The sequence below is a fragment of the Paenibacillus sp. XP01 genome, from assembly GCF_057364885.1.
Genome location: NZ_CP139481.1, coordinates 4,254,156 through 4,369,498 on the forward strand (window position 1 = coordinate 4,254,156; position 115,343 = coordinate 4,369,498).

The 115,343-nt window shown below is 50.5% G+C and carries 95 protein-coding genes and 2 other annotated features (2 of these 97 cut by a window edge); of the genes, 16 read left to right on the forward strand and 79 right to left on the reverse strand.

The genetic code is table 11. The features are described 5' to 3' along the window. The 13 genes from SNR34_RS19130 to SNR34_RS19190 all read right to left on the reverse strand — a co-directional run. On the reverse strand, window positions 1-394 hold the start of the coding sequence (locus tag SNR34_RS19130) for a transglycosylase domain-containing protein (protein ID WP_486179951.1). It extends 2,300 nt beyond the left edge of the window; only the first 394 of its 2,694 coding nucleotides appear in the window; the start codon lies at window positions 392-394; the stop codon falls past the left edge of the window. Window positions 395-563: 169 nt separating this feature from the next. Beyond that, entirely contained in the window at window positions 564-806 is a 243-nt protein-coding gene (gene hfq, locus SNR34_RS19135; protein WP_056689929.1) for an RNA chaperone Hfq, read from the reverse strand. A gap of 345 nt (window positions 807-1,151) precedes the next feature. After that, window positions 1,152-2,102 carry a tRNA (adenosine(37)-N6)-dimethylallyltransferase MiaA gene (gene miaA, locus SNR34_RS19140; protein WP_236412149.1) on the reverse strand — a complete coding sequence of 317 codons (951 nt, stop codon included), beginning with the start codon at window positions 2,100-2,102 and terminating at the stop codon, window positions 1,152-1,154. Continuing rightward, window positions 2,083-2,868 carry a class I SAM-dependent methyltransferase gene (locus SNR34_RS19145; protein ID WP_486179952.1) on the reverse strand — a complete coding sequence of 262 codons (786 nt, stop codon included), beginning with the start codon at window positions 2,866-2,868 and terminating at the stop codon, window positions 2,083-2,085. The genes miaA and SNR34_RS19145 overlap by 20 nt, the downstream gene beginning before the upstream one ends. Before the next feature lie 17 nt (window positions 2,869-2,885). Then, a complete protein-coding gene (mutL, locus tag SNR34_RS19150; RefSeq protein WP_486179953.1) occupies window positions 2,886-5,039 on the reverse strand; it encodes a DNA mismatch repair endonuclease MutL in 2,154 nt (717 codons plus the stop codon). A gap of 23 nt (window positions 5,040-5,062) precedes the next feature. After that, the gene (mutS, locus tag SNR34_RS19155; protein ID WP_486179954.1) at window positions 5,063-7,858 is read right to left on the reverse strand and encodes a DNA mismatch repair protein MutS; all 2,796 of its coding nucleotides are present in this window, start codon (window positions 7,856-7,858) and stop codon (window positions 5,063-5,065) included. Window positions 7,859-8,062: 204 nt separating this feature from the next. Continuing rightward, a complete protein-coding gene (locus SNR34_RS19160; RefSeq protein ID WP_486179955.1) occupies window positions 8,063-9,313 on the reverse strand; it encodes a putative amidoligase domain-containing protein in 1,251 nt (416 codons plus the stop codon). Window positions 9,314-9,493: 180 nt separating this feature from the next. Continuing rightward, window positions 9,494-10,054, reverse strand: coding sequence for an outer spore coat protein CotE (locus tag SNR34_RS19165; protein WP_236412140.1), 561 nt, complete (start codon window positions 10,052-10,054; stop codon window positions 9,494-9,496). Window positions 10,055-10,129: 75 nt separating this feature from the next. Then, window positions 10,130-11,107 (reverse strand): aromatic acid exporter family protein, encoded by a 978-nt coding sequence (locus tag SNR34_RS19170; RefSeq protein ID WP_236412138.1) that lies wholly within the window; start codon window positions 11,105-11,107, stop codon window positions 10,130-10,132. Between the two features lie 312 nt (window positions 11,108-11,419). Continuing rightward, the gene (locus tag SNR34_RS19175) at window positions 11,420-12,211 is read right to left on the reverse strand and encodes an ABC transporter permease (RefSeq protein WP_445259804.1); all 792 of its coding nucleotides are present in this window, start codon (window positions 12,209-12,211) and stop codon (window positions 11,420-11,422) included. Between the two features lie 38 nt (window positions 12,212-12,249). Beyond that, the gene (locus SNR34_RS19180) at window positions 12,250-13,026 is read right to left on the reverse strand and encodes an ABC transporter ATP-binding protein (RefSeq protein WP_486179956.1); all 777 of its coding nucleotides are present in this window, start codon (window positions 13,024-13,026) and stop codon (window positions 12,250-12,252) included. 48 nt (window positions 13,027-13,074) lie between these two features. Continuing rightward, window positions 13,075-14,079 (reverse strand): ABC transporter substrate-binding protein, encoded by a 1,005-nt coding sequence (locus SNR34_RS19185; protein ID WP_236412133.1) that lies wholly within the window; start codon window positions 14,077-14,079, stop codon window positions 13,075-13,077. A 192-nt stretch (window positions 14,080-14,271) separates the two neighbouring features. Next, window positions 14,272-15,786, reverse strand: a complete 1,515-nt coding sequence (locus SNR34_RS19190) for a carboxypeptidase M32 (protein WP_486179957.1) — start codon at window positions 15,784-15,786, stop codon at window positions 14,272-14,274. Window positions 15,787-16,032: 246 nt separating this feature from the next. Between SNR34_RS19190 and SNR34_RS19195 the strand changes: the two genes are divergently transcribed. The 4 genes from SNR34_RS19195 (at window position 16,033) to SNR34_RS19210 (ending at window position 18,239) form a co-directional block, all read left to right on the forward strand. Continuing rightward, complete coding sequence (locus SNR34_RS19195; protein WP_486179958.1) at window positions 16,033-16,599, forward strand: beta-class carbonic anhydrase; 567 nt, start codon at window positions 16,033-16,035, stop codon at window positions 16,597-16,599. A gap of 189 nt (window positions 16,600-16,788) precedes the next feature. Beyond that, window positions 16,789-17,352, forward strand: a complete 564-nt coding sequence (locus SNR34_RS19200) for a PadR family transcriptional regulator (RefSeq protein ID WP_236412127.1) — start codon at window positions 16,789-16,791, stop codon at window positions 17,350-17,352. A gap of 105 nt (window positions 17,353-17,457) precedes the next feature. Continuing rightward, the gene (locus SNR34_RS19205) at window positions 17,458-17,952 is read left to right on the forward strand and encodes a hypothetical protein (protein ID WP_236412125.1); all 495 of its coding nucleotides are present in this window, start codon (window positions 17,458-17,460) and stop codon (window positions 17,950-17,952) included. 5 nt (window positions 17,953-17,957) lie between these two features. Beyond that, window positions 17,958-18,239, forward strand: coding sequence for a YxcD family protein (locus tag SNR34_RS19210; protein WP_236412123.1), 282 nt, complete (start codon window positions 17,958-17,960; stop codon window positions 18,237-18,239). 96 nt (window positions 18,240-18,335) lie between these two features. Here the strand turns inward: SNR34_RS19210 and SNR34_RS19215 are convergent, their stop codons facing one another. From SNR34_RS19215 to SNR34_RS19235, 5 genes are all read right to left on the reverse strand, one after another. Beyond that, window positions 18,336-19,952 carry a glutamine--tRNA ligase/YqeY domain fusion protein gene (locus SNR34_RS19215; RefSeq protein WP_486182489.1) on the reverse strand — a complete coding sequence of 539 codons (1,617 nt, stop codon included), beginning with the start codon at window positions 19,950-19,952 and terminating at the stop codon, window positions 18,336-18,338. Between the two features lie 240 nt (window positions 19,953-20,192). Beyond that, window positions 20,193-20,461, reverse strand: a binding site (T-box leader). Window positions 20,462-20,512: 51 nt separating this feature from the next. Further along, window positions 20,513-21,550: a glycoside hydrolase family 18 protein gene (locus SNR34_RS19220; protein ID WP_486179959.1), complete on the reverse strand. Its 1,038-nt coding sequence runs from the start codon at window positions 21,548-21,550 to the stop codon at window positions 20,513-20,515. A 28-nt stretch (window positions 21,551-21,578) separates the two neighbouring features. Further along, complete coding sequence (locus SNR34_RS19225) at window positions 21,579-24,194, reverse strand: transglutaminase-like domain-containing protein (protein ID WP_486179960.1); 2,616 nt, start codon at window positions 24,192-24,194, stop codon at window positions 21,579-21,581. After that, complete coding sequence (locus tag SNR34_RS19230; RefSeq protein ID WP_486179961.1) at window positions 24,191-25,231, reverse strand: carbohydrate-binding family 9-like protein; 1,041 nt, start codon at window positions 25,229-25,231, stop codon at window positions 24,191-24,193. Before SNR34_RS19230 ends, SNR34_RS19225 begins: the two co-directional genes overlap by 4 nt. A 14-nt stretch (window positions 25,232-25,245) precedes the next feature. Continuing rightward, window positions 25,246-26,532, reverse strand: coding sequence for an alpha-L-fucosidase (locus tag SNR34_RS19235; RefSeq protein ID WP_486179962.1), 1,287 nt, complete (start codon window positions 26,530-26,532; stop codon window positions 25,246-25,248). 210 nt (window positions 26,533-26,742) lie between these two features. Here SNR34_RS19235 and SNR34_RS19240 point away from each other — a divergent pair, with 210 nt between their 5' ends. After that, window positions 26,743-29,028, forward strand: coding sequence for a helix-turn-helix domain-containing protein (locus tag SNR34_RS19240; RefSeq protein WP_486179963.1), 2,286 nt, complete (start codon window positions 26,743-26,745; stop codon window positions 29,026-29,028). Between the two features lie 64 nt (window positions 29,029-29,092). Here SNR34_RS19240 and SNR34_RS19245 read toward each other — a convergent pair whose 3' ends face one another. From SNR34_RS19245 to SNR34_RS19285, 9 genes are all read right to left on the reverse strand, one after another. Next, entirely contained in the window at window positions 29,093-30,712 is a 1,620-nt protein-coding gene (locus SNR34_RS19245) for an extracellular solute-binding protein (RefSeq protein WP_486179964.1), read from the reverse strand. A gap of 39 nt (window positions 30,713-30,751) precedes the next feature. Next, a complete protein-coding gene (locus tag SNR34_RS19250; protein WP_236412104.1) occupies window positions 30,752-31,660 on the reverse strand; it encodes a carbohydrate ABC transporter permease in 909 nt (302 codons plus the stop codon). 13 nt (window positions 31,661-31,673) lie between these two features. Then, window positions 31,674-32,597, reverse strand: a complete 924-nt coding sequence (locus tag SNR34_RS19255; protein WP_486182490.1) for an ABC transporter permease — start codon at window positions 32,595-32,597, stop codon at window positions 31,674-31,676. A 426-nt stretch (window positions 32,598-33,023) separates the two neighbouring features. After that, window positions 33,024-34,286 (reverse strand): tyrosine--tRNA ligase, encoded by a 1,263-nt coding sequence (gene tyrS, locus SNR34_RS19260; RefSeq protein ID WP_236412103.1) that lies wholly within the window; start codon window positions 34,284-34,286, stop codon window positions 33,024-33,026. A gap of 136 nt (window positions 34,287-34,422) precedes the next feature. Further along, window positions 34,423-34,649, reverse strand: a binding site (T-box leader). Between the two features lie 82 nt (window positions 34,650-34,731). Then, window positions 34,732-35,295 carry a DMP19 family protein gene (locus tag SNR34_RS19265; RefSeq protein ID WP_236412102.1) on the reverse strand — a complete coding sequence of 188 codons (564 nt, stop codon included), beginning with the start codon at window positions 35,293-35,295 and terminating at the stop codon, window positions 34,732-34,734. Between the two features lie 174 nt (window positions 35,296-35,469). Continuing rightward, a complete protein-coding gene (locus SNR34_RS19270) occupies window positions 35,470-36,942 on the reverse strand; it encodes a protein adenylyltransferase SelO (protein WP_486179965.1) in 1,473 nt (490 codons plus the stop codon). 234 nt (window positions 36,943-37,176) lie between these two features. Beyond that, window positions 37,177-38,499, reverse strand: coding sequence for a nucleobase:cation symporter-2 family protein (locus tag SNR34_RS19275; RefSeq protein WP_486179966.1), 1,323 nt, complete (start codon window positions 38,497-38,499; stop codon window positions 37,177-37,179). Between the two features lie 222 nt (window positions 38,500-38,721). Then, window positions 38,722-39,165: a hypothetical protein gene (locus SNR34_RS19280; protein ID WP_486179967.1), complete on the reverse strand. Its 444-nt coding sequence runs from the start codon at window positions 39,163-39,165 to the stop codon at window positions 38,722-38,724. After that, window positions 39,065-39,388, reverse strand: a complete 324-nt coding sequence (locus SNR34_RS19285) for a Dabb family protein (RefSeq protein ID WP_486179968.1) — start codon at window positions 39,386-39,388, stop codon at window positions 39,065-39,067. Before SNR34_RS19285 ends, SNR34_RS19280 begins: the two co-directional genes overlap by 101 nt. A gap of 159 nt (window positions 39,389-39,547) precedes the next feature. On the opposite strand from SNR34_RS19285, the gene SNR34_RS19290 reads away from it, so the two are divergent. Further along, entirely contained in the window at window positions 39,548-40,408 is an 861-nt protein-coding gene (locus SNR34_RS19290) for an AraC family ligand binding domain-containing protein (protein WP_486179969.1), read from the forward strand. Further along, a complete protein-coding gene (locus tag SNR34_RS19295) occupies window positions 40,405-41,325 on the forward strand; it encodes a DMT family transporter (RefSeq protein WP_486179970.1) in 921 nt (306 codons plus the stop codon). The genes SNR34_RS19290 and SNR34_RS19295 overlap by 4 nt, the downstream gene beginning before the upstream one ends. A gap of 177 nt (window positions 41,326-41,502) precedes the next feature. On the opposite strand, the gene SNR34_RS19300 is transcribed toward SNR34_RS19295, so the two are convergent. The 10 genes from SNR34_RS19300 to SNR34_RS19345 all read right to left on the reverse strand — a co-directional run bounded on the left by SNR34_RS19300 (window position 41,503) and on the right by SNR34_RS19345 (window position 56,063). Further along, complete coding sequence (locus SNR34_RS19300; RefSeq protein WP_486179971.1) at window positions 41,503-43,167, reverse strand: glycoside hydrolase family 13 protein; 1,665 nt, start codon at window positions 43,165-43,167, stop codon at window positions 41,503-41,505. Between the two features lie 52 nt (window positions 43,168-43,219). Next, a complete protein-coding gene (locus SNR34_RS19305) occupies window positions 43,220-44,848 on the reverse strand; it encodes a glycoside hydrolase family 13 protein (RefSeq protein WP_486179972.1) in 1,629 nt (542 codons plus the stop codon). A 240-nt stretch (window positions 44,849-45,088) separates the two neighbouring features. Beyond that, the gene (locus SNR34_RS19310) at window positions 45,089-45,982 is read right to left on the reverse strand and encodes a carbohydrate ABC transporter permease (RefSeq protein WP_236412094.1); all 894 of its coding nucleotides are present in this window, start codon (window positions 45,980-45,982) and stop codon (window positions 45,089-45,091) included. 13 nt (window positions 45,983-45,995) lie between these two features. Then, entirely contained in the window at window positions 45,996-46,910 is a 915-nt protein-coding gene (locus SNR34_RS19315; RefSeq protein WP_236412092.1) for an ABC transporter permease, read from the reverse strand. Between the two features lie 60 nt (window positions 46,911-46,970). Further along, complete coding sequence (locus SNR34_RS19320) at window positions 46,971-48,707, reverse strand: type 2 periplasmic-binding domain-containing protein (RefSeq protein WP_486179973.1); 1,737 nt, start codon at window positions 48,705-48,707, stop codon at window positions 46,971-46,973. A gap of 558 nt (window positions 48,708-49,265) precedes the next feature. Continuing rightward, a complete protein-coding gene (locus SNR34_RS19325) occupies window positions 49,266-50,690 on the reverse strand; it encodes a response regulator (protein WP_486179974.1) in 1,425 nt (474 codons plus the stop codon). After that, window positions 50,687-52,399, reverse strand: coding sequence for a sensor histidine kinase (locus SNR34_RS19330; RefSeq protein ID WP_486179975.1), 1,713 nt, complete (start codon window positions 52,397-52,399; stop codon window positions 50,687-50,689). The genes SNR34_RS19325 and SNR34_RS19330 overlap by 4 nt, the downstream gene beginning before the upstream one ends. Window positions 52,400-52,804: 405 nt before the next feature. Next, window positions 52,805-53,437 (reverse strand): spore coat protein, encoded by a 633-nt coding sequence (locus tag SNR34_RS19335; protein WP_343260102.1) that lies wholly within the window; start codon window positions 53,435-53,437, stop codon window positions 52,805-52,807. A gap of 214 nt (window positions 53,438-53,651) precedes the next feature. Beyond that, window positions 53,652-55,601 carry an FUSC family protein gene (locus SNR34_RS19340; RefSeq protein WP_486179976.1) on the reverse strand — a complete coding sequence of 650 codons (1,950 nt, stop codon included), beginning with the start codon at window positions 55,599-55,601 and terminating at the stop codon, window positions 53,652-53,654. A gap of 21 nt (window positions 55,602-55,622) precedes the next feature. Next, window positions 55,623-56,063, reverse strand: coding sequence for a MarR family winged helix-turn-helix transcriptional regulator (locus SNR34_RS19345; RefSeq protein ID WP_486179977.1), 441 nt, complete (start codon window positions 56,061-56,063; stop codon window positions 55,623-55,625). 300 nt (window positions 56,064-56,363) lie between these two features. Between SNR34_RS19345 and SNR34_RS19350 the strand changes: the two genes are divergently transcribed. Beyond that, entirely contained in the window at window positions 56,364-57,191 is an 828-nt protein-coding gene (locus SNR34_RS19350; protein WP_236412070.1) for a sugar phosphate isomerase/epimerase family protein, read from the forward strand. Window positions 57,192-57,292: 101 nt separating this feature from the next. On the opposite strand, the gene SNR34_RS19355 is transcribed toward SNR34_RS19350, so the two are convergent. The 5 genes from SNR34_RS19355 to SNR34_RS19375 are packed head-to-tail and all read right to left on the reverse strand — an operon-like array spanning window position 57,293 to window position 63,568. Further along, entirely contained in the window at window positions 57,293-58,234 is a 942-nt protein-coding gene (locus SNR34_RS19355) for a family 43 glycosylhydrolase (protein WP_486179978.1), read from the reverse strand. Window positions 58,235-58,280: 46 nt separating this feature from the next. Continuing rightward, entirely contained in the window at window positions 58,281-59,993 is a 1,713-nt protein-coding gene (locus tag SNR34_RS19360) for a discoidin domain-containing protein (protein ID WP_486179979.1), read from the reverse strand. A gap of 27 nt (window positions 59,994-60,020) precedes the next feature. After that, window positions 60,021-61,706 carry a type 2 periplasmic-binding domain-containing protein gene (locus tag SNR34_RS19365; RefSeq protein ID WP_486179980.1) on the reverse strand — a complete coding sequence of 562 codons (1,686 nt, stop codon included), beginning with the start codon at window positions 61,704-61,706 and terminating at the stop codon, window positions 60,021-60,023. 20 nt (window positions 61,707-61,726) lie between these two features. After that, window positions 61,727-62,596 carry a carbohydrate ABC transporter permease gene (locus tag SNR34_RS19370; RefSeq protein ID WP_236412062.1) on the reverse strand — a complete coding sequence of 290 codons (870 nt, stop codon included), beginning with the start codon at window positions 62,594-62,596 and terminating at the stop codon, window positions 61,727-61,729. An 18-nt stretch (window positions 62,597-62,614) separates the two neighbouring features. Continuing rightward, window positions 62,615-63,568: an ABC transporter permease gene (locus SNR34_RS19375; RefSeq protein ID WP_438286786.1), complete on the reverse strand. Its 954-nt coding sequence runs from the start codon at window positions 63,566-63,568 to the stop codon at window positions 62,615-62,617. A 248-nt stretch (window positions 63,569-63,816) separates the two neighbouring features. Here SNR34_RS19375 and SNR34_RS19380 point away from each other — a divergent pair, with 248 nt between their 5' ends. Continuing rightward, on the forward strand, window positions 63,817-65,538 hold the full coding sequence (locus SNR34_RS19380) for a sensor histidine kinase (RefSeq protein ID WP_486179981.1): 1,722 nt from the start codon (window positions 63,817-63,819) through the stop codon (window positions 65,536-65,538). Then, window positions 65,526-66,875 carry a response regulator gene (locus SNR34_RS19385; protein WP_486179982.1) on the forward strand — a complete coding sequence of 450 codons (1,350 nt, stop codon included), beginning with the start codon at window positions 65,526-65,528 and terminating at the stop codon, window positions 66,873-66,875. The genes SNR34_RS19380 and SNR34_RS19385 overlap by 13 nt, the downstream gene beginning before the upstream one ends. Window positions 66,876-66,984: 109 nt before the next feature. Here SNR34_RS19385 and SNR34_RS19390 read toward each other — a convergent pair whose 3' ends face one another. From SNR34_RS19390 to SNR34_RS19405, 4 genes are all read right to left on the reverse strand, one after another. After that, window positions 66,985-67,167, reverse strand: a complete 183-nt coding sequence (locus tag SNR34_RS19390; protein ID WP_236412057.1) for a YjfB family protein — start codon at window positions 67,165-67,167, stop codon at window positions 66,985-66,987. A gap of 73 nt (window positions 67,168-67,240) precedes the next feature. Beyond that, window positions 67,241-67,501, reverse strand: a complete 261-nt coding sequence (locus tag SNR34_RS19395) for a hypothetical protein (protein WP_486179983.1) — start codon at window positions 67,499-67,501, stop codon at window positions 67,241-67,243. A 45-nt stretch (window positions 67,502-67,546) separates the two neighbouring features. Next, entirely contained in the window at window positions 67,547-68,617 is a 1,071-nt protein-coding gene (locus tag SNR34_RS19400) for a sensor histidine kinase (protein ID WP_486179984.1), read from the reverse strand. Continuing rightward, window positions 68,614-69,336, reverse strand: coding sequence for a response regulator transcription factor (locus SNR34_RS19405; RefSeq protein WP_236412050.1), 723 nt, complete (start codon window positions 69,334-69,336; stop codon window positions 68,614-68,616). Before SNR34_RS19405 ends, SNR34_RS19400 begins: the two co-directional genes overlap by 4 nt. Before the next feature lie 293 nt (window positions 69,337-69,629). Here SNR34_RS19405 and SNR34_RS19410 point away from each other — a divergent pair, with 293 nt between their 5' ends. After that, the gene (locus SNR34_RS19410; RefSeq protein WP_486179985.1) at window positions 69,630-71,537 is read left to right on the forward strand and encodes a serine hydrolase domain-containing protein; all 1,908 of its coding nucleotides are present in this window, start codon (window positions 69,630-69,632) and stop codon (window positions 71,535-71,537) included. A gap of 162 nt (window positions 71,538-71,699) precedes the next feature. Here SNR34_RS19410 and SNR34_RS19415 read toward each other — a convergent pair whose 3' ends face one another. The 7 genes from SNR34_RS19415 to SNR34_RS19445 all read right to left on the reverse strand — a co-directional run bounded on the left by SNR34_RS19415 (window position 71,700) and on the right by SNR34_RS19445 (window position 82,236). Beyond that, window positions 71,700-72,224, reverse strand: coding sequence for a GNAT family N-acetyltransferase (locus SNR34_RS19415; RefSeq protein WP_486179986.1), 525 nt, complete (start codon window positions 72,222-72,224; stop codon window positions 71,700-71,702). A gap of 191 nt (window positions 72,225-72,415) precedes the next feature. Beyond that, entirely contained in the window at window positions 72,416-73,861 is a 1,446-nt protein-coding gene (locus tag SNR34_RS19420) for a 6-phospho-beta-glucosidase (protein WP_486179987.1), read from the reverse strand. A 64-nt stretch (window positions 73,862-73,925) separates the two neighbouring features. Further along, window positions 73,926-75,848 (reverse strand): beta-glucoside-specific PTS transporter subunit IIABC, encoded by a 1,923-nt coding sequence (locus tag SNR34_RS19425; protein WP_486179988.1) that lies wholly within the window; start codon window positions 75,846-75,848, stop codon window positions 73,926-73,928. A gap of 356 nt (window positions 75,849-76,204) precedes the next feature. Beyond that, entirely contained in the window at window positions 76,205-77,044 is an 840-nt protein-coding gene (licT, locus tag SNR34_RS19430) for a BglG family transcription antiterminator LicT (protein WP_236412032.1), read from the reverse strand. 486 nt (window positions 77,045-77,530) lie between these two features. After that, window positions 77,531-78,091, reverse strand: coding sequence for an AAA family ATPase (locus SNR34_RS19435; RefSeq protein ID WP_486179989.1), 561 nt, complete (start codon window positions 78,089-78,091; stop codon window positions 77,531-77,533). Window positions 78,092-78,288: 197 nt separating this feature from the next. Beyond that, the gene (locus SNR34_RS19440; RefSeq protein ID WP_486179990.1) at window positions 78,289-79,377 is read right to left on the reverse strand and encodes an acyltransferase; all 1,089 of its coding nucleotides are present in this window, start codon (window positions 79,375-79,377) and stop codon (window positions 78,289-78,291) included. 153 nt (window positions 79,378-79,530) lie between these two features. Further along, the gene (locus tag SNR34_RS19445; protein ID WP_486179991.1) at window positions 79,531-82,236 is read right to left on the reverse strand and encodes a family 78 glycoside hydrolase catalytic domain; all 2,706 of its coding nucleotides are present in this window, start codon (window positions 82,234-82,236) and stop codon (window positions 79,531-79,533) included. 133 nt (window positions 82,237-82,369) lie between these two features. On the opposite strand from SNR34_RS19445, the gene SNR34_RS19450 reads away from it, so the two are divergent. Beyond that, window positions 82,370-83,257 carry a helix-turn-helix domain-containing protein gene (locus SNR34_RS19450; RefSeq protein ID WP_486179992.1) on the forward strand — a complete coding sequence of 296 codons (888 nt, stop codon included), beginning with the start codon at window positions 82,370-82,372 and terminating at the stop codon, window positions 83,255-83,257. Between the two features lie 8 nt (window positions 83,258-83,265). Here SNR34_RS19450 and SNR34_RS19455 read toward each other — a convergent pair whose 3' ends face one another. The 6 genes from SNR34_RS19455 to SNR34_RS19480 form a co-directional block, all read right to left on the reverse strand. Next, on the reverse strand, window positions 83,266-83,841 hold the full coding sequence (locus SNR34_RS19455) for a 5' nucleotidase, NT5C type (protein WP_236412025.1): 576 nt from the start codon (window positions 83,839-83,841) through the stop codon (window positions 83,266-83,268). Window positions 83,842-84,009: 168 nt separating this feature from the next. After that, window positions 84,010-85,473: a glycoside hydrolase family 1 protein gene (locus SNR34_RS19460; RefSeq protein WP_486179993.1), complete on the reverse strand. Its 1,464-nt coding sequence runs from the start codon at window positions 85,471-85,473 to the stop codon at window positions 84,010-84,012. 19 nt (window positions 85,474-85,492) lie between these two features. Then, window positions 85,493-87,400 (reverse strand): beta-glucoside-specific PTS transporter subunit IIABC, encoded by a 1,908-nt coding sequence (locus tag SNR34_RS19465; RefSeq protein ID WP_236412023.1) that lies wholly within the window; start codon window positions 87,398-87,400, stop codon window positions 85,493-85,495. 109 nt (window positions 87,401-87,509) lie between these two features. Next, complete coding sequence (gene licT / locus SNR34_RS19470) at window positions 87,510-88,367, reverse strand: BglG family transcription antiterminator LicT (RefSeq protein ID WP_486179994.1); 858 nt, start codon at window positions 88,365-88,367, stop codon at window positions 87,510-87,512. Window positions 88,368-88,672: 305 nt separating this feature from the next. Next, window positions 88,673-90,076, reverse strand: a complete 1,404-nt coding sequence (locus tag SNR34_RS19475) for an MFS transporter (RefSeq protein ID WP_343260083.1) — start codon at window positions 90,074-90,076, stop codon at window positions 88,673-88,675. A 26-nt stretch (window positions 90,077-90,102) separates the two neighbouring features. Continuing rightward, the gene (locus SNR34_RS19480) at window positions 90,103-91,392 is read right to left on the reverse strand and encodes a glycoside hydrolase family 1 protein (RefSeq protein ID WP_486179995.1); all 1,290 of its coding nucleotides are present in this window, start codon (window positions 91,390-91,392) and stop codon (window positions 90,103-90,105) included. A gap of 172 nt (window positions 91,393-91,564) precedes the next feature. Here SNR34_RS19480 and SNR34_RS19485 point away from each other — a divergent pair, with 172 nt between their 5' ends. Beyond that, entirely contained in the window at window positions 91,565-92,809 is a 1,245-nt protein-coding gene (locus SNR34_RS19485; RefSeq protein WP_486179996.1) for an AraC family transcriptional regulator, read from the forward strand. Window positions 92,810-92,864: 55 nt separating this feature from the next. On the opposite strand, the gene SNR34_RS19490 is transcribed toward SNR34_RS19485, so the two are convergent. The 5 genes from SNR34_RS19490 to zwf form a co-directional block, all read right to left on the reverse strand. Then, on the reverse strand, window positions 92,865-95,654 hold the full coding sequence (locus tag SNR34_RS19490) for a family 78 glycoside hydrolase catalytic domain (RefSeq protein WP_486179997.1): 2,790 nt from the start codon (window positions 95,652-95,654) through the stop codon (window positions 92,865-92,867). Window positions 95,655-95,865: 211 nt separating this feature from the next. After that, window positions 95,866-96,969 carry a metallophosphoesterase gene (locus tag SNR34_RS19495; protein WP_486179998.1) on the reverse strand — a complete coding sequence of 368 codons (1,104 nt, stop codon included), beginning with the start codon at window positions 96,967-96,969 and terminating at the stop codon, window positions 95,866-95,868. Between the two features lie 191 nt (window positions 96,970-97,160). Then, window positions 97,161-98,579: an NADP-dependent phosphogluconate dehydrogenase gene (gene gndA, locus SNR34_RS19500; RefSeq protein WP_236412007.1), complete on the reverse strand. Its 1,419-nt coding sequence runs from the start codon at window positions 98,577-98,579 to the stop codon at window positions 97,161-97,163. A 91-nt stretch (window positions 98,580-98,670) separates the two neighbouring features. Beyond that, on the reverse strand, window positions 98,671-99,336 hold the full coding sequence (gene fsa / locus SNR34_RS19505) for a fructose-6-phosphate aldolase (RefSeq protein ID WP_486179999.1): 666 nt from the start codon (window positions 99,334-99,336) through the stop codon (window positions 98,671-98,673). Window positions 99,337-99,398: 62 nt separating this feature from the next. Further along, window positions 99,399-100,925: a glucose-6-phosphate dehydrogenase gene (gene zwf, locus SNR34_RS19510; protein ID WP_236412005.1), complete on the reverse strand. Its 1,527-nt coding sequence runs from the start codon at window positions 100,923-100,925 to the stop codon at window positions 99,399-99,401. Window positions 100,926-101,037: 112 nt separating this feature from the next. On the opposite strand from zwf, the gene SNR34_RS19515 reads away from it, so the two are divergent. Further along, a complete protein-coding gene (locus SNR34_RS19515) occupies window positions 101,038-101,925 on the forward strand; it encodes a LysR family transcriptional regulator (protein WP_236412004.1) in 888 nt (295 codons plus the stop codon). A gap of 89 nt (window positions 101,926-102,014) precedes the next feature. Here SNR34_RS19515 and SNR34_RS19520 read toward each other — a convergent pair whose 3' ends face one another. Beyond that, the gene (locus SNR34_RS19520) at window positions 102,015-102,602 is read right to left on the reverse strand and encodes a cupin domain-containing protein (protein WP_486180000.1); all 588 of its coding nucleotides are present in this window, start codon (window positions 102,600-102,602) and stop codon (window positions 102,015-102,017) included. A 160-nt stretch (window positions 102,603-102,762) separates the two neighbouring features. Beyond that, entirely contained in the window at window positions 102,763-103,836 is a 1,074-nt protein-coding gene (locus SNR34_RS19525) for an ankyrin repeat domain-containing protein (protein ID WP_486180001.1), read from the reverse strand. Between the two features lie 346 nt (window positions 103,837-104,182). Between SNR34_RS19525 and SNR34_RS19530 the strand changes: the two genes are divergently transcribed. Next, entirely contained in the window at window positions 104,183-105,205 is a 1,023-nt protein-coding gene (locus tag SNR34_RS19530) for a serine hydrolase domain-containing protein (protein ID WP_486180002.1), read from the forward strand. A 92-nt stretch (window positions 105,206-105,297) separates the two neighbouring features. Here SNR34_RS19530 and SNR34_RS19535 read toward each other — a convergent pair whose 3' ends face one another. Together SNR34_RS19535 and SNR34_RS19540 are read right to left on the reverse strand one after the other, a co-directional pair. Further along, the gene (locus SNR34_RS19535) at window positions 105,298-106,326 is read right to left on the reverse strand and encodes a serine hydrolase domain-containing protein (protein ID WP_486180003.1); all 1,029 of its coding nucleotides are present in this window, start codon (window positions 106,324-106,326) and stop codon (window positions 105,298-105,300) included. A gap of 9 nt (window positions 106,327-106,335) precedes the next feature. Further along, a complete protein-coding gene (locus SNR34_RS19540) occupies window positions 106,336-107,034 on the reverse strand; it encodes a DUF1361 domain-containing protein (protein ID WP_486180004.1) in 699 nt (232 codons plus the stop codon). Between the two features lie 386 nt (window positions 107,035-107,420). Here SNR34_RS19540 and SNR34_RS19545 point away from each other — a divergent pair, with 386 nt between their 5' ends. Further along, window positions 107,421-107,594: a hypothetical protein gene (locus SNR34_RS19545; RefSeq protein WP_486180005.1), complete on the forward strand. Its 174-nt coding sequence runs from the start codon at window positions 107,421-107,423 to the stop codon at window positions 107,592-107,594. An 82-nt stretch (window positions 107,595-107,676) separates the two neighbouring features. Here SNR34_RS19545 and SNR34_RS19550 read toward each other — a convergent pair whose 3' ends face one another. From SNR34_RS19550 to SNR34_RS19600, 11 genes are all read right to left on the reverse strand, one after another. Further along, window positions 107,677-108,642: a sigma-70 family RNA polymerase sigma factor gene (locus SNR34_RS19550; protein WP_486180006.1), complete on the reverse strand. Its 966-nt coding sequence runs from the start codon at window positions 108,640-108,642 to the stop codon at window positions 107,677-107,679. Between the two features lie 42 nt (window positions 108,643-108,684). Next, window positions 108,685-109,131 carry a carboxymuconolactone decarboxylase family protein gene (locus SNR34_RS19555; protein WP_236411995.1) on the reverse strand — a complete coding sequence of 149 codons (447 nt, stop codon included), beginning with the start codon at window positions 109,129-109,131 and terminating at the stop codon, window positions 108,685-108,687. Between the two features lie 106 nt (window positions 109,132-109,237). Further along, the gene (locus SNR34_RS19560) at window positions 109,238-110,269 is read right to left on the reverse strand and encodes a leucine-rich repeat domain-containing protein (protein WP_486180007.1); all 1,032 of its coding nucleotides are present in this window, start codon (window positions 110,267-110,269) and stop codon (window positions 109,238-109,240) included. A gap of 57 nt (window positions 110,270-110,326) precedes the next feature. Further along, on the reverse strand, window positions 110,327-110,950 hold the full coding sequence (locus SNR34_RS19565; protein ID WP_339273075.1) for an SMI1/KNR4 family protein: 624 nt from the start codon (window positions 110,948-110,950) through the stop codon (window positions 110,327-110,329). Between the two features lie 28 nt (window positions 110,951-110,978). Continuing rightward, window positions 110,979-111,407, reverse strand: a complete 429-nt coding sequence (locus SNR34_RS19570; RefSeq protein WP_486180008.1) for a hypothetical protein — start codon at window positions 111,405-111,407, stop codon at window positions 110,979-110,981. A 48-nt stretch (window positions 111,408-111,455) separates the two neighbouring features. Then, complete coding sequence (locus SNR34_RS19575) at window positions 111,456-111,803, reverse strand: hypothetical protein (RefSeq protein ID WP_486180009.1); 348 nt, start codon at window positions 111,801-111,803, stop codon at window positions 111,456-111,458. Window positions 111,804-111,908: 105 nt separating this feature from the next. After that, window positions 111,909-112,757 (reverse strand): hypothetical protein, encoded by an 849-nt coding sequence (locus tag SNR34_RS19580; RefSeq protein WP_486180010.1) that lies wholly within the window; start codon window positions 112,755-112,757, stop codon window positions 111,909-111,911. Next, entirely contained in the window at window positions 112,754-113,515 is a 762-nt protein-coding gene (locus SNR34_RS19585; protein WP_486180011.1) for an SMI1/KNR4 family protein, read from the reverse strand. Before SNR34_RS19585 ends, SNR34_RS19580 begins: the two co-directional genes overlap by 4 nt. Window positions 113,516-113,613: 98 nt before the next feature. After that, a complete protein-coding gene (locus tag SNR34_RS19590; RefSeq protein WP_486180012.1) occupies window positions 113,614-114,171 on the reverse strand; it encodes a hypothetical protein in 558 nt (185 codons plus the stop codon). Beyond that, window positions 114,168-114,824 (reverse strand): hypothetical protein, encoded by a 657-nt coding sequence (locus SNR34_RS19595; protein WP_486180013.1) that lies wholly within the window; start codon window positions 114,822-114,824, stop codon window positions 114,168-114,170. Before SNR34_RS19595 ends, SNR34_RS19590 begins: the two co-directional genes overlap by 4 nt. A gap of 39 nt (window positions 114,825-114,863) precedes the next feature. Then, window positions 114,864-115,343, reverse strand: partial view of a hypothetical protein gene (locus SNR34_RS19600; protein WP_486180014.1) — the 3' portion only. The gene runs 129 nt beyond the window's last position; the window shows 480 of its 609 coding nt (coding positions 130-609); the start codon falls outside the window, past its right edge; the stop codon is at window positions 114,864-114,866.

Sequence of the window (115,343 nt, forward strand, 5' to 3'; positions counted from 1 at the left end):
CCCAGATGTCGACGCCCTGGTGCTCATAAAATCGTCTGTCTTCCGTAGCCACAAATGCCTCTTTCACAAGCTTCGGAATCTCGTCTCCATCGACCGGCTCCAGTTTTTTGATCGACAGCTCGCCCATCAATTCACCGTTACGGTCGTACACTTTCGACGTTTCGTTGATCGTCGTTTTGTCCATGTTGGCCGTAAGCAGGCGTTCCCCGCTGACCATAATAAATAGATATCCGCCCAGTGCACAGAAAATGGCGATTGCCATTGTAAAAAACAGCGTCCATCCAACACGTTTACCCGTAATTTTTTTCTTTTTAGAGGTCTTTGGTTTCGCTTTATTGGATGACTTGCCACTGTTGTTGTTGCGATTAGACCTCGACAACGGATCGTTTGGCATGTTTCCTCCTGACTCCCTTTCGGTTGCTTGATTTCTATTCGCCTATTGGGCAAGGGCTGACGGCAAGCCTTTTTTGCCCGGAATGAAAAGAACAACCCTTTATTCAGGTTGCTCCGCTTCAAATCCTATACATGTAGACGAAATGGCTGTGAAAAAGGTTTCGCAATTTTTAAGCTTCGCCGTTGTTATCCTGCTGCATCAACGATACGCTGCGTTGCGGCGTGAACGTGGAGATGGCGTGCTTATAGACCATTTGCTGGCGTCCGTCGCTATCGATCACGATTGTGAAATTGTCAAAAGCCTTGATCGTTCCGCGAATTTGGAACCCGTTCGTCAAATATACCGTTGCTGGAATATTTTCCTTCCGCAGTTGGTTTAAGAACGTATCTTGGATGTTGATGGACTTGTTCATTAGCCGTACCCCCATTGGTTCATTTGAATTCATGTTATGGTTCGTATTCAATATCGCTGAGTAGCTTTCGTGCTATTATATCATGAACAGTTTCATATAATCCACAAAAACCCCTTGTCTGTCAACTCGCCCCTCAGCATGAGGCTCATGACGATTAGAAGACTTATCCATTATACACCGCTTGTCACAATTGCAAAAGGGGGGCAAATTTTCAATCGTTCTTCCAGCGTTTCGATGGCCTCCACCGTCCAGAAACCGACGAAAAATGGTCCCCTGGTTCCTGTTTGCAAAAAGAACCCCCATCTTCTCGCCTGGAGAAGACAGAGGCCCAAAGTCCCGATGTTTTTAATAAAATTGTTGCTCGATCCGTGAACGAACCTTCCTGAAATTACCTTCGAAATCCTCGGTGTCCGTAACGTCCACCCACTCGATATCCTTCATGTGCCGGAACCAGGAGAGCTGGCGTTTGGCGAAACGGCGCGTATCCCTTTTCAGCCATTCCACCGCAGCCTCCAAGCTCACCTCGCCCTGCAGGTAAGCGACAATTTCCTTGTACCCCAATCCCTGCATGGAGATGTGTCCAGGACCTACGCCACGTTCCAGCAACGATTTCACCTCGTCAACCAATCCTTGTTCCATCATCAGATCGATCCGTTCTTCTACGCGCGCATACAGCTTTTGCCGATCCATCGTCAGGCCGACAATCAGGAGATCGTACGGGGATATTTTCTGCTGGGAAGCCAACTGCTCGGACCACTTTTGCCCGGTCAAATGAAAAATTTCAAGCGCGCGCACGATGCGGCGCTGGTCGTTCGGATGCAAACGGTCTGCGCTCGCGGGATCAACGGCCCTTAATCGGTCATGCAGCGCTTGAGCCCCATGCTGCTCCGCATAGCGGAATTGCTCATTCCGAAACGCTTCGTCCGATCCGCTGTCCGAAAATTGGAAGCCGTAACAAACCGACTCCACGTACAAGCCGGTGCCGCCCACGATAAACGGCAGCTTGCCGCGCCCATGGATTTCGCCGATCAGACGCGTGCAGCTCTCCTGGAACTCGGCCACGGAATAGGGATACTCGGGATCATGAATATCAATAAGATGGTGGGGAATGCCCTGCATTTCATCCCGGGTAATTTTGGCGGTTCCGATATCCATCTCCCGATAGACCTGCATCGAGTCGCCTGAAATAATTTCGCAATCGAAAGCCTTGGCCAGCTCGATGCTCATTTTGGTTTTTCCTACCGCCGTCGGCCCGACAAGCACAAGCAGCTTCGGTTTAACTTCCGCTTTCAACATGGATCACTCCGTACAGTGTTTTTGCATTGGCCCGATCTAGAACGTCGAAGCCAAGCCTCGTAAATTCGGCGCTGCCGCGCTTTTCCTTCATGACGATTCGCTTGCGGGCAACCCGCTTTGCCTCTTCGATGCTCTCGATGTCCAGCGCGCTCGGATTCGCGTAATCACGCAAAGGCTGGATGGCGCTCGAATCCATCATCGGTTCGCGAAACATCGGGTCAAAATAGACGGTGTCGCAGCTGTTATCCGGCAAGGAGCGCAGCAAATCCAGATGATGGGCATGATGCAGCTCGATCCGGCGGAACGCCTCGTCCACCTCGGGCAGTTTGCTTTCATAGTGGGACATGCCCTCGGCTAACAGCGCGTAGATCGGCAGCGAGCTCTCGCAAGCAATGGTCCTTCCCGTTGGGCCTGCCGCTACCGAAAATACGAGCGCATCCGTCCCGAGTCCGGCTGTGCAGTCGAGGATCGTATCCCCTTGGCGGACCGCTCCGGCATCCAACATCGGATCAGACTCTCCCGCAAGCACGCGCTTCGCCCGGATAAACCCCATGCTGGGATGAAACTCAAGCTGTTCCGCATGTTTGCGATATAGTCGTGCCCTTCCTTGCAGAACAACCAGAATTTCGTTTGCTTGGTATCGGTCGGCCATTTTGGACAGGGACATACTGCCGCGCGGCACATATGTTCCGCCTGTCAATTGCGCCAAGCGGCGAGCGCGTTCCACCAGGGAATCGGCTTGCGTGTCACCGGTTGTAATATACATAACTTCCTCCTAAACAGTCACATGACCCGTTTGAACAATTTTTCCAGATCATACGTTGAAAATGAAACGACGATGGGACGCCCGTGCGGACAAGTGTATGGCTGGCGGCAAGACGCAAGGCGCTGAATCAGCACCTCGGCCTCTTGCTCCGTCAGCTTTTGGTTCGCTTTGATGGATGCTTTGCAGGAGCACATGATGGATGCAGCCTCCCTTAGCTTGCCCACGTCGATGCTGCGTTCACTGAGCACCCATTCGCACATTTCTTCTATAATATCCTTCTCGTCTCCATGCGGGAACCAATATGGATGGGAGCGTACACGGAACGTCTGGCCGCCGAAATGCTCCAGATAAACGCCGGCTTGCTCGAACCAGGCCAACCTGGATTTGATTTTTTCGGTCTCGGAAGGCGTAAATTCCAGCGTGATCGGCAGCAACAGCTCCTGCGAAGCCTGCGCGGGATTACCGAATTTTTCGAAATAATATTCGTAATTCACCCGTTCATGCGCAGCATGTTGGTCGATCAGGTAGAGACCGTCATCGCTTTGCGCGATCAGATACGTGCCATGGTGCTGTCCGATCAGGCTGAGCTCCGGAAACGACGGCACGGCCGCATCGGATTTCAGCGCAGCAGCCAGTTTGTCGACATCCGGCAGCGGCTTGCCCGTTCCGGCATACTCCCGCTGCGCAGCTGGCGAAGGCGGCTGGTAAGCCGGACGGCTTTCTTTCACCGACACCGGCGAAGCCGAAGCTTTGGAACGATAGTCTGCACCTCGGCTATGCTCGGGAGGCTGTGAAGTCGACGGTTTTGCAGATGCAGGCACGATGACTTCGTCCGTCCCTGCCGAGCCGTAGACAGTGGTCTCTTCGGGAGGAACCTCGGGAAGAGGTGCCAACTGGGCCGAGAAATCCAAACGTTCCCCCTCATTCACTTCAGCAGGTGCCTCCAGGTCCATATCCGGATCGACTTCAATGTTCGCACTCTGTCCGGAAGGCTTCGAGGCAACCGCATCCTCGTTCAGGCGAGGCGCTTGAATCCGTTGATCGGGATGGGATTCCGGACGTCCCTCCCCCTCCGCGGGCAGCTCATCTTTGTACGGTGCCCTTGGAAATACAAACTGCTCCTGAATGATGGCCCGATCATCCCCGCGTCTGACCTGTTGTTTCGTGACTTGAGGAATCAGCACTTCTTTGCGCAGAATGCCGCGAAACGTCGTCTCCACGAACTCGTACAGTTCAGTCTCCTTGCTGAACCGCACTTCCAGCTTCGCAGGGTGAACGTTGACGTCCACAAGCGAAGGATGCATGTCCAGCTGTACGACGACGAGCGGGTAACGATTAATAGGCAGAAGGGTATGATATGCCTTGAGAATGGCCTGATTCAGCCCATAATTCCGAATATACCGTCCATTTACAATCGTCGACATGCCGCCCCGATTCGCTCTGGTCCATTCAGGCAGACTGATCAGACCTTTGACGCGGTAATCCAAATTTTCGCCTTCAATCGGCAGCATCGCTTTGGCCGCGCTCGTGCCATAAATGGCTGCCACCACCTGCAGCAGGTCTCCGTTCCCCAGCGTCTGGAGCAACGTGTTGGCATTATGCCGCAGCGTGAACGAAATGTCGGGATGGGACAATGCCATCCGGTACAGCACATCCGAGATGTGCCCCAGCTCGGTTTGAATGGTTTTCATGTATTTGAGCCTGGCCGGCGTGTTATAAAACAGCTCCTTCACCACAAATTCCGTCCCTTGCGGCGAAGCTGCATCCTCGTGCGAGCACAGCTTTCCGCCCTCGATGACAATTTTGCGGCCCCGGCCGTCATCCGCGCTGGCCGTCAGCACCTCGACCTTGGACACGGCCGCGATGCTGGGCAGCGCTTCTCCCCTGAAGCCCAGGCTCGTGATCTGAAACAGATCCCGCCCGTGCGCAATCTTACTCGTGGCATGGCGGTAGAAAGCCGTTTCGAGATCATCCGGCTCAATGCCGGATCCGTTGTCTTTGACCCGAATGCTGAGCAATCCGCCCTCTTCCACGCTCACTTCGATTTTGCTTGCCCCTGCGTCGATCGCATTTTCGAGCAGCTCCTTGACGACCGAGGCCGGGCGTTCAACGACTTCCCCGGCCGCAATCTGGTTGGCAATATGTTCATCCAGCACATGGATTTTCGCCATCGTTTATTCCCCTCCCGCTTGAATCAGGATAATTGCTGGGCTTTGACTTTAAGTTCGTTTAACAGCTGCATCGCCTGAAGCGGGGTCATGTTCATGACATCCACATCCTTCATCTGGCGGATAAGTTCCTGGGTACGCTCATCCGGCACGGAAGCAATCGGTTCAGGGGTGTGCAAAGGCTCCTCTTCATCAAAGATCGAGAGCTGAACCACTTCCTGCCGTCCTTTCCCCTGACGGTCCTTGCCTGTATTGTCCGAAGGTCGGTAGTCCTCCCGAATCACCGATCCGGTCGATCCATTCACTTGCTTCTCATCCCGAAGAATCGAGGATCCGTCGGATGCGGCCTGATCTGTTTCATAACTGGCAGACGGCACGCCACTTGAATTCTTTTCTTTCGCCGCAAGCTCGCTGCCCACCGCAACCTGTGCAGCCGCCTGTTCAAACCCGTGCAGCAGGCCGTTCGCCCTTTCAATGATCGTATCCGGCAATCCGGCGAGACGCGCGCAATAGATGCCGTAACTGCTGCTCGCGGCGCCGGCAATCAGTTTGCGCAGGAAATGAACTTTGTCTCCGCTCTCCTGCACGGCCATGGAGTAGTTGGCCAGCTTGTCCAAACTTTCCTCCAGATGCGCAAGCTCATGGAAATGCGTCGAAACCAGCGCTTTGCAGCCGATCACGTCATGCACGTATTCGATCACCGATTGCGCAATGGCCATGCCTTCGCTCGTGGATGTTCCCCGGCCCAATTCATCGATAATGATCAGACTGCGCGGCGTCGCCTTTTCGGTCATGACCTGAATGTCGGCCATTTCCACCATGAACGTGCTCTGGCCGCCAATCAGATCGTCCGCAGCGCCGATTCGTGTGAAAATGCGGTCCATGATCGGTACTTCCGCTTTGCCCGCAGGAACGAAACAGCCGATTTGAGCCATGATCGAAATCAGCGCCACCTGTCGCATGTACGTGCTCTTGCCGGCCATGTTCGGTCCGGTGATGAGCAGGATGCGCGCAGCGTCCTTCTGGATCGCCGTGCTGTTGGCAATGAACGCATCGGAATGCATCACCGCTTCCACAACCGGATGGCGGCCCTGCTCCACCACAAAATCATAACCGTCCGTCAGCACGGGACGAACGAAGTTGCGCTCTGCGCTGATCGCAGCAAAGGATTGGTACACGTCGATTTCCGCCACTTGCTCAGCCAGTTTCTGCAATCTGGCCACCTGCCGGTTCAACTGGTCACGCAGCTCCGTGAACAAGGCATATTCGATATCGACCATTTTGTCCTGTGCCTCAAGGATCAGCGTTTCTTTTTCCTTCAGCTCCGGCGTAATGAAACGCTCCGCATTGGCAAGCGTCTGCTTCCGTTCATAACGCCCTTCCGGCAGTGCCGACAGGTTCGATTTGGTCACTTCGATGTAATAGCCGAACACTTTGTTATAACCGATTTTCAGCGACCGGATGCCGGTTGCGTCGCGTTCCCTTGCTTCCAGCTCGGCAATCCACTGTTTACCGTTGACAGAGGCTTCGCGCAGCTCATCCAGCCGCTCATGATATCCTGGACGAATAATTCCGCCGTCACGCACGGAAACCGGAGGCTCGTCCACAATGGCGCTCGCGATCGCATCGCGCAGGTCGTTGCAATCGTCCATCACTTCCGCGATATGGCGAAGCGTGGCGGAAGACGAATCCGCACAAAGCCGGCGCAGTGCCGGAACCTTGTCCAACGACATTTTGAGCGCGTTCAGATCCCGTCCGTTCGCGTTGCCGAAGGCGATTCGTCCAACCAAGCGTTCCAAATCGTAAATATCCTTAAGTTCGGCCCGCAGATCCTCGCGCAAAATAAACTGGTTATACAGCGTGTCCACCGCTTCGAGCCGCTCGTTGATCTTCCCTTTTTGCAGCAAAGGTTTGTCGATCCAGCGGCGCAGCATGCGCGCTCCCATGGACGTTTCCGTGCGATCGAGCAACCACAGCAAGGAACCCTTTTTGGAGCGTTCGCGCACGGTTTCAACCAGCTCCAGATTGCGCCGTGTGAACGGGTCCAAAATCATGTAATGATCCGGCTCATAAGCGCTGACCTGCGTCAATTGTCCTAATGAACGTTTTTGCGTTTCATTCAAATAGGAGAACAGCCGCGCGATGCATGTCTGACGCTCAGGCTCGAGACGCGCCCAGACCGCTTCCCCGAACTGCTGGCGCACAAGCTCTTCTTTATTTTTCACCCATGGGGTGTATACGACAGGTCGCCCGATTGGCGATGCTTGGGCAGCCACCTCATCCAGCAGCGCAGCGTCCCCGATCAGCTCGGATGGTTCGTAAATGCCGATTTCGTCCTTAAGCCATTCCTTCGAATAGGGAACCGACGTCACATACAGCTCACCCGTAGACAAATCACATGCCGCAAGCGCAAGCGTGTTCGCATCTCCCGTCAAACAAACGATATAGTTGTTGGACTTGTCCCCGAGCGTTTTGCCCTCCATCACCGTGCCAGGCGTAATAACGCGCACGATTTCTCGCCGCACCATGCCCTTGGTGACCGTCGGATCCTCCATTTGCTCACAAATCGCAACTTTATGCCCCTTCTCGATCAGACGTTGTATGTACCCTTCTGCTGAATGGTACGGCACGCCGCACATCGGAATCTTCTCGTCCGAACCTCCGTTGCGGGCAGTCAACGTGATTTCAAGCTCACGTGCCGCATTAATGGCATCTTCAAAAAACATTTCATAAAAGTCGCCCAGCCTGAAAAAAAGAAAAGCGTCCTGCGCCTCGGCTTTGACTTGCAAATATTGTTGTATCATAGGCGTATACTGAGCCATCGTTATCCTCCATCCGTTGCTGCAAATTGCCAGGAGGGAAGCAGCCGGAAGGTACAATAAAGGCGGTCAGGCACCGATGTGCCGCCGCCTCACGTTTCTTCCATCAGCCGCTCCCCTTACAGGCTCCGATTCTTCCACTTCTTGTTATCTCACGAAATTGACCTATTTTCCATTATATCAAAAACCAAAAAAAGTGCCCATACCTCATGTGCCTGCCCGAATATTCCATAACTTGCGAATATCACGGCTCTCATCCCAGGTGTTTCCTTCTCTCATATGAGCGACCAGCGGAGCGACATACCGTTCGTAACGCCCGTAATCGCTCAATGCGGTCAAATCGTTCAGCAGCGAAGGAAGCTGCTGTCCCAGCACCTCCCGCCTCGCACTGTAAAAAGCGGCATGCACGGCCGCCCCTGCGAGCGGACGCTGGCGCAGCCTTCTGTAATTGGAAGCGATCAGGCCTGCGAGGCCAACCACCCCCTTTGCCACCAACGGAGAAACCAGAAAACTCGGCAAGGTCCGGTACTCGAAGCCTCCATGGGATTTCAGGCGGAAATCGCCGAGGGCTCCGTAACGCGGACGCCGGGCATCGCCGCGAGGATCCTGCAGCATGGCAAGCGGCAAAGCCAAATAGTTGTCGAGCGTCCGCAGCAGCTCCCCGTTCAGCGTTATGCTGCTGAAATGAACGTGTCCGCCGAGCGGAAGACCCCGCTGCGGCATGCTCCCCGCCTGCCAGATCAACGTATGGTCCGTAATGCTGCGCGAAGCCGATCCGAACGCCCGCAGCAGATGAGCAATCAGTTCCCGCGGTTCCGAGCTCGGCTCGGGCCGAAGCTCTGCCACCGGATATACGCGTCTGCCGCCGATCGTTACGGCATCGCACCCGGCTTGCCCGGTACGCTCCAAAAACCTGGAGGCCGGCACAATTTTGGCTTCGGGCATCTGCACCAGCAGAAATTCCGGATCCATGCCGAGGACAGGCGACACTTCGTTTGCCTGCTCCTCGTCCAAAGCCGTTTGATGCTGCTTCCATGCTTCCCGGTACAGGGGGGTAAGCTCTGTCCATCCTTTCCATGGACGGGGGTCAATCGATACGACGCTGCAGCCATTCCTGCCCCCCGCTTCCAGCCGGACCTCTCCGTGGTCCAGTCCCAGGGCATACAGCGTCTTGACTGCCATGCGCTCCAATCTTCGAAATAACGTCGGGGCGTCGTCCCGTTCCAACAAACTCTCCCGCAGCCTGCTCGCATCGCCGGTATCCCTGCGTTTGATGCGGATCGCCTGGAGGCAGCAAATGTGTACTTCATAGGCTGCGCGCAAACCCGGGCCGCGAATCTGCTTGCTGCGACCGGCAAGATAATCGATGCCGGATCGCTCAAGCCGACCGGACCGTTCGGCCAGGGTCATTTTTTCGTAACGCTGTACGGCCGACTCGGCCTCATCCATCACATGCATGCCCCTTCTCCTCTTTCGCCCGCAAATTGATAACCATCCCGTTCATCAGGCCAACTCCCTTTTCGGGTGAACACAAATAATTAAAAAAAGAGGGCTTCCGCCCTCTCATTGCCGCTTGCGGCGCATAAGATACATTAACTTCAAAATGAGTGATCCCCTCACGCGGCGGCTTCGGCCAACTTACAGTTCGTCATCCAGCAAATCGGGATCGAGATCGTCATAGTCTCCATCGGCGCTGTTGAAGTCATAATCCTTGTCTTCGTAATCCCCGCAGCCCTCGGTGCACACTTTCACGCACACCTTGGTTTCGGCGATCAATTCAACAGCGAATTCCCGCTCCACCCGGATGATGACGCTGCCGCCCCCCGCCGACACCGCGGCCTCCACACAGCTAGGCTCCTGCGTTGCCTCCGCAGACACCTCAACCGTGGACGCCCGGTGTTTGGAATCCAGATACGACAATGGCACAAGTTCTACATAGGACACCGTCTCTTTGGCTACATCTGTCTGCGAGTTCTGGTCATAGGAATACCAGATGTTGATATCGTAAGTACCAATAACTTCAATTCCGTCTCCCGCTGATACGGCTTCATACTGGTGGTTGATAATCCAAGCCCCCAAAATGCTTGTCGGACCATTTGGCGGAGTCACGGTATGTGTTACGGTAGAGAACTTACGACCCTTGCCGCAGATCGCTTTCGTAATGATCTCTCTACATTGATGTTTATGACTCAATGACATCTCTAAACCTCCTCCATGCAATCATTCACTACAAGTGTATGCAGGGCATCCGTCTAGGGTGACAACTATTTTCTATTATTCGTTTGTAGAGTGGACACGGTCGGCGATCGGCGAAGGCGCTTTGTCTTTCTTCGCGATTTTCAGATACAACGCGAGTTCGCGGCACAATTGCAGAATGGCCGAACGAATCTCGAATTCTTCCCTTGTATCCGGCAGCTCCATCCTCCTAAATTCCTCTTGCACTTCGGCCAACAATTTTTCCGTCCGTCCGGTATAGGATTCCGTCAACACGTCCTGGCTGAGCTGTTCGAACAGCTCGGCAACCATCTCGGCATGCGGCATTTTCTGATAAACTTGCGAGACTAGATGCATCATATGCTGAATGGAATCCAGCTGCGTTTTGCGCATATAAAAGTATACGCTCCAGCCCTCGTTGGGATGAATCACCTGGTTTTCCAACGAACGCTTGGCCGCTTCTATGCCTCCAAGCACCGCTTTGTCCGCTTCGATCAGTTCCTTGCCTGCCCACACCTCGTTCGGATTGCGCAGCGTCGTGGCAAACTCCTTGAAAATGATCGAAAACAACTCGTCGATCCGTTTGCGGATGCGGAGCATTTGCGGATCTGCCGCAGGCATGTAGGCCAGGTTGACCACCATCGCGGAACCAAGACCGATCAGGAGCAGCCCGATTTGGACAAGGATGACGTGCAGATCCATTTCCCCGCCGCTGAACACGCGGAACACTACGACGGATCCCGTGACGATGCCTTCTTTGAACCCGGCCCTGACGATCACCGGAAAGGCAGCTAATATGTAAATGGCCAATACCCAGTAGTGGAATCCTAATACGTGAAAAAGTACACTTGCAAACAGGAGCCCTACCACGGACGCGAAGAACCGCGCGGAAATGGTCCGAATGCTCCTTTTGCGCGTGACGTCAACGCCAAGTATGGCCAGCAAACCTGCCGAAGTTGGTCCAGGCAAGCCGAACCCGTCCGCAATCAGAACAGCCATCAGAGCTGCGATTGCGGTTTTGATTACCCTAAAACCCATTTCTAAATGTCCTCTCCTCTTAGCTGCACATATGTCCCGGCCAGCTTTCATCCCCTAAATCAGGCGGGCGGAATCCGTTCCGGCTCTTTTGAAACAAGATAAACGGAGTCAACCGACATGCACAGCATGCCGGCAACACAACAATGCGCCCCGGAACAGGGACGCTGGCAAAAGATTGATGCGGCGAAAGCGCTCAAGCCACGTTGTCCATCGCCGCATCCATTCCGGACTGCGCGGAATATTCGTCATCGTTATGGTACTTGATTTTAAGTTTTCGGGCAACGTGACACCTTCTGTGAAATTCGGTACATATCATTGGCGTCCTGCCAGCAATTTGCGCTCTACGTATACGACCATCTGATACATTGCGGTAGCTACCGCTGCAATGATGAGCAAGCTCGAAAGCACCAGCGTGAAATTGAACACTTGAAAACCATAAATGATCAAATACCCAAGCCCCTGTTTGGCGACCAAAAATTCTCCGACGATGACGCCCACCCACGCCATGCCCACGTTCACCTTTAAGGTGGAAACGATCGCCGGATATGAAGCCGGAAGCACCACTTTGGCAAAAATTTCGGATCTGCTTCCTCCAAAAGTACGGATGACTTTAATGTAATTGTCGTCGACTTCATTAAAACTATTATAGACAACAAGGGTGGTAATGATCACCGTAATCGATAAAGTCGTCATTACGATCGCCGTAAAGCCCGCGCCAAACATGACGATAAAAATGGGACCAAGCGCAACCTTCGGCATGCTGTTGAACACGACCATGTACGGATCGAGCACTTTGGACAGAAAAGGGGACCACCAGATCAGCACGGCAAGCAGGGTTCCGACAAGCGTACCCAGTAAAAAACCCACTGCCGTTTCACCTACGGTAACCGCCAGATGCGTCCACAACTCTCCGCTGACCGCATCTTTGCCGATCTGGCTGAATATTTTGCTCGGATAACTGAACAGCAGCACGTCAATCCAGCGCAGCCGCCCGGCCAATTCCCACAATACAAACATGGCTACCAGCAATGCCAGTTGTACGGCAAGCACTTTACGGCGCCATGCCGACACCTGCCGCAGGTGCCCTTGATGCAATTCTCGCAGCCATGTTTCCCGGATCCGCGGTTTCTCTTCGGTCTGATTCACCTGCTTTGCTCACCTCCTCCGGACTGATCCAATTCGTTCCACAACGCTTGAAAAAGCTCGTTGAATTCTTCCTGTTCCCTTGCATAAAAAGGCTGGACATTTCGGATGGCGTCCGGGATGACAAATTCCCGCCGAATTCGGCCGGGATTCCGGTCCAGCACGATGACCCGGTCGCTGACGGCAATGGCTTCCGACAGGTCATGCGTTACGAGCACTGACGTCTTGCCGGTTTGTTTCAACGTATCGGATACCAGATCCTCCAGCTGCAGCTTCGTTTGATAGTCGAGCGCGGAGAACGGTTCATCCAATAAAAGCAGCCCGGGTTCCGTCGCCAGCGTGCGAACAAGGGCTACGCGCTGCCTCATACCGCCTGACAGTTCCGAGGGATATTGATTTTCCGTGCCGGAAAGCCCCATGCCGGCCAAAAGTTCGCGCGTCCGCGCACGGCTGCGCTCATCAAGCCGGCCCGTTAATTCAAGCCCGATCAAAGCATTGTCCAGAATCGTGCGCCATGGAAACAGATAATCCTGCTGCAGCATGTAGCCAATATGCGCCGAGGGACCGTCTACGAGCCTGCCTTTGACGTTTACTTCCCCTGAAGTAGGCACCAATAGCCCTGCGATGATGGATAACAGCGTCGTTTTGCCGCAACCGCTTGGCCCGACCAGGCTCACGAATTCTCCCTGCTCGACCTGAAGATTCAAATCTTCAAGGACCAGGGAAGCTTCCCGCTCACTCACGTAAACTTGCGAAACGCCTTGCAATCGTATCATTGGTTCGGATTCAGGCATCGGCAATCACTTCCTTTCCCGAACTCCGAATCACTTGGAAGACGAAGCCGACTCGGCATAAGCATTGTCCACGATCGCTTCCAACGCTACCCGCTCTTTCAGCTCGCCTGCCGCGCTCATCACGTCAAGCAGGTTATTCCATTCGCCTTCGTCGATCATCGGATCGGTAGCATATGTTCCCTGTTGCTTGTATCGATCCACGCTGCTGACGAGAATGGCCGGATCGATGTCCTTGAAAAATGGCGCAATGACTTCGGCGATTTCTTCGGCTGAATGGGATTCGACCCACAACTGTGCTTGATGCAATCCGTTTGTGAATTTTTGGATCATATCGCTTTTTTCGTTCAAGTAGCTTTTTTTGGTCATAAACACCGTATAAGGCAATTGGCCGCTCTCCGTTCCGAAGGAGGCAACGACCTTGCCGCGCCCTTCCTGCTCGAAGATCGAAGCCTGGGGCTCGAACAGCTGCACGAAATCTCCCGTGCCTGAAGCAAATGCAGAGGCAATGTTTGCGAAATCGACGTTCTGGATCAAATGCAGATCGGCATGCGGGTTAATGCCGTGTTTGTTCATCGCGAACTCCCCTGCCATTTGCGGCATGCCGCCCTTGCGTTGACCCAGAAATTCGGATCCTTTCAACTGTTCCCAGTCGAAGCTGCCTGCGGCATCCCTGGCAAACAGGAACGTTCCGTCCGTCTGCGTAACCTGGGCGAAATTGATCACCGGATCCTCTGCGCCTTGTTGATACACGTAGATGGACGTCTCGGCGCCAACGAGCGCGATATCCACCGATCCTGCAAGCAGCGCCGCCATCGTTTTGTCGCCGCCGGCCGTCGTCTGAATTTCCACATCCAGTCCCTGCTCTTCGAAAAAGCCTTGGGCTGCCGCGACGTATTGCGGGGCATAGAACACGGAACGCGTGACCTCGCCGATCGTGATTTTGGCTTCGTTACCGTTTTGCCTGCAACTTGTCAGCGCCACGATGATAATCAGCAATATGACGATGGCCCGGATAAACCAGGGCGTATATTTCATGCTTTTCCCTCCTTTTCGTGTGCGGTTTGTTCTCTCTACCATCAATATGCGCTCGCCCATCAAAATGTTAAGAACTCGGGTACGGCAAAAGAAGGGATTCCGCCACCGGTGTTCATCGCCTACCGGTAGCACAAAAAAAGCCTGACATGAGATGTTCTCACGTCAGGCTTTTCCTTGAATGGACGAATGTCCTTACAGGTTGTAAATTTCCGTGTATTTCGCTTCCAGATAATCGGCCAGATAGTCCGGGTTCAGCTCCTCGCCCGTAATGGCGAGAATCAACTCCGAAGGTTTGCGGCTTCTGCCGTAACGGTAGATTTTGTCCGTGAGCCATTCCTTGATCGGAATCAGGTTGCCTGCGGCCACCAGTTCATCGAATTCGGGGAGCTCTTTGCGGAGGGTATGTACGATTTGGGCGGCATACATGTTGCCCAGCGAATAGGAAGCAAAATATCCGAAATCGCCGCCCGACCAGTGAACATCCTGAAGGACGCCCAGACCGTCGTTCGGCGGAACGATGCCGAGATACTCCTCGTATTTGGCGTTCCATGTTTCGGGCAGGTCCTGCATAGAAAGCCCCTCGTTAAACAGCATTTTCTCGATTTCATAACGAATGATGATGTGCAGATTGTAGGTCAATTCATCCGCTTCAATGCGAATCAGCGAGCTTTCCACCCGATTGATCGCACGATAGAAATCTTCCAGCTCCACCTCGGCCAGCTGAGGGAAATGCTGCTGCAAATCTTTGTAATAACGCGTCCAGAACGCACGGCTGCGGCCGATCATATTTTCCCATAGACGGGACTGCGATTCATGAATGCCCATCGAGGTGCCTTCCGCGAGCAGCGTGCCTTCCAGGCTTGCATCAATGTTTTGCTCGTAAAGTGCGTGTCCGCCTTCATGCAAGGAACTGAAAATGGCGCTTGTCACGTCGTCCTGCAAATAGTTCGTCGTGATGCGAACGTCCCCGGGATTAAGTCCGGTTGCGAACGGATGAACGCTTTCGTCCAGTCTGCCTGCTTCAAAGTCGTACCCCATTTGACCCAGAATAAAGAGGCTGAATTTTTCTTGCTGCTCCTTGTCGAACAACTGGTCCAGGAAATCGGTTTTGGGTTGGTTCGGCGAAGCGTTGATTTTCTCCTGCAGCGGCACAAGACGTGCCTTCAGCCGATCAAATACGGCATCTACCTTTTCCACCGTAAGGTCCGGCTCGTACATATCCAGCAGCGTATCGTAACGCGTGGCCTTTACGCCCCAATAGTCGATGAACTCCTGTTTCATCTTCACGATGTCTGTCAAATAGGGCGCAAAACCCGCAAAATCGCTATTATGTTTGGCATCTTCCCAAGCGGTTTCCGACTTGGCGGCAAGTACGGCATAAGCCTGTACCTTTTCCGGCGGCACGGACTGGCTTCGTTCATATTCCTTTTTGCAGTCCTCAACCATGCGGCGGTCTATGTCCTCGAGCTTTTCCCATGCGTCTTTATGAGTCAACGCGTCGAGCAGGGATTTCATCTCTGCAGAAGTTTGCAATTTGAATGCTTCGGTGGATAACATGCCAATCGTTTCGGATCGGGTCGGAACGCCTTTTTTGGGCGCACCCGTGCGCAGATCCCAATGCAGCAGGCCGATCGCCTCGTGATAACTTTTAATTTTGCGAACCAATTCATGGAATGAATCCAGCTGTTTCTGTGTATTTTCGTCCATAATGGGCCGTCACCTCTCCAAAAATATTTGCATCCCCTATTGATGATACTTTTTGCAATGCGTATAATCAACTTTTAACAGATGCAATTTTTAATATGCCCTTGTTGGGCGGAATACCAGTGCAAGAGATGTAGGAATCATCATGATGGGTCATGGGCAAACCATGATAAGCTTAAGAGCGTAGGACAAGCTGCGAATTATGCAAGCGGCCGTGCTCATCGTATTGGATAACAGGAGGCAATGGACATGAACAACATTCAAGAGATTTTGGAGTACAACAAAACATTTGTCGAGACCAAAGAATACGAAAAGTATACGGCCGGTAAGTTCCCGACCAAAAAAATGGCTATCATCACATGTATGGACACTCGTCTGGTGGAAATGCTGCCGAAAGCAATGAACCTGAAAAACGGCGAAGTCAAAATCATTAAAAACGCGGGTGCAATCATCTCCCAGCCTTTCGGTTCCGTAATGCGCAGCGTGCTCGTTGCCATCTACGAGCTCGGCGCGGACGAGGTTGTCGTTGTCGGTCATACCGAGTGCGGCATGGCATCCTTGCATGCAGACACGATGATCGGCCATATGATAGAGCGCGGTGTATCCGAGGAAGTCATGAGCACCCTCGAAAACTCCGGAATTCGCCTGACCAAATGGCTGCGCGGGTTTGACAGCGTTGAGGACGGGGTAAAACATACTGTGGGAGTCATCAAGAATCATCCCCTGCTTCCACCGGGCGTACCTGTTCACGGCATGATTATCGATTCCTACACAGGCAAGCTTGATCTTGTCGTTGAAGGGTATGAACAACAATAGGCATCTCTCTTTATATCGCTTTGGGTGCGGAGCCGTTCTCCGCACTCTTTTTTTTGTCTAATTTTAGACACTTGGTCTGTCAGGTTGTCAAACCATACAGTTTCAGTGTACACTTTTATGAAAGCGGTCAGCTCTACGCCATTGGCGTGATTTTCATTGACCGAGCCCTAATATTAAGGAGACATGTGCATGAACATACTTTCCTACGGATTGCTCGGGCTTCTTACCCGCGAGGAGTCGTCAGGTTATGATTTGATGCTGAAAATTCAGCCACATTGGCAAGCCAAACACAGCCAGATCTACCCTCTCCTATCCAAAATGGAAAACGAAGGTTTGTTATCGTCCCGCTGGGTTCAGCAATCCGACAAGCCAGACAAAAAAATGTATGCCGTTACGGACCAAGGGATCGAAAAGCTGCTTGAGTGGATGATCACCCCTGTAACCGCTCCCGTCACGAGGGACGAATTCAATTTGCGCATCCTATGCGTAGGAATCGCGGAAGATGGCAGTATGAGACGGATCCTGAATGAAAGAAAAAATTGGTTTTTGGAACGAATCCGTTATTATGAAGAGCTGAAATCCCGCATTCCTCACGATAATCTGCGCGTAGGCAGCCGCGAGTTCGGCAGTTACATTCTGGTTCAGAAAGGCCTGATGAATGCCCAAACCGGACTGGAATGGTGCAAATGGGTGACTCAGCTGCTTGACGGACAAAAAGCCATTCATTCCACACCAAGCATTGCGCAAAATTAATTTAAAAAAATTTGAAACTTCTCTTCAGATTCATTCGTATTAACGCAGTAAGGCCCAATCGGGCAGCACATCAAACACTTTAATCAGGGGGTTACGATCTTACCAATGAAAAACAAATTCGGCATCAAACATCTCATGATGGTTTTCATGGCGTTCACACTGTTGTTCGGTACAGTCTCTGCTTTCGCTCCAGACTACGCCGACGCCAAACGCGGCGGTTTCAAATCGGGGACAAAAAGCTATACCAATACACCGAAAAAATCCGACAACAACGTGAGCCAATCCAATTCCAATAACAATTCAACTACAGGCGCTTCAACAACGAACCGTGGCGGATTCTTCGGCGGTGGCGGCGGTTTCATGAAAGGCATGATGCTGGGTGGCCTGGCTGGTATGCTGTTCGGCGGACTGTTCGGCGGCATGGGCTTCCTTGGCAACATCCTCGGACTGTTGGTTAACGTCATTGCCATCGTAGCGATCGTCATGCTGGCTATGGCCCTCTTCAGAGCGATTGCCAATCGCCGCAAACCGGCAACTCACGGCCGCTATGACAGCCGCGACGATCGTGACGATGATCGCAACAGAAACGGACGGTATTAATCCGTATGATTCTGAGCATGGATGAAATCGTCAACGCTATTTGCATTCATACCGCCGAGCGCAAGGGCGTACGTCCAACAGACGTCAACGTTGAGCTGAGCTGGGAAGAAGATACAGGCTACACCGCAGAAGTATGGGTTGCCGGTCGCAGCCAATACCTGGTGGAGTCCAACATGATCGAAGCGATCCTGCGCTATCTTCACAGCGAATACAATATTCGGGCATACCGTGAAGATGTGCGTCTGGATCTGGATGAAGAGATTACAGCGATTGTGAATCAGCACTAGCTTGCATCGCATACAACCAACCGTCTCCCAATGTTTATGACATTTGGCTGGAGACGGTTTTTTAGTTTTTTTAATTTCTTCGCTCGCAAGAGTGTTCTATCGCTTCCATCCGTCCTTTAGCGAAACAATCCGATTGAAGACGAACTGTTCACCTGAAGACTCATTCATCGAGTCAAGGATAAAATAGCCATGGCGAATGAACTGGAATCGTTCTCCCGGATTCGATTGCTGCACATAAGACTCAACCACTGCTTGTTTAACAATGTGCAAAGAATCGGGATTCATCCCCAACCTCTCATTCCCACCAATATCGTCCAAATTCACTCCTGGAATCAGCAGTTGATCGTACAGCCGCAGTTCACATGTTACAGCATGCTTGGCCGATACCCAATGAATGGTTCCTTTGACTTTACGCTCTTTGAAGCCGCTGCCACTCTTCGTTCGGGGATCGTAGGTGCAATGCAGTTCAATGATTTCGCCGGATCGCGGATCTTTGATAACCTCCTCGCAGCGAATGAAATATGCACCCTTGAGCCGCACTTCTGCACCTGGCGCCAAACGATGAAACCCCTTCGCAGGAACTTCCATGAAATCGTCGCGGTCAATGTATAACTCCCTTGAAAAGGCTACCTCGCGCACACCCAGATCAGCGGTCAACGGGTTGTTTTCAATAGGCAGCATCTCTTCACCTTCATTCGGGTAATTCATGAGTATCACCTTTAGGGGATGAACAACTGCCATGATCGCCGGAACATTCGGTTTAAGCTCCTGACGGAGCACATGGTCCAACAAGGATATATCCACCGTTGTTTGCTGTCTTGCGAGTCCAATGCCACCGATGAATTCTCTAATGCTCTCGGGAGTGTATCCCCTGCGTCTCAGGCCGGAAATCGTTGGCAGCCGGGGATCGTCCCAGCCATCTACCCAGCCGGATTCAACCATTTTCCGCAGGTAACGCTTGCCGGTCACCGCACCGGCGATATTGACGCGTCCAAACTCCCACTGCCTGGGCGGTTCCAAGATCCCCAATTCGGCCAGCACCCAATCATACAGTGCACGATGGTCTTTGAATTCAATGGAACAGAGGGAATGTGTAATGCCTTCAATCATGTCTTGAATAGGATGAGCGAAATCATACATTGGATAGATGCACCAAACATTTCCTGTCCGGTAATGCGGGGCATGAATGATCCTGTACAGCACCGGATCACGAAGATTCATGTTCGGAGAAGCCATGTCGATTTTTGCACGAAGTACACAAGATCCGTCCGGATGGATTCCATTTCGCATCTCCTGAAACAAGCGCAAATTTTCCTCTGGGGTTCGATTGCGATAGGGACTGTCGGTTCCTGGTTCGGTTAACGTTCCCCTGCTAGCTGCCAATTCCTCCGGAGAAAGATGACACACATACGCTTTGCCTTGTTGAATCAGTTCAACTGCTGCGGCATAGATTCGGTCGGAATAATCAGACCCATAATATACGTGCCCCCCAGGGCTGTAACCAAGCCATTCCATATCTTTGAGAATGGACTCAACGTAAGAGATGTCCTCTTTCAATGGATTCGTGTCGTCGAACCTTAAATGAAAGGTACCCTCGAATGTTTGAGCTGTCGTGTAATTGATGTGAATGGCGTAGGCACTGCCGATATGAAGGTGCCCGTTCGGTTCGGGTGGAAAGCGGGTACAGATCGGACGTTGAAAACGGCCAGCCATCACATCTTCCCGGATGAGGTTCTCCAGGTAACTCCCACCTTGGGTGGAGCTGCGTTCGTCCTCGTCTTGCCGGGATTGTTTATTTTCACGTCTCGCCATCACGAATTCCCTATTCAAATCATGTTCTGTTTCCTTTTTCGGTTTGTCGAAACCTGCTTCCATGCTCGAATGCCTCCCCTGTTATGATCAACCACGTAAATGATCAACAAAAAAAGAACTTCACCTCCCAAGACGATATGTCTTGGGGACGAAGTTCTCGTGGTGCCACCCCAGGTTCACCGAAATGTCGCCATTCCAGTCTCATCAAGTCCATTTCCGTTCATACTGCGAACCGTACTGAACCCTGTGCTCTATATCGGGAGCACCCGTTCCACCATCCCTGACGCTGCACGTTTTGTTCCGGCGGACCGTTCGGAGGCTTGCTTCAATGCTGTTTTTTCACCCATTCTCAGCATCAGGGCTCTCTGTATAAAAAAATTAGCATCTACTCTTCTCGTCATCACGTTCAATATTTCCCATCATTGTAATCAAAGCCAAAATGAAAGTCAAACCCTTTTCGTTTACGATTGGCTGTCAAATTCATGATCCATCGTTTCGAGCAATTGATGTGTCTTGTCACATTTATATTCCCAAAACATAATGCCGCCCAATTCATGATCATGTACATATCGGCATTTGGCTCGGATGGAGTCAGGATCGTCATAAGAAATAAACGTGTGTCCATTAAAGAGATACGGCGCCTTTGCTTCATCATCCCAATGCCTGGTATACCCGTTCAACCCAATGTAATTGGCGTTTAACTCCGTATACTCCGGACCGTAACCGCCGGTCGTTTCTGCCATTTGATGCAATCCATCGTTCCGGTCGGGCACGCCCTTCCACATGCGGGAATAGAACGCGGCACCGATGATGATCTTGTCCTTGGGCACACCTGCCCTGTGAAACGTTTGGACCGAAGCATCAACGCTGATGCGGAACAAATCCCCTGTTGGCGTAAAGAGATTTGTATGATGTCCCGTTAATACCTGAAAGCCGCCCCGCATGTCATAGGTCATCAGCTGCACGTAATCGACGTACCTTTGCACCTGATCCATTTCCGTTCCATCCACGTAGTATTGGTCCGCTCCCGCTGCAATGGTCAGCATATAATACTTCCCGTCCAACTCACCCTGCCGCGTCAACGCTTCCCTGATGGTTTTCAGCAGCATCGTGAAGTTCGGCTTGTCACTTGCGGATGCCGCAATCCCGGCCTCTCCATAACATGGGTATTCCCAATCCAAATCAATGCCATCAAGTCCATAAGTGGTTACGGCTAGCACAGCAGATTCGGCGATTCTATTCCTGCCCTCTGCCATCGCCGCTGCCTCCGAAAAACCGCCGGAGCTCCAGCCTCCAACGGACAAAATAAAGCGCAAATCCGGATGGGTCCTCTTGATCACGGAAACTTGATCCATGTTTTGCAAATGCTCGGTGTGAATGGCTCCCTCCCGAATACCGGCAAAAGCGATATTGATGTGCGTCATTCGTTTCAGATCGGCCTCTGTCACGCTCTTCAGATCACGATGACCGACGTATCCGATGATCCATTTTCGGCTCATATGTCACCTCTCCCTTGATCACACTAGGTCACTTCGCGAGCATAACGCCGACACGAACAGCTTCCTTCACGGCTCCGATGCGATAACCGTAAGAAACATACCGAATGCGGTATTGTTGATCCAGCACCGCAAGGTGAGGGAATCCCGACTCTAACGCGATTGGACTGCACAGCACTTCGGGTATTGCGCCTTTGTTCATTTCTGCGAATCGAACCTGTGCCGGGAGCTGCTTCAACGGATCTGCGCTAAAAGGACTGATCGTACCCAAGGAAGGTGTAATCAGCACGATCGGGAGACCGCCTTCTGCCAACGCTTGGTTCGAATCGGCCAGCTCTTTCAACAAATGCATGGTCGGTTCCCTTCCTGGTTCGATCCAGGCCAGCAGTGCGCCTGAAGTCAGGCCAGAACTTTGGTCATTGAGTCGGGTTACGGTTCCGTCCTGCCAACGCAGCTCCATTTGTTGATCTACCGCGCCAAGAACGGGAAGGTCCTCCTCCGCACTCCGGAAGTTTACGTCAACATGGGTTTCTTCCCCCGCCTGCACCTCGAAGTACGTCAACTTCACGCTAACCGTGCCGTTTTTCAAACGTACGCCTGTCGTCATGCGATAAGATCCTTGCTCGACCTCCAGCGGAGCCGCGAACAGATTCGTTTCTCCATGCGGCAAATGCAGCGTTACGTATTTCCCTTCAACAAGACGTGCAATCGTGACATTTTCATAATAAGATGCTTTTGGCGTCGCCAGCGCCGTTTCCATCCGTTTGAGTTGAATAAAACCGCTGCCCTGCTCCGCATCTTCCTGATCTCCAAAATCTGCACTCATCCATGCCCCCTGTTTCCAGTATTGAGGTTTGCGTTCCAGGGGATGCAGGCGAGCGGGTATGCCCAAGCTGCGGCACATGGAAACAAACAAAATCGCCAGCGCCTCTTCATCTCCGGCCATCAGCCGATAGGTGCCCACAGCTGTTCCCTTGCCTTTTAGATTCGGCAAATTTTCAACATAAACATAATTCCTTTTCAATACAGCGGCAAGAAGCGCCGGGTCCTTCACCATGGAACCACACTCATCCGCTTTGAAGGAATCACGGAATTCTCTTCGGTACAAGCCAAGCATTTCATAGGAAACGCGCGGGCACAGGACATAAGGAATGAACAAATGATCCGGCAGCATGCCGCGAAGAGGCAGCGATTCATTCAAATGTTCATTCAGGACAGGACGAAATGTGTCGATCAAATCCTTGCTATTCAGCGATTCCAACAACAGCAGCGGCCACTCCCCATGCTCGGGCGAGCTCTCCCGAAGAAATCCGGCTATTTCATGCCCGTTTCCACGCGCCTTTTGCAAGATATCCCACACCCGTGCTTCAGAAAGGCCAAGTTGCCGAGCTAAACGATGGCTCTCCGACTCCGTCACAAATGTGCCTTCGAACAATGCGCGAACAGCGTCCCCGTTCTGCAATCGACGTTGATGCAAGGACTCGGCTGCATCCGTCACTGCCGGCAGTTCGTCGCCTTCCGTCTCGGGTGGAGGAACCATATCCAAATCAACGACGCCCCGTTCCTGAACAGGTTCGCTGTTCAGGTCCAAAACAAGCTCCAATGAGTCCAATTTGCCAATGCTGACCTTGCGCTCCTGCCACCGTCCACGATACACGGCCCTGATGAGCAAATCGCCAAATCCTGTCTTAAAGCCGACCTGCCCTTCCCCATCCGTCATCAGCTCTGCAATGGGGTAGAATTCGGCCATGTTATACAATTCGAAGCGGACGGCAGCACCTTCGATCATCCCGCCGTCTTGATCTCTAACCGCTACGGTGATCGTTTTGGCAGGCGCGTAGTTCTCCAGCAGGTTCAGTTCGGTAAACCCGTCTTCGGCAAGAGTGATGTCATCCGGACCCTGATAGTTTCCCAGCACTCTTGTGTTCATCAGCATCGAGCGGCGGGCAGGCGGCGTAAACCAACCTTGGTTCAACCTCGCTTCCGGCTCGCACGCCCCGATGTAATGCCACCTTCCATCCGCCCACGCTTCCACCCAAGCATGGTTATCGTCGCAATGCGCCCAACGAGGCGTGTAGACTTGGCGAGCAGGAATGCCGATGCTTCTAAGGGCAGCCACGGCAAGCGTCGATTCCTCGCCGCATCTTCCCCTTGCGCTCCGAATCATCGTGAGCGGAGAAACGGTGCGCAGATCGCTTCCGGTATAGACCGCTTTTTCGTGGCACCAGTAATTAGCCTCCAGGATGGCATCGGCCATGGACAGACCGTGGATGCGGCCCGCCAGTTCTGCGTAAAAGGCAGCTCGCCAGTCTTCGATGTTTTCTGTATTTACCCTGCATGGCAACACAAAGTACAGGAATAAATCATCCGGAACCTGTTCTCCCCAAGGCACCTCATGCCGAATCTTCAGCGCGGCCCTGACATGACTGAGAAGTAATGCACCAGGGACATCGGCTAAATCCTGAAGCGGGCTGTATGCATACAGATATTTGAGCGCCCATTCCTCTTCCGGAGACAACGTTTCTTGGAATACGGCAAACATTTCATTCAGCCTTGACCCGACTAGCTCCCTTTTTAACCGCAGCTTATCTTCAATCCGATTCATCTCTTCGGGGGAAAGGGAAAAAACCGACGTTCGCACACTCATCTCGCATTCCCCTCCTTCCATAGTTTACCGTCTTCCCTGATGATCCATTTCCCGTTCCCATCCGCCGTTGCCGCTGAAATTTGAAACAAGCGGTCCGCGGCAACGACTTCCGTAGTAATGTCCAGATCAGGTGACCCATCCAACAATGACAAGTCCTGAGCAAACGTACCTTCCTTTTCTCTGTAGTTACGCTGCAAATAATAAAGCTTCCGCAGCTCCCACTTGATCTGCTCATCCTCCGGAATGGAAAAATGGTTTAATTCCTCCTGTTCATCCGTAAACACGACATATCCCCACAGCTCAGGATAATGCATGTTGACCAGCCCCATCGGCGACCACACCCAGTTATCCTCAGGATAAGGCTTCCCCGTGCCGGGATCGATCACTTTTTGATACGTTCCATCCACCACTTCAGCCTGCCATTCCACCCGCGAGAAGTTCACTCTCCAGAATTCGCCGGGTACCGGGGCACGATGTTCCTTGGCACACTCTTTCAAGCTGGTCCAGGGTATCGCGATCTCCACAGACCATTTACGGTTATTGGCACCCGGCTGATTGAGTTCGCCGTCAATGTTCACGGCGGTCTTCAACCCTTTCATATCCCAGCTGTCCAGCGGAGGACCCCCATCCCTGTAAGGTTTGATCAGAAGCAAATCCCATACCGTGTTCAGCGCATTGATCTCGAATTCGTAATATCCGTGGCTATCCCCGTCCGGATCGATGAAAATTTCAAAATCGTTGTCATAAAAAATGACGGAATCGCGCTTGGTCAGCGTCGCCCAGATTTGATCCTCCCACAGCTCTGCGCCGAAATAAAAATGTTCATCGTCCCACAGCATTTTGACCCGCGTATCCTTTGCGGGAGCCGGCCGCAGGTCTCCTTCAATGTCGACAAACTTCTCCGTCCACCCCGCCCGATCCCAGAAAGGTTTATCCAGCTTCCCGTCAAGCTCCAGCTCACCTTCCGCGCGGCGGCAAAAATAGTGCTTTGGCTGATAAACGTCTATTTGCGGAACAGGTACACCACTTAACGTCATTTCGTTCCCTCCATTCAGTGATGTGTAACGACGGCTCCCGAGCCGCCATACATGTTGACTTTTTCGGCAAACTCCAGCTTGATTACCGTTGTCAGCTCATGGGTATCTTCGCGAGTCAGATGAATCCAGGTTGTGCCGGGAATTTGGAACCAGGGAACCCCTCCGTGGATGTCATAGGTCAGTGGCTTGCCGGAGTGAAGCACCGATACCTTTTGGATCTCATTGCACAACCCTTTCATGCAGATGCTTTCCTTCGGATCCCCATGCACAAAGAGATACAGTGTCTTCTCATCTGCCGAGAGCGTGCTGCCATCTCCGTAATATCGGCTCATGACCCCCTCCTTTGTCCCATAGACGGCTTCTTCGTGCGCTCTGATCCAACTGCCCAATCCAAGCAGAATCGCCTCTTGTCTCCCATCGATCGTGCCGTCTTCCTTCGGTCCGATATCGAGCAGCATATTGCCGCCCATCGAGATACAGTCGCAGAACATGCGCACGATCTGATGCAGCGATTTGTAATGCTCATCCGCAGGAACATACCCCCATGAACCGTTGATCGTTGTGCAAAATTCCCACGGCCCCTCTGGACGGGTAATCGGAAGGCCTTGCTCCGGCGTCTTGTAATCCCCATGCCCTTGTAAACGCGAATTGATGATGATTTCCGGCTGGAACGATTTCAAATAATGCTTGAAATGAGGCAAATTCCATTGCTCCGCGCTGCGTTCCCAATCCCCGTCGAACCACAGCAGGTCTACCTTGCCGTATCCGGTAAGCAGTTCTGCCAGCTGCCCGTTGTTAAACTCGAGAAACTTCTCCCATCTGGATTCATCCTGGATGCCGTCTACGGGGCTGGAGAAGCGATTGGCCGAAGCAGGATCTTCGGGCACGTTCCCGCCTTCATATACACTCGGATAATCCGGGTGGGACCAGTCGATCAGGGAAAAGTAAAACCCGAGCCGCAACCCTCTTTCGGTGATTGCATCCGCGTATTGCTTGACAATATCCCGCGCGGCGGGCGTCTTCTTCACGGTGTTCAAATGGCTGTGCTTCGTATCCCACAGAGCCACGCCATCATGGTGCTTCGTCGTCAGCACCGCATATTTGGCGCCCGATTTCTCGATCAAGTCGGCCCATGCATCTGCATCAAACTTGGAAGCGGTGAAACCGTCCAGCTGCTTCATATAATCCTCGTATGACATGCGCCCATTGTAAAACGACCATGACTCCGCCACGCCGTCCACCGCATAAATGCCGTAATGAATGAATATTCCTAATTTCGCATCCTCAAACCATTTCTGCACGACGATCACTGCCCTTCACTTTTGTAAAATTTATATTTGGCTGAATATATAAACCGCAAAAAACATACACACGTTAACGGAGAGGCAGAACCAATCTGGAGAAGCGAAGCGTTCGCCTTAATCAAGAAATAATTGGTGTGCAAACCGTTTCAATATTGCTATCATTTAAGGAGAAATGACCATTTCCCAATGGAAAGGAGTCGCTTTCACTTGAGAATAAACTATTTCAAATCCAGGCTGTTCCTCAAATACATCTGTTCTTACCTGCTCATTCTGCTGATCCCCCTGGTGCTCATGACCATATTCATCTATGAAAATGCCGTGAAGACGCTCCGGACCGAGATCGAAAACTCACGGCTGGCCCAACTCTCACAAACCAAAACGACGATCGATAGCCGCATGAAAGAGCTCAGCGATATTGCTTCCCGGATTTCGTACGATCATCGGCTGTCCCATTATAAGGCGACTCAAACGCTGACCAGCCCGGAAGCGATTCGCGCATTGGATCAATACAAAGCCACCAGCTCCATCATGGATGAAATCTATCTGTACTTCCATAACGGCAAACATATTTACTCCAGCAAAGGACTTACCGACTTCGACGTATTTGCGCGCAATCTTGGCTTCGCTAATTGGGACAAAACGTCCTTGCAGCATGATCTGAATGAAATCAAACATCCGATGGTAAGACCCGCCGATACGTTCAGCATTAAAGAAGGCTTGCAAGACCGCAAACTGGCTTATCTGATCCCGATTACACCCAACAGCTTGAACCCGCATGCAACCGTGATGTACTTCATCAAGGAGTCGGCGATTACCGATTTGATGGATTCCGTCCTTGGAAGTTATCAAGGCTTAACCTTTGTACTTGACGGAGAAGGGCAAGTACTTGCGGCCAACCATCAAGGCGATACGCTAAGCGCAGAGGCTTCAGAAATGTTGTTGAATCAGATGGTTCCAGGCATACAAGAACGAGCACTGGATGGTAAAGCCTATTCCATTGTCGCCGTACAATCCGAAACCAATGGCTGGACGTACATGACCGTCATGCCCAGCTCCCAATTTTTCAGCAGCGTGCTTAACGTTCGGGATGTCATGCTGATGATCATCGGAGTCGTACTGCTTGTCGGAGCGGTTATCGCATTGGTGCTTGCCAAAATGCAGTATCAGCCCATCTCAGCATTGGTTGAGTTTGTTTCATCCCGCGTTCCGAAGAAGAATGGCGAAGAAACAATCGGTTACGGGAACGAACTGCAGCGAATACACACTGCACTGCAAGATTTCAGTTCCCGGATTGATATGCAGGAACCGTTCGCCCGCAATCAATATTTGTCCACGCTCATCAAATCCGGCAACCCGGAGCTGGTTTCACCTGAAATGATGCAGCTCTTCGATCTGAAACTGAACAAGAAGTATTTATTCGTCATGGTTGTCGGCTGGAACGAATCCAATGCCGATCGGGAGCACCGTCGCCGGATTGCAAGCACACTTGCCCATATCGATATGCCTGATATGTGCGCTACCGGGTATGGCGTTGAACTGCCGCAGCTGGACCGATTCGGCATCATCATGAATTTCGATGCAGTAGCGGGACTAGACGAGACCGTTCAAATGAAGCAAACGATGGAACACGTGCAGCGCATGCTCGTTGAATCGCACTCCATTGCACCGATGATTGGCGCCGGAAGCATTTATCGACAGCTGCATGAGCTGAATCAGTCGTACATCGAGGCCTGCTCCGCCTTTGATCTGCTCGTTCCGGGTGACCGCGGGGCTTCCGCATTGTTCGAAGAAATGTCTAAGGACACAACTCCTTCCTACTGGATCTCGAACCAGACCCATCTGAAACTGGCCCAAAGCTTGAAGCAAGGCAATGTGGAGATCGCGTCACGGACGATACGCTCTTCCATAGAAAACCTGCAATCGTCCATGCAGCCGGCGCTGATTCTGCGTTGCGTCAGCTTTGATTTGCTGAACACGGTGTTGAAGACCGCTTCAGAGCTTGGCGACTATCAACTGATACAACGACTGACTCCCGACATGACGGTCGGCGGTTCGCTGAAGGAGCTGGAATCCATGCTGCTGTCCCTGGCTTCGCAAATTTGTGCCGAAGTGCAGCAAGGGGCTCTGCAAGAAGAGCAATCGTTGATCGATCGGATCGTTAACTATATCGATGCACATTACAGGGAACACAGTTTAAGTCTGGATACCCTTGCTTACGAGTTTGAAATTTCGCCCTCGCACGTCAGCCGTTTCTTCAAAGAAAAGACGGGCATCAATTTCCTGCAATATATTTGGCAAAAGCGGCTGGACATGGTCGTGCATCAGTTGAAAACAACGGATACTCCCATTAAAGACCTCATTCAGGAGGTTGGTTACTTGGATACGCCGAACTTTATCCGCAAATTCAAAAAGGAGACCGGACTTACGCCAGGTCAATATCGCAAGCTCCATCGCGTCACGGCAAGCGATGCGGAGAGCGGATCTGCGAGTTGACGGACAGGAAAGCCAACATGCAGACGGGCTGCACTGTCCGCGAATGTTGGCTTCTTTTTACTTTTTATTGACCGGCTGCATTCCAAGTATCGTAAACTTCCTGATAAATTTCCTGGATGCGGTCCCCGCCCATCTTTTTCATCTGGGCTACATAGCTGTCCCATTCGGACATCGGCACTTCTCCGGTCACAAACTTCGCTTCCATTTGTTTGACATACGTACTCAGGTCCGACAGCAACGCTGAAGCTTCATCCTGCTGTTCGTTGGTCAAATAGGCGTTAGGATATGGCGCTTTGCCGATCGGGATCAGCTTCGCTTCGTTTTCTTTCTTGATCCATTCATCGAATTCCGTGGTCAGGCCATTCGTCAGTTCGGGCGAGTTGTGTCCTGGCGTCAGCATGCCGAAGTTCGGCGTAATCGTGCCTCTGTACTCTTCGCGGTCGCCGCCTCCCGGGACAGGCAGCCATTCTTTTTCATACGTAGCTTTGTTGGTATACTTCCAAAGCGTGCCTTCCGGGCCTTGGTTAAATAGGGTTTGGCCCTCAATCGAATACAAATAGTCGATCCAACGCATCGTCGCTTCCGGATGTTCATTCACGCTGGTAATGGCAAACGTTCCGTTAGCCGAGAGTCCAGGGTGCATGCCGTAAACGGGCGAACCTTCAATCTCGCTGGCTACCGGTGTCATGAGCGGATTTTTCATCGCTTCATTCGGATCGCCGCCCAATGTAAAATAGGAATAATAATCGTTAAAGAGCGCGATTTGATTGTTTTCTCCTTTGGCTTTTTTCTGCTCAGGCGTTTGGGAGAACGTTTCATGATCCAATAACTCTTCCTTCCACAGACGGTTCATGAACTCCAAATAACCTTTGTATCCTTCCTGCATCGGTGTATAAAAAACATTGTCCTGCTTATCGACATATACAACCGGATCATACATTCCCCAGAAGCCTAAAAAGTACATTCGCAGATCATCCAATTTCACGGAAGTGAGCGGAATTTCGTCGGCTTGCCCGTTTCCGTTCGGATCCTCGGTCTTCACTCTTTTCAGAAATTCGTACAGTTCCTCCGTCGTCTGCGGAAGTTCTTTTACACCAAGCGCTTCGAGCATTTTGCCGTTATACCACATCGGACTGCGATACCAGACGGCTGCACTGTCGATGAAGGGGAGCGCATATATGTGACCTTCGGGTGTTGTGAATGATTTGCGAATGTCCGGATTTTCATCGAAGAGTTTTTTGAGGTTTGGCGCATATCCTCCGTCAATGTACGGTTCAAGCGCAATCAGCGAGCCTTGGGTTCCGTAAGTAACCTGTTCTGCTGGCGTCAGATCCGCACCGTAGAGCACGTCGGGCAAATCGCCGCTGGCAAAAACGAGGTTTTTCTTTGTGGCGAAGCTGTCTATGGGCGTGAGTCGGAATTCAAATTTAATGTTCGTCAGCTTCTCGGCTTCCTGAATGACAGGCATGGTGTTCCAATCCGCGACACCCACATCCTGGGACATCATGGTCAATGTAATCGGCTCGTCAACGATCGGAAAACCTTCCTGCTTCACCCCTGTCTCCTCCGGCGTCCCCGGTTCGGCGGTTGAACCACCGTCAGAGGCATTCCCGCATGCAGCCAGCAAACTGGCAACTAACGTCAAACTGAGCAGAACCGTCGACTTCTTGCGAACTCCTTTCATGACAACAACTCCCTTTCTGGATGATTTATTTGGTATAGATCAGCCTTTAACCGAACCGATCATGACACCCTGGACGAAGTAGCGTTGCAAAAACGGATATACGATAATCACCGGCAGCGTCGACACAATAATGACCGCGTAACGGACGAGCGCTGCTACCTCCGCTTTGTTGTTGAGCGCGGAAGCGGAAGATCCGTCCATCATGCCGGAGCCTTGGGCAGACATTTCCTGAAGAACGAGAATCTGCCTCAGCACGAGCTGCAGCGGGTATTTTGCCGAATCGTTCAAATAAATCATCGCCGAAAAGTAACTGTTCCAGTGTCCGACGCCATAGAAGAGAGCCATAACGGCAATGATCGGCATCGACAAGGGCAGGACGATGCTAAAAAACAGCTTGAAATTGGAACATCCGTCAATCTGGGCGGCTTCTTGAAGCTCGCCGGGGATGGTTCCTTGAAAGAAGGTACGGGTAACGATAATGTTCCATACCGAGGCCGCGGAAGGCAGAATCAATGCCCACATGCTGTCAATCAGTCCCAACCCTTTGATCAACAGATAACTCGGAACAAGCCCGCCGCCAAAAAACATCGTGACCATGAACATGCCCATAAAAAAACCTCGGCCAACGAAATCCTTTCTGCTAAGCGCATAAGCCGCCGGAATGGTGACCATGAGATTCACTGCCGTACCCACGACCGTATATAAAATGGTGTTTGCGTAACCTGACCAGATCCTCTGATCCTGAAGCACTCTCTGGTACCCTTCGAACGTAATGTCCTTGGGAAAGAGCCACATCGCACCGGAAGCGACCTCTTTGGGATTGCTGATCGAAGCACTGATCATGTATGCCAACGGATAAGCAACAAGCAGAAACGCGATGGTGACGAAAATATAATTCAGTGTCAGAAAAATCCGGTCTTGCCTCGTTTCTTTGATGCCTGTTGTCATTCTGCTACCTCCTTTACCACAGACTGTTCTCACTCGTTTTGCGCACGACTTGATTGACCGTAATGAGCAGAATCGCGTTAATGACGGAATTGAACAACCCGACGGCGGTGGAGAAGCTGTATTGTGCATTTTCCAGACCGGAGCGGTAGACGAATGTTGAAATCACATCGGACGACTCCATGTTTAACGGGTTTTGCATTAAAAGAATTTTCTCAAACCCCACGCCCAGCAAACTTCCCATATTCAGAATGAGCAAAATGGTCATCGTTGGCACCAGCACGGGAATGTTGATGTGACGAATGCGCTGCATCCGGTTCGCTCCGTCAATGATCGCCGCTTCATGAAGGCCCGGGTCGACGGCTGACAAGGCGGCAAGATAAATGATCGTGCCCCACCCTGCGCTCTGCCATACGCCAGAGAGAACGTAGACCGTCTTGAACCAGGCCGGGCTTGTCAGAAAAGCAGGTGCATCGATGCCCACCCATTCGATCAAACGAATAACGATGCCTGTGGACGGCGACAGGAAAGCAATGATCATGCCGACCATCACTACGATGGAGATGAAATGCGGCGCGTAAGTGACCGTTTGCACCCATTTTTTGAAACGTTTGTGTTTCAGTTCATTGAAGGCCAGCGCCAAAATGATCGGGATCGGAAAACCAACCGCCAGCTCATACAAACTGATCGCCAGCGTGTTCCACATCAAGTCCCAAAAATAATACGAATCAAAAAAACGGTTGAAGTGATCGAAACCCGTCCATGCGCTTCCAAAAATACCGCGGGCCGGATTGTAATTTTTGAACGCAATCTGGATGCCGTACATCGGTCCGTAATGGAAAATAAGGAAATACAAAAATGCCGGCGCAATGAACAGATAGAGCTCCCAGTTTTTCCAGACCTTCTTCCATCGTTTCTTGTTGATCTTGGCCCTGTTCAGGACCTCCTGCCGATGGATCGGATTGACTTCCTGCACGCCGGATCGCCTCCCTCTGCTTGGTTTACATGTCAGCTTTGCTTGCGCACCTTCATGTTAACGATAGTGGATCATGCTTTTTTTCGTAAACATGTGATTTTAGCGCATCCCCCACCCTTGATGCATCAACGCTTCCCGTCGTTGCGGCATCATTTTGACCATTGGTGAATGTGTTGTTTTCGCTCAAAAGGAAGCGGTTACAATTTCCCGAAGTGGAAAAATGGCAATTGAAAGAATGCGGAGTTGTTGATCTAGATGGCGATGATTTTACATTGCGCCGATAATAATGAACGTATAGCGACAGGTTATATCACATAAACAAAACATGAATAAGACGTAACAAAAGCCATGTTCCAAATGGAACATGGCCTCAGCACATGAATCGAATGCTTACCCCTGCAGCTTCACAAGGCTGTAATTCTTTTTGCCTTTGCGGATAATGATAAACTTGCCGCCGATGGCATGCTCTGCCGAAATGGTGAAGTCGAGCTCGGTTACTTTCTCCCCGTTCATGGAGATGGCACCCTTCGTGATGTCTTCGCGGGCTTGGCGTTTGGATGGCTCCAGACCAAGATCCACAAGCCAGTCAACGATGTTCTTCGCCTCGCCGTTGGTTTCGAACGTTGGCATTTCCTTAAAGCCTTGCTCGATCTCGTCCGCTGTCAGCGAGCGAATGTCGCCGCTGAACAATGCGGCGGTAATGCGCTTGGCTTGTTCCAGCATTTCTTCGCCATGCACGAAACGGGTCATTTCTTCGGCAAGCGCCTTTTGCGCCTCGCGTTTGTGCGGCTCGGTTTCCACTTTTTCCGCCAACGCTTCGATTTCTTCTTTGGACAAGAACGTAAAGTATTTCAAGTATTTGATGACGTCGCGATCATCGGTATTCGCCCAGAACTGGTAGAATTCGAACGGCGTCGTTTTGTTTGGATCCAGCCAGATCGAGCCCCCGGCCGATTTGCCGAATTTCGTTCCGTCCGCTTTGAGCATCAGCGGGATGGTCAAACCAAACGCTTTGGCATCAGGGCCTTCTTTTTTGCGGATCAGGTCAAGACCGCTTGTAATGTTGCCCCATTGGTCGGAACCGCCGATTTGCAGCTGCACGTCTTCGTTTTGGAACAAATGCAGGTAATCGAGCGATTGCAGGATCTGGTACGAGAATTCCGTGAAGGAGATGCCGCCTTCCAGTCTGCTCGCCACGACATCCTTCGCAAGCATCGTGTTCAGGTTGAAGTTTTTGCCGTAGTCGCGCAAAAATTCGATCACATTGATTTTGTGCGTCCAGTCGTAGTTGTTCACCAGGCGTACCTGATTGTCGCCTTCCGTAATGAACAATTTTTTCATCTGTGCCGTCAAGGCGTTTACGTTCTCCTGCACCTGTTCCAGCGTTTGCAAGGAACGTTCGGACTGGCGCCCGCTCGGGTCTCCGATCGTGCCGGTTGCGCCGCCGATCAGAATGACCGGACGATGCCCTGCTAATTGGAAACGCTTGAGCATCATGAACGGAATAAGATGTCCGATATGCATGCTGTCGCCGGTAGGGTCAACGCCGCAGTACAGCGAAATGGATTTCGATTCGACCAGCTCGCGCAGGCCCTCCGCATCCGTTTGCTGGTTAATGGCATCGCGCCATTGCAGTTCGTCCAAAATATTCAACACAAACAACCCCTTTTCTAAAGTTAAAGAAATCATGAATACGCGTGATGAAGACACACTGCGCAGAACTTTGCCACGGCAAGCTACCTGTCCATGGCCAAAAAACAAAAAAATCGCCACCCGGTCTGCACGCAGACACAGGGACGATTGAATAACCGTGGTACCACCCAGTTTGCATGAACAGCCTGACGTTGCACGCTGCCCATACCACTTATGACGAAATAACGTTCGCCAAACCCGCTTGGCATTACCCAAGATACTCCAGAGTGTACTTCGCAGTCCTTGTATGTGTCAGGTTCCATCAACCCCTGACTTTCTGGAAACAGGGACAAAGCTGCTACTGCGCTCCTTCAACGTAATTCATGTTTCAGATTATAGACAGTATATCCGAACGTTTGAACGTTTGCAAGCCGTTTTCCTCAATGGAATGTTGCCATACCAAGTATTATGGAACGGCGATTTTCAACGTTCTGGCGTAATGTTCATACGCCTTGGGGGCAATTTGGCTTTCTCCGTTCCAGAACCGTTGATCCAGCGTATCCAACTGCTGCTCCTCCTGGTCCGTCAGAAACCGGGGGATATCCCACAGTTCCGTCAGGCGTTCATCGTTCTCCAGATGTCGGATGCAATCGAAACAAGCGTTCACGTAGGTTAGCTCGTCTGCGGCTCCGATCGTTTGCAGCGCACGAACCGCATGGACCAGCGCTTCCTCCCCCCAATTGCAAAAAAACTGCACAAAACCGCCGTTGAACACATCCGCCTCCAGCAGCCACAATGCGGCGATTTCCTGTTGTTCTGGCGTGAGGTCGCCCCATCCCCGTGCGGAGTTGTTTTTCAAGCTTACGAAAGCGATGGCATAGTCGTACCACAAATCATGTATATCGTTATTGTCCAACAGAATGATCCCTCCCCAATAGAGAACCACATCTTTATCGTCCAGTTGTCGTTCGTACACCTCGCTGCCCCGTTCATGGATGCGAACGACAAATCCCTGATCGGATACCTTCACACAAGGGGCGCCATCTTCCCGAAATGTCGAAAATCTGCGATTGACATAACCCTCCATCTGTTCACTAGGAAAGTCCGTGAAATCCGAACAAGGCTAATACCTTCTCCCGCAACCGGGACAAGCTTCGCAGCTCTGACAAACGGCTTCCTCCCTCCAAGCTATCCGCCTCGTTCGTTAGGTACCGCAGAACGTGCGATAGTTCGGGTCGCAAGCCATGGGTGCAGCGGCGTACTCCGCCTGTTCGGAACTATGGGCATAGGGATTCTTCAACACGGCAAGCAGCTTGTTCATCACGCTGTAATCGCCATGCTGCTCTGCGCGCTCCAACGCTTCCTCCACCCGATGATTGCGCGGAATGATCGCAGGATTGGTCTTGCTCATCTGTTCGCGCACGGCCTCCGGGCCCTGTTCCTGTCTCGCGAGTCTGGCTTGCCAGCGTGCATGCCAATTCGCAAATTCCGCATCGTCGCTCAGCCCATGACCGACCGCCTGCCCAAAGGTTAGTGCCACGAACGTGTTCGTGTAATCAGCCTGGTGTTTCTCCATGAGGTCCAGCAAGTCTTTGACCAGTTCTTCGTCCGCCGCTTCTGCGTTAAACAGCCCCAACTTGGTACGCATACCCGCCAACCAATGATGATGATACAATTCGGAAAAGGAAGAGATGGCATCCTGTGCCATTTGCACGGCCTGTTCTTCGTCAGTATGCAGCAATGGCAGCAGCGATTCCGCAAAGCGCGCCAAATTCCAGCCTCCGATATAAGGCTGATTGCTGTAAGCATAACGTCCCTGGGTATCAATCGAACTGAACACCGTCGCCGGATTATAGTTATCCATAAAAGCACAAGGGCCATAGTCGATCGTCTCGCCGCTGATCGTCATGTTGTCCGTATTCATCACGCCGTGGATAAAACCGATTTGCTGCCATTTCGCAATTAAGGCAGCTTGACGCCGTATAACGTTTTCGAGCAAACGCAAATACCTGTCATCGTCTGCTGCCAGTTCGGCATAATGCCGCTGAATGGCATAATCGGCCAATGCTCTAAGGTCATCCACATTGCCCAGAGCGGCTGCATATTGGAACGTCCCAACGCGCAAGTGGCTTGCCGCCACTCTCGTCAGAACGGCACCCGGCCGCTCCGTCTCGCGATAGATCGTTTCGCCCGTGGATACCACGGCCAAAATACGGGTTGTCGGAACGCCCAGCGCTTGCATCGCTTCGCTAATGATATATTCGCGCAGCATCGGCCCGATCGCGGCTCTTCCGTCCCCCGCGCGGGAATACGGCGTAACGCCGGACCCTTTTAACTGAATGTCCATTCGTTCGCCGGCCGGCGTCAGCTGTTCACCGATGAGCAGCGCACGTCCATCGCCCAACCTGTTGAAATGGCCGAATTGATGCCCTGCATAAGCCTGCGCCAACGGCTCCGATCCGACCGGATTTCGGTTGCCCGCAAAGATTTCGACGTTTTCCTCCTGTTCCAGCAGGTCTGCATTCAACCCGAGCGATGCCGCTAACGCGTCATTCAACACCAATAATTTGGGGCGAGCAACGGGCTGGGCGGATTGCTTCGTATAAAAAACGGATGGCAGCCTGGCATAGCTATTGTCCAGATTCCATCCGGCATCCATCAGTTGCTTCTGCATCATGATCACCTCTCCTTTGTTATATTGTTCGATATGGTTCCTCATAACATTCATCGTTTACGGCGGTCATGAAAAAACTGTAGCATATTTGCCTTATTTTTGCATGGTTCGGCTTATTGAACTTTTCAATATGACCTTTCAAAAAGCAAAAAGTCCATGCGCGCTCTGAAGAACGCGATGAACTTTTAGCAAGCCGACTGAATGGAAAACGATGCTTTATGTGCGCTTAATTCAACGTCAAGAATGTGCTTCGTTCGCCTGCGAAGGGGACGACTGAAGCGGAATGCTTTCTTTTTTGATGCCGAGATTGAAAAATACGTTGAGCAGAATGGCAGACAAACTGCCTGTAATGATGCCATCGCTGACGATGATGCGGATCGCTTGCGGCAGCTGGGCAAACAAGTCGGGAACTGCCGTCACCCCGAGGCCAAGCGACACCGAGCACGCGAGGATCAGCAAGTTCGACTGTTTGCTGAAGTCAACGGATTGCAGCATTTTAACGCCGGACGACACTACCATGCCGAACAGCACAACCGTTGCCCCGCCTAGCACGGCACTCGGGATAATGGTTGCGAAAGCGGCGATTTTCGGGATCAAACCGAGGAAAACAAGGATGCCGCCTGCCGCCACGACGACATTGGTCGTCTTCACCCGGGAGAGTTGAACGAGACCCACGTTCTGGGCAAACGTATTGTACGGAAAAGCATTGAAGATGCCCCCTAGCACAAAAGCCAGACCTTCCGCACGGTATCCGCGGGCAAGATCTTTATCGGTGATGGGTTGGTCGCAAATTTTGCCGAGCGCCATGAACACACCCGTCGATTCGATGATAACCACCATGCCCACGATAATCATCGTCAGGATCGGACCGAATTCAAAGGTCGGCCATCCGAAATAGAACGGCTGTGGCAGGCGAAACCAGGAAGCTTCGAGCACGGGAGCAACATTGACTTTGCCCATCAGGACAGCGACCAGGGTTCCCGCAATGATGCCGAGCAGAACAGCCAACGATTTGACAAATCCGCGCGCATAACGGTGGAGGATCAGGATGAAAATCAATACCCCGAAGGAAAGTGCAAGGTGGCTGAGTCCCCCGAAATCCTCGCTTCCGCTGCCGCCCGCCATATTGCGGATGCCGGTCGGAATAAGCGCAAGGCCGATAATGGTCACTACCGTACCGATCACGACCGGCGGAAACAGTTTCACGATTTTGCTGAAGAAGGTCGCACAGATCATAATGAAGAGGCCTGCCGCGATAATGGAGCCGTAGATGGCCGGAATCCCGTACTGTTTGCCGATTGCGATCATCGGTGTAACCGCCACGAAGGAACTTCCAAGCACTGCCGGCAAACCTATGCCCAGAACCTTGCCTTTCCGCGCTTGCAGCCATGTCGCGATTCCGCAGGTCAGCAGATCGATGGAGACCAGGTAAGCGAGTTGTTCTGCCGTCAGGTTCAACGCCCGTCCGACCAGCAGCGGAACCAGAATCGCCCCGGCATACATGGCCAGGACATGCTGGATTCCCAATGAAAAAATGTTCATTTTTTTCGTTTCGTTCATGAAAGCTTTCCCCCCGAATGATCATTATCCGTGAACCTCTTTGAAGAAACGCCGTTATGTTAGTTCACATTATATAAACAATTCGGAAGATTTCGAGCAGGTGGCATGGAGAATTGTTGGAGGAGATAAAGAAAGACACACCACTTAGGCGTTCTTAACAATAAATCCCGAAATCCAAGTTATATTATCTGACATCGATTCCTATGTATATTGAACGAACCATTAATCCTTTGGCTCTAACTGATTTGCAACATAGGTCCAACCTTCCTCGATGCTGCGAAATACCCAACCGATATCCTCGATGGTTTCCTTAGCGCCGATACCCAAAATAAGCGTGCGCACCGCCTCCTCTGAAGCCGGTCCAACGGTCAAAGCCACCGGGAACGGTTTGATTCTCGCCAGCTCGCTCCCGATGTCGAACACGCGATCCAGTTCGTCTCCCCATTCGTACTTGAGCTCGCTCAAATCGATGACCAATCCCCAGGGAGCCCAGGCGTCCAAAACGGCCTTGCCGATGGCGCTCATGTATCTGGCATCGCTATTGCCTCTGCTGCCGAAACCGTACTCACCTTTGAAGGACAAAATCATGATGGATCGGTAACTTTCTGCGGATACTTTGCCAATGCGTACGCTGTATTCGAGCTTGCTCAGATCCTCCAGTCGCACGGAGCGGGTGTTCATCATCATTCAACAGCACTTCCCTTCTCTTGTTCAGCAATCGGGTAATCGGATACGATGACGCTGCTCCATCCAGTACGGACACGAAGGCCTGATGTGCCGGATGGGGGCAATAAGCGCGCAGCGCGTTTTGATTTTCAAATATCACCCTCAAGCCAATGGTATATCCGTGGATATTTTTCCGTTTCTTCCGTGACGTTAACGCCTGCACTCAATTCCACTATGCCGGGAATCTTTCATTAATATTCATTATAAATAGCGTATGCTCAGGCAGGCAAAACACATCTAACATGAAGCAATATCATCCAAGAACACGGGAGAGGATTTCGTTTATAATGGCAGAAACATCATTTGAAAGAAGGTGCAGCATGTGACTCGCGAAGTGCGAACCGTCGTATACGATCCCGATCTGCAGTTGGAAGCTTACCGCTTCGAGGGTATCATGCAGAAATTTCCGAACCATTTTCACGATTATTACGTGATCGGTTTCATCGAAGACGGCAAACGCCATCTGGTGTGCAACCAGGAAGAATATGTGTTAAACAGCGGCGACATCATTATTTTTAATCCCGGTGATCCGCATGCTTGCGAGCAGGTGGACGGCCGGACGCTCGACTATCGCTGCTTGAACATCGAACCGGAGGTGATGCGGCGATACGCTGCGGAAATGACCGGGCATGACGTTATGCCCCGATTCACCACGCATGTCCTTTGCCAGAACGAGCTGGTAGAAACGCTGCAAGAATTGCATGACCTGATCCTTGCGGAGCGGCAGGACTTTTGCAAAGAGGAACTGCTGCTCGTCCTTCTGGAACAATTGATCAGCGAACATTCGGACACCGAACGGACAAACGCCGAACAGGAGCAAACCGCCGAAATTACGCGCGTGTGCGCTTATATCGAATCGCATTACATGGACAGCATCGCATTAAACGAGTTGTCCGATCTGGCAAGCCTGAGCAAATATCATTTGCTGCGGCTGTTTACGCGCCAGAAAGGCATCTCCCCTTACCGATACCTGGAGACCATTCGCATCAATCACGCAAAGCGGCTGCTCGAACAGGGATTGTTCCCGATGGAAGTAGCTGCCAGGACAGGTTTTAGCGATCAAAGCCATTTTACGAATTTTTTCAAAAAACTGATCGGGCTGACGCCGCGACAATACCGGCGCATTTTCAATCACGAACAACTAGCGGTACCGCATGCAGAAAAGGCGGGCAATCCGACATGACGAAAACAACCAAAGCTTCAACCGGCCATTTGCTGGCCTTGTTTACGATGCTGGTCTGGGGCACAACGTTTATTTCCACCAAATGGCTGCTCGTGGACTTCACCCCGGTGGAGATTCTGGTGTTCCGGTTTGTGCTGGGGTACGCTGCATTGCTGTTGATCTATCCACGCTTCCAGCGGATCGCTTCTTTCCGGGAAGAGCGGCTGTTCATGGCAGCCGGGCTGTGCGGGGTTACGTTATATTTCCTGATTGAAAATGTGGCTCTGGAATATACGCTCGCCTCCAATGTAGGCGTCATCGTATCCATCGCTCCGTTCTTCACCGCGGTGATCGCACATTTCGCGCTGGACGGGGAACGATTGAACCGCAACTTTATGCTTGGATTCGGCATCGCGCTTATGGGCATTATGCTCATTTCGTTTCATGGACAAACCGTGCTGCAAATCAATCCGCTCGGTGACCTGCTTGCCTTCATTGCACCTGCGGTGTGGGCCTTCTATTCGGTCCTCATGCGAAAGATCGGCCAGCTTGGTTACCATGCCATCGGCGCAACGCGCAAAGTATTTGGCTATGGGCTGCTGTTCATGATCCCGGCGGTATGGCTGAAAGGCGTTCATCCTGATCCGGCCCGGCTGCTCGTGCCCGCTAACGCGGCCAACCTGCTATTTCTCGGTTTGGGCGCTTCCGCCCTGTGCTTTGTCACTTGGAATCGGGCGGTTCATTTGCTCGGTGCAGTGAAAACAAGCGTGTACATCTATCTCGTGCCGGTAATCACCGTGATCGCGTCTACCCTGCTGCTCCGCGAACCGTTGACCTGGGGCACCGTTCTCGGCGCACTGTTGACGCTGGTCGGATCGTATCTCTCCGAACGTCCCGCCCGTACTGGCCGAGCATCCAGGCTGAGAGCCATAAAATGAAAGAACAAGGACTCCCTCTGAGCAAAGGCGTACAAAGGAGCACAAGGAACTGCCCAACGAAGACCGAATGGGTTGGGCTGTTTCTTGGCACACGCCTCGTCAAAGAGCAAAATAGGCTAACCAGTATCCTGGCTAGCCTATTCATGCCTTTGCCGCAGTAACGACGCTTCGTACTTTTCATTTTCCGGTTAAACCTATGATCGTTTCGAACGGTCGCAGCTGCATTGGCAGCCTGCAGTCCTCGTAGTTGGTAAGCCAGATCTCCGAAAAGTCGGGATACTTCTCTTCTCCACCGAGCTCCACGATTTGTCCCGTAAGATTAATGAGTACCAGCACTTGTTGGTCTGCCAATGTACGGGTATACGCAAATACGCTTGGATGATCCGGCATAAGAAGCTCATAGGTCCCGTATATGAGCGCGTCGTGTTCTTTTCGCAGCTGAATCATTTGTTTATAAAAGTGAAGGATCGACCGTCGTTCCTGAAGCTGTTTCTCTACATTAATATCGACGTAATTGTCGTTCACCTTTAGCCACGGGATGCCCGTGGTGAACCCGGCTTGTTTGTCCGAAGACCACTGCATCGGCGTTCTGGAGTTGTCGCGGCTCGATGCCCAGATGATGTTCATGATTTCCTCATGGGACATGCCCTCTTCGCGTTTGATCTGATATAAATTCCGATCGGCTACGTCGTTATAATCATCGATGGAAGGGTAAGCCACATTCGTCATTCCAATCTCTTGCCCTTGATAAATGAAGGGCGTGCCCTGCATGAAAAAGTACATGCCTCCTAGCGCAGTGGCGCTCTCATACCAATACTCCGCATCATTCCCCCAAGACGAAACTTTGCGAGGCTGATCGTGATTTTCAATAAACAAAGCATTCCAGCCGATGCCTTCAAGCGATTTTTGCCACTTGGTCATGACGTGTTTCAATTTGGGAATGTCAAGCTGCCTGTCCGTGCTGTTGTTCCAAAGGTCCAGGTGTTCAAATTGGAAAACCATATTGAATTTGCCTCTGACTTCACAAATCCAATCCAGCAGATCTTCCTGGTCCTCTACTTTTACTCCATTCGCTTCCCCAACGGTCACCACATCATACTTGGATAACGTTTCCTCTTTCATTTCTTGCAGATAACGCTGGATTCCTTTGACGTTCATATGTTTTTCAAAAGAAGAGACGTATTTGACGCCCTCGATGTTTGGCATGTCCGGCAGGCCCTCTTCTTTATGAATATGGCTGATTGCATCGACGCGGAACCCGTCAATCCCCTTATCAAGCCACCAATTCATCATTTCATAAATGGATTTCCGAACTTCTTCATTTCCCCAGTTCAAGTCCGGCTGCTTTTTGGAGAACAGATGAAGATAGTACTGTCCCGACACCTCGTCATATTCCCATGCAGATCCGCCGAAAATGCTCTCCCAGTTGTTCGGTTCTTCCCCGTTTTTCCCGTCTCTCCAGATGTACCAGTCCCGTTTGGGGTTATCCTGCGAAGCTCTCGATTCCATAAACCACGGGTGTTCGTCGCTGGTATGATTGATCACCAGATCCATGATGAGTTTCATGCCGCGGCGGTGAACTTCGTTCAGTAATTGATCAAAGTCTTCCATCGTGCCGAATTCACCCATAATGGAACAGTAATCGCTAATGTCGTAACCATTATCGTCGTTGGGCGACTGATACATAGGACAGATCCATATCAGATCAATGCCGAGATCCTGGATATAATCCAGTTTTGAAATGATGCCCTTGATGTCGCCGATCCCATCCCCATTCGAGTCCATAAAGCTTCTTGGATAGATTTGATAAGCTACGGCTTCTTTCCACCATACTTTTTTCATTTGATGCAATCCTTCTTTCTCAACCACTAAACTTTATTTATAGTATTATGTTTCAAGCCTGGATAAGGTACATTCTCGCTTCATATGGACGCAGCTCACTCTCCGACATTTGGCCTGAATAATTGGATATTAACAGCTGATTTGTCTCTGCCAATTGTTCCTGGAGCGGGAGTTCGGCCTGTTGTCCCTGGAAGTTGCATACCACCAGGATTTTAGTTCCATTGAGCGTCCGGGTGTAAGCAAATACATCTGGATGATCCGGGAATATCAGCTCATAATCCCCATATACGATCACGTCATGATCTTTTCTTAATTGAATTAGTTTCCGGTAGTAATGGAATATGGATTCAGGGTTATTCAAATTTTCCTCAGCGTGAATGTGCTTGTAATTCGGGTTCACTTTAATCCAAGGTTCTCCTTGCGTAAAACCCGCGTTATCGGAAGCATCCCATTGCATCGGTGTTCGCGCGTTATCACGGCCCTTGGTATAGATCGACTCCATAACGTCGCGTTTAGAATATCCTTTTTCCATTCTTTCCTTATAAAAATTCAGCAATTCAATATCCCGATAATCTTCCATCGCATACTGCACATTCGTCATGCCTAATTCTTCACCCTGGTAAATGTAAGGCGTCCCTTGCATGCCATGAAGAAGCGTGGCCAACATTTTAGCCGATTCGATCCGGAATGGTCCGTCATTTCCCCAACGGGAAACGATTCGAGGCAAGTCGTGATTGTTCCAGAACAAACTGTTCCAGCCTTCCCCCTTGAGCTCTGTCTGCCACTTGGACAGCACTTTTTTTAATTCCATCACATCCAAAGGTTTAAGATCCCACTTTCCTTTCCCTTCTTGTTCATCCAGGCTGATGTGTTCGAATTGAAATACCATGGAAAACTCGCTGCCGTCCGGGTTGCTGTACCATTTTGCGATGTTCGGGGTGGCACCCCATGTTTCTCCAACGGTGAGCAGGTCTCCCGCTTTTTGAAACGTTTCCTTACTCAGTTCCCTGATGTATTTATGCAAATGAGGTCCGTTCCCCGTAATCTTCAAATCCGGCTCTTTGCCAATGAGATCAATGACGTCAAGTCGAAAACCGCCAACGCCCTTATCGATCCACCAATTGATCATATCGTAAATTTCCTGCCGGACTTTGGGGTTTTCCCAGTTGAGATCCGGCTGTTTGACCGAAAACAGATGCAAATAATATTGCCCGATCTCAGGCACCCACTGCCAAGCTGAACCACCGAATGTGGAGCCCAAGTCGTTCGGGGGCGTTCCTTCTACGCCATCTCTCCAGACATAATAGTCATGGTACGGATTGTCTTTGCTTTTTATGGCTTCCTGGAACCAGGGATGTTCATCCGAAGTATGGTTCAACACCAAATCCATAATGATCCGGATGTTGCGTTCCCCGGCTTCATGAATTAACGTTTCCATATCTTCCAAAGACCCGAACATCGGATCGATATCCTGATAATCGGAAATATCATAACCAAAGTCGTCTTGCGGAGATTTGCAAACCGGCGATAGCCAGATGGCACCGATTCCGAGTTTCTGCAAATAATCCAGCCGGGACACAATGCCCTTCAGGTCGCCGATTCCATCCCCGTTGCTATCTTGAAAGCTCCGTGGATAAATTTGATACACGACAGTCTCTTTCCACCATTTTTTATGTTCCATCGTTCATTCAACCTTTCTAACACATGTATATATTCAATTACACTAGGCCACTACGAGTGCAGCACCATCTTCCGATCGCTGTTATCCCCAGATTTTTTCGATTTCCTTTTTCAAAGGAGAAAATCCGGTGATAAAGGCGACCGCTTCGCTTCTCTAGATTGGTCCTGCCTCTCCGTTAAGATGCGTATGTTTTTTGCGGTTTTTATACTCGGTTTATCTTCATAATTTCACAGCATCTTATTATTCCTTGACCGATCCGACGACAATGCCGGTGACAAAGTATTTTTGCAGCAAGGGATAAATCAGCAGCAGCGGGATGACGGCGACTACGATTTTGGCCGCATTCAGGTTTTTGTTCGAAATTTCGGTCAGACTGCTGAGCTCGGAAGAATTGGTCCCGGCTTGCAGCAGTTCCGCAATATTCACGTTAAGGGATTGAATATAGGTCATTAGCGGATAATTGCTGACTTTGGTCATGTAGATCAAACCGCTGAAGAAGTCATTCCACGTACCGACGATACTGAATAACGCAACCGTCGCCAGCGCCGGGATGGATACGGGAACATACACTTTGAATAAGACCTGGAGCGGGTTCGCCCCATCGATGAATGCGGCTTCTTCCAGCGCTTTAGGCACGGCAGAGAAGAAATTCATCACGAGAATAACACTGAAAATAGGAACAGCCCCCGGCAGAACAAGCGACCAGATCGTATTCAGCATATCCAGGTTTTTGATCAACAGGTAGCTGGGAATCATGCCCCCGCTGAACAGCATGGCAAAAATCATAATATTCATATAAATGTTTCTGCCCTTGAATTCCCTTTTGGACTTGGATAGCGGGTATGCCATCAATATGATAAGAATCATGTTAAGGATCAGTGTAAGCACGACGCGCAGCACGGATATGCCGAAAGAACGCCAGAACTGGGCATCGTCGATAATTTTCGTATACGCTGCTGTTGTAAAATTGACCGGAATGAGGCCTACCGCATTCGCGGATACGGCCTCGCTGCTGCTGAATGAAATCGCAACGATGTTCCATAACGGAAGAAGGCAGATCAATGCCAGGAAGATGACGATGGCATAGATGACAAACCGGCCAATTCGGTCTTTTACATTTGCGGAATAGGGCACGGACGTTGCCTCCTTAAAATATTTTTCGGTCGGTATATTTTTTGGCCAATTGATTGGCGGACAAAAGCAAAACGATTCCGATCACGGATTTGAACAAGCCGACAGCCGTACCGAAGCTATACTGACGCCCGACAAGTCCGATGCGATAAACATAGGTATCCAGAATATCTCCCGACTCATAGACGACCGGGTTATACAGATTATAGATTTGATCGAAGCCGGCACTCAAAATATTGGTCAGGCTCATTACACCCATGAGGAGGATAATAGGCAGCATGCCCGGCAGGGTAATATGCCATACTTTTCTCCACCAGCTGGCCCCATCCATTCCTGCCGCTTCATACAGACCGGGATCGATCGAAGTGATGGCAGCCAAATAGACGATGGAACTGTAACCGAACTCCTTCCACACGTCCGTTCCAATAATCAGTGGCTGGAACCAGGTGTTGCTGCCAAGGAAATTAATATTTTGCAGGCCAAAAAACGCCAACATTTGATTTACGATTCCGTCCAGACTGAACATGTTGACAACGACGGACGCCAGAACGACCCAGGATAGAAAGTGCGGCAGATAAACGATCGTCTGCACGGATTTTTTGACGAATTTCAGGCGGATCTCATTTAACAAAATGGAAAAAATGATCGCCATCATCGTTCCGAGCACAATTTTGGCAATGGCAATCACCAGCGTATTGCTGATGACCTGCGCGATATCCGGCAGCTTGAACATATAAATAAAATGCTTCAACCCGACAAACTCGGAGCCGAACATGCCCTTGGCCGGTATGTAGTCCTGAAAAGCCGTAATGACGCCGACCATCGGAACATAGCTGAATACCAGCAAAAACAAAATGCCCGGCAGCATCATCATATGATACATGGCACCCGTGCCTAACCGGCCTCTTGCTTTCAAATTCCCCTGCTTCATGGATGAACCCCTTTCGTGAAGAAAGGCTGCAATCGCAGCCCTGCCATTGTTCATGGATGTTTATTTTTTCGATGCGACCTCGGCTTGTATTTCCTGAATGACTTGGTCGCCGCCTTGTTTCTTCCAATTGCTGACGAAGGTATCGAAGTAGTCCAGAGGTTCTGAACCTGTCACGATTTTGATGAACGATTCCTGCTCCAGCTTCGTCAGATTCGCCCACGTCTGTTTCATGCTTGGCGTCGTTCCGGAGAATGCAGGTGTCATCCATACGAATTTATTTTCCTCGGTCAGTTTGTCGATCAGCCCGACTCCGTTGATCCGCGAGTGATATTTCGACCAGGCCGTAACGTTATCCGTATCCATATCGCTCAAATAGGTTTTGATGCTTCCGATATTGTTTTTCGATTCGGTTGTACGAACTTGATCCAGACCGATCTCTCCTTTAATCCCGCGAACGACGTCGGAATAATCATCCAGCAGCGACGTAGCGGAGTTGACTTCGATATTAAACGGTCGGGTCGAACCGTCTACCCCGGTTTCCTGATACTTGGCGGCTTCCGGCATCGTTGTTGCGACATATTTATCATTGGCCAGTTTGTCGTAGAACAGGTTTACAATTTTGACGGCCAGTTCAGGGTGCTCATATCCTTTTCTTACCACGATGAACTGATTGGATGGATTGGCATGCGCCACGTTCACTTTACCGTTTGCATCCTCCAACGTATATGCCGTGAATTTTGCATCTTTATCCATCTGTTTCACGCTGATCAGTCCCCAGTCGGGAATATGCCATGGTCCAAAAGCGATCCCGCTTTGGCCGTTGGTGTAGAGTCCGGTAATATCATCAAACGTGCGTGTCCCGAATTGCGGGTCGATGATCCCTTTCTTGAACCAATCCGCCATGATGCCCAGCATCCGCTTCGTTTCTTCTGTTGTGGAACCATAAACGATGTTGCCGTCTTCGCCATTCATCCAATATTGCGGGAATGCGCCCTCTGTTGAGGCAACTCCCAGCATGGTATAGGCAGAAGCATTATAATCTGTTGTGTTCAGCGTATTCACAAATGGAATGCCGACCGGGTTTCCGGATTGACCAGGATCTCTTTTCAGAAATTCCAGCGCCGTTTTCTCCACTTCATCGAGCGTGAGGGCTCCGTCTCCATCGGCATCTAGTTGAATGCCCAGCAGATCCAGCCAATCTTGACGGACCCAAACCATCGCTGGTGCGGAATCCAAAGCAGTTGCCGGAAGGGCCATCAAACGTCCATCGATCGTTGCATTGTCCAAAGCGCGTCCATCATAGGAATCATAAATCTGCTTGATGTTATCCGTGGCATATTGATCGTAAACGGCCGTCAGATCCTCAATCAGATCATTATCCACCAGTTCCTTCAGCTCATCCTTGGAATCGACGCGCATCATGTCAGGCAGTTCCCCGGATGCGATGGCCAGCGAAACTTGACGGCTGTAATCTTCGCCATTAGCTTCAAATTGATCTTTAATCTGAGCGTTAAACGTGTCTTTGACCAGTCGGGTATATGCGTTATTCTCATAGGTGTCTCCGGCCGGCAGTTTCGGGTTGGCCGTAGTTACGCGACCCATGGTGACGGTGATTTCATCTTTATAAGCGCTGAACGGATCTCCCGGCGTTACCTCATATTTGCCTGCTTCCTCCGCCGTAGGAGCATCGGAGGCGCCCCCACATGCCGCAAGGGTTGTAACCATCAGCGCAGACATCGACAGCACGGCCAGGCGTTTCGTCAACCGCTCGCTTTTCATGGACCATTTTGTTCTCATCGCATTCGATTCCCCTTCGTTCTGAATGTTTATTGTTGTTTGCGCTTTCATTATAAAATAAAGAGAAGACTCATCGAGATAGGGATTGAACGTCTGTTTGGATAGAAAAATGGTTACAGTTTCAACCGGAATCCCTGAAACAGCGGTTCACTTGTGAACATTTATCCTACCTACTGACATACAATCGTCTATCCATGCGATTCGTCAGTCAAAAAACAAAAACCGGCAGCTCCTGAAACAGGAATCTGACGGCGTTCAACGATCATCGTGGGATTTGGTCACCCAGCCCGCTTCCTTGACCTTTATATTCGTTTTTTTCGTCTATATAAACCGCACTAATCATTTTCACTAGGGCACTGCGAGTGCAGTACCATCTTCCGATCGCTGTTATCCCCAGATTTTTGGGATTCCCCTTTTCTAAGGGGAAAATCCGGTGATAAGCCTATGCTTCCGATGCAGCTTTCTTTCAGAAAGCTTTTAGAACGCTTTGCTTCTCCAGATTGGTTCTGCCTCTCCGTTAATGTGTGTTTGTTTTTTGCGGTTTATATAGATCGTCGGTCATCTGGAAGAGGTTTGCTGTTTATCCCCTCTCCCGGCCTGCCGATATTCGCTTGGCAGCATGCCTGTCAGTTCGCGAAACATGCGGCTGAAATATTTTTCATCCGTATAGCCTACCCGCTCTGCAATCCAAAAAATCGTATTATTCGTATTCAGTAAATACTCTTTAGACTTCTTTATTCGTATGAATCGGGAGTACTCATTAAAGGTTTTCCCCATCAGATCCTTGAAACATTGGCTGAAGTAGCTTCGGCTGATGTTGAGCTGTTGGGAGAGGCCGGAAGCTGTATAAGCCTGGTCCAAATTATGCTGCACGATCATCACCGCTTTTTTCACGGCATCGATGATCTCCTGTGAATACGAAGTCTGTTCATCGGCCTTTCGAATGCCTGAAGCGGTCTGTTTGATCCAAGCCTCTACCTCGTGCCAGGACTGGAAAGAATGGATCATGGAGATTCTTCCAAGCGTCGTTTGGGCAAAAAGGCGGTTCCACTCCATAACGATCGAGTACAGCAATCCCATCAGCTGGCCTCGATGCAATCGCAATGATTTGAACTGTTCAATCAGTTGGTTATAGTAACCGTCATGGTGGGTCCAAGGGGTTTGGAACCAACTTTGCTTAATCCGATCGATGTCCTCATCCCTCGGTTCTTCAGGAAAGGTGTCTTCCTCATTCATTGAAACGGCAATGACCGGGTCATCCGGATTGTAGGCATAGAATAAAGACGTCTCTGTAAAATTCATAATCCAGTTCTGGATTTGCGACCACGTTCGTTCCTGGATATCGGATATAACCAGCAGCGTACCTTGAGGAACTTGATTGAGGGATTGCTGCAATTGTTGAAACAGTTGATCCTCTCTGTGTTCAGGTGCCGCCCACATCCAGCTATTCCGCTCAACCTCCCACCTGATTTCATCTCCATGGGCAGTCAGTTCCAACGGCCACCGCTGCTCGGACTTGCGATCCAGCGAAACCAGTGCGTATACCTTCCTGTAATGAACGTTGAGTTCATGCAGCGGAGGCAGCTTTCGATTTGTTTTCGCCAGCTCGTCCATTCGGGAATGGATGCGGTGCAAAACATGTTCGAACTGCTCTTTCTCAAGCTGAACCTTGGCTATATAGTCGATGGCTCCCAGCCTGAGCGCTTCCTGGATATAATCAAAATCCTGATGCAGCGTCAACACGACGATATGCAGCTCCGGATAAAGCTGCCTTGCAGCTCGCATCAGTTCAATTCCCGACATCACCGGCATCGCCAAATCCGTCAGCATCAGGTCGACCGGCTGGGATTTCAGGAAATCCAGCGCCTTCGACCCGTTGCTGGCTTCTCCGACAACCTCCATGTTGAACTCGCTCCACGGCATCGCAGAGCTTATGCCTTTGCGTACCAGCTTATCGTCATCCACAATCAATACCTTAATCATGCCGAGATCTCTTCTCCTTTAATAGGCAGTATGAGCAATATGCTTGTCCCTGTTCCCAATTCACTCTCAATCACCAGTCGTGCCTGATCCCCGTACTGTGCCTGCAGCATGCGGTGGACATAGTTGAGTCCGATGCCCATTCCTACTTTTTGTTGTTCAGCCACACGATTGTTCAGCAGTTTATGAATGGCCTCCTCCGTCATGCCTGCTCCGTTGTCTTGGATCATAATGTTCAACGTTGCCGTACGCGTAACTTCAATTTGAATAAAACCTTCGTCGCTCAATCCATGATAAAGCGAATTTTCAACCAGCGGTTGCAAAATAAAACGGGGTACAGGGATTTGAAGGACTTGTTCATCCGCGGTAATGCGGACGTCGAATTCAAAGTCATACCGAATCTGCTGCAAAATCAGATACTGTCTTAGCGCATCGATCTCCTCTTCCATCGTGGACACTTGCCCTAATTTGCCCAAATTGTAATAGAGCAGCTTGTTCAAAGACTGCACCAGCTTGTCGATCTCTCCTTGTCCGTTCATGACGGCCAGCCAGTGCACCGTATCCAGCGTGTTCATCAGAAAATGCGGATTGATCTGATAAAGCAGCTTTTCCACTTCCAGATCGGCACGTATTTTCTCTTTCTGCTGCACTTCCTTGAAGAGGGCCCGGATTTGATGCTGCATATTCGAAAATTCACCGAGCAGAAAATCAAATTCGGGAATCTGCGTGCGAGCCTGGCTGCCTGTCGTTTGCGGATTTTTAGACATACCGTTGATCTCCGAATGGAACAGGCCAAGCGGTTTGTAGACCATCTTCCACAGCAGCCAAGCAAGAAAGACGGTAAAGCCGAGGAAAAATAAAGCGACCAGCAATATTTGAAGCAGCCACTGGTTCTTCTCCTGTTGATACTGAGCCTGCGAAATGACGGATACGACGCTCCATTTCTGCGAGGAATCCTCCTTGAACCAATGATAACCACGGGATATTCCGTCTTTGGCCGCCCCTTCCGACAAGCTGGAGAAATTTTCTCCGACTCTCATGACTTCCGGTATTTCACTATAAACGATGTTACCCTCCCCATTCAGGATCAAATGCGATAAAGCACCTTTGTATTGGTTGTAGCCAAGCGTTTCCTGTGTCAGGCGAAAGCCGGATTCCACGTATATATATACATCGTCCCTTTGAGGCAGTTGTACTTTCCGCATCGCAGATAGAACAAGCTGATCATCGAATCGGTTCATGCTGGTATGAGGACCATAGTACGCAATGCCATATGATTTGAAAAGTACGGGCAGAGACTCGGGAGCAAAACGATCTTTGATCGGAAAGTTGCCGAACTGGGTCGTGCCTTCTTTCTGAAAGTAATACAAGGTCAAGCCGATATTCGGATTCGTAAACGTAACGACGTTCAGCTCACTCTTTAAGGCATCTCTGGCCTCGATCAATTCGAAAATGTCGGCGGAAGGCTTCAAAAATTCATCCAATTTTTTGCCCAAAGTTCCGCTATAGGACAACTGCTGTGTGACATGATTCATATTCGTGATCGAATTCTCCAGCGATGACGTCACCTGCTGCAGATTGCTGCGGATGCCATCATCGATTTTATTGGCGAAAATGGAATCAATGGCGTAGTAAGAAATCGCGAATATGCTGATAAAAGGGATAAACGCACTGAGAAAAAACAATAAAAAAATTCTTTTTTTAAGTGTCATGTCGGCCTGCTCTCTCTCCTTATAAAAATGAAACAGCAAGCTCCTGGTTATGGAAGCTTGCTGTTTATATCCATACAGCTGTACCGATTATCGTTTTCCCCGTAGGCATCGGCCTACTTGAAGCTTGTCGGCATCTCAATCCATTCAGGCAGAAAAAACCAGGGACCCTTTTATCTCCGGCCGTCCAAGTCCAATTTCTTTTCATAATTATAGATCGATATTCAAATATGTCAAACGCTTTCATACGTGCTGGGAGTTAAATCGATATTGAATCGTAATACAGAAAAAAATGTTACGGAATGAATCGCTTAACAATGACGAAAAAACCTTTGCTGATTCTCATCAGCAAAGGTTCTCTGTTTCAACATATCTGTACTTCCCCGAAATCCATGTGCTTCAAACGGCTTAATGCGTGAAGTTTGTACCCGGAATGGACTGGATCGGCGCAGGAGCAAACCCGTTTTGGATTTGCGTCATGTCCTGCTGAGCCAGCTGAGGGACTTGATAAAAACCGCGTTTATTTTGATAGATCGAGATTTCATAGGCCATTTCGATGCAATTCGGCAGCGAATCGGCCAGGACGCGGCGTACAACCGGGTTTGTGGTTTCCATCGCTGCCGTCGTTTTCATGACGGCTCCTGATTTGACCGCATTCAGCATGCAATTGGAAATGGTTTGGTCACAAATTTCCGATGCCGACTGCATAGGTTTTCTCGGCTGGCTTGGTTTCATGCCAAAAATAAAATCATTGCCTTGTTTCATTTTGTAGCTTTGCGTTTCTTTGGATGGATTCTGACCGGATTTGAAACAATCCAATGTAATATTGTATTCATCGGCGATGAATTGTTTTTGACGTTGTAAAATGTCCTTCAATTCAGGATCTTGCACGTGTTCGCTCAGCAAGGTATACGTGTTCAGCGTATTGATCGCTCCGCTAAGCACCTCCTGAACGTCAAACATCTCGTGGCCGCCATGATTCAGTTGTGGGGGAACCGTTCCTGTGTGCATGTTTTGATGGTTTTGGTTTTGCAGTTGCATTCGCGCATTGCCTCCTGTTTTTTGGTCGATTAGCTGCACAAGGAACAGTGTTAGGTCCGGATTTTACCTTTGGCCATCACCTGTTCCTTATTTGTCAGTCCACCGATATTATGAGCATCCTGACTTTAACTATTCGGAATAAATATTGGTATTGCATGGAACCAGGATCCTTCCAGATGAGGATGCAATCAGCCAATAGGATTCGCTGAGGCCATCAAATGATGCGCAAAGAACGTTGAAATTGGGCAATATCTTCATAGATGGCAGGGTATTCGGGCAGCTCCGGAATGTCCATAACGGGTTTCTTATTGTCTTTGATGGAGTTTGCAAGCCTTTCGAAATAGCGACCGTACTCCATTGTCCGTGCCTCCGGCATCGGTTCCCCGGCAGGATGGCGGGACGCTGCCAGCAGCATGTATCCGAGATGCAAACAGTCCCCCACGGCCGGCCAAAGGCTCGTGATCTTTGCATCCCTGCTGATCGACTCGGCAAACGCACTGTCATAAACCGAGCGAAGCCGTAGCAGGGCGTGTTGAAGCTCCTGTCGTTTGGACTCTTTAAGCTCTGCACGTTCACTCTTCAACATGGCAATCAAGGCTTCCCCTTCCTTCGCAACGGCATCCGACAATACGGCAAGCAGTCGTCTGGAATAAATCTTCCTCCATAACAGCGTTGTTCCGACGATGGCCACGAAGCTCCCGATGATGATATCGACGATTCGAGCAGATATGAAATACCCGCTGGTCAGCGCCGGATTAATCGTCGTTCCGATCAGCAACGTACTGGGGGTGATGAAAATAACCGCCAACGAGTAATTTCGGGCATAGATCAGTTCGACAATAAATTGAAGCCCGGCCAACGTTAACGGAACCCATACCCCCTGAGGTTTCAGCCATAACAAGGCCGCACCGACCAAAATGCCAATCATCGTGCCCGCGGAACGCTGAATCCCCCGATGCAGACTGCTGACGTAAGTTCCCCCACCCATGACTGCAGCCGCAGATAAAGGAACCCAATACGAACGGTTCAAATGAAAACCATAGGCAATAGCCGCTGAAATCAAAAGCACGATTCCATAGCGGAGAGCGGCATAGTGCAAATGGGATTGCTTGTTGAACGCGTTTTGGAAATTGTCACGGAAACGGAAATCGATATTCGCAGCGGGCTTAGGGGAAAGAACCGAATGAGTTGTATCGCAGTTCATCTCAACCGCGGACTTCACGTTTGAATATAATGCGATAAGCGAAGCACTGCTTCCCTCCTCGGGCATTCGGACGTCGAAATGCTTCTCGCTGTTGTTCTGATGGAGCTGATTGCCTATGATCCGCAGCGTTTCAGCGAGTTGATCTTCGATCTCGTGTTTCGGCTCCAGCGAAACATCGAGAATCGAAAGGAATATTACGCCGGCTTGCGCGTTCAATCTTTTCCATTTTTCCAAAGCGCGTGTGTTATCTTTCCGTTTTCCAAAAACATAGGAATGGGACAATGTCCGATCCGCCTGTTTCATGAGAAACGCCGCCTGATGCTGCCGCTCTGTATAATGATCCGTTCCGATGGAGGACAGCAGATTCGACAGGCTATGATAGACGGCAGAGACCGCCTTGGTCTCGGCAGCGTAAGGCTTTACGAGCACTCCCGCCATTCCGACGATCCAGGCAAAAATCGCCCCGCACAATACGCACAGCACATTGGGGCCCAAAGCACTCGGTTCATGCGGCATGGAGGTGCCAATCGAATAAGCGAGAACAAAAAACATGCCGCCAGGGCCGGCCATCTGAAAACGTTGAAACAGAAACGTGGCCAGCCCTCCGATCACCCCAAACATGAGCACCATAAACATGTCATTATAGGAGCTTAACACGCCAAGCGCAAATGAAGCGGTTAATCCAAGCGCAACCCAGAATAATCTTGCCGCTCGCTGGGAATAGGTTTCATTAGTTACATAAAGAAAGGTGAAACCTCCGACGGATGCCAATATGCCGAGGGCAGGGTCTCCGATCAAAAAACCGGTCAACGAGGGAATGCCCACACTGATCGCAGAGCCGACTCCCCTGAACCAGTTTAACGGGCTAGGTTTGATTCGAAAGGCTTCTTTAACCGTTGTTTTCTTCGGAAAATGATGCTTTGCCCGCCTTCTGTTGTCATGAGTCTGTTGATGATCCATCTTACCAACCTCTGTTTCAAGCTAATTTTGGGTATGGGCTATCGCATTTTTTTCGATGCGGGATAATACATGGCTGAACATGGTTAATTCATCCTCCGTAATCCCTTCCAATACTTGACCGAAAACCTGTTCCAAATCCTTTTCGACCTCGTTTCTTAATTTCGTGCCATCTTCTGTAATGAAAATCAAATATGAACGACGGTCCTGACGATTGGTTTGGCGAACGATCAGCCGATTCCTCTCCAGGTTATCCAGTATTTTTGCCAAGGTGGCAGGGTCCTTATCCGCAATGACAGCCAGCTCTTTTTGTGTAATGCCTTCATGCTCAAACACCCTCTTCAATACCGTCCACTGTTCGGGCGTAATGGAAAAACGCTTTAAATGGCCTGTAAGAAAACGAAGAATCGCTCTGCTTGTTTTCGTTAAGGCGTATCCATATAATTCTTCGGAGCTAAGATTCATAAGTGTCTCCACCCTCAAAATTGATTAGTGTACATATAATTCGTATACATATTAATTTTAGAATTTATCGTGAGAAAAAGCAAATATTGCACTAAGCGGATCAAAAAAAATCTGGGGTTAACCGCGATCGGACGATGGTTCCGACCACGTAGTAGCTCCGTGTAAAAATAATTCGTTCAACTTATATCGTTTCTTTTTTGGATGCTGCTGTTATTATGAATGTATATCCTGAATTTGATTGGATTGGGTACAGGAGTAATTGCATATCAGACTAGTGGACGGTCACAGGAGGCGATGAGGATGATTAGAGGATTAACGAAGGCAGGTTTGGGAAAGATCGAGTCGGATGAACAGTATATTACAAATGCAGCAAAGCACGGTTTCCAGTCCGTAGATTTGAATCCGCTCTCATTGGTTCGACAATATGGCAAGGAACAGGCCGCACACCTGTTGGAAAGCAATCAGATCATCATCGGTTCATCGGATTTGACGGTGGACTGGAGAAACTCGGAACAGCAATTTCGCGAAGGCCTTCCATCTCTGGTTGAAATGGCCGAAGCCTCTGCTGCGCTGAATTGTTTCAACTGCTGCACCTATGTTTTACCTTCGACGGACCAGCCGGCGGCGCCATTTATGGCAGCGGCTACAAGAAGATTGAGACTTTGCGCCGATATTTTGGGCGCCTACGGTATTCGGCTCGGGCTGGAGTTCGTGGGCTGCCATCATTTGCGGACCCAATGGAAAAATCCGTTTATTTGGAGTGTGGAGCATACCCTGGACTGGATCGATGCCATTCACGTTCCCAACGTAGGCTTGTTGGTAGACTCCTATCATTGGCATACGAACGGTTTACGGATCGAAGAGGTGCTGAATTTGAAAAAGGAGCAGATTGTTCACGTTCATATCAATGATGCCTACGATTTGCCGATTGAACAATTGCTTGATCATGAACGCTTATATCCCGGCGAGGGGGTCATCGATTTGAAGGGCTTCCTGAAAAATTTGCAGGCCATTGGTTACACGGGCGTTGTAGCCCAAGAAGTGCTGGCGCCTGCACCGACCCTTGCTTCAAGCGAACTGTTCGCCAAATCGAAAGCGGGTTTTGATCGCGTGTTCGAAGCTTTGTAACGGATGGAGTAATGAAAGAACTGCAAACAAGCCGGGAACCAAGGTTTCCGGCTTGTTCTGCGAAGAAGTCCATTGTAGTTTGTTTACATTAACCGCAATTCTTAACGTTCAAACATCATCGAACGGGTTTCTCTTTCGAATAATAACAAAGAATAATCATTCAGGGTCGGAACGTCCCCATGAAATTCGATCGGCAATACCACATAGCTGGATTGAAAGTAATCGGCTCCGTTCCAGCGATCGGAAAAGTACAGGAATTCCTGCTCCGACCGCTTCAGTACAAAGGCGGGCTGGGTATGGTACGTCGTTTCGTCCCCGAAATCGCTAAGCATGCTCCACGGACCCTCCATGGAGTGGGCCATCGCATATTTCCCTTGATTCGGCTCCCAACCCGTGCAAAAAGAGGTGAGCATATAATACTTCCCATTTCGCTTGAAGACGGCAGGCGCTTCCCGGTACTCACCCTGCCATAGCTTCCCGACAAGACATTCAACATTAAGGTAATCATCCTGCAGCCGATAAACATGAAGATCCGCATTGTCTCTGGCAGCCGAAATAAAATAGGCAGTACCGTCATCATCCTGAAAAAGGGTGCAGTCCCGCGACATATACCCAAAGGGATTAAAGCTGCCATGATACACGAAATGGCCATCGGGAGAATCGGATGTGGCAATGGCGCATGCAGCGTCGTTGTAATCGTTCCCGTTTTCATAGTGAACCCAGAGAACAAATTTCTTTGTCGCCGGATTAAAGAGCACCTTAGGCCGTTCCAGATTGACTTTTCCCCCCTTGTCGTTCACTAATCCCAGATTCGTTCGGACTCTAATCGGCGCAACCGGAGTCGAAGTCGTAAGGACATGATTTCGAAACTCCCAGTTGAATAGATCTTTGGAACGATAACAGCTAACATACATATCGCCTCTGCGGTCTTCGCCGTACCAGTAATAAAAATCGTCATGGAACAAGATATGTCCGCCATGGGCATGGATCGGCTCACCGTTTATATCATTCCAAATGCTGCCATTGGTTAGTCTAGTATTCACGCCGCTGCCTCCCTTCTATTTCACTTCATGTTTTAGGAAAAAATCGTTAATCGATGTCCGTTCCGAATATCTTCACTTCCCACAGCCTTGGAGTATACCAGTTGTTAGGGTTATTGTGCAGCTTTGCGCCTTGCATATTTATTCTTACATACCTGGCCGTATTTGAGAGGCTATCGGAAGTGAAGCCGTAAGACGTATTGCCGGTCCGATCCAAGGCTACCGTCCAATGGACATTGTCTGTGCTCGTCTCAATGTTATACTTGTAGAATCCTTCAGAGCCTTTTTGCATCCACCAGGAAATCTGCACGTTATTGATCTGTTGAACCGAGCCCAGATCTACCTTCCACCAATGCGGCCAGGCGCTGCTTGCGGCGGTCCATTCGGTTTGGTAGCTTCCATCATTGGCGTAGCTGGCCGGTTTGGTTCCCGACGCCGTTTGCGCCGTGGCCTCTTTGCCTTGCGACAGCAGTTTGCCGTTCTGGACGGGAACGACGACATCATCGTTTGCATTGTACAGAATTTGATCAAAGTAATCATAGAATGCGTAACCATTGGAGAACCAGACAGGGAGCAATCGTTCCTCGGTTGTACCGTTTTGCGTACCTGCCCAACCGAACATCCAGCGATAAGCCACCATCACGACGTTGTCGCCGGTGTTTGGCTTTACCCGCATCACGGAGCCCGATTGCGCCGAGAAGGTCGACGTATTGCCGATCACGCGCAGCTCAGACCATTCTCCATCCATGCTTGTGGCCGAGGAATACATCGGTATGCTTGGATACCAGCCGGCAGCCTGGGAAGAAAACAAATAATACATCCCGTCTTTTTTGATGACTTTCGGCAGTTCCCTATGTTGGTTATCGTAAATCACGGAAACTTGATGATCCACGTCCAGCCAATCGGAGGTCAACTGATACAAAATCGTATCCGAATTGTTATTCGCCGTGGAGATTAAATAGGCTGAACCGTCGTCGTCCTTGAAAATGGAGATGTCCCTGGACTCGTTTCCTTCCGGTCGAAAGCTTTTGTGAAACGTAAAGTGCTCTCCAGGCGTCGCTGAAGCCACCGATACTCTGGCCAGCGTGTAGTCCCTGCTGTTCTCGTAGTGGGCCCAAAATACAAATTTATTTGTAGGCGCATGGTACAGAATATTGATACCCTCAAATTTGGAATCGGCCAGGTCAGGATGATCCGTATAGGAAAGTACCACTTTGTCGTTCCCATAGGTTATATCGTCGGTCGACGTCTGTTGGATCATTTGGCCAAATCCGCCAGATGGCTTTTGCACGAAATTGAACCTGTAGTAGGTATCCCCGACTTTAAGTTCATTCGGAAGGTTTAGGGTTGATTTTGTTGTATTATCAAATGTGGTGAGGTTATCCGGAAGGACGTAAGGTGTGTATTCGGGCGAAACGGCGGAAGTTAACAAGGAATTGCCGGCATACGCCTTCACTTGATACTTGTATGTGCTGCCCATGTTAAGGTCATAATCATCCGTCGTAGTTCCGCCTAGTGTCTGCAATAATGCAAAAGGTTCATTGTTTTCGGATCTGAACAGCTCGTATCCCGTCGCTCCGTCGACAGGTGCCCAGTGTATTTTGGCATTGGATACTTCCGATTCGTTCTTCAGCACAAACAGGGTTGCGGCAATATTCGTTTCCTCGCCGGCAGCATGAACGGTTTGTGCCGAGGACGAGAAATGAAAGGCCAGCAACAACAATGCAATGACGATCGCCATCCCTTGTTTCCCTTTAATCACGCTTCATCATCTCCCTCTAACCAAACTTTATTTCAACTTCATCATGGCCATGACATCCGTCTCGCTCGCCTGGTTGTACCATTCGTTGACTTCTTCGATCACGTCGTCTCCGCCTTTTTCATGCCACTGTTTGACAAAGGCATCAAACGCTTCAAGCGGCTCATTGCCATAAATGATTTTGGTGAATGTTTCCTGTTCCATCGTGGTCAACTGCTCCCATACATTTTGCATCGTTGGTGTAGGCGGCCCATTAAATGCATTTGGCAGCAACGCATCCCGGTTTTCGTATGAAATCCGATACCCGTCTTTGGTCGTTGGATCACTTGATGCACTTCGGATCAGGACGCCCGTATCGGGCTTCGCACCATTCGCCAGATCGTAATACGATTTGCCGGGGCCGTCTACGCTCGGCGTATTTTTGGTAAATGCCATTTTCCCGACGCCTTGCACGGCATCCAAAGGCTTGTTGAATTTCTGCGGATCAAACGTCACTTCGTCATTGACGATATCATAATCGTATCCCTGGGCGTAGCCGTATTTAAACTCTCCGGTACCGAACGCGGCATCGTACATTTTATCGTAGTACAGGAAGAACGCTTCCATGTTCTGAAAATCCTTGTTAAACATAAACACGCCATCATTCAGCTGGGCGGATTGATAGGTTTTGTCACCGTTCACGCCTTGAATGGTCGGATAAGCGCTGATTTTCGCTCCCTCTATATTTTTCTCCACATCCATCACACTGCCGTATAGCCAAGGACGACCGATGATGATGCCTGCTTTCCCTTGGGTAAAATCCGACAGTGCGTCCCAAGCGCCCTGCGTGGCTAGTTCCTTGTTCAAATACCCTTTGGCATACCAATCGCGCAGCTTTGCAAGCGCCTCTTTGTTGCCGGCGGCCACCGATCCATAGGTCAGTTTGCCGTTATCGTTATACCATTGGCGAGGGAGATGTTTGCCCGTATATGCACTGAAAATCATGACCGGATCGCTGACCCAACCCGTGTTGTACGAATCTTTACCTGAGAACGTAAAGCCGTATGTATCTTGTTTGCCATTGCCGTCCGGGTCGTCATTGGTAAACGCCGCGATGACCTGCTCGAATTCCTCGATCGTCGTCGGCGCCTTCAACTGCAATTTGTCGAGCCAGTCCTGGCGGATCAGCATGACTTCGCCTTCCGTCAAATTCGGCGCGATTGCCATCCCGTACACTTTGCCATCCCTGACAACCGGATTGAAGGTCGACGGGTATTGTTTGTAAATTTCTTTAATCCGGTCAGGCATGTAAGCTGCGATATCTTCGGTAATTTCCTTGACCCGCCCGGATTCGATCAAATCATTCACCAGCATGGTGTCATACACCGGCAGAACGTCAGGCAGCTTCTCCGAGCCCGTGAGCGCCAGCCGCAGCTTGGTATTGTATTGCGAAGCGTCACCGCCCAGCAAGGTGGTTTCGACTTTGATACCCAGCTTTTCCTCCCCCCAACGGGTCAGCACATTGTCGTTCAAACTCTCGCCATTGATGTATTTGCCCGCGTTTTCATCCTGCTGTTTCGCAATCGTCATCGTGATCGGAGGATCGTATTTTCCGTCCTTGAGCACCGATTCCGTCGTGGCGACGGTATTGCTTTCTCCACCGCTGCAGCCGGCAACAAGCGCCGTCGACAGCATGATCATGCTTGCCATTTTCCAACCATTACTTCTTTTTTTCATTGAAATAATCCCCCTCGCTTTTATTCTTTGACAGCCCCCAGCACGATGCCCTTCACGAAATATCGCTGCAAAAAAGGATAGACCAATATGATCGGCAGCGTGCTGACGAAAATTTGGGCTGCTTTAATGCTTTGCTCCGACATGGCTTCGACTTCGGCCTGGCTCATGGCCATATTCTGCATGTTGCTCTGCACCACCACCGTTTGCAGAAAAGAAGCCAGCGGATATTTGCTCGCATCCGACATGTACAAAATCCCGTCAAACCAGGAATTCCAGTGCCCCACCATAATAAACAGGGATACGGTCGCCAGTCCCGGCAGAGACAATGGCAAATAAATTTTGCTGAGGATGGCGAAAAAGGACGCTCCATCAATAAATGCCGCTTCTTCCAACGCTTTTGGAATCGTTTTGAAGAAATTGACGAGAAGAATCAGATTGTAGGCTCCGAACGCTCCCGGCAGCACAAGTGCCCAAATGGTATCCTTCAATCCAAGGCTTGTCACCAAAATGTAAGAAGGGATCAATCCTCCGGAGAAGAGCATCGTAAAGATAAAAAACCACATCAGCGCGTTGCGGCCCCGGAACTCCTTGGAGAGGGCATATCCTGCACAGGTAAGGATAAACATGCTGATTGACGTGCCCAAAACCGTTCGAAGGATGGATGTCAGCATGGAACCGATGAAATTGGAATTGTTGAACGTTTTTACGTAGCTATCCACATTGAATCCGACCGGCCAAAACGACACCAGGTTGCCGCTAACGGCCGCTTTGCTGCTGAGCGATTGCGCCAATAGATGAAGGAGCGGAAGAAAACACGCCAGTCCCGCCAAAATCATAAACGCATAGTTGAACACCGAGAATACTCTATAGCCTGTCGTCTTATGGTACACGATCCCTCTCCCTCCCTGTTAGAATATTTTATAATTGGCATACTTATAGGCCAGCCTGTAGGATACGACGATCAAGATCAGGCTGATCCCCGATTTGAACAGTCCTACCGCGGTCCCGAACCCGTACTGTCCGTTCAGCAAGGAAGAACGATAGACATATGTGTCGATGATATCTCCCGTACTGTAGACCAGCGGGTTGTACAAATTGAACACCTGATCAAATCCCGCGTCCAGAATATTTCCCAGACTGAGCGTAGAAATGACGATAATCATCGGCAGCATGCTGGGCAAGGTGACGTATAGAATTTGCTGCCGGCGCGTGGCGCCGTCGATCTCGGCCGCTTCATAATAGGAAGGATTGATTCCTGCAATGGTCGCCAAATAGACGATCATGCCGAACCCGAAGCTCTTCCAAACGTCGCTGACCACCACCGTGAATCTAAACAGGTCAGGGTCCCCCAAAAAATAAATCGGATCGCTGCCGAACATCCACGTCAATAGCTGGTTGACGCCCCCATCCAATCCGAGAATGTCGATCATCAATCCCGCAACGGTGACCCAGGACAGGAAATGCGGCAGATAAACCAGTGTCTGCACGCTTTTTTTGATGCCGACATTTCGCAGCTCGCTGAGTAGAATGGCCATAATGATCGGAACGATAATGCCGACGATAATTTTGGAAACGGCGATTATGAGCGTGTTGACGATCGCTTGGGTCGCCTCGTCGTACCGAAATATTCTTTCGAAGTTTTCCAACCCGATCCACCGTGATCCGCTAATGCCCAGCCATGGTTTGTAGTCCTGAAACGCCATGAGCAAACCTACCATGGGACCGTAAGAAAAAATGCAGACAAACACAATAGCAGGAATACATAGTACATACAACGGCCAGTTTTTCTTGATTTCCTTTTTCCATGAATTTCGCCGGGAAACGGCTGTTATCGTTGTTTTGGCCGATTTTGCGAAACCGATGTCATTAATACTGCATACCTCCTTTATGACGACTCTTGGAATGCGATCCTCGTATTTAGCTTAACAAAAGCGCTTACATGCAAAAATGCCAACATTTCAAGATCATCACCTCAACCTGAATCATTTTGAAACCGCTTTTATTAAAACGCACATCCCACTCTTCCGCTTTTTGACAGTTTATCTTATGATATAGCTAATTCGATACGGGAACGCCGTCACTCAAGTTTTGCTGCGGGAAGGGAACGTCTATGATCAAAAAAATGTACATGAAACGATTTATTTATTTTTTTGTATTTTTTCTGCTGCTGACGTTAAGTTTGTTTTTCGTGATGAATCGCCTGAGTTCCAAAACGCTGGAAGAAAACCTGATCGGCGCTTCCAAAAACCAGCTTGATTACGTGAAGGGCATTCTTGACGGGATTATGTATGAGGCAAACATGTACGGGGTTCAGTTTGCGGCTGACAGCGATGTTCGCTTCTATCAGAACCATGTGATCGAGCTGAGCAATTACGATTCGCAAATGAAAAAAAATGACATCGTCGACCGTTTGCGGCAAACGCTCCTGTCCAGCCGATCCATTGAATCGATCGGTATTTACTGGACGTCCGAAGAAACGTTCCTGTCGACCAACAATACGCTTGAAGCGAGGCTTCCTTTCCAAAAGGTTCATCGCCAGGGATGGCAAATCCAGGGCGACAGCTTGTATTACTTTGCCATCTACCCTTACATCCATAAATCCGGGCAAACGGAACCGGCTCAGTATGTAGTCGGCGTAAAGCTGAATACCGATTATTTGAAAAGCCTGCTAAAAAAGGCGGTGAACAATGACAGCTCCAACGCCTTTTTCCTGTTTAATCAGCAGCGGTTGTGGAGTGAGGGAGAAGTCGATACCGACTTGTTGAAAGCGATTACGGATATGCTTTCGCCCGGGCAGGACGCAACGTTAAAATATGATTATCATACAAATTCGGACGATTACTATGTTCTTTCCCGATATATAGAACCGATCGATGCCTACCTGATTACATATACGCGCACGAATGATTTTCTGCAACCGCTCGACCGCAGCCGCAAAGTTTTCCTTGCCAGCATTTTAGCGGTGCTGACGCTCGGCCTGGTTGTCATTTTTACGTTTTACCGAAACTACGACCGCAATATCCGATTAATGGAGAAAAAATTTTTGCAGGTCGAGCAGGGCAATCACAGCACGCGCATTACCGAAAACACCGATAACGAATTTTACGGCCTCTTCCGGAGCTTTAACCACATGGTTGCGGAAATTCAGGGTCTGTTCGTATCTTTAAAGACTGAAACGGAGCTGAGAAGAAGTGCGGAGCTGAAACAGCTGCAAGCCCAGATTAATCCTCATTTTCTGTATAACAGTCTGTTCTTCATCATGTCGGTGGCCCAATTCTCTCCGGATGCCGTCATGCGTATGAGCAAACATCTGGCCGAGTATTATCGCTATTTAACCAAATTGGATCAGCATGAAGTCACTCTGGAAAGCGAGCTGCAATTTGCGGAACACTATCTCATCATCATGACGCTCAGCAAAAAGATCGAGTACAACATCGATGTACCGCCGGAACTGGCCTCCACCCCCCTGATGCCTCTCATGATTCAGCCCGTCGTGGAGAACGCCATTCAACATGGAATCGAAGGACAGCAGGGAGCCCATCGGGTAACCATCGATATCAAAAGGGCGGAAGGAGCCATTCTAATCAAAGTGTCGGATGACGGAAAAGGGCTTGCACCGGACGAAATTCGCCGTTTGGAGGCTCAGCTTGAACACGCTACCCCGCCGGAAGGGACAAGAGGCGTGGGTCTCTGGAATGTGAACCGGCGCTTGAAAAATACGTACGGAGAGGCTAGCGGATTGCAATTTTCCGTGAATGATTGGGGCGGCTTGTCCGTCCTGCTGCTGATCGAGATGCCTATAGAGAAAGGGGAACGCCTATGCGATTATTAATCGTGGATGACGGACATTATGTCGTCGAGTATATGAAACACTTGCTGGATTGGAAAGCCTTCGGCATCGATCAGATTGAAACGACGACCAATTCGATCGAAGCGAGGGACATGCTGAATCGAAGCCCTGTAGATATTTTGATCACGGATATCCGCATGCCTGAGGTTTCGGGATTAGATTTGCTTCAACATATTCACATAAACAGTTTGCCGACGAAGGTCATCATCCTTTCCGGCTATTCGCAGTTCGATTATGCGCAGCAAGGCATCCGGTTAGGGGCACTCGACTATTTACTGAAACCCGTAGATAAAGATGACGTCGAGAAAGCCATGTCTAAAGCCATCCAACACATTGTGAAGACAAGGCCCGTTCAACCTGCCTCATGGGACAACTTTGATGGTTTGGGGTACATGCTCTCCCTTCTTGGAGAAAACGAGGCATTAAAGAAGGAATTCGCTGCTTATTCGGAAGGTTTAGGGCAGCATCGTTTTTGCGGTTTCAGGGCAGAGGATTGTTCCCCAGAGGATGTGAGTCGTTTAAAGGATGCTGTCGGGGACAAATGGAGCCGTCTCGTTTGGACTGCAGGCAGGCGGCTGATCGCTTTTGTTCCGGAAGGCGCCGCGGGGAAACTGGCCGATCAGTTCGATCACGCGGTCTTGTCCCCTCCGTTTTCCTTGAACGATCGCAACGAAACCCGACAGCTGTTTTATGAATTTTTCCTGAATGAGGACGTATCATCAGACGACTTTACACGGGTATTCAAACAATTGCCGTCATGCGGGGAATGGGAATCCTTCAAAATTGTTGTTCATCAATATGAACGAATCGTTCACCGAAAACAAAAAATGATCTTTCTTATGGAGAGGATTATTGATATATATCTTGCAGATCAACATCGGAATGCCTCTGAAGCCGCGGATTGGATATTCAATCGGCTTCGGAATCCCGACGAACTTTGGCCGATTCTAAAGGGCAGCGTCAGCCGGATCAGCAGCAGCAAGCAGATGTCCATTCAGAACATCGTCACGAAAGTGCAAAGGCATATCGAAGACCATCTGGCTCATGGACTCAGCCTGGATGAGCTGGGGAAAGTCGCCCATCTTCATCCTGTCTACCTTTCCAAACTTTTCAAACAGGAAACGGGTGAAAACGTCTCTAACTACATCTCCAGGAAACGGTTGGAGAAAGCTTCACAACTGCTGCAGGACTCCGAACTTCGCATCGCCGACATCGCCCACATGGTCGGTTACAAAAAAAATCAGTATTTCATCCAATTGTTCAAGGAAAAATACGGAGTTACGCCCTATCAGTACCGCAGAAACACAATCCATCAATGAAGCGGAAAGTTACGCTGCCGTTGTCATTTCCATCGATACAAGAAGTCGCAAGGGAAGCGACTTCTTGGCATCCAAGGGTTTATTCGTCTGCACGAACTCATTGATGTTCTTACACGGAAATATCCAGACTTCCGCCCAAATTCGGATGCGGCGCCGGAACCGTCTTGAGCATCTCGGCCATCTGTTGGCCTTGTTGCTCCGCCATATTTTTGGACATGGACAACACTTGCAAGCTGGCTGACTGGGCAAGCGAAGTTTGGCTCATTGCGATCGACAAAGCGGCAATATCCATCCTCTCTCCTCCTTTCTCCCCTTGTATTCGGGTCTTTCCTATATATCGGTTGAACGTGCGCAAATTGAAAGACTTACCCCAAAACCTTCAGCTCGCCATCCATTTCCCGGCCTCGAATCGTTACCTTTACAAGCAGTTGTTCAGGCTGGGAATACTGTTCTTTGACCTCTGCAATCAGCTTTTTGGCGATCTCCTCAATCTGTCGCAATGTCGTATCTTCCGGCAGCCGGAGAATTCTGGCAATCTCATGCTGACGATAGCAGCTTTCATAACCCGGAACTGACTCCGCTCCAAGAGCTCTGATCTCGAATTCGACTTTCATATTTTCCGACATGTCGATCCATCCCTTCCTTTTCTCCGGAATTGCGGCGTAAAGCCTTCATTCCGTTCTTCTGTTTGACATGGACTTGGGTAAAAGCAGTTCAAATCTCGTCCCGTCATACGCACCGTTTAAATGAAGCGTTCCCCTATGCAATTCCGCAATCTGGCGGACGATGGACAACCCGAGCCCTGTACCGCCGTCCTCCGTCCGCGCGGCATCCCCTCGCACGAAAGGATCAAAGATCACGTCCGTCAAATTCGCCGGAATGCCTACGCCGTTGTCCGCCACCGCCAATGAAACGAACTCTCCCGCCTCCGCCAGCTCGATCGTTACCTTCGTTCCCGGCGGATTGTGCTTCATCGCATTGGTCAGCAAATTGGACATCGCCCGATGCATCAAGCGTAAGTCGCAATCCGCCATGAGGTGTTCCGGAGAGCAATCCACTTCCAACGTGTACTGTTCCAGTTCGAAGAGCTCGTAAAATTCCGCAGCAACCTCCCTCGTCAACTCGGCGATATCCGTATGTTCCAGCATGAGCGGATAATCCGGCCTGTCCAGCTTGGACAACATGACAATCTGGTCGATCATCGCGGTAACTTGCTCCGCTTTGCCATACATCAAACGATACGTTTTGACTTTGTTCTCTTCGCCCTCAACCATGTCAAGCTCCAGGGCTTTGGCATATCCTTGGATGATGGTGATCGGTGTCTTCAAATCGTGGGACAGATCGGCAAGCATTTGCCTTTTTTCCCGCTCCAGCTTGCGGTTGTCCTCCCGTGCCCGTTCCAGTACTTCCGCCATCTCGTTGAACGACTTCTGAATGACCTCAAATTCATAACCACCATCGATGTCCAGGCGCTTTCCATACTCTCCTTCTTTCATTCCCTGAATGGCAGAAGCGATCCGTTCGAGCGGTCTCGTCACCCGTCTCGCACTCCACATGCTGTAGACCACGCAGCAAGCGCCGAATCCACCGAACAACAACGTGAGATGAATATGATTTATCTCCAAAGTCTGGTTTTCCACATCAAGCACAAGCAGCACAAAGACCCCTATCACGATGCTTAGCGCTGCTGCAAACCAGACGGCCGACTTCAGCATGGCATCAAACCATTTTTCCTTCTTCAAGGGATATCCTCTTTTCTGGCAAACTTGTATCCAAGCCCCCGAATGGTCTGAATATATATCGGCTTTCGGGGATCTTCCTCCACCTTGTCCCTGAGCCTGGAAATGTGAACCATGACGGTATTGGCGTCTTCATAATAAGGATCGGACCACACCTGCTCGAAGAGCTGTTTTTTGGTATACACCCTGCCGGGCGCCTGCATCAGCATGGAAAGCAATTTGTATTCCATCGCGGTCAGCGCGATGGCGCGTTCTTTTTTATACAGAATGCAGTCCCGGTGGCTCAGCCGCAATTCGCCGACCACCGTAACTTCGTCACTCTCCACCTTCTGATCGGATAGGGACACGTCATTAAAATCATACGTCCGCCGCAGCAGCGCCCGGATTCGGGCCACAACCTCAAGCGGATTAAAAGGTTTCCCGATGAAATCATCGGCGCCAAGCAGCAGTCCGTTGATTTTGTCATCATGGCGATTTTTGGCAGACAACATGATGACTGGAAGCTTATATTCCGTACGCAACAGCTTCAGCAGCTCGATTCCATCGATGCCTGGCATCATAATATCCAGCACCGCAAGGTCGATTCGCTCGTTATGCAAGCACGCCCATGCCTCTGCGCCATTATGGGCCTCGATCACACGAATGCCTTCCTTAGCCAGAAATAAGCCGAGCAATTCCACAATCTCGTGATGGTCATCCACCAACAGCACCGTTCGTTCCACGCCAATCTCCCTCTTCCATCATTTGTACATAATCCCAGTGTATCATGCTCATCCTCTCTTGGCGTATTTTGTAAGGTTAATTTATGATTCGTGACAGTCCCATGAAAGAATCCGGCATTACAATGGGTCCAACGATATAAACCGCACGAATCAATCACACTAGGGCACTGCAAGTGCAGTACCATCTTCCGATCGCTGTTATCCTCAGATTGGTTCCTGCCTTCTCCGTTAACGTGTGGATGTTTTTGGCGGTTTATATAGGAACTTATTCTGCTTGAGGAGGCACATAACACATGAAACACCGATGGTCTTCTATATTGCTGGCCTTGCTCATGACGATCATGGGAACGGGATACTTCCCGGATCAGGCCGCAGCCCAAGAAGCGATTCGCCCGCATGAGTTGCAGCAGGCGGCCGATTCGGCCGTGGAAAAGGCACTGGCGCGCGAGTCCATTCCTGGCGTCGCCGTCGTTGTCACGCTGCAAGACCGGATCATTTTCCAGAAAGGATACGGATTCGCGGATGTTGAACATGGCGTACCGATGGACCCGGAACGAACGATTCTGCCGGTCGGATCGCTAAGCAAAAGCCTCACGGCAACAGCCATTATGCAATTGGAAGAACAGGGAAGGGTATCGCTGGATCAAGACGTGAACCGTTACCTCTCATCCTTCCATGTCCCGATGTTCCAGCAGCAGCCCATCACACTGCATCACTTGCTCACACATACTGCAGGTCTGGATGATGCCATGTACGGCGTAGAGGCCGCCTCTCCCTCCAAAGCCGTGGAGCTTAGGACATTCATGAAGCATTATTTCGACGAGCAGCCGCCTGTTCGTCTACCCGGCGAAGCATTTGCCTATAACAATGCCAATTATGGCCTAGTCGCCAGTCTGCTGGAGGATGTGTCGGGAAAACCGATCGATGATTATATGTCCCGGTATATTTTCGAGCCGCTGGATATGCCGAGTGCTGGCATTTCGGCCCCTCTATCACCGGACATGGCCCGTTCTTACACGTTTGAGGACGGATCATATGTCCCTCTCCCCCACTCATACGTCAACATGCCGGGTGCCGGAGGCGTAAGCATGGTGCCGATGGAATGGGCGCATTACATGATTGCGCAATTAAATGACGGCATGTTTCGCGGGAAACGTCTCCTTCATGCCGACACGGTGCGGCAAATGCAGGCACGCCACTTTGCCGAGCATCCCGACCTGGAAGGCGTAGGGTACGGTTTTTTCCGTACACGGCTGCGAAGCGGGCTGTTGACGTTGTCCCATACTGGCGATATTAACGGTTTTTCGGCCAAAATGGTGCTCGTGCCTTCCCGCAAGCTGGGCATATTCGTCATTAGCAACGCACCGTCGCAAGGCGGGAAATTGCACGATTCGATCATATCCTCCATCGTTCAGCTTCTTCCTGAAGCAAGACAAGAGCTTAAAGTGAATCAAACGCCGGTTTCTTCCCAGCTGCAGCAATATGCCCGGACCTATACGTTGACGCTCGGACCTTTGCATGGCTGGGGCAAGTGGCTGCGGTGGCTTGGGACAAGGGACTACGAAGTGAGCGCATCGGAGAACCACCTTGTTATCCATGGGATCTTTCCGGATGGGCCGGGGGAGAAGGAAAGTCGCATCTATGAGCCCATAGGCACCGGACTGTTTCGGGAACAAGAAAGCGACAATACCGTTTCGTTTAAGCAGGGTCGCGATGAATGGAGTATGAGTTTTACTCAGGGAGTTACCTTGGCTGAAAAACCTCCCTGGTGGCGCCATCCTGCCACATCATTAGCCCTATATGTTACGATTGCGGTGTCATGGGTGCTTTTATTCGTCATCGGGGTCGTCCGCTGTCTGCTGCGTGTTATTTCGCCCAAACGATTCGGCCCTGCCTCGGCCTGTTCATCCACATGGATTGCTGCCATATTTACCTGTTACTTGTCCGGGCAATTGTTGTATGGCAATTCGGAAGCGATGATCCATGGTTATCCCTGGTGGTATATTTGGTGTTTCTCGGCCTTGCCCTTCATCGGGCTGGTTCGTGCGATGCATGTTGCCGTCATAAAGCTCAGGCCTCTGCAATCGCACATTCGCAAACGGATCGTGCCCTTCTTGCCTTCATGCCTGATCGCCGGCCTCAGTTTGCTCACCGTTGCTTTTCTTTTTTATTGGAACATGCTTCCTCTACATTATAGTTGACTCATAGAGGCTCGTTCTCCATAAACATAGACAAAGGCGGCTTCGCATCATGCGAAACCGCCTTTGTCTTTTTGCCAGGTTCTGTCCGCTTCGTCCAGCAGACGATAGCTCAAAATCGTTTTGTTGTGAAAAGCAATGGATTCCACGTCCAGAAACGTTCCCTTAGAATGCCTGCAGATTCTCCATATGCACCGTTTGCCACTCGTCATACTGCTCGGTAACGATCGCAAATCCTTGCCGCATCCAAAAATCCACGGCCCCCGGAAGGAAGCGATGAGTATGCAAATACAGCGTATTGTACGCCATTTCCCGCACGGCATCCTTCAATGCGCCGGTAAGCAACGAACCGATGCCGTGTCTGCGGTATTCCGCATCCACGTAGCATTTCACCACTTCGGCGGCCGCCCCTTCGGGATACCGTCCTTTGATTTCTTCGATGCGCCCGTCGTACGGCACAATCCCTATGGAGCCAATAATCTCGTTGTTCTCGGTTACTGCGACCAGAAACTTGCTTTGATCCGAATGCATGTAATGCGCATGGAAATGCAGCAAGTCCGTCGGCAGCGTTTCGTGATTCAGCATCGGGAATACTTCGCGCCGCACCTTCATCGCAAACCGGACGGCTGCGTCCACCTGATGTTCCTGAATCGCCATGACTTTCGGCATGGCTTGAAGCGGTATGGCCATCTCCTCATTCCTTATCTCTTGGTTTGGGCTTGCCGCCCCCGGATCGGCAGGAAGCGAGCATTGCGATCAGCGGCTTCCATTCCCTTTCCATCTTATAAGAAATACGGCCGAACCAGCAATACGATAAAAAGGAAAGCCGATTCCTGCGAAGGGAAGTCGGCTTTCCTTTTTCAAAGCAAGCTTCTGTACGATTACTCAAAGTACTTTGCGCCATTGCTCGAGATGACCTCTTTGTACCAATGGAAGCTTTTCTTCGGAATTCTTCTTAACGAACCGCTGCCATCGTTGTTCCGGTCTACATAAATGTAGCCGTACCGTTTCTTCATCTCCCCGGTTCCGGCGCTGACAAGGTCAATCGGTCCCCAGCTCGTGTAACCGATGATGTCGACGCCATCCTGAATCGCCTCGGCCATTTCGGCAAAATGGCGATCCAGATAGTCGATGCGATAATCGTCCTCGACCGTATCATTTTCGAGCAGCACGTCCGTCGCGCCCAACCCGTTCTCGACGATGAAAAGCGGTTTGCCGTAACGGTCATGCAATTGGTTGCATGTAATGCGCAGCCCTTTCGGATCGATCGTCCAACCCCATTCGGAGGCTTCTAAATACGGATTTTTCACCGATCCGAACACGTTGCCCTCCGTGGAATTTTTCAGCACCTCCGGATCGGCGCTGGTACAGCGGCTCGCGTAATAACTGAAACCGATGTAGTCCACCGTGTTTTCCCGCAGCAGTTCGAGATCGCCTTCTTCCATTTGAAGCTCGATGCCGCGTTCCCGGAAAAAGCGTTTCGTATATCCCGGATATTCGCCTTTGGACTGCACGTCGATGAAGAAGAACGATTCACGGTCCAACTCCATCGCTTTCCATACGTCTTCCGGATTGCTCGTATACGGATATACCGTTCCCGCCGCAAGCATGCAACCAATCATCGCATTTGGAATGATTTCGTGACAGGCTTTGACGGCAAGCGCGCTGGCAATCAGTTCATGATGGGCTGCCTGGTACAATACCTTTCCCTTGTCGTCGCCGTCGTTCAGGACGATGCCCGCCCCGATATAAGGAAGATGCAGCAGCATGTTGATTTCGTTAAACGTCATCCAGTATTTCACTTTGTTCCGGTAGCGTTCAAACAATGTGCGAGCATATGTTTCAAAAAATCCGACCATCTTGCGGTTGGTCCACCCGCCATAGTTCTTCACCAAACTTACAGGTACATCGAAATGGCAGATCGTAACGACAGGCTCAATGTTGTGCTTGAGCAGCTCGTCAAACACATCGTCGTAAAATTGGAGTCCGGCTTCGTTCGGCTGCGCGTCATCCCCGTTCGGGAAAATACGCGCCCAGGCGATGGACATCCTAAAGCTTTTGAAGCCCATTTCCGCGAAAAGCGCAATGTCTTCTTTGTAACGATGATAGAAATCGATCGCCCCATGGGAAGGATAAAACTCGCTTTCTTTGGGCTCAAACGAATCCAGGGCTCCCATTGCGATCTTCATGCGGTCCGGTCCAATCGGGATCAAATCCACCGTGGTCAGACCTTTGCCATCTTCCAGATAAGCGCCTTCGAGCTGATTGGCTGCAGTAGCTCCTCCCCAGAGAAAATTCTCCGGGAAGGACGTATACGTTTTAAACATATATTTCGTTTCCTCCTATCCAAACTTGAAATCAAGTCATCTGAAAATCATTGATTCGGGGAAGTTAACCCAAAACCGTAAGCAGTTTTTCTTTTTCGTTCACGGTGGCGTGTTTGGTCCCTACGATATCCAGATAAGCGGACGTGTTCGCAACGATAATCGGCGTTACCGTTTCATACCCTGCATCCTTGATCGCCTGCAAATCGAATTCCATGATCAGATCACCCACGCTGACGCGGTCCCCATCTTTCACATGCGGCGTGAAATGTTGGCCTTTCAGCTGAACCGTATCTTGGCCGATATGAATGAGCATTTCCACGCCGTCGTCGCTGACCAGTCCGATCGCATGTTTCGTGCGATACACCGTCTGTACTACGCCGTTAACAGGGGATACGACACGGCCGCTTGTTGGACGAATCGCAATGCCTTTACCCATATGCTCTCCGGCAAACGTCACATCGTTGATCTCTTTCAGCTCGACCACTTCGCCAGCCATCGGGCTTGCGATTTCGAATCTTTGGTTCGGGTTTGGTTCCAATTCTGTTTTTGGCGCAGGCGCCGCCTCTGCCTTCTTCTCTTCCGGTTCTTTGAATCCAGTCACATAGACGAGAATGAAGCCCAGGATGAATGCAATCAGCGTAGCCGCAATCGTCCAGAAGAATATAGCGTCCATGCCTGTTTCTGGGTTAACGTAGCTCGGATATCCGAAAATGCCCAGACCACCGATGATGTACCCTTTTGTGCCCACATATCCGAGAATGCCGCCTCCGATGGCCGCCGCGATACAACTCATGATGAACGGTTTTTTCAATGGGAGCGTCACGCCGTAAATAGCCGGTTCAGTTACTCCGAAAATACCCGATATAAAGGCCGGAGCGCCCAGCGTTTTCAGTTTGGTGCTTTTGGACTTGACGATAACCGCGAGCACAGCTCCGATCTGAGCAAAGGATGCCGCGAAAGACATCGCCAAAACCGGATCATATCCCAAATTCGCCAAGTTCACGAAGGCCACAGGAACGAGTCCCCAGTGAAGTCCGAACAATACAAACACTTGCCATAGACCACCGATCACGAGACCTGTAATCAGAGGACTCAGTCCGTAAATCCAAGTTGTGAACGCTCCCAGCAATTGACCCGCCCATGTAGAGATCGGACCGATTAACAGGAACGTAAGTGGTACGATGACGAGCAAAGTGCAAAACGGAACCAGGAAGTTGCTGACCACTTTAGGCATAACTTTTTTGAAAAACCGCTCTATCTTCACCGCAAAGAACGTGGCTACGATGATCGGGATAACCGATGAAGCATAATCCATCAAAATGACCGGGATACCTAAAAATTCAATGCGAATAGGTGATTCGAACAAGGTGCCGGCAAACAACGTATACATGGGCTCTCCGGCTCTGATGCCCGCCAATGTCGGGTAGACCAGCGAAGCACCGATGGCCATGCCCAGGAACGGTGTTCCTCCGAACTTTTTGATGGCTGTGTATCCAAGGAAGATCGGGAAGAAGTAGAACAAGCAATCCCCCACTGCATTTAACAGCGCATACGTCCCTGACGTATTGTCCACCCATCCCAGCGATACAAACATGGCTGTAAATCCTTTGATCATCCCGGTCGCGGCAAGCAAACCAAGAACCGGAGTAAATACACCCGAGATCATGTCTATAAAGCGGTTAAACAAGTTGCCCTTCGGACCGGAGTCTGCTTTGTCTTCATCTACCTGACCTTCGGCAGACAAATTCCCTGCTTTGACAACGGCTTTATACACATCAGGCACTTCATTTCCAATAACGACTTGGTATTGGCCGCCACTCTGCATGACGGTGATGACGCCTGGCAAATTTTTAAGCTCTTCCGTTTTGGCGACGCTTTCATCTTTCAGTTTAAAGCGCAATCTCGTTACGCAATGGAACACGCTGTTTACGTTTCCGGGACCACCAACGCGGGACAGAATGTCCTTAGCCAATTGATCGTAGTTCATTGTAATTCTCCCTTTCTGATTGAACTTTCTGCGGTGAAACAAAGAAAACCTGAACTACTGAATCCACGCAGCGCGCCGGTATTTCTCCGGAACACAGGTCGTGTGATTCAGCAATTCAGGTTTTGCCCTTAACGGTTGCAACCCTGTAAGGCTGTACACAATAGATATTTGGTTGTGAACCCCCACATCTTGTTTCAAAAGTAAGTTGCAACCCATCTTTATCGTTTCAAGGTGGTCGGAGTTGCCTGATTGAACAGTTACAACCCGTTTGTTGTATGCGCTTACTTTATGTGATTATAATAGCTCATCCGTTTTACAATTGCAAGCGTTTTATTATTAAAATTAATAAAATTATTTTACTCTGTCGTCGCATGCACTACACGCTCAATGTGGATGGACAGATACATCAATTCTTCGTTGGTCAGTTGATACGTGTAGTTGTTTTCGATGAACTTTTTGATTTTGAGCGAGCATTTGTGAGCTTCCGGATATTTCTTCTGGATCATTTCGAACAACTCGTCATCGTTGTTGTTTTTGTAATGTTTGCCGTTGACCAACCGCTGCGAGAAAAACTTCAAATGGGTGACGAAGCGATAATACGTCAGTGAATTTTCGTCAAAGTCCATTTTGAAGTGATACTTGATGATCGTCAAAATCTCCTGCATCACTTGGGTCATGCTGCGAATATTGGGCATTTCCTCGTTGAGAGCGGCGTTTACAAAATGCAGCGCCATAAATCCGGCTTCGTCCTCGGGCAGCAGGATGCCGAACTGGTCGCAAATCATGTTCAGCGCCTCGAGCCCCACTTCGAATTCGTCCTTGTAGAGCTGCTTGGTTTCCCATAACAACCCGTTCCGAATAGGCAAATTGTTTTTGTAACGCTCGATGGCAAAGTGAATGTGATCGGTCAGGTGAAGATAAATGCTTTCGTTCAGCTTTTTGCCCAGCTTCAATTTGGCATAATTAATGATCTCCTCGGATACCTTCATGTACTCCAAGGGAATGCTTGCGATCAGCGCTTTGAAATTTTCCTGGATGTCTTCGTTTTGAAGCGTGAATATTTTATCAATATGCTCTTCGGCAACCATGTCGCCCGCACGCTTCTGAAATGCGATTCCGCGCCCGATCACGATGACTTCCCGCTCGTCCTTAACGGCAACGACAGCATTATTGTTGAGGACCTTTTCAATTTTCACTTTATCACTCCAATATACAGAAAAAGGCAAACCTTACCTTCGTCAGGTATATGGCATCGCCCATTTCAATGTCAACTATTGCGTGAAATTATGTTATTACATTTTTCTACATTATACAACAGTAATTTTAATGGGTTTGAAACGATCTTGTTTTATTCGCAGGGATGAATCACGGCGGAAATCATGGCGTTTGCATTTAGACAATATAGTTACTTGGAGAACGATAAAGATTAAAAAATCTCCTTTTCGGTACTCGTCAATTATAGATCTAAGTTTCCCTCCTGAAACCGGTTTTCATGCAAGTCCTTGCATCGTTATATGATATTCAGGCTGTCCTGATGCGATATGCGCCCCGTTTTCTGCGGGTGAACATGCGTAGTTATATGAGGCCAAATATAAATCGTTTGTAAATGTTGGGAAATTTCAAATTCCGGAAACCAACATGTTTTGATCCGAAAATGGATTTATACTTTCTTTCACAAAAGGTTACAGATTGAACCTTTCCTTGATCTGCCGAGCCGTCTCCTCCGGACTCAGATTCGTATTATTGATTCTAACATAGTGCTGATGCGTGATTTCACCTGGTTCTGAATTCAGCCGATACTTTTCCATGCTTTCCAGCAAGTCCTGCTCGGACCATGCCACATCCCGTTTCGTTGGTTTGTGCAGCAGCCTGTGCGGACTGCGATTGCGTTCAAGCCGTTCCGCCGGATCGGCCTCCAACTCCACGTAGCACACCTGCGCCCCTCTCGATTCGAACATTTCACGAAGCTGCCGGATGTATTCCCCATCCTCGGCCACATCAAATGCCCACACATATGTAAAAATTAATCCGGGAAGCTCGCTTTTCGATACCTCTTCGAAAATTTCCCGGCGGAACAAGCTGACGAGCCGTTTGCCCTGCGGGGTACCGTAACTGAAATAAGACGATACCAAATCGATCGTCATGTGATTGTGAAATAGCTTTAGGCCGGTGATCTTCTCCAGCTCCTGCCCTACCGTCATCTTGCCTACCGCTTGCGGCCCAACAATAATAACCAGTTTCATGGTGATCACTCCTCGTTTTGTTCGTATATCCCACCTAAGAATATATTGGATATCCACCCATATTACATGTGAACAGGAAAATTAGATATACTTCAGTCCACGTTTTTGCAAACCAAAAAAGAGACTTCAGCCCCTTCGGCACATGCCGGAAGTCTGAAATCTCTCTTGTTGCTGCGAATGAGCTCAGCCATCGAACATCATTGTCCAATGAGCACCCATCCCCATTTCACTTTGCGCAAACCGATTGCAACGATCCAGGATAGAAGCAGCGCAGCCGCATAAGACATCGCGATGCCGAGACTGAAATGCTGCAGCAGCGGGGCCGCAAGTTCGCGCCGCCAGAAGAGCAGAATCATCGGATGAATCAGGAACACGCCGAACGAAACGGTACCCAGCGAATTCAACACTTTGGTGACACGTTTGGCAGCAGGCCTTTTCCGGCGCTCAATCCATGCGCATACGAGCAGCAGCAGCAAGCAGGCAGAAAGTGTAAACAAATTCCGAAAAACGAATAATAGCGTATAAGCCACGAATGAATCGGAAGCAAACATGCTTTTGATCATTCCGCCGCCATAGATAAAGACGGCCCCTCCGGCAATCAGGGCGAGCAGCAGAGCGATTTTCCATGCCCTCAACGTCTTCAGTGCCGCCTCGTAATTCAGGCCAGCCCATGCACCGAAACCGATGACAATCAGGTAGCTTGGCAGCAGGCTGCCGAGCCGCTCAAAGTGGAATTGCAAATGGAGCGCATAAAAAACGGCTTGCCCTGCCACAAAAAACAGAGGGAAATATCGTTTTACCAACCGATATCGCGTCAAGGCAAGGAGCCAAGGAAATACGATGTAAAATTGCAAAATAATAAGGAAAAAGTACAAATGGGTGTGCGCGCGTCCCGTCAGCAGCTGCTCCGCCAAGCGTGGCCAATGGTCCTGCGGCTGTTCGCCGGCAAGCCATTCCTTGACGACAAAATAAATCAGCGACCAGACGAGATACGGGACGAACACGTATAACAAACGTTTTTTGTAAAACTTCAGCTTCCAGCCCTGCTCATTGGTTCGTGCGCTATAGTTGTAGAATAACACCAGTGACGATAAAAACAGGAATGCCGGTACGGCAAACTGCAAAAAGCTGTTCCAGAAAAAATAAAACTGGTGGTCCAACGTCTGTTTGGGATAATGCGCGACCGCCGTAGACGTTGCATGAATGGCCACCACCGCCATGATCGCAAAGGCCCGGTAAAAGCCCAAATACGAAATGCGCTGTGGCCGAGTAGCCGGTAGTTCCATACGAAAACCTCGCTTATGCCTGATATGATAGTTTCCGGCCGCAATCCAGATTCCATCTTCATTCTAGTGGGCAAGCGAGGTTTTTTCAATCTTTATCCATATCATTTTCGTCATTTTTCAACAAAATTTGCAGTAATCCTTGGAGACTTGATCTTAACTCGATCGCACTTTTTCCGCTTCGAGTTCAGGATGTTCGTCAGCCTTCGGCAGAACGTAGGTGAACGTATAACTGCCCGAGCCAAGCTCCACGCGGGTATCCGGCCCTTCTGCCCGGAACGCGCGGATCGCCGTCACCTCATCCAAAGGCTGCCCCTGCTCCTTCACTGCAGCTTTCGCAGCAAGCGGAAGGAGCACCGTGCCCGAAACGTTGGCCGGAATGTGAACCTCCACGATCATTTCGCCATGGTCGTGGCGGTGCCATGACGACGAAACCGCGCCATACATGGTGTCCACCTTGGCTTTGACCCAATCCAATCCGGGTCCCGGCTGTGGTTCGATATGCACCATGCCGAAGCCGGGGCGGTTTTCATCCGGACGTATGCCTGCGATATCACGGTATAACCATTCGCCAATCGCGCCGTACGCATAATGATTGAACGAATTCATGTCCCTGCTCCAAAGGCTTCCATCTTCCCGCATGCCGTCCCAATGCTCCCACACGGTCGTGGCACCTTGCGTCACTTGGAACAGCCAGGATGGATAATCCTTTTGAAATAAAAGGGTATAAGCCAAATCGCGATGACCAGCAGCGCTGAGCACAGGGTTCAGATATGGCGTTCCGACAAAACCGGTGGTCAGATGATTGCCCGCCTCTTCAACCAATTTCACCAATTGATCACCGGCCCGTTTGCGGTGCTCTGGTTCCAGCAGGTCAAAGTGCAAAGCCAATACATGCGCTGTCTGCGTCGGCACGGAAATGCGGCCGGCAGGTGTAACGAATTCGTTGCGGAAAGCTTGGATGATCTGTGCATGCAATTGGTCGAAGTAAACCGCATCCTGATCATACCCCAACACGCTGGCTGCTTTCCGTGTAAGGGAAACCGAATACGCATAAAATGCGGTCGCGACATAATCCCGGTCGGTAGCCCCGACATAACTTCCCGGTTTCGAATCGAGGCCAAGCCAGTCCCCGAAGTGAAAGCCCGTATTCCATAAGTAGGGGTTATCGCCTTGCGATCGAATGTATTCGATCCATTGCTTCATGCTGTCATATTGTTCGGCGAGCAGTCTCGTATCTCCATACATTTCATAGAGCGTCCACGGACAAATGACCGCTGCATCGCCCCATGCCGCCGACGAATGGGCGCTGTCGCTCCCGGATACGTTGACGTCAGGCACAAAAAACGGAATGCCCCCGTCCTCATGCTGGTCTGCCCGCAAATCCCGCAGCCATTTCGTGAAAAATGGAGCGGTGTTCATCAGATAAGACGCCGTGCGGATGAACATCTGCGCATCCCCCGTCCAGCCGAGCCGTTCGTCGCGCTGCGGGCAATCGGTCGGCACGTCGAGGAAATTGCCCTTTTGCCCCCACAAAATGTTGTGGTGCAGCTGGTTGACGAGCGGACTGGAGCAGGCGAATTCGCCCGTGCGTTCCATATTCGAATGAAGCACAACACCTGTAAAATCGTCGATCTGAATCGGTTCGGAGAAACCGATCAGTTTCACGTATCGGAACCCCTGGAACGTAAAATGCGGTTCATACGTTTCAACGCCCCCGCCTTTCAGCGTATATTGAACTTGCTGCTTGGCGGAACGCAAATTTTCCGTATAGAAGTTGCCGGCATGGTCCAGAATCTCCGCATGCAGCAGTTCAACCGTTTGCCCAGGATCACCCTGCACGCTGAACCTCATCCAGCCCACCATGTTTTGTCCCATATCGAGCACACGATCGCCTTCCGGCGTGGTCAGCAGCGCAATCGGCTTCAGCTGCTCCATCGCCGTAACCGGGACGTTCTCCTGCGCAACGATGATGTCTTTGGCATGGTCCAAAATCGCTGCCGGTGACCAGGATGCGCGGGATTCGTCCAGCCAATCGGACTCCAGCCGGGCGTCGTACGTTTCCCCCATATATATGTCCGACATGGCAATGGCGCTGGCGGATGCCATCCAGTCCTTTCCCGACAAGATCCGATCCTCGGAGCCGTCTTCGTATCGAATATGCAGTTCCAGCAGCAGCGCGCGATCGTCGCCGAATAATCCCTTTCGGCCGTCCCAGCCCAAATGCCCGCCGTACCATCCGTCTCCGAGAACCGCGCCGATCACGTTTTGCCCGGCCACGAGCATGGACGTAACATCATACACCTGGTACTGCAAACGTTTGTCGTAACTGGTCCAGCCTGGCGTAAAATAATGATCTCCTACCCTGGCACCATTCAGGTGCAGTTCATATAACCCGAGTGCTGTCGCATAAATGGTTGCCCTGACTACCGCTTTTTGCAGTTCGAACACTCTGCGCAAGCGCGGGCAGGAAGGATCGTCCTTCAAGGCTGCACCGGCCGTGATCCAATCGGCTTGCCATCGGTCTTCCGCATCCATCAGGCCTGTTTCGAAAAAAGCCGGTTCCGACCATTCCGATTCATTGCCCGCACCATCCCAAGCACGAACGCGATAATAGTATCGGGTTCGGGGGACAGGCTTCCAACCGGTCAGCTCCACATGAATGGAACGGTTGGAATGTTGCCGTCCCGAGTCCCACTCGATTCGGTTCATTTCGGGTACGAGGGATAGCTGGATCTGATAAGCTTCCTGGACGACGTTCCGGGCATCGGATTGCAGGTGCCAGCTGATCCGGGGGGACGAAATGTCCAGTCCGATCGGATTTTTCCGATATTCGCAGCGAAGATGATTAACGATGAACATGGTTGCAGCATCCTTTCCGCATGGTCTATTGTAAGGGCTTACGATATAATTATATCGACCCGAACCTGAGAATTACCCGGCAGAACGGACTTTTTCACCCGGCAATCCGGCCACGAAGCAAGGAGGTTTGATCATGAAGCCTGCCATTGAGATATTTAAAGGAGAGTACTTTTTCCGCGACCAGCTGAAATTGTTCGTCAACCGCGTCTCGGAAAATTTTGCGGGTCCCTTCCATGCGCATGATTTCGTGGAATACAGCTATGTTTCCGGGGGACGAGGTTTCCACCATATCGGAAACGAGGTCATTCCGGTGCATCAGGGCATGCTGTTCGTGATTCCGGTCGGCGTTCCGCACGTCTTTCGCCCGGCCACGACCGACGTTTCCAAACATCCGCTCACGATCAGCAACTGCCTGTTCAACGCCGAATTGATCCAGGAATTGGCCGGCATGATTCAGGAACCCGAGATCCTTTCGCACCTGAACGAATTGGAGCAAAACAAGGCCCCTTACGTTTTCATTACAGACCATGGGAGACGGATCGAAGACCTGATGGCCAGGCTGCACCGCGAGTGCTCCGTTCCCGGGATCGGCTCGTCTACCATGCTGTATACGCTTGTCAGCCAACTGGTCGTAACCACCTACCGCTTCATCCATAGGGTGGAGCCGAACGACCCGGTCAAACCGCCGGAGCTCGACCATATCATTCAATATTTGGAGCAGCATCTCGCCGAGAAAACGCGCCTGTCCGATCTGGCACGCCTCTGCAATTGCAGCGACAAACAAATCCAGCGCATGTTCCGCACGCAGACCGGACAAAGCTTCGGCTCATTCCTGCAACATCTGCGCATACAAAAAAGCTGTGAACTGCTGAAGCGTTCACAGCACAAAGTCAGCCTGATTGCCGAACTGGTCGGGTATCGGGATGTCGACTCCTTTTATGCGAATTTCAAAAAAATTACGGGCGATACGCCGCTGGCGTACCGCAAGAAGCATACACCCCATTCCACGCATCATGGTTGAACCGTATTTTAATTGGAGATCGAAGAATCCGGCGCCAACAGGCGATCTACGATTTCCTTTGCGTCTTTCCACGTTTTCATCAGTGGGAACGCATGCTGCTCCCGCTCTCGCACGTTCCAAGGATGAGGAATGCACAGTACCTTTTTGCCCTCAGCGAGCGCAGGAAGCAGGTTGTGCGGCCCGTCATCGATTAACAGATCGAATCCGAGCAAGTTTTTGCGTTTGCAGGTAATGAACTGCTCCGCAGTAATAAACGGCATGTGGCGCTGAAGCCAGTTCCACTTCTCCACCACGGTGGCGGGGTCGGCCGCGGTTACGATAATGACATCGTACGCCTCGTTCAGCTTCTGCATCTCTTCCACGACGTAATCGTCATACAGCTCCAGCTCTTCGAATAATCCCGGCCTGCCATAAAAGATGTCGTGCGTCGAATCCGGATGGCGCAAATGCGTCGTGTCCCACGTTACCATATCTTCATAACGCAGCGGATGCGTCGGAAACTGCAAATTGTTATAATGAATGGCCCGCTTCACCAGATGGCAGATCGTATCGTCCATGTCTACGGCAATAATCGCTTTCTTCATATGTATTCCCCCTACTCGGAAACCAGTATATCACCATCCGTGTCATCATTCCATCCTGTGGCGCGTTACACCAATGCATATTCGATCCCTTACTAAAAAAAGCCCATGCACGCGGCATCATCCGCTGCGCAAGGGCTTTGAACATGTTATTTTACGCTTGGCATACGCTTAGCTCAGGTCTGCACCGTTGGATGCAATCACTTTTTGGTACCAGCCAAAGCTCTTTTTCTTGATTCGGTTCAGCGTGCCTTGTCCCAGATCATCCTGGTCGACGTAGATGACGCCATATCGTTTGGACATTTCGGAAGTCGATGCACTGATAATGTCGATGGCTCCCCAGCTCGTATATCCCATAAGTTCGACGCCGTCCATAACGGCTTCTTTCATTTGGGTGATATGTTTTCTGAGGTAGTCGATGCGATAATCGTCCTGGATGGAACCGTCCGGTTCAACCGTATCTTTCGCGCCAAGACCGTTTTCAACGACGAACAGCGGCAATTGATAGCGGTCATGCAGTTCTTTCAGCACGATGCGCAGTCCGATCGGGTCAAGCTGCCAGCCCCACTCGGTGCGTTCGAGGTTCGGGTTTTTGATCGTGCTGTACAGGTTGCCGCCAGTTACGCCATAATCCTCCGGATTTACCGCAGACACCAGCGACGTGTAATAGCTGAACGAAATGAAGTCCACGGTGTGGTCGCGCAAAATTTGCTCGTCGCCTGGTTCCATGACGACGGACACCCCGTTTTCTTCCCAGTAACGGTCCATGAACGCAGGGTAACTTCCGCGCACCTGCACGTCCGTATGCAGCAGATTGAGCTGGTTGTCGATTTGCGCCTGCAGCACGTCCTCCGGTTTGGATGTAGCCGGATAATGGATCATGCGTGCCAGCATGCAGCCGATTTGGAAATCCGGATTGATTTCCCGTGCCTTCTTCGTAACCAGGCTGCTCGCCACAAACTGGTGATGGAGGGCTTGGTAGGACGCCTGCATCACGTTGTCCACGCGGTCTTCGATCACGCCGCCTCCTGTAAACGGTTCGATGATCGTTGTGTTGATTTCATTAAATGTCAGCCAGTATCTGACCTTGTCTTTGTAGCGAGTCATCACCGTCTCTGCGTATCTCAAGAAATGGCCGATCACTTCACGACCAACCCAGCCGTTGTACTTAAGCACCAGCCCCATCGGCATTTCATAGTGGGACAGCGTCACCAGCGGTTCGATGCCATGTTTGTTCAGCTCGTCAAACACTTCATCATAGAAGCGCAATCCTTCTTCGTTCGGCTCTTCATCGTAACCGTTCGGGAAAATGCGCGGCCAGTTGATCGACAACCGGAACACCTTGAACCCAAGCTCTGCAAACAAGGCGATGTCCTCTCTGAACCGATGGTAGAAATCGATGCCGTAACGCTTCGGATATCCTTCGGCGCTGTGATGAGCCATCGCTTTCTCCACCTTCGCGCTCGTTACGTGCATCAATTCCCGCAGGTTGGTGTAATCCTTTTTCGCAAAATAAGGAACCATGTCCGCCGTCGAGAAGCCTTTGCCGCCCGCGTCGAATCCCCCTTCTGCCTGATTGGCGGCAATGGCGCCGCCCCACAGAAATCCTTCCGGAAAACCTTGTCGTTTGTTCATCTCGGGTCTCTCCCTCTCCTCAGATTTTGGCTTCCAATACTTCTTCGCCAGCAACGATGTCTCCCAGTTTCACAGGAAGTACTTGACTGTAATCGGCTGTATTCGTCACAACCATGGCCGTTGTGATGTCGTATTCTTTCGCGATTTCTTCCAGATCAAACGTCAGCAATTTATCTCCAGCCTTAACGCGCGCACCTGTCGCCACATGCGCTTCGAAATGCTGACCACGCAGTTTCACCGTGTTGATGCCCACATGCATGAGCAGTTCCATGCCGTCATCGCTGCGAACCACGATCGCGTGTTTCGTTTTGAACACGTTCATGATCGTGCCGGTCACCGGAGAAACCAGTTCACCCACGGTTGGCACAAATGCAACGCCTTTACCCATCATTTCATCACCGAACGTTGGATCGTTTACTTCCTTGAGCTCGATGGATTTGCCTGTCAGCGGCGCATAGGCCATCGCATTGCTTGACGGCGCCGGCGCTTCCATGGCATTGACGTCAACCACTTCGGTTGCTTTGGCAGGCGTCGCCGCCGCATTCGGAGCGAATGGGGCAAGCGCCTCAGCGTCGCCTTCCTCTTCTTTGATGCCCAGCAATACGGATGCAATCGTACCCACAACGAACGCAAGGATCATGCCGATCAGAGAATACCAGAACGTTTGTCCAATCAGGGCAGGAAGACCTGGAAGACCGCCGTTACCGGCCAGAACGTACGCTTTTGCACCAAATGCCAGCGCAAACCCGCCACCGACGGCACTACCGATCATCGCTGCAGCGAACGGACGTTTGAACTTCATGTTCACCCCGTACATCGCCGGTTCCGTAACCCCCATCAAAGCGGTAAAGCTCGTCGACAAGGCTACGGTTTTCAACTTTTTATCTTTTGCACGGAAGAATACGCCCAGCGTAGCACCTGCCTGACCCATGTTGGAGATGTATGTGAGCGGCAGGAATTTATCGAATCCAAGCGTTGCAATGTTGCTCAGGATGATGGGTACAAGCGCATAGTGCATACCCGTCATGATGATCAAGGCCATGGCACCGCCAAGCACAAGACCTGCAATCAATCCGCCTTCATTCAGCAGCCAGTTGATACCGCCCGACAAAGCGCTGCCTACGAATGTTCCCAGTGGCCCGATGGCGATCAGCGTAACCGGAACCATAATGATCAGCGTAACCAGCGGCACCAGCAGCAGCTTCAGCGCAGCCGGGATGACACGGTCCACCCATTTTTCCACATAGGACATAATCCATACGGCCAGCAAAATCGGAATGACCGAAGAAGCATAACTCACCGCTGTTACCGGAATGCCGATAAAGGATACCGACTCCCCGCTGGACAGCAATGTGCTCATGTCCGGATACATCAGCGCGGTTCCGAGCGCCACGGCGACGAACGGATTGGCGCCGAATTTGCGTGCCGCGCTAAACGCGATCAGAAGCGGCAGGTAATGGAACACGCCATCCCCGATCGCCGACAGAATGCGGTACGTGTCCGTTCCGGCAGCCATCCAGCCGAGCGATACGAACAGCGCCAGCAACCCTTTGAGCATACCGGCCGCCGTGATGGCTGGCAGCATTGGTGCAAATACACCCGCGATCGTTTCGAAAATGCTCAGGATCACGTTTTGCTTTTTCTCCGGTTTGGCGGTTTTGTTGTCCTGGCTTTGCTGCAGCGCAGGCTCTTCCTTCACCATGGCGTCGAATACTTTGGACACGTCGTTGCCGATAATGACCTGGAACTGGTCTCCGGAAACGTTTGTCCCCATGACTTTGTCCAGATTTTTGAGCGTTCCGTTGTCCACTTTGTCATTGTCTTTCAGATCGAAGCGAAGACGGGTAACGCAGTGGTACACCGAATTGATGTTGTCTTTTCCCCCAACGGCTTTGACGATGTTTTTCGCCGTTTCCTGATGATTCATCTCGTTTTCCTCCTTCTGTGTCCACAAAAAATACCCGAATGAAACCAACGCTCGCGTGCGTCAGTGATTCATTCGGGTATTGCCTGATTGAACAGTAACAAGCCCATCGTTATTCGGTTTCCTTGGCGGCATCCCGCTTCGTTTTCATCAGGCGTTCCAGATGGAGCGTCAGATACAACTGCTCGGAATGCGTCATGTCGTATTGATAGTTTTTATGGATAAAAGCTTCGATTTTGCGTATGCATTTGAACGTTTCGGGATAGTTCTTGCGAACGACCTCGTACAGGTATTCCTCCGCATCGTCATGCGACGTATGGGTGATGACCCGTTGGCAGAAATATTTCAAATGCGTGATGAACCGAAAATAGTTGACGCTATCTTCATCCACTTCGACGTTGAAGTGATATTTGATAATGTTCATGATCTCCTGAAGCAGCTGCATCAGGTGTGTTACGTCATTCATGGAATCATTGATCTCCGCATTGATGAAATGCAGCGCAATGTTGCATATTTCCTCCTTCGGGAATTCAATGTCCAATCTTTCGCGCAGCAAGGTGAGTGCCTCGCGGGCCACATCATACTCTGCCTTGTAAAAATGCTGTACCTCCCACGATAACGGATTGCGCGCGATATGTCCCATTTCCATCCGCTGTACGGCAAAATGGATATGATCCGACAGGGACACATAAATGCCGTCACTGATCGTTTTGTTCAGCTGCGTCCGGGCCAAGCTCACAATATCGTCGGTCGCCTGCAATATCTCTACAGGCACCTCGGTGACGATCGACTTGAATTTCTCGTAGATCGATGCATCCTGGAGACGAAAAATTTTTTCGATCCGCTCTTCATCGATCGGGTCGCCCGCTTTGAACTTGAATCCGATACCCCGGCCGAGGATCAGCAGTTCCTGGTTTTTGTCATCGACGGTGCTGACGATATTGTTATTAAATATTTGTTTAATGATCATGTCTGGACCCACCACTTTATTTTGAGGATTAAAAAAGGGCAAAACCAAAACAGAAATAATGATAACATCATTTCTATTGTGGTTTTGCCCGCATTACCGGTAACAAGCCTCGGGACTAATGTACCACAAGCTGAAAACGGTGTCAACGAAAAATCGTCTCGAACATGGCATAATCCATGCATCATTCCGGCACCGACGCCGTCGTCATTGTCAATGACATGAGATTATTCCGTATTGCCGAGTCCGATGATTCCTGCCATAGTTATGCCCTGTCGGGACGCAATTATGATTCCGACGCAAAAGGATTAACTTTTTTGTTGCCTGCGTTCTGCAAGTTCCTTCGTAATTTGCTTCTGTTTCTCTTCCGAAATGTCAAACCATAGGATCGATGCGGTAAATAATAGAACGAATGCCGGAAGCACGCCCATTAACAATTTCAAGCCAAAAATGGTCTCGCTGCTTTGTTCGACTCCAGGTACGTACCCCACTACATGCAATGCCCACGCTGCGATAGACCCGGCCAATGCCATGGCCAACGTTTGCACGAAACCTTGAATGGAACCCATCAAACCGTTTACGTTTTTTCCGGTCTTCCATTCGGTATAATCCATGGCAGCAGGCATCATGGAGCCTTGCGCCGGCGTCGATGCGCCCAGGAAAAACGCGGTGATCGCATTCAAGGCCATAAAAATGATAATTCCAGCCTTTGTATCGGGGATAACCATCACCGCAAGCATGCAGATCACGTTTACGACGGAAGCGGCCAGCACATTGATTTTGATGCCAAACCGTCTCGTGATCGGTCCGCTCACCATGACGCCGAGAAACGTGGGCAGTATGCTTACCGCACCGTATATGACCACAAGCCCTTCGTTATTAAAGAAATATTTGAAGTAATGGATCATGATTGCCGTTCGGATTCCGTTGGACAAGTTCAAAGCCAGCACGTAGATGTACAGAACAACGGCCGACCTGTTCGTGAACACTGCTGATATCATTTCTTTCAACGGTGTCTTTTGGCTGTTATTCGGGTTGATGTATCTTTCTTTCAAAGATGTTACCTGGAAAATGGATACCAAAATCCCCACCAATCCGACCAGGCCCATGATCAACGAGAAACCTCTGGCATCATTCCCGTTTCCCAATGCTTTGTAAAGCGGTTGAAAAGCCAATGATGCGAACAATGCACCGAGCATAATGGCGATATAACCGATTTGCCCCATCGAGATCCGGTCATCGATTCTTTTGGTGATCGCGGGACCTACGGCGTTGCTCGGCGCATACTTTATGGAGATCAGGATGCTGTATACCAGGTACGTTGCCGTAACATAGATAACGTTCCCGTTTGCCCCCAACCCAAAGTCCGTAAAGGTCAGCCATCCGAAAATGGCGATCGGTACTCCCAGAATGGCAAAGTACGGCACGTATTTCCCCCACGGCGTGCTCACTTTATCAACAAACACGCCAAATACGGGAACAAGAATAGCATCGATAATCCGGGCTACCAGAAATAAACCTGCCACGTAAGCGGGGCTTATTTCGAGAATGTCCGTATAAAAGAACAGCAAAAACGTGGCAATGATTTGATTGTGCATCGTTCCCGTCATGTTGCCGATCGTGGCTGCCACTTTCTCCCGGAATGAAAGCTTTCGATCTTCTTCCGGCATGCTCGCGACTGGCTGACTCTGAGTGACGTTGACTACTCCCATAATGATGCCCCCTTGAATGTATGCGCTTACCGATTTCTTAACGAGCCAAGAAACGACAAACTTTCTTTCGGAGTTCGGATTTGCGTGGATCGGTCGACGGCGATCAATCCAAAGGTTTGAGCGTAGCCAAGCTGCCACTCGAAATTGTCCAACAAGGACCAATACATGTACCCGATCACATCAATCCCGTCTTCCATACACTTCTGTACGCCAGCTGTGGCCTGTCGGATGAATTCGACGCGTTCGTCGTCTTGATCCGTGGATATGCCATTCTCGGTTACGATGATCGGTCCATCCCAATGTTTGGCCACAAATTGAAGCACGTTCGCCAATGCTTGAGGATAGTTTTCATATCCCATTTTGGTTAACTTCGCGTGGTCCGGCGGCTGGACAACCCCACTTGGTCCATGGATCTTTCTGGAGTAATTTTGAACGCCGATGAAGTCATCGCCTTGGAGAAACGGCAAATAGTATAAGAAGTCCTCATGCTGTTCTTGTTCTGCCAGCTGTTCCCCACCGGGTAACGCCTGATGATCGTACAAAGATAACGTGATGCCGACCTTGATCGACGAGTTCAATTCCTTGATTACACTTCTGGCTGCCTGATGGCATTTCATAATGATCTGTTCGCCTTGCTCCGTCCGTGGGGAGAGAAATGGTTGTACTTTTGTTGGATCCATGCCAAACACCTGTCCCAAACTGGCAAAGTATTTCTCCATGCTGCTTTGCACATCGACGTTTAAACCCACCTGCACATCCGCGGGTGTTGTGGAGTTCGAATCGTTCGCTGCGGCGCCGATCATTCGTTTCATAATTTTGGTGATCTGTTTCCCCATGTTCGCTTCGTTAATCGTACAGATGTAAGGCATCAGGGGCCCCAGCTCTGAAACGACATGCCGGCAATAGTTCTTGAAATGCTCCACCGTTGTTTCGCTCTCCCATCCCCCTTCGGCAATCAGCCATTTGGGAGACGAAAAATGATGCAATGTCACGACAGGATTCACCTTATGTTGATGGCAGCATTCCAGGACCTTCCTGTAATGTTCGATCTCTTCTGCAGCAAACTGCCCTTTAACCGGCTCAATTCTTGCCCATTCGATGGAAAAGCGATACGTATTCAAGCCCGCATCCACCAACATTTGAATGTCTTTTTCGTAAAAATGATAATGGTCCACCGCCTGTAAAGAAGGTTCTTTGTACAACGAGTGCGGCATATGCTCCATCGCCCAGAAATCACTATGGATATTGTTTCCTTCCACCTGATGCGCGGCCGTAGCCGCACCCAACATAAAATCGCTCCTAAATGGTTTTGTCATCGTCCTCTACCTTTCCATCTCAATTTGTTCCCCCGGGGAAGCGTTTTCAATTCCTGACTTGACGCTATGACCATAGTAGCATTCACCCTGGATTTGATATGGTGATTTCGTATGTTTTTTAGTATTATTGTCCTGAATACAGCATGAAATCTCCAGCAGGGAGTTGATCCTGATGACCACATGCATTACCATCGACGCGATGTGCAGCCTCGTTTCCAATACGTTTGAACTGCCTGTTTTCTTTATCAGTCCGAAAGGAAAAGTCATCTATGACAACTTGCGCGGCCAACCGATCAACCCACTGATCGAACGTCGCACCGGAAGTTATTTGAACCCGTTATATTTCGAACCCAGAAGAACATATCGGATTCCTGTTATTACCAAATCGGTATTCTCCGAAAAGTTCATATTAATCAGCTATTTCGATGGCGATCTGTTTGAAGGCACCCTGATTGTGGGTCCTACCCTGTCCCACCCCATACCTAATGAAGTATTAACTGGCATTATCAATGATAGGGATGCATTTTTTTATCGCGATCAAGTCGCTCGTTATTATGAACGTTTGCCGATTTTGAGCAATGACAAGCTGAACCATATCAGCGTTTTTATTTATCACTTGTTCAACAAGGAGCTGCTTTCTCCTCAATCCGTCTTGTATGAAGATTTTCAGTTCGATGACTATGAAAAGGCAAAGGGATTCGTGAATCTTGAATTCACCCAATATTTGCAATCTGCGGATCACAACCAGGTTCGATTGTTCGAAAAAAAGCTTTTGTTCATGATCAAAGAAGGCAGGGTTGAGGACATCGACGAACTCTCTTTCATCAAGGAAGAAGAATCCTCATCCGTCTTGTCGAAATCCAGCTTCCTTCGTTCGAACAAAAACCATATCATTACGCTGATTGCTTTGGTAACGAGAGCTTCTATGGACGGAGGCTTGAACGAGGATACCGCCTTTGCATTACACGACAGGTTCATACAACGGCTCGAGGAATTGGACCGGCTGGATGAAATCCGAAGTTTGGCACGCGAAGTCCTGCATACGTTTGCAGAGAAGGTGAAGCAAGCACGGCACGAAAGATATTCCAAAAAAATCATAGCCTGCAAGGAGTACATTCATAAGCACATTTATGAAGAAATCCACCATAACGACATCGCCTTGGAGATTGGACTTAGTCCCAAATATTTGTCGGCCCTGTTCAAAAAAGAGGTCGGCATTTCGGTAAGCGAATACATTCAACAAACAAAGATCGAAGAAATCAAACGTTTACTGGCGTACAGCGCCATCTCGATATCCGAATTAGGCTCGCTCTTTCATTTTAATGACCAGAGCTATTTAACCAAAGTATTTAAAAAGATCGTGGGGGTGACCCCGAAACAATATCGCGAAAAACATCATTTGATCGAAAAAGGTTGACCCAACGTAAAAACGAGCCCAATGAATATTGGCTCGTTTTGGTCTGTAAGGCGTATTACAGCGCGATCGTGTACTTCCCGCTTCCTGCCGTAAAGATGATATGCCCGTCTTCATAGCGGACATCGGGAAACTCGGCAGACACTCGTTTGATGTCAACCTGCTTGCCCGGAAGCATAACGGTGGCCCTGGAATTCGCAGGAATGCCAAAATCGTAGGTAACGCCTCTTTCCGTCTTCAACCAACCGGATTGGATCACGCCATAGGGAGATTCATACGTTGCAGATGCATGTGTAAGCGTTCCTCCAACCAGCGGTTTTATCGTAAAATGTTTGAAGCCCGGCGTTTTCCATTGCGGGCGAATGCCTGCAATGCCTGTAAATAAGAAGTCGCATACCGCTCCATAGGAATAATGGTTCAATGAACCCGTAAGTTCCCCGTCCGGTTTGATTCCCCTCCAGCTTTCCCAAATCGTTGTAGCGCCATGGCTCACGGCATATAACCAGGAGGGATCGGAGGTTTGCTCCAGCAGCCGATAGGCGATTTCGGGATACCCATGATCCGCCAGAACATGAAGGATGAACGGCGTGGACAAAAATCCCGTATTCAAATGATGCTTCTGCGCTACGACCATCTCGGCAAGACGGTCCGCAACCGCTTGTCGTTTGGCTGTATCCGCCAACCCAAACGCCAGCGTCCGGACATTCGGCGCCTGCCGATCGTCCAGAATATGCCCGTTATCCTGAACAAAGTATGCATTGTACACACGCTTGATCTTTTCATATCGACGCTGGTATTCTTCTGCTATCTCGAGCTTTCCGAGTACGGAAGCCATTTCGGCCAGGAGGCGCGTGGAATAGGCGAAATACGCCGTCGCAACATCGGGATGACAGCCTTGGGACTTGCTCATCGCCGCGACCAGATCGTTGAATTCGGAATCGGCTTCGAGCCATTCTCCCCAGTGGAAGCTGGTATCCCAAATGTAATCCGCATCAAGCTCGCCGTCGGTATAGCTCTGATAGGCGGGAGAGTCTTTGAAACGTTCATTGGCTTTCCTGGCGCTGACGGCCATATAATCCACCCATGCCTTAGCCGAATCAAACTGCTTCTCTAGAATGGTTTGGTCTCCGTAACACAGATACAACGTCCATGGAATAATAACCGCCGCATCCCCCCAGCCGGAAGAACCGTCAAGCATGCTTGCCGTTCCTGGCTCTGGCCTGCGTATGGCCATCATGGGGTCTTTATTCTGCTTGGAGAACCTCTCCCATTCCTCTTTGTTGTGATAGCCGATCACGGTAGGTACCGTACTCCCTACGGATCCATTCGAGAATTGTTCGGACGCCAGGTCGGCCAGCCATTTTTCATAAAACGAATGCACGTTCATAAAATTGGCTGCCGTTTTGCAAAATACTTGTGCGTCCCCCGTCCAGCCTGCTCTCTCCCGGGTCGGGCAATCCGTCGGCACTTCCATGAAATTGCTTTTTTGGCTCCAGCGCGAGTTAGAGACCAATTGGTTGATCAAGGGATTGGAACACGTAAATTCACCCGTTTGCTCCATATCCGAATAGATGGCCACTGCCGTAAAATCTTCTGCTTTTACAATGCCTGGATGCTTCTTGACCAGCACGTAGCGAAAACCAAAGATCGAGAAGCGCGGACGATAATGCTCGATACCCTCACCCTTCAAAATGTAGCGAACTTCTTGAAAGTCCTCTAACGGCCCGTGATGAGCCAGGTTTTGCAAGGTAAAGTTCCCGTCTTTATCCAGCGTTTCCCCATGGATGAGTACAACATCGGTACCGGCTTCACCGCAAACCCTCATGTCCACCCAGCCTGCGATGTTTTGTCCAAAGTCCAGCACGGTCTCGCCATTCGGCGTGTGTAATACCGTTGGCGAAAAGGTTTCCTTTTGTCTAACCGGCACGCTGCGGGTCGCAATCAGGCCAGTTAGTTCATCTTTGGCAGCCTGTACTTGCTCCCAGGAAGAATCGTCATATCCGGGTTGGTTCCAGCCTTCCATATCTATTCGGGCATCATAAAGATCGCCAGCCTTCATGTCTGATTTCAGCAGCGGTCCGTATGATGTCTTGAATGTCCCGTCACTGCAAACCCATTCGATCGTTCCGTCCTCATATTGCAGCATCAGTTGTCCCAAAAAAGCCAGCTTGTACCCGAAATTATTTTTCAAGCTAGCCCCGCCGGTAGAACCTCTCCACCAGCCGTCGCCAAGAATAATGCCAAGCGCGTTAGCGCCTTCCTGCAGCAAATGAGTCACGTCATAGATCTGATATTGCAATCGCTCGTGATAAGATGTAAATCCGGGAGTAAACAGATGGTCCGTACCTTCCGCCCCGTTCAAATAAAAGCTGTATAGTCCTTTTGCCGTCAAACATGCCCTGGCCCGGACAAGTCCCTTCCTTACAATGAATTCCTTGCGAATATAAGGGGCAGGTTTATAGGCATCGATCTGCACTTCCTTTTCCGGTTCAATCCAGCAGGCACGCCAGTCACTGGAATGCAACAGCCCGATTTCAAAGAAGGCGCATTCGCTGAATATGGACTCTTCACCGTGATTGTCCCAGACTTTAACCCTCCAATAGACGCGCTGCAGCGATTCCAGCGGCGGACCTGCATACAAGATGACTTGGGACTGGTCAGATTCTACTCTCCCCGTATCCCAGATCAAATCGTTAAAGTCTTTTGTTCCGGATGCTTGTACATGATATGCCGTTTGCATAACGTTCGTCTCTGAACTGTACACCTTCCAACCTAATCGTGGTGATGCTGCGTCCACGCCCAAAGGATTTTCCAAATATTCCGTTCGCAATGATCCGACTTCAAGCACGTATAATCCCCCCTCAAATTCACTCCGCCGTATGCTTCTACCCATCGAGAAGGATCGCGGTGACTCTCTTAGGATAATAAAAACAGTGCTTTTTTTATGGTACGTGGGGACGCATTTTTGTAATCAGGTATCGGAGCAGCCGAATAACCGAGATCAAATGCCGAATAGCCCTTCAACAAGAAGGGCTGTGACGTTAAATATACGACTCGCGTTATTGCTTGAACGTGACATGAATCTGCACGATTTCGGAGCGGCTGCTTGTACGGATCGGCGGCCCCCAAAATCCATAACCCGACGTGACAATGGAATGCATGTCGCCTTTCTGTAAGTGTCCCCAATCGTTCTCGTAAATGGCCTGCGTGATGAACTGGGCCGGGGCAATCTGCCCGCGATGCGTATGGCCGGACACAACCAGATCGATGCCGTTTTGTTCGGCGATATCCAGATCATACGGCTGGTGGTCCAGCATGATGACCGGTTTGCTTTGATCCACGTTTTCCATTAAAGCAGCGACCTCGGCACGATCCGTCTCGGTTCTGTCTTTGCGCCCGATCAAGGTCAATTTGTCATCCAGCATAATTTGCTCATCATATAACACCTTCATGTTGCTTTGTTCCAAGGCTGCAATCAACGCTTCGATCGGACCGTCGAATTTGTCATGGTTCCCAAGGGTTGCGTAAACACCGTAGGGTGCCTGGATATCACGAATAATGTCCGCGATCCCGCTTTTCTTGTATAGCTCAAGGTTATCGTCGATCAGGTCGCCAGGGTACAGCACAAGGTCGGGCTTCAGTGCATTAATCTCATTCACCATTCGTTTAGCGTGGCTTGGTCCCGACAGCAGCCCAAAATGGGTATCTGCTGCCATCACGATGTTAAGCGTGTCCAGCCCTTCGACTTTTTTATCGATCTGAATGCTGTACTCCCTCACGACCGGACTATATGCATTGAAAATGCCGTAACCCAGTGTCGACAACAATAAAACAAGCGTCGCCGCGCCGGCCCATTTGTGTGCATGATGCCTGGGTATGCGCGTCAACCGCAGCAGCCAAAGGATGATATGTACAACCGGCAGAATCATCAATAACAATGAGAAGATGGCCAACCAGTATGATCCAATGATGCTCAGAAACGATAAGCTTCCAAACATCCGCGCCAAAATAAATGAACAAGCCAGAAATGCGATGATTCCAATATACAGCCAGCGGAAACGTGCGCTCACCACGGGTTTCATCCAGCTCCACCCGCTCCAGCCTATGTAAAATACCAGCAATCCGTATACGAGCAGAAATGCAATACCAGCTACGACAAACATTCTACGACGATCCTCCTCGTTCATATTCAATTTCTAATGATGCCTTTAACCCGTCTGCACCAGTATAACCCAGAAGCCCTGTTCCAGGCATCTTTCCAATGCAAAAAAGCATTCCCGCGTCCGCCGAGAGCCAAAGGCTTTCGCATCGGACACAGGAATGCTTGAACTTTTATGATTGCGTCGTCTAATGATTATTCGCTTGCTTCCATCCAGTTGTGGTGGAATGTGCCTTCTTTGTCCACGCGTTTAAACGTGTGAGCGCCGAAGTAGTCGCGCTGAGCCTGCAGCAGGTTGGCCGGCAGACGCTCTGTGCGGTAGCTGTCGTAGTAGGACAGCGCGCTGGAGAAGCCCGGTACCGGAATACCTTGCGTTACCGCTACGGATACCACTTCGCGCCATGCATCCTGGTACGATTCCACGATGTTTTGGAAATAAGGGTCGAGCAGCAGGTTTTTCAGCTCGGCATTGTTGTCGTACGCTTCCTTGATGTTTTGCAGGAATTGCGAACGGATGATACAGCCGCCGCGGAAAATCATCGCGATGTTGCCGTATTTCAGATCCCAGCCGTACTCGTCGGAAGCTGCGCGCATTTGTGCGAAGCCTTGGGCATAGGATACGATTTTACTTGCGAACAGCGCTTTGCGCACGCTCTCGATGAACGCAGCTTTGTCGCCTGTGAAAGCGGACGCGGACGGGCCGTTCAGGATTTTGCTTGCCGCTACGCGTTCGTCCTTCATGGCAGACAAGAAGCGCGAGAATACGGATTCCGTAATCATGGACAGCGGTACGCCCAGATCCAGCGCGCTTTGGCTTGTCCATTTGCCCGTCCCTTTTTGTCCGGCAGCATCCAGGATGACGTCGACCATCGGTTTGCCGGTTTCCGGATCGTATTTGGAGAAGATGTCGGCCGTAATCTCGATCAGGTAGCTGTCGAGTTCGCCTTTGTTCCATTCCGTAAAGATTTCATGCAGCTCTTCGACCGAGACATTCAGCACGGATTTGAGCAGATGGTAGGCCTCACCGATCAACTGCATATCTCCGTACTCGATGCCGTTGTGCACCATTTTTACATAATGTCCGGCACCGTCTGGTCCGATGTATGTACAGCAAGGATCGTCGCCTACTTTGGCGGAAATCGCCGTCAGGATCGGTTCGACGAGTTTGTAGGCACTTTCCTGTCCGCCCGGCATGATTGCAGGGCCTTTCAGCGCGCCTTCTTCACCGCCGGAGACGCCTGTGCCGATGAAGCGAATGCCTTTGTCTTCCAGCTCTTTGCTGCGGCGCTGCGTGTCAGGGAAGTAGGCATTTCCGCCATCGATGATGATGTCGCCTTCGTCCAGATGAGGCAGCAGCTGTTCGATCGTTGCGTCCGTTGCGCTGCCCGCTTGAACCATGATCAAAATTTTGCGCGGGGATTCCAGGGATGCCACGAACTCTTCGATAGAGAACGTGCCTGTCAGGTTTTTGCCTTCCGCTTCTTTCAAGAGGTCATGCGTTTTCTCCGGGGAACGGTTGAATACCGACACCGTAAAGCCTCTGCTTTCAATGTTAAGGGCCAAGTTTTTGCCCATAACCGCAAGTCCGATAACGCCGATCTGTTGTTTGCTCATTATATCCTCCTGATCATTTTAATATTCTAAAGCTTTATTATGGGGCGGAGCGGTGGCGAATCTAACGGCCACCTGCTCCGCGTCATCATCATTATTTTACGGAATTTTTCCAGTCAGCCGCAAATTTTTCCAGACCTTGGTCTGTCAGCGGGTGTTTGGAGATTTGCTCAATGACGGAGAATGGAACCGTCGCAATATGTGCTCCTGCCAACGCTACACGTGTTACGTGATCCGGATGTCTTACGGATGCGGCAATGATTTGTGTATCCAGATTATGCACACGGAAGAGTTCGGCTACTTTGCTCACCAATTGCACGCCATCTTCGGAGATGTCGTCGAGACGACCCAAGAATGGGGATACGTACGTTGCGCCAGCACGAGCTGCAAGCAAAGCTTGGTTCACCGTGAAGATCAGTGTTACGTTGGTTTTCACGCCTTTTTTCGTCAAGTAGCGGCATGCTTCCAGACCTGCCAGCGTCATTGGCAATTTGATCGTGATGTTTTTGTCGCTGTTGTTGATTTTGATCAGTACTTCCGCTTGCGCGATCATTTCTTCTGCTGTTTCTGCATCCGGCGTTACTTCTGCCGATACGGATTCCACTTCAGGAACCAGCTTCAGGATTTCTTCGATGCGGTCCTCGAATTTCACGCCTTCTTTGGCTACGAGAGAAGGATTCGTCGTTACGCCGTTCAGGACGCCGATTTTATATGCTTTTTGAATTTGCTCCACGTTTGCTGTATCGATGAAAAATTTCATGTTGATTCCCTCCACTGGATAGTTTATTTTTTGGATTTGGTACTACTTCAGCATGTTACATATTACATATTACCATTAACCGCCAACGGAACTCCAGAAGCAGCTTGTTTCACCTGTTCTTCAGGCTCGTCAAACCACCAATGATGTCCCTCCTCGGCGAGCAAGGCATCGGACTCGGCCGGGCCATAGCTTCCTGCGGCATAGGTGTGCAACGGAAGCAGGTTCTCTGCAAATGCGTCCAGAATCGGCTGGACCCATGCCCACGACAATTCAACCTCATCCCAATGCGCAAAGAACGTAGGATCCCCATGCAGCGCATCGCGAATCAGGTTCTCGTAAGCTTCGGCCAGATTTTCCCGATCCGGGGACAAGTCGATATGCACCGGCTTGAATTCGCCTTTGTTTTCCGGATCGCTTGCGTTCAGCTGGAGCGTCATGCTCTCGCCCGGGCTCATTTCAATGACAAGCAGATTCGGTTTGGAACCGTTGTTGCTCTCGGAATGAGTCTGACCGGATGGCTCCTTGAATTCGATGACGATGCGCGTGGACTTTTCTTTCATGCGTTTGCCTGTGCGGATATAGAATGGAACCCCGCGCCAGAAGAAATCGTCAATCTGCAGCTTCGCGGCGATAAAGGTATCGTTCATCGTGTTCTCCGCAACGCCCGGCTCATCCTTGTAGCCTTGCACCGGCTTGCCTTGGATGCTGCCCGCCGCATATTGGCCGCGAATGACGCTTGCGCCCACGTTTTGTTTTTGCAGCGGCTCAATCGATTCCATGATGTGCTTTTTCTTCATGCGGACTTTGTCCGAGTCGCTTTTGTTGTAAGGAAGCTGGATCGCCATCATCATGAGCAATTGCAGCATATGGTTCTGGAACATGTCGCGCACGGCGCCCACGTGATCGTAATAAGATGCCCGTTCCTCAACGCCTACCGTCTCGTTCGCCGTAATTTGCACATTGGAAATGTAACGATTGTTCCAAAGCGCCTTCATGATCGGATTGTTCTGGTGCAGCGTCTCCAGGCGCTGTACCATCGGTTTGCCCAAATAGTGGTCAATCCGGTAAATCTCGTCCTCCGTAAACGCCTCGCTCAATTTGCGATTGAGATCACGCGCCGATTGCAGGTCATGGCCGAACGGCTTCTCGATGACAAGGCGTTTCCAGCCTTGCGTATCGCCAAGACCGCTTTCCTGAATATTTTCGGCTATAGGCTCGAAGAACTCCGGTCCTACCGACAGGTAGAACAGACGATTCGAAGCAGCTCCGCGCTGCGCTTCCCCTTCTTCCACCATGCGAAGCAGCTTTATATAATCTTCCTTATGGCTGATATTCAATACACTGTAACGAAAAGCCTGCACAAAAGATTTTACTTTTTCCGCATCAGGCGCGCGTCTCGAAAATTCCTGCAAGGATTTTTCCACTTGAGACTGGAAAAAATCGTCGCTCCATTCGCGGCGTCCAAGCCCGATCAACGAGAAGGAAGCCGGCAGTTTTTGTTCGATGTATAAATTATACAAAGCAGGATATATTTTTCGCTTGGCCAGATCGCCAGTCGCACCAAACAGTATGATCGTCGTTGGTTCCATCTCCCGTAACTCCTTCCGAATAACTCTGGTTTCTTTGCTGTAGTTCCACTATAATACTTTTCAGAGCCATACAAGTAATTAATATATTTCACAGGAGATATAGATAATATCTATGACTACAAATTACGAGTTGTATAAAGTTTTCTATTGGGCCGCCAAAACCGGAAGCCTGACCCAGGCCGCCAAGGCGCTTTACATTACGCAACCCAGCGTCAGCCATGCGATCAAACAGCTCGAGGACAGCTTCGGGCTTACGCTCTTCTATCGCACGTCCAAAGGCGTTGCCCTGACCCAGGAAGGCGCCAGTCTGTATTCCTACATCGAGCAGTCGCAGATCCTGATCTCGATGGCGGAAGAAAAAATGGCCGCGCTCAAAAGCCTGGACAGCGGAGAGCTGCGCATGGGCGGCAGCGATTCGCTGTTCAAGCATTACATGCTCCCGTTTCTGGAAGAGTTCCATACCCAATATCCGGGCATCAAGCTCCACCTAAGCCATGGGACGACGCCGGAAGTCATAACGTTCCTGAAAGAAGGCAAAATCGACCTGGGCGTCGTGCGCATGCCGATCGTCGATCCCCAGCTTGAGGTCAAGGAAAGCCTGCAGCTTAACGATACATTCGTTGCCGGGGAGCGTTACGCTGCCGAATTGAAAGGCAAAATCATTACGTTGGAGCAGCTGCTGGAGCATCAGCTGATCCTTTTTTCACGGAACAGCCGGGTACGGATGGCGATTACGGAGTTGTTCAACAGTTACGGTTACACGCCAAGGCCCGAAATCGAAGTCGGCAGCGTTGATTTGCTGATCGAGTTTGCTCGGCGGGGATTGGGTATTTCTTATGTGACGCGCGAATTCATTACCAAGGAACTTGAAGAAGGTTCTCTGTTCGAAGTGCAGCTGGACGTTACTCTACCGCCGTCCCAGGTGGGCATCATGACCAAACGCAACATGCCTATTTCCTTGGCAGCAGGCCGATTTATGGAACTTATTTTCAAAAATTAAGAAAAGAGCCTTTTCGTCCGCGGAGGATGAAAAGGCTCTTTCGTTTTTCGAGGCAAACTAACTTTGAGACAAACTCATGAAAACAAATTTTATTCCCAGCCCTCCCTCTTGGGCAGGTTGGAACCTTTGGTCCCCAGATCGGACACAGCGTCCATACAACCGATGGGCGGACCCACAATAGCATCGCTTCTGATGGATGCGATCGCCTTGGCGTAAGCCTCTTCATCCAGGCAGTACGCGCGCTGGGCCACTTCCGGAGGCGTCGCAGCCAGAAAGTCCGCGCCAAGCACGATATCCGGCGTAGGCACGTCAAAGATCGTCAGCACGTGCACGTCATCCGTTTCTGCCACGAACCAGTGAAACCAGCCTTTCGGAAAGATCGACACCTGCCCTGGCTTCAGCCGGTAATTCAAACGTTTGCGCGTAAACGGGTCAAACACGGACGTGGTCACTTCGCCTGAAATGACAACGACCATTTCCGTTGAATTGATGTGGTAGTGTGGCTGCACAATGATCCCTTTGGTCATATGAATATTGAAAAATCCATTTTTGATTGCAGGCAATTGCTCACCGAACAGCTGGGTTACAACGTTGCGCGGATCACGCTGATAATTAATCACGGCTGTGGAATCGGCCGCCAGCTGCACATTCGGGTCTTGCAAAATCGGATCGATCATGCCACGGTTACCTCCTTTATTGGGCAAATTGCTCATTGTTGTACTGTATGCGTCCTAGAGCAGAGTCATGCCGGAAGCCCTAAGAATGTGCCCCGCAAATGAAGAAAAGCCTGCTGACGCATTACGCGCCGGACAGGCTTGTTGTCATGATTGTAATGGCTCACATTTCGTCGATAAAACGGGCAAACTCCCGGCCCGGATCGGCCAGGAAATCGTTCAATGCCGCGATGTCGCCCTGCTCCTGATGTTCAAGATCGACGTATCCGATCCGCTTCATGCCCGGATTCCAGACGATGGCGATGTGCGAATACTGGTCGACTCGGGAAGATAGGCGCAGCAGCTTTTTTCGGCCTAATTTCATCTCCACCGCATCGACCAAATGAAAGAATTCAATATAACCGACGCCCGAATCGTTGGTTGGCAAATCCACCCGGCCCGGATTGCCCATCATAAAATCAATCAGCGGCTGTGGCAGCTTGTACCCTTTCAAGGCATACAGCTTGTTGCTCACATTGTGAAGCTCCTCCGGCTCATGTGCCTTAAGATATTCCGCCATTTCCCCATTGTTCTGCGATACGGCGATGGTATAGGCTCGTTCTCCGTCCTTCTCCTGAATCGTCACGTCCGCCCCCTGTTCGACCAAAAACCGAACCATGTTCAGATTGTTGTTGCGGGCAGCGACGGTTAACGGGGTCGCCTTGTATGGATACACCATGTCCGGCTCGTTGTAATTGATGTCGACGCCGTGATCCAGCAAATAACGGACTGTTTTCATGTCGTGATCCGACACCGCTGTGCGCAGCGTTTTGCCCGCATGTTTCCGAATGTCCAGCCCCAGTTCGTTGAACAGGGGAATGTTGTTCTTGTTGCCGTAATACGCCTCGTCGTACGCGGTGGATTTCACCTTGCTGCGGCCGTCGAGCCTTGCTCCCTTTTCATGCAAATACCGAATTACGTCTTCCCCGCAATAACGGGCCGCCTGAAGCATCGCTGGTCGGTCTTTGGCATTCAGTTCCGCCCCGTGTTCGACCAACAGCTTCACCATATCCGGTTTATTCAAAGTCAATGCGATATCCAGCGGAGTCATGGTTATGTATTTGCTCAGCACAAGCGGCTCTTCGAGCGCCAAGCCTTCATCTATCGCCTGTTCCACCACAGGCAGGTTGTTCTCCCAGATCGCCTCCGCAATCGCGGGCAATGTTTCGAATTTCCCCATATGGCCGATTTTGAACATTAATGATCCCTCCTTGCGCATCTTGATCCTATTTTGCAGTTCTAGCAACCCTCAAATATTTATCATACAAAAGGCGGCCGCCTCTTTCATCGTCTAATTGTCCCAAAACACGGGAACGTCCTGCTTGGCTTTGCCAAAAAAGATGCGCACAAGCGCATCATCGGGCGGGCTTCTTCTACTTCACCCATATTTTTTTGTCGATCTTGCCCCAAGCGCTCAAGAATGGGGCTGAAAACCGATCCTATGGCGGAATTTGAGAACTTCATTCATCTTATGATAAGATTAGGGCTATCCGTTTTTCAGCAGAGTGCCGGTCGGTCTGCAGACCGGATTCGGAAAGGACCTTATGAAATCTACCGGAATATTTGACATACAGTCCAAATTGCACGAAATGATTCCCCCGCTGGATCTGCGCAGCTGCCTGGTAAGCGTGCGGGGTGAAACGATCTATGAGCACTACCGGAACCCGGAGATCCCCGGGCAAATTGCCAAGATCAATTCATGCACCAAAAGCATACTGTCTTCTCTCATTTGCATTGCGATGGATCACGGATGGTTATCCGGGCCGCAAACGGAAATTTCCGCCTTTTTCCCGACATTGCTGGATGATCCCGATCCTCGCAAAGCACGCATAACGCTTGAGCACCTGTTAACCATGACTGCCGGGTTCGATTGGGACGAATTCGGCGGGCAAAATTCCTTTCCGCGCATGACCCGTACGGAGCGCTGGGTCGACTTTGCCTTGGAGCAGCGACTGAGCCACGCTCCAGGTACCTATATGGAATACAATTCGGGCGTGTCGCAGATGTTATCCGCCATATTGATGCAGGCAACGAATATGCCTGTTGCACGATTCGCGGAACGTTTCCTGTTTGGTCCCTTGGGCATTGAAACGGTTGAGTGGGAATCTGATCCTCAAGGCGTACATACGGGAGGTTTTGGCCTGAAAATGCGGCCGGGCGATCTGCTCAAATTCGGGCAGCTGTTCCTGCAGCAGGGGATGTGGAATGGCGAGCAAATCATCTCCACCGATTTGGTGCATCGCTCCACCCAGCCGTTCATCGACGTTACGCCTCCGAACCGCGGCCGTTATGGCTGGCATTGGTGGGTGGATGCCCATCCCGGAGAAGCAAAGGCGGCTGCCGAACAGCTATCCGGCACGAAGCACTCAACGGGCGCAGAAGCTGCCGATGCCGCTTCACTCGATTACTACTATGCGCGCGGCTTCGGCGGTCAGTACGTCTACGTCGTGCCTGCGCTGGAGCTTGTGACCGTGCTGACCAACGATAAGCGCAAACGGGACAAGCCGCCGTTGGACGTATTTCCGCGCCTGATTGCGCCCATGCTCTACGGAGCATCCAACATATAACGGACCGCGCACTCTCCAAAAAGGGGAGCAAAAAAGAGCGAATTCATTTCCGGACAGCCGTCCGATTTGAATTCGCTCTTTGGGTTGACCGTTCATTCTTTATCCCATTCCTCTTCAATCGCGCGGCTGATCCGATACGGTCCCGATTCCCGATTGGAGCAAATGACCAGCTGTGCATTCTGCTGCGGGTATACGGCAGACATAAAGGATACGCCCGGATCAAAACCCATCACGTGCATTTTGAATGGTTCTTTACCGTCCAGATCAATCCATACGCCTCTTCCATAATACTCGTTGTCTTCCTGGCGGCTATAGGGCTTAAGCAGCTGACTCGTTCCTTCCCCGCTCAACAATTCGTGGTTCAACAACGCACTCCAAAAGCGAAGCATATCCGGCCCCGTGGTATAAGCCCCTCCATCCGCTCCGCCTTTGACAGGAATCGCATAAACATTGGATGTCCACGACCCGTCTTCATGATCCACATACCCCGTTGCAGTGTTGCGAGGAAGCCGGTCTGCTTCAAAATAACCGCTATCCTCCATTTGGCAGCGGCGGAAAACATGCTCTTCGACATATTCAGCAAACGAAGTTCCCGATTGTTGTTCGATAATGAGCCCAAGCACGATATAACCTGCATTGTTGTAATGGAATCGTTCGCCCGGCGCAAACTTCATAGGTAGGTTTTGAAACATCGGAAGGAAATCACCGGGTTCACGCATCGCATAGACCGGTCGTTCCTTCCACAAGGACGCAAAATCGTGCATTTCCTCCTCGTCGAAATAATCCGGGATGCCCGCGGTATGCGTCAGCAGTTGATGCACGGTGATCGATTCATCCCAAAGCGGAAAGTCGATATCCAGCACCTCGGACAGCCTGGACTCGTAAGTCAGTTTCCCCTGCTCGACCAGTTGGCCGATCGCTACGGCGGTAAAGATTTTGCAGCCGGACGCAATCCCGAATCGGGTATCCGGCATAATGGGCAGCTCATCGCTTCGCTGGGCATGCCCTCGTGTCAGGTTGAGCAGCGTTTCCCCGTTTTTCCGGAAAAGCACTATACCTGAAAAATCAAGCTGTTCCATGACCGCCGATACCTTGTTTGCCAGTCGGCTTCCTTGAATCATCCGTATCACCTACTCCCTCGAAACATGATTTTCCCTTCGCCGACCCTGATGAATCAACGCATAAATAGCCACGTATACGCTCAATAGAAATACTCCGAAAAACATGCAAAAGGCCAGCGAAGTCCGGCTAAGACTCTCATGCATGAGTTCGATCAGCATATCCCGGTTGGTTAACACGTCCCAACTGTTCAGGCGATAGACGCGGCCCAGCAAAATGCCGTAACTTCCAAGCGCGCAGCCGACAAGCACGAAAATCCAGGACACGATGCGCCCAAACTTTCTCCAGATCAGTTCATGAATCTGGTACATCGACAGGAAACCAAGCAGCAGCCCTGTCCACACAAACATCATGACGACAATCAAATCATACCAGTATCTGAAATGGATTTCGTCACCCGCAACATATTTGCCGCTACGTACGGTGAGGTGCAACAGGTCGGTGACGATATAGGCCGCATTAGGGAAAAACAACAGCCATACCAGCCCGCTTGCAGCAGCCAGCCACCCAGCCGCTTTCCATTTCAGATGGGCAAGGGCATAGGATACCGAAGAAAAAACGAACGGCAGCCATGCCAGGAACAGATTCCAGATCAAAAAGCGGAAATAGCGCTGATCCAGCCAATCCGCAGCGGCATAGTATAATCCGACCGTGACCGCAGTTAATACACACATGATGAAAAACAAGTTTATGTAGTTCAGCTTCTTCAACGATCAAACCTCATTTCATGCGAGCCTGCGGCTCCGATATTGGGCGGTCTTTCATTTCTATCGAAATTCCAAAATTCTACTTGATATACCTGATCATACCATTCCGAAACTCAACAATCAAAGGCCGTAAGGACTGGCAGACAAAGACAATATTCGTAACCTTTTTGTGCCTGATTAGTTTGCCGGCGACGGGTTGAGTCATTTCAATTCCGATTTAACCTATACCGCTTTGGTAAAAGAAATCAATGTGCCGAGTGTCCGAAAACTTCTGCAGCAGGCCAACCACCTTAAAGGTTCGTTATACGTAGGTTATCTGTTCAACGACAGCGATAACTCGCCCGGCCTGCGACTGGACTGCCGACGATGAAGAGCGCTGCATCGATTCTGTGGTCAAGGAGACTTATGAAAAAGCCGTACAAAACCGGGAACCCGGGTCCCAAAGCGTGCTCCTGGATGCCATCGAACAGATTCTCCCGCTCCTGGACGAGAACAACGGTCAGCTCACTCCTGAAATTCGGAATATCATCGAATCACTATATGAACGTTTTACGGAAGAATAAAGTTGTATGCGCAGCGAAAAAAGCGGCAGCCCCTTCTCTTCGGGTGCTGCCGCTTTGTGTGTCAATATGTCGGATAGGGTCTTCATTCTTGGAGATCAATGTTCTCCTGTGTTATTTTGATCGATCTCAATTTGTCCGGGTTTACGATCAGATAACATCCCTCAAGCCGCTCTCCCGATGCATCGGCCTGCAAACAGAGCACGGCCCTCAGCTTACCCTCCACAAACAAAGCCGCCTGGGGCTCTCCGTTGATCCGAACGGTCATCCACTGCATTTGCCGCAGTCCATTCAGAACCCGCCGCGAGGTCAGCAGGGCCACAACGCCTTTTCGCACGTTCATCGTTCTCATGACCGTATGCACCTTGCCTCCGCCATCGGAGGTGAATATAGGCTGCTCGGCCAGCAATTCCATCATGGCCCCTACGTCATAGTTCATGAATGCAGCCGTGAACCGGGAAAGCAATTTCTGTTTGGCGGCAAGCTCGGCTTCGCCATATTCCATGGAAGGAACGCTGCTCGGCAAATTGCGTTTCGCGCGGCTGAAAATTTGGCGGCAGTTGCTTTCGCTTTTTCCAAGCCACTCGGCAATATCACGATATTCGTGCCCAAACGCCTCGCGCAGCACAAAGACGGCACGCTCCACAGGCGACAGACGCTCCAGCATGACCAAATAGGCATAGGAGATCATTTCCTTTTGCGCCATCGTTTCCTCGGGCATCAGGCCGGGGTCGGTCATCGGTTCGGGCAGCCATTCGCCCACATAGCTTTCCCGCTGATTACGGGCAGAAGCGAGCAGGTTCAAGCTGCGATTTACAATGAGCTTTGCGATATAGGACTTGGGATTGCGAATGGGTTCATCCACTTCTCTCTGCTGTTGCTCCTGTGCCTGCAATGCAGCGAAACAGTCCTGGACGGCATCCTCCGCTTCGACGACGCTGCCGAGCATCCGGTAAGCAATCGAAAAGGCATACGCCTTGTATTGCCTGTATAATTTGCCAACGTCCAGAGAAGCACCCTCCGTTGCATTGGCAGATGTGTCGATATTCATGGTCTGTGGCCTCCTCTGGACCGTTGGGTTATGGGAAAGATCTTATTTATAACATCCCGGGAACATGCCGGTCGTAATGGCAATCCGGTTCCAGCTGTTGATGGTGTTGATCGCCATCACAAGGTCCATCACTTCGGCTTCGCTAAAGTGTTCGCGCACACGCTCAAACAATGCATCAGGCACGCCTTTCCCCGCAATCAGCGTAACCGTCTCGGCCAACTCCAACGCCACACGCTCTTTATCCGTATACAGCGGAACCTCCCGCCATACGCTCAGCAGCAAAATGTGATCGGCATAATCGCCCAGTTTCATCAGATCCTTCGCATGCATGTCGAGGCAAAATGCGCATCCGTTGATTTGGGACACTCTGATCTTGATCAGCTCATACAATACCTTGTCTTCGAACTGTCCCGATACGTATTGCTCTAGCGCCGACATCGCCTTATATGTGCTTGGGCTGGCTTTCATGTGGTTCATTCTCATTTTCATTAGGTTCGCCTCCAGTTATGGTTTCATACTGAAGACAAACGAGGGGACCGGTTTGTGACAAGATTCAGGATTTCTGATAAAAAAATGTTTCTGCGACATAGATCCATCAGAAATATGTATCCAATACGTTCTTCCAGCTCCATTCGGCGGATGACAAATGGATGCTCTTCAGCCAAGGCATGCGTTCGATTACATCAGGTACACTCTCAATTAGGCTGTTGGAGATGTTCAAATATTTCAGCTTGGCCAACTTTTCCAGTTCGGGAGGAAGTTCCTTAATGGCAGTGTACGCAATATGAAGGCTTTCCAACTGGCTGAGCTCGCCAATTTCCGGAGGAATGCGATCCAACGCGATATCCTGCTTCGGTTTGGGCTTCCAATCCGAATCTTGAATGAATGAAGTTCCGCAATATATGGTCAGATGCTTCAGTTTCTTTAGTCTGCGAATGTTTGCCGGAAGGCTTTCCAGATCTCCGGTCATGATGCTTAATTCCTCCAATGACGCAAGTTCAAACAATGCTTTCGGGAGCGTGAACAGATCCCGCTCGACAATCTCCAGACTTTTTAACGCTTTCAATTCCTTGATACGGTCAGGTATAGCTTGGATCCCCATAGAACTGATCTCCAGACGATCCGTCTGATTTCGAATGGCGTCATCAAGTAGACGGTCCAGCTCCTCATGCCGTTTGAGCCTAAAGAAGAGCCCGGGAATTCGCTCCATGAGCTGAATCGCTTCTTCTTCGGAGATGCGCATGCCGAACATGTCTTCATGTGCGACGCTGAAGAAATAATCACTCCCGTCTTTTTGCAAAAAACAGAGATCATCCGGCAAATCGGGATAGAACCAGTCTTTGAAACGTCTGGCCTCCTGTTTCAGAATCTGTCCGGATTCCGGGGTGCAGCGAAAAATGTAGTACGTTCCCTCGGTATACATGGCCCCGCTGCGGAGCATCAATTCTTCCATCGAACATTTTTCGATCAGATACGGTTCCAGTTTGCTCAATACCTCGCTTACTCGTAAAGGCATTTCATCATAGTACCCCCGATCCACCAGCATAAAGCGATCCGTGCGCTTAATCAGCTCATCAATGAGCTGTTCATAAGCTTCATTCCTCGGGTCCGTATGAAACGGTATCATCGTCGACCTCCTATTCGAGTCCAATTCAAGCATTCTTTGCAGCAACAGGAGGACCGATCAATAATCAATCTCCTCCATCGTGCTCAGGTTCCTGTTCGATTGTTCCAGCATCTGCGTGAACGTCGGCGCCACGTAATAAACAAAGTCCGGGTCATGCACATAAACGATAACCTGGCCATATGTTCCCTGCTCCGTCGGATCGAAATCCAACATCAAATAGAGCGAACCTCCGGCGATGGTCGCAAACGGAACCCGTGATTGGTGGAAAAGATAAGGCCGGATTTCCGGGTCCAGTTTACCGATTTCCTCTGCCGAATAAAACTCGTCCAGCCTCTGGTTCTCCCCGCTGATCATTCGCATCCCATCCCGCATCTCCTCTAGCGACATCAAATAAAACGGCGTCCATTCCCCCGCCTCTTCATCGCCGGGATACAACACATGAAGAGCATAACCGCTGCCGTTTTTGCGCTCGTAAAACGCACGGAAATCGGCAGGCAAGCGAACGCCAAACTCCTGTTCAAAGGCGTTTAGCTCTGCCGCCGAAGCCCCGCCAATATCCCGATACTGGTCAAGCAACTCCCGAATTTCTGCCTCTTGGACCTTTTCCTCCAACAAAAACTCCAATTCATCCATCAGCGTATGGACATGGCTTATCGATCCCGACGTCTCATCCGGCTTCATTCTCTTTCCCCTTTCCTTTTCATGTACGTTATTGCTCCTTGGCATTCTCGCGAACGTATTCCCTATACTCCCAAAAGGCTTCTTTTTCACCGCCATCTTCCAATAGAATCATGATGGCATAGGATAACATGCCCAGCCATTGATCCATCTGGTCGATTTGTTTCTGCGAAATCAATCCGTTTCTGCGCAGCATGCCTTCCGGTTCTACCGCCCAAGCCCGTCCAAGATGCACGATGCTCCACAAGCAGGACATGATCTCCCGATCAGCGGTCGGCTGCGACAAATCCGGAGACAGGACCCGCAAAATCTCCATCAGTTCATGAAAATTTTCTTCAAATAAGGTGCCTCGAAACGGGCGAAGACTGCCCAGAAAACCATGCTCCATCTTTGGGTGCTGAACGTCATCAAACGCAAAAGCATGGCATTTCAGGAGCAGCACCGCTTCATCGCGCGTCATTGGCATCCCTCCCCTTTCCGTGATACATTCATCCCGTTTAACAGGCGGTTACCAACGCACAGGGTTCTCGCCGCGCAGCAATACGAACCGTTCCCGCTCACGCAGCGTCCCCGTACCGATGCTGTATTCATCCATGACCGGCGATGCGAGATCCAGCACATGAAGCATGCCGCTGTAGGTACCTACCAATAGCTCGGACCGATCGGGTGAGGTCGCCAATGAAAAGATCGTGCCGCCGACATAATAACGCCACTGCTCCTGTCCCGCCTGATCGATGCAGCGCAGATAACCGTAAGCATCTCCGACAACGATGCCTTCTTTGACTTCAACGGCGGCATACAAGCGCGCATGCTCATCCACTATAGGCCAATCCTCTCTTTTTTCGTTGCCTTCCACCTCTTCCAAAGGAATTCGGATCGTAACGCCATTGTAGAAATGGCAGGAATTGAACCAGACATTCCGGTTGTCGCCAGAAAAAACGGCATAGTGCGGATAGCTCGATTAGGGATAGAACATGTACTTTTGGCCTTGGCGGCGAGTGAGCAGCATGTGCTCACTCGCTTGGCTTCCATAGGCAATCCATGTGCCGTCCCTGGAAACCGCAGCATGCCCCATATCCAAACGCGTGTCTTCGAGTTCATATTCCTCGATATCTTCCAGATCCGGATGAAGCAGTTCTACTTTATTAGGTTCGATCAGATAGATGCCATAATAGGATTGCAGCAGCAGCGCCTTTCCGTCTTCCAGAGGGACGAGCAGCTCCAAGGTCCGCTCCGGGAACTCGCAGTCCGCAAAGGACTCGGTATTCGGCAGAATTTCATGGATCAGATCCTGAATGTCTCCCCAACGATAGGTGGCTAACCGTTCGCCTTCCAAGGCCCCGTCCGGCCTGCTCACGACATGAATGCCATCGGCAGAAGCAAGCGCCCATACTAACTGATCGGCGGAACATCCGGCAAATGTATATGCTGTGCCGCGCAGCTCTCCTTGCCGGTTGGCCGTATATACTCGTCCCTGGTGAGCCATCGAACCGCTGCTGAACACGATAGATCCATCGTGCAGGTATCCGATCGCGCGGATAGGCTGCATTTGCTTGTCAAACGCTTCAGCCATCGGCCAAGTCGCAGCAGGAAGTTCCTCGCGAAGCCGACTGATTTCACCGGCTTCATTGGCTTTCTTCACCATTTCCCACACCGCTTTGGCCCACTGTTTCCGCTGATCTTCCGCAATTTCGGATTCATCCGGCTGCTCGCCGGCCATGCTGCGACGCACAAATGCGTTCACATTGTCCGCATACCGCCTGCCTTCCGCTCGCCATGCCGCAGCAATGCGTTCATTCAACCAATTCAATATGATTCCTCCGCTCCCATAGGATTGATAGCCTTGCAGTCATGTTCCTGCAATACACGATCGATCTCCGTCTCAGGCGCCCCGCCTGCTTTCGTCCCCGCCTCATAAAATAAGGCGATCTCCGATCCGTACGCATAATTGAAGCGGAGATATCCACCCATGGAAGCCGAAAACAGTTTGCATGTATGCTGATTTTCCAGTATAGCATCCCATTCAAAACGGGCCTTGAATACTTGCGCAACCTCTTGCAGCGACAAGCCTCCCTGCTTCGCTCCAGCATAATGGTAAAACGTATGCTGCCGCAGCTCGTTCCATGGCTCGAAATACCGAGGTTTGGCCAATGAGGCATCAGAGTACACGTCGCTGTAGATTCGATTCAGCTGCTCGCCGAATCCCTCTTCCATGTCGTGCCACAAACGGATGCGTTCATCGTGGCGCGGAAGCCACAGCAGTCCTGCGACGCCGGAATGAATCGCCAGAAAATCCCCATCGACCGAGCTGCCGATGCTTATGCATTCCCCGATCTGCTCCTGGCTGATCGGCGCTTCTTCGTCGTGCAGCCAAAAGTCATATTCGGCAAAGGGTTTCAATACCTCGGCATCGGGGCGCTGTATGTTCATCCATCCCGAGTATGTCCCTTCGCCATATGTGCCCAGCCAGCTGCGGTATGAACGAGGCAGCGTGACGGCATGCCGTTGTTCGAATGAATCCAGTTCCTCGGCGGGTACCGGGTTGAGCATGCGAGTCACAATATACATGTTTATGGCTTCCTCCCATCATTAACGTCATGAACATGTCGACATTTCATCTATAGAAACCGCAGCGTCTGTTTGTTTTTTGCGGCCTATATAGGCGGTTAAGCCAGTTCTTCCTGCAGCACTTCGGTTGCCAGCCCTTTGCGATTCACGATCCGAATGGCAAACGCGTCGTACCCGTCCCGCTGGACTTGCTCGAATTCCACTTTTTCGCCTGTGATCAGTTCGAACCTTCCGTCCTCATCGACCTCTTCCCCGAACTCTTCATCCCATGGGACGTTGTAAAAGGCAGACAAATGCACTTCAAACACATCTTCTCCTTCAATGTCCAAATACGGACGAAGCGGGCGATTGGCAATATCCTCCTCGGGATATGTCTCGCATACCATCGCATCGTACCCATGCTTGGCCGAATCGATCAACAGAAATTGTTCTCCGGTTACGGTATGCTCTGCATAGACGATCGAAGGCGTCATTCCATCCCAAGTGATCACTTCATCATCCAGCAAGTCCCCATAATAAAAAAGATGGAACTTGTCATGACCGTCTGCCGTCTGCAGTTTGCCGCGCCACTCCACCTCATGTTGATTTTCATCGGACACCGCCGTGACCAAACCTTCCAAATAGGAAGGTCCTTTATGTACGCCTGTATTGTTCATTGTTCATTCTCCTCCATTGGCTTCATGTGGATCGTTACGATCTTCTGTTCTTCATCGACTTCCAGATTTACGTTTATCCCCAGTTTATCGCGGAACAGGGCGGTGATGTTGAGATAGGGATCACGCGCAGGTTCGCTGCCTCCGTTATGGGTACGGGTCATTCCTTGGTGGATGATGGACTTGACGAGATCGCCGTCTCCTTTTCCCGTTTGCCGATACGTATAGACCGGCCTATTGTCCCGATCGTAAAAATTCAACACCGTATCATAGTCATTGGCATTTTTGTATTGATTTTCAGATCGGACATAGTCCGTTTGAGAGATCTCATAATCCACCCTTCCCGCAAGGTAAGGATTGTCTCCTCCCGTCTCGATGGCATATTCTCCATAAGCCAGTTGGAACAAATATTGAATATGACTCATATCCACCCTGTAGTACAGCTGCCGGTCAGGACCTTGTTTGTCCATGGCGGCAAACCCGTTCACCAACGGCAGAGCATTATACGATTCGCCGTCAACGTCTACTGCCAGGGCATAATCTGATAACACTTTTTCTTTTTGAAAAATACCGTATGTCTGAGCAATGAAATAGGCCGGTATAAGCAAAACAATGAATACCACCAATACAATGAACCATTTTGCGCCTTTTCTCATATGTCTGCCCTCCCCCAAAAAAGGTGCCTGATGGCCCTCTTATCCTGTCTTGTATTGGAGTCTGGTCAATGTGCGAACGACGGCTGAACGGTTTTTGGCCTGTTTCATGTACGCCGGAATGGTATGCGATGCCGTCTTGAGCGGAACGTTTGCCCGTCTCACACGGAGATCGGCGGAGATATACGAAATCAAATAATTCAGATGGGCACGGTTCAGAGCCCAGACCAGCTTGCCCCTGACGTCATCCAGAAAATAAAGTTCCATGCCGAACACCGGATCTCGTCCGTCCCGGGTATCCGGGTAATAACTTCTGCATGCCGGTTTGCGCTGCAGCTCGCATTGGTTGGTCGCCCCGCAATGCGGGCAATCAATGTGAGCGGATTTGTGACGAGTGCGTTTCTCATCCGTTAACTGCACATTAAACCATCGTTCGCACTGTACGCAGTTGCCCTTGGCGCGATATTCGTGCAGCGGCTTTTCATTTGCGCCTGCGTAACATTGGTTGCATCTCCATACGAA

What these genes read in the sequence shown, in the direction of transcription:
- hfq (WP_056689929.1), bottom strand. Translation starts at nt 806, where the DNA reads ATGAACAAGTCCATCAACATCCAAGATACGTTCTTAAACCAACTGCGG.
- miaA (WP_236412149.1), bottom strand. Translation starts at nt 2,102, where the DNA reads ATGTTGAAAGCGGAAGTTAAACCGAAGCTGCTTGTGCTTGTCGGGCCG.
- SNR34_RS19145 (WP_486179952.1), bottom strand. Translation starts at nt 2,868, where the DNA reads ATGTATATTACAACCGGTGACACGCAAGCCGATTCCCTGGTGGAACGC.
- mutL (WP_486179953.1), bottom strand. Translation starts at nt 5,039, where the DNA reads ATGGCGAAAATCCATGTGCTGGATGAACATATTGCCAACCAGATTGCG.
- mutS (WP_486179954.1), bottom strand. Translation starts at nt 7,858, where the DNA reads ATGGCTCAGTATACGCCTATGATACAACAATATTTGCAAGTCAAAGCC.
- SNR34_RS19160 (WP_486179955.1), bottom strand. Translation starts at nt 9,313, where the DNA reads ATGCATGTGATGGATGAGGCCGAGTCGGCCGTACAGCGTTACGAAAAA.
- SNR34_RS19165 (WP_236412140.1), bottom strand. Translation starts at nt 10,054, where the DNA reads ATGTCATTGAGTCATAAACATCAATGTAGAGAGATCATTACGAAAGCG.
- SNR34_RS19170 (WP_236412138.1), bottom strand. Translation starts at nt 11,107, where the DNA reads ATGGGTTTTAGGGTAATCAAAACCGCAATCGCAGCTCTGATGGCTGTT.
- SNR34_RS19180 (WP_486179956.1), bottom strand. Translation starts at nt 13,026, where the DNA reads ATGATACGATTGCAAGGCGTTTCGCAAGTTTACGTGAGTGAGCGGGAA.
- SNR34_RS19185 (WP_236412133.1), bottom strand. Translation starts at nt 14,079, where the DNA reads ATGAAATATACGCCCTGGTTTATCCGGGCCATCGTCATATTGCTGATT.
- SNR34_RS19190 (WP_486179957.1), bottom strand. Translation starts at nt 15,786, where the DNA reads ATGGACGAAAATACACAGAAACAGCTGGATTCATTCCATGAATTGGTT.
- SNR34_RS19195 (WP_486179958.1), top strand. Translation starts at nt 16,033, where the DNA reads ATGAACAACATTCAAGAGATTTTGGAGTACAACAAAACATTTGTCGAG.
- SNR34_RS19200 (WP_236412127.1), top strand. Translation starts at nt 16,789, where the DNA reads ATGAACATACTTTCCTACGGATTGCTCGGGCTTCTTACCCGCGAGGAG.
- SNR34_RS19205 (WP_236412125.1), top strand. Translation starts at nt 17,458, where the DNA reads ATGAAAAACAAATTCGGCATCAAACATCTCATGATGGTTTTCATGGCG.
- SNR34_RS19210 (WP_236412123.1), top strand. Translation starts at nt 17,958, where the DNA reads ATGATTCTGAGCATGGATGAAATCGTCAACGCTATTTGCATTCATACC.
- SNR34_RS19215 (WP_486182489.1), bottom strand. Translation starts at nt 19,952, where the DNA reads ATGGCTGGCCGTTTTCAACGTCCGATCTGTACCCGCTTTCCACCCGAA.
- SNR34_RS19220 (WP_486179959.1), bottom strand. Translation starts at nt 21,550, where the DNA reads ATGAGCCGAAAATGGATCATCGGATACGTCGGTCATCGTGATCTGAAG.
- SNR34_RS19225 (WP_486179960.1), bottom strand. Translation starts at nt 24,194, where the DNA reads ATGAGTGTGCGAACGTCGGTTTTTTCCCTTTCCCCCGAAGAGATGAAT.
- SNR34_RS19230 (WP_486179961.1), bottom strand. Translation starts at nt 25,231, where the DNA reads ATGACGTTAAGTGGTGTACCTGTTCCGCAAATAGACGTTTATCAGCCA.
- SNR34_RS19245 (WP_486179964.1), bottom strand. Translation starts at nt 30,712, where the DNA reads ATGAAAGGAGTTCGCAAGAAGTCGACGGTTCTGCTCAGTTTGACGTTA.
- SNR34_RS19250 (WP_236412104.1), bottom strand. Translation starts at nt 31,660, where the DNA reads ATGACAACAGGCATCAAAGAAACGAGGCAAGACCGGATTTTTCTGACA.
- SNR34_RS19270 (WP_486179965.1), bottom strand. Translation starts at nt 36,942, where the DNA reads ATGATGCAGAAGCAACTGATGGATGCCGGATGGAATCTGGACAATAGC.
- SNR34_RS19275 (WP_486179966.1), bottom strand. Translation starts at nt 38,499, where the DNA reads ATGAACGAAACGAAAAAAATGAACATTTTTTCATTGGGAATCCAGCAT.
- SNR34_RS19295 (WP_486179970.1), top strand. Translation starts at nt 40,405, where the DNA reads ATGACGAAAACAACCAAAGCTTCAACCGGCCATTTGCTGGCCTTGTTT.
- SNR34_RS19300 (WP_486179971.1), bottom strand. Translation starts at nt 43,167, where the DNA reads ATGAAAAAAGTATGGTGGAAAGAAGCCGTAGCTTATCAAATCTATCCA.
- SNR34_RS19305 (WP_486179972.1), bottom strand. Translation starts at nt 44,848, where the DNA reads ATGGAACATAAAAAATGGTGGAAAGAGACTGTCGTGTATCAAATTTAT.
- SNR34_RS19315 (WP_236412092.1), bottom strand. Translation starts at nt 46,910, where the DNA reads ATGAAGCAGGGGAATTTGAAAGCAAGAGGCCGGTTAGGCACGGGTGCC.
- SNR34_RS19320 (WP_486179973.1), bottom strand. Translation starts at nt 48,707, where the DNA reads ATGAGAACAAAATGGTCCATGAAAAGCGAGCGGTTGACGAAACGCCTG.
- SNR34_RS19325 (WP_486179974.1), bottom strand. Translation starts at nt 50,690, where the DNA reads ATGATTAAGGTATTGATTGTGGATGACGATAAGCTGGTACGCAAAGGC.
- SNR34_RS19330 (WP_486179975.1), bottom strand. Translation starts at nt 52,399, where the DNA reads ATGACACTTAAAAAAAGAATTTTTTTATTGTTTTTTCTCAGTGCGTTT.
- SNR34_RS19335 (WP_343260102.1), bottom strand. Translation starts at nt 53,437, where the DNA reads ATGCAACTGCAAAACCAAAACCATCAAAACATGCACACAGGAACGGTT.
- SNR34_RS19340 (WP_486179976.1), bottom strand. Translation starts at nt 55,601, where the DNA reads ATGGATCATCAACAGACTCATGACAACAGAAGGCGGGCAAAGCATCAT.
- SNR34_RS19345 (WP_486179977.1), bottom strand. Translation starts at nt 56,063, where the DNA reads ATGAATCTTAGCTCCGAAGAATTATATGGATACGCCTTAACGAAAACA.
- SNR34_RS19350 (WP_236412070.1), top strand. Translation starts at nt 56,364, where the DNA reads ATGATTAGAGGATTAACGAAGGCAGGTTTGGGAAAGATCGAGTCGGAT.
- SNR34_RS19365 (WP_486179980.1), bottom strand. Translation starts at nt 61,706, where the DNA reads ATGAAAAAAAGAAGTAATGGTTGGAAAATGGCAAGCATGATCATGCTG.
- SNR34_RS19380 (WP_486179981.1), top strand. Translation starts at nt 63,817, where the DNA reads ATGATCAAAAAAATGTACATGAAACGATTTATTTATTTTTTTGTATTT.
- SNR34_RS19385 (WP_486179982.1), top strand. Translation starts at nt 65,526, where the DNA reads ATGCGATTATTAATCGTGGATGACGGACATTATGTCGTCGAGTATATG.
- SNR34_RS19390 (WP_236412057.1), bottom strand. Translation starts at nt 67,167, where the DNA reads ATGGATATTGCCGCTTTGTCGATCGCAATGAGCCAAACTTCGCTTGCC.
- SNR34_RS19395 (WP_486179983.1), bottom strand. Translation starts at nt 67,501, where the DNA reads ATGTCGGAAAATATGAAAGTCGAATTCGAGATCAGAGCTCTTGGAGCG.
- SNR34_RS19410 (WP_486179985.1), top strand. Translation starts at nt 69,630, where the DNA reads ATGAAACACCGATGGTCTTCTATATTGCTGGCCTTGCTCATGACGATC.
- SNR34_RS19415 (WP_486179986.1), bottom strand. Translation starts at nt 72,224, where the DNA reads ATGGCCATACCGCTTCAAGCCATGCCGAAAGTCATGGCGATTCAGGAA.
- SNR34_RS19420 (WP_486179987.1), bottom strand. Translation starts at nt 73,861, where the DNA reads ATGTTTAAAACGTATACGTCCTTCCCGGAGAATTTTCTCTGGGGAGGA.
- SNR34_RS19425 (WP_486179988.1), bottom strand. Translation starts at nt 75,848, where the DNA reads ATGAACTACGATCAATTGGCTAAGGACATTCTGTCCCGCGTTGGTGGT.
- SNR34_RS19435 (WP_486179989.1), bottom strand. Translation starts at nt 78,091, where the DNA reads ATGAAACTGGTTATTATTGTTGGGCCGCAAGCGGTAGGCAAGATGACG.
- SNR34_RS19440 (WP_486179990.1), bottom strand. Translation starts at nt 79,377, where the DNA reads ATGGAACTACCGGCTACTCGGCCACAGCGCATTTCGTATTTGGGCTTT.
- SNR34_RS19445 (WP_486179991.1), bottom strand. Translation starts at nt 82,236, where the DNA reads ATGTTCATCGTTAATCATCTTCGCTGCGAATATCGGAAAAATCCGATC.
- SNR34_RS19450 (WP_486179992.1), top strand. Translation starts at nt 82,370, where the DNA reads ATGAAGCCTGCCATTGAGATATTTAAAGGAGAGTACTTTTTCCGCGAC.
- SNR34_RS19455 (WP_236412025.1), bottom strand. Translation starts at nt 83,841, where the DNA reads ATGAAGAAAGCGATTATTGCCGTAGACATGGACGATACGATCTGCCAT.
- SNR34_RS19460 (WP_486179993.1), bottom strand. Translation starts at nt 85,473, where the DNA reads ATGAACAAACGACAAGGTTTTCCGGAAGGATTTCTGTGGGGCGGCGCC.
- SNR34_RS19465 (WP_236412023.1), bottom strand. Translation starts at nt 87,400, where the DNA reads ATGAATCATCAGGAAACGGCGAAAAACATCGTCAAAGCCGTTGGGGGA.
- licT (WP_486179994.1), bottom strand. Translation starts at nt 88,367, where the DNA reads ATGATCATTAAACAAATATTTAATAACAATATCGTCAGCACCGTCGAT.
- SNR34_RS19475 (WP_343260083.1), bottom strand. Translation starts at nt 90,076, where the DNA reads ATGGGAGTAGTCAACGTCACTCAGAGTCAGCCAGTCGCGAGCATGCCG.
- SNR34_RS19480 (WP_486179995.1), bottom strand. Translation starts at nt 91,392, where the DNA reads ATGACAAAACCATTTAGGAGCGATTTTATGTTGGGTGCGGCTACGGCC.
- SNR34_RS19485 (WP_486179996.1), top strand. Translation starts at nt 91,565, where the DNA reads ATGACCACATGCATTACCATCGACGCGATGTGCAGCCTCGTTTCCAAT.
- SNR34_RS19495 (WP_486179998.1), bottom strand. Translation starts at nt 96,969, where the DNA reads ATGTTTGTCGTAGCTGGTATTGCATTTCTGCTCGTATACGGATTGCTG.
- gndA (WP_236412007.1), bottom strand. Translation starts at nt 98,579, where the DNA reads ATGAGCAAACAACAGATCGGCGTTATCGGACTTGCGGTTATGGGCAAA.
- fsa (WP_486179999.1), bottom strand. Translation starts at nt 99,336, where the DNA reads ATGAAATTTTTCATCGATACAGCAAACGTGGAGCAAATTCAAAAAGCA.
- zwf (WP_236412005.1), bottom strand. Translation starts at nt 100,925, where the DNA reads ATGGAACCAACGACGATCATACTGTTTGGTGCGACTGGCGATCTGGCC.
- SNR34_RS19515 (WP_236412004.1), top strand. Translation starts at nt 101,038, where the DNA reads ATGACTACAAATTACGAGTTGTATAAAGTTTTCTATTGGGCCGCCAAA.
- SNR34_RS19520 (WP_486180000.1), bottom strand. Translation starts at nt 102,602, where the DNA reads ATGATCGATCCGATTTTGCAAGACCCGAATGTGCAGCTGGCGGCCGAT.
- SNR34_RS19525 (WP_486180001.1), bottom strand. Translation starts at nt 103,836, where the DNA reads ATGTTCAAAATCGGCCATATGGGGAAATTCGAAACATTGCCCGCGATT.
- SNR34_RS19530 (WP_486180002.1), top strand. Translation starts at nt 104,183, where the DNA reads ATGAAATCTACCGGAATATTTGACATACAGTCCAAATTGCACGAAATG.
- SNR34_RS19535 (WP_486180003.1), bottom strand. Translation starts at nt 106,326, where the DNA reads ATGATTCAAGGAAGCCGACTGGCAAACAAGGTATCGGCGGTCATGGAA.
- SNR34_RS19550 (WP_486180006.1), bottom strand. Translation starts at nt 108,642, where the DNA reads ATGAATATCGACACATCTGCCAATGCAACGGAGGGTGCTTCTCTGGAC.
- SNR34_RS19555 (WP_236411995.1), bottom strand. Translation starts at nt 109,131, where the DNA reads ATGAAAATGAGAATGAACCACATGAAAGCCAGCCCAAGCACATATAAG.
- SNR34_RS19560 (WP_486180007.1), bottom strand. Translation starts at nt 110,269, where the DNA reads ATGATACCGTTTCATACGGACCCGAGGAATGAAGCTTATGAACAGCTC.
- SNR34_RS19565 (WP_339273075.1), bottom strand. Translation starts at nt 110,950, where the DNA reads ATGAAGCCGGATGAGACGTCGGGATCGATAAGCCATGTCCATACGCTG.
- SNR34_RS19570 (WP_486180008.1), bottom strand. Translation starts at nt 111,407, where the DNA reads ATGACGCGCGATGAAGCGGTGCTGCTCCTGAAATGCCATGCTTTTGCG.
- SNR34_RS19585 (WP_486180011.1), bottom strand. Translation starts at nt 113,515, where the DNA reads ATGTATATTGTGACTCGCATGCTCAACCCGGTACCCGCCGAGGAACTG.
- SNR34_RS19590 (WP_486180012.1), bottom strand. Translation starts at nt 114,171, where the DNA reads ATGAACAATACAGGCGTACATAAAGGACCTTCCTATTTGGAAGGTTTG.
- SNR34_RS19595 (WP_486180013.1), bottom strand. Translation starts at nt 114,824, where the DNA reads ATGAGAAAAGGCGCAAAATGGTTCATTGTATTGGTGGTATTCATTGTT.